The organism is Dactylosporangium sp. NPDC000521 (genome assembly GCF_042898305.1).
In the GTDB taxonomy this organism is placed as follows: Bacteria; Actinomycetota; Actinomycetes; order Mycobacteriales; family Micromonosporaceae; genus Dactylosporangium.
The window spans coordinates 282104-394358 of record NZ_JBIAYW010000004.1; the positions used below are offsets into that span (position 1 = coordinate 282104).

At 72.0% G+C, this 112255-nt stretch carries 102 protein-coding genes, 1 tRNA gene and 2 pseudogenes (2 of these 105 cut by a window edge); 47 read left to right on the plus strand and 58 right to left on the minus strand.

Translation table 11 applies throughout. The features are described 5' to 3' along the window. The 3 genes from ACFY3L_RS15440 to ACFY3L_RS15450 all read right to left on the minus strand — a co-directional run. On the minus strand, positions 1–386 hold the 5' portion of the coding sequence (locus ACFY3L_RS15440) for a hypothetical protein (RefSeq protein WP_389323147.1). 205 nt of this gene lie to the left of the window's left edge; only the first 386 of its 591 coding nucleotides appear in the window; the start codon lies at positions 384–386; the stop codon falls past the left edge of the window. 66 nt (positions 387–452) lie between these two features. After that, on the minus strand, positions 453–629 hold the full coding sequence (locus ACFY3L_RS15445; RefSeq protein WP_389323149.1) for a hypothetical protein: 177 nt from the start codon (positions 627–629) through the stop codon (positions 453–455). A 241-nt stretch (positions 630–870) separates the two neighbouring features. Next, positions 871–3030 carry a hypothetical protein gene (locus ACFY3L_RS15450; RefSeq protein ID WP_389323151.1) on the minus strand — a complete coding sequence of 720 codons (2160 nt, stop codon included), beginning with the start codon at positions 3028–3030 and terminating at the stop codon, positions 871–873. Between the two features lie 1025 nt (positions 3031–4055). On the opposite strand from ACFY3L_RS15450, the gene ACFY3L_RS15455 reads away from it, so the two are divergent. Continuing rightward, positions 4056–6203: a hypothetical protein gene (locus ACFY3L_RS15455; RefSeq protein WP_389323153.1), complete on the plus strand. Its 2148-nt coding sequence runs from the start codon at positions 4056–4058 to the stop codon at positions 6201–6203. A gap of 360 nt (positions 6204–6563) precedes the next feature. Here the strand turns inward: ACFY3L_RS15455 and ACFY3L_RS15460 are convergent, their stop codons facing one another. Continuing rightward, positions 6564–7661 (minus strand): hypothetical protein, encoded by a 1098-nt coding sequence (locus tag ACFY3L_RS15460; protein ID WP_389323155.1) that lies wholly within the window; start codon positions 7659–7661, stop codon positions 6564–6566. 501 nt (positions 7662–8162) lie between these two features. On the opposite strand from ACFY3L_RS15460, the gene ACFY3L_RS15465 reads away from it, so the two are divergent. Then, positions 8163–11756 carry a hypothetical protein gene (locus ACFY3L_RS15465; protein WP_389323158.1) on the plus strand — a complete coding sequence of 1198 codons (3594 nt, stop codon included), beginning with the start codon at positions 8163–8165 and terminating at the stop codon, positions 11754–11756. 653 nt (positions 11757–12409) lie between these two features. Here ACFY3L_RS15465 and ACFY3L_RS15470 read toward each other — a convergent pair. Continuing rightward, positions 12410–13138 (minus strand): XRE family transcriptional regulator, encoded by a 729-nt coding sequence (locus tag ACFY3L_RS15470; protein WP_389323161.1) that lies wholly within the window; start codon positions 13136–13138, stop codon positions 12410–12412. A 151-nt stretch (positions 13139–13289) separates the two neighbouring features. Between ACFY3L_RS15470 and ACFY3L_RS15475 the strand changes: the two genes are divergently transcribed. Genes ACFY3L_RS15475 through ACFY3L_RS15485 form a run of 3 tightly spaced genes read left to right on the plus strand, consistent with a single transcriptional unit; the run spans position 13290 to position 14586 of the window. Next, positions 13290–13541, plus strand: a complete 252-nt coding sequence (locus ACFY3L_RS15475) for a hypothetical protein (protein ID WP_389323164.1) — start codon at positions 13290–13292, stop codon at positions 13539–13541. A 28-nt stretch (positions 13542–13569) separates the two neighbouring features. After that, positions 13570–14016, plus strand: coding sequence for a GntR family transcriptional regulator (locus ACFY3L_RS15480; RefSeq protein WP_389323167.1), 447 nt, complete (start codon positions 13570–13572; stop codon positions 14014–14016). Between the two features lie 24 nt (positions 14017–14040). Then, the gene (locus ACFY3L_RS15485) at positions 14041–14586 is read left to right on the plus strand and encodes an HD domain-containing protein (protein WP_389323170.1); all 546 of its coding nucleotides are present in this window, start codon (positions 14041–14043) and stop codon (positions 14584–14586) included. Here the strand turns inward: ACFY3L_RS15485 and ACFY3L_RS15490 are convergent. From ACFY3L_RS15490 to ACFY3L_RS15500, 3 genes are all read right to left on the minus strand, one after another. Beyond that, positions 14554–15033 (minus strand): hypothetical protein, encoded by a 480-nt coding sequence (locus tag ACFY3L_RS15490; protein ID WP_389323172.1) that lies wholly within the window; start codon positions 15031–15033, stop codon positions 14554–14556. The genes ACFY3L_RS15485 and ACFY3L_RS15490 overlap by 33 nt on opposite strands. Beyond that, the gene (locus ACFY3L_RS15495) at positions 15026–15445 is read right to left on the minus strand and encodes an NUDIX hydrolase (protein WP_389324573.1); all 420 of its coding nucleotides are present in this window, start codon (positions 15443–15445) and stop codon (positions 15026–15028) included. The genes ACFY3L_RS15490 and ACFY3L_RS15495 overlap by 8 nt, the downstream gene beginning before the upstream one ends. 66 nt (positions 15446–15511) lie before the next feature. After that, positions 15512–16246, minus strand: coding sequence for a helix-turn-helix domain-containing protein (locus ACFY3L_RS15500; protein ID WP_389323175.1), 735 nt, complete (start codon positions 16244–16246; stop codon positions 15512–15514). A 223-nt stretch (positions 16247–16469) separates the two neighbouring features. On the opposite strand from ACFY3L_RS15500, the gene ACFY3L_RS15505 reads away from it, so the two are divergent. The 6 genes and pseudogenes from ACFY3L_RS15505 to ACFY3L_RS15530 form a co-directional block, all read left to right on the plus strand. Beyond that, complete coding sequence (locus ACFY3L_RS15505) at positions 16470–16643, plus strand: hypothetical protein (RefSeq protein WP_389323178.1); 174 nt, start codon at positions 16470–16472, stop codon at positions 16641–16643. 44 nt (positions 16644–16687) lie between these two features. After that, positions 16688–16855: a hypothetical protein gene (locus ACFY3L_RS15510; RefSeq protein WP_389323181.1), complete on the plus strand. Its 168-nt coding sequence runs from the start codon at positions 16688–16690 to the stop codon at positions 16853–16855. Continuing rightward, a complete protein-coding gene (locus tag ACFY3L_RS15515; RefSeq protein WP_389323184.1) occupies positions 16852–17475 on the plus strand; it encodes a DUF2637 domain-containing protein in 624 nt (207 codons plus the stop codon). The genes ACFY3L_RS15510 and ACFY3L_RS15515 overlap by 4 nt, the downstream gene beginning before the upstream one ends. Next, complete coding sequence (locus ACFY3L_RS15520; protein WP_389323186.1) at positions 17475–17744, plus strand: hypothetical protein; 270 nt, start codon at positions 17475–17477, stop codon at positions 17742–17744. Before ACFY3L_RS15515 ends, ACFY3L_RS15520 begins: the two co-directional genes overlap by 1 nt. Positions 17745–17797: 53 nt before the next feature. Beyond that, positions 17798–19459: an FtsK/SpoIIIE domain-containing protein gene (locus ACFY3L_RS15525; RefSeq protein ID WP_389323189.1), complete on the plus strand. Its 1662-nt coding sequence runs from the start codon at positions 17798–17800 to the stop codon at positions 19457–19459. A gap of 302 nt (positions 19460–19761) precedes the next feature. Continuing rightward, positions 19762–20763: pseudogene (locus tag ACFY3L_RS15530) on the plus strand (recombinase family protein); the annotation flags it as partial. A gap of 267 nt (positions 20764–21030) precedes the next feature. Here ACFY3L_RS15530 and ACFY3L_RS15535 read toward each other — a convergent pair. The 4 genes from ACFY3L_RS15535 to ACFY3L_RS15550 all read right to left on the minus strand — a co-directional run bounded on the left by ACFY3L_RS15535 (position 21031) and on the right by ACFY3L_RS15550 (position 22199). Then, entirely contained in the window at positions 21031–21291 is a 261-nt protein-coding gene (locus ACFY3L_RS15535) for a hypothetical protein (protein ID WP_389323192.1), read from the minus strand. 1 nt (position 21292) lies between these two features. Continuing rightward, positions 21293–21423, minus strand: a tRNA-OTHER gene (locus ACFY3L_RS15540). 50 nt (positions 21424–21473) lie between these two features. Then, positions 21474–21599 carry a hypothetical protein gene (locus ACFY3L_RS15545; RefSeq protein WP_389323195.1) on the minus strand — a complete coding sequence of 42 codons (126 nt, stop codon included), beginning with the start codon at positions 21597–21599 and terminating at the stop codon, positions 21474–21476. 99 nt (positions 21600–21698) lie between these two features. Continuing rightward, positions 21699–22199, minus strand: a complete 501-nt coding sequence (locus ACFY3L_RS15550; protein WP_389323198.1) for a chemotaxis protein CheX — start codon at positions 22197–22199, stop codon at positions 21699–21701. A gap of 103 nt (positions 22200–22302) precedes the next feature. Between ACFY3L_RS15550 and ACFY3L_RS15555 the strand changes: the two genes are divergently transcribed. Beyond that, a complete protein-coding gene (locus ACFY3L_RS15555; RefSeq protein WP_389323201.1) occupies positions 22303–22893 on the plus strand; it encodes a hypothetical protein in 591 nt (196 codons plus the stop codon). A 96-nt stretch (positions 22894–22989) separates the two neighbouring features. On the opposite strand, the gene ACFY3L_RS15560 is transcribed toward ACFY3L_RS15555, so the two are convergent. The 6 genes from ACFY3L_RS15560 to ACFY3L_RS15585 form a co-directional block, all read right to left on the minus strand. Then, positions 22990–23784 carry an alpha/beta fold hydrolase gene (locus ACFY3L_RS15560; protein ID WP_389323204.1) on the minus strand — a complete coding sequence of 265 codons (795 nt, stop codon included), beginning with the start codon at positions 23782–23784 and terminating at the stop codon, positions 22990–22992. Between the two features lie 78 nt (positions 23785–23862). Beyond that, positions 23863–24531 carry a potassium channel family protein gene (locus ACFY3L_RS15565; RefSeq protein WP_389323207.1) on the minus strand — a complete coding sequence of 223 codons (669 nt, stop codon included), beginning with the start codon at positions 24529–24531 and terminating at the stop codon, positions 23863–23865. A gap of 16 nt (positions 24532–24547) precedes the next feature. Then, positions 24548–25879 carry a TrkH family potassium uptake protein gene (locus ACFY3L_RS15570; RefSeq protein ID WP_389323210.1) on the minus strand — a complete coding sequence of 444 codons (1332 nt, stop codon included), beginning with the start codon at positions 25877–25879 and terminating at the stop codon, positions 24548–24550. Between the two features lie 28 nt (positions 25880–25907). Next, positions 25908–28109, minus strand: coding sequence for an MMPL family transporter (locus ACFY3L_RS15575; protein ID WP_389323213.1), 2202 nt, complete (start codon positions 28107–28109; stop codon positions 25908–25910). Positions 28110–28512: 403 nt separating this feature from the next. Then, positions 28513–28971 carry a hypothetical protein gene (locus tag ACFY3L_RS15580; protein ID WP_389323216.1) on the minus strand — a complete coding sequence of 153 codons (459 nt, stop codon included), beginning with the start codon at positions 28969–28971 and terminating at the stop codon, positions 28513–28515. Between the two features lie 406 nt (positions 28972–29377). Continuing rightward, positions 29378–30409, minus strand: a complete 1032-nt coding sequence (locus tag ACFY3L_RS15585; protein ID WP_389323219.1) for an NAD(P)H-binding protein — start codon at positions 30407–30409, stop codon at positions 29378–29380. 71 nt (positions 30410–30480) lie between these two features. On the opposite strand from ACFY3L_RS15585, the gene ACFY3L_RS15590 reads away from it, so the two are divergent. The 5 genes from ACFY3L_RS15590 (at position 30481) to ACFY3L_RS15610 (ending at position 34417) form a co-directional block, all read left to right on the plus strand. Next, positions 30481–31422 (plus strand): GlxA family transcriptional regulator, encoded by a 942-nt coding sequence (locus tag ACFY3L_RS15590; protein WP_389323222.1) that lies wholly within the window; start codon positions 30481–30483, stop codon positions 31420–31422. Positions 31423–31780: 358 nt separating this feature from the next. Further along, a complete protein-coding gene (locus ACFY3L_RS15595) occupies positions 31781–32611 on the plus strand; it encodes a class I SAM-dependent methyltransferase (protein WP_389323225.1) in 831 nt (276 codons plus the stop codon). Positions 32612–32706: 95 nt separating this feature from the next. Beyond that, a complete protein-coding gene (locus ACFY3L_RS15600; protein WP_389323228.1) occupies positions 32707–33594 on the plus strand; it encodes a hypothetical protein in 888 nt (295 codons plus the stop codon). Then, a complete protein-coding gene (locus ACFY3L_RS15605; protein ID WP_389323231.1) occupies positions 33557–33949 on the plus strand; it encodes a hypothetical protein in 393 nt (130 codons plus the stop codon). Before ACFY3L_RS15600 ends, ACFY3L_RS15605 begins: the two co-directional genes overlap by 38 nt. A 252-nt stretch (positions 33950–34201) precedes the next feature. Beyond that, the gene (locus ACFY3L_RS15610) at positions 34202–34417 is read left to right on the plus strand and encodes a hypothetical protein (protein ID WP_389323234.1); all 216 of its coding nucleotides are present in this window, start codon (positions 34202–34204) and stop codon (positions 34415–34417) included. 48 nt (positions 34418–34465) lie between these two features. Here the strand turns inward: ACFY3L_RS15610 and ACFY3L_RS15615 are convergent, their stop codons facing one another. Beyond that, positions 34466–34594 carry a hypothetical protein gene (locus ACFY3L_RS15615; RefSeq protein ID WP_389323237.1) on the minus strand — a complete coding sequence of 43 codons (129 nt, stop codon included), beginning with the start codon at positions 34592–34594 and terminating at the stop codon, positions 34466–34468. Between ACFY3L_RS15615 and ACFY3L_RS15620 the strand changes: the two genes are divergently transcribed. Continuing rightward, positions 34586–34864: a DUF2992 family protein gene (locus ACFY3L_RS15620; protein WP_389324576.1), complete on the plus strand. Its 279-nt coding sequence runs from the start codon at positions 34586–34588 to the stop codon at positions 34862–34864. The genes ACFY3L_RS15615 and ACFY3L_RS15620 overlap by 9 nt on opposite strands. Here ACFY3L_RS15620 and ACFY3L_RS15625 read toward each other — a convergent pair. The 6 genes from ACFY3L_RS15625 to ACFY3L_RS15650 form a co-directional block, all read right to left on the minus strand. Continuing rightward, the gene (locus ACFY3L_RS15625; RefSeq protein ID WP_389323240.1) at positions 34854–36515 is read right to left on the minus strand and encodes a bifunctional 3-(3-hydroxy-phenyl)propionate/3-hydroxycinnamic acid hydroxylase; all 1662 of its coding nucleotides are present in this window, start codon (positions 36513–36515) and stop codon (positions 34854–34856) included. The genes ACFY3L_RS15620 and ACFY3L_RS15625 overlap by 11 nt on opposite strands. A gap of 54 nt (positions 36516–36569) precedes the next feature. After that, positions 36570–37733 (minus strand): hypothetical protein, encoded by a 1164-nt coding sequence (locus ACFY3L_RS15630; protein WP_389323243.1) that lies wholly within the window; start codon positions 37731–37733, stop codon positions 36570–36572. Positions 37734–37837: 104 nt separating this feature from the next. After that, positions 37838–38734, minus strand: a complete 897-nt coding sequence (locus ACFY3L_RS15635; protein WP_389323245.1) for a hypothetical protein — start codon at positions 38732–38734, stop codon at positions 37838–37840. Beyond that, the gene (locus tag ACFY3L_RS15640; RefSeq protein ID WP_389323248.1) at positions 38731–39048 is read right to left on the minus strand and encodes a PadR family transcriptional regulator; all 318 of its coding nucleotides are present in this window, start codon (positions 39046–39048) and stop codon (positions 38731–38733) included. Before ACFY3L_RS15640 ends, ACFY3L_RS15635 begins: the two co-directional genes overlap by 4 nt. A gap of 125 nt (positions 39049–39173) precedes the next feature. After that, positions 39174–41933 carry a BTAD domain-containing putative transcriptional regulator gene (locus ACFY3L_RS15645; RefSeq protein WP_389323251.1) on the minus strand — a complete coding sequence of 920 codons (2760 nt, stop codon included), beginning with the start codon at positions 41931–41933 and terminating at the stop codon, positions 39174–39176. Positions 41934–42022: 89 nt separating this feature from the next. Beyond that, on the minus strand, positions 42023–42580 hold the full coding sequence (locus tag ACFY3L_RS15650) for an RICIN domain-containing protein (RefSeq protein ID WP_389323254.1): 558 nt from the start codon (positions 42578–42580) through the stop codon (positions 42023–42025). Between the two features lie 104 nt (positions 42581–42684). On the opposite strand from ACFY3L_RS15650, the gene ACFY3L_RS15655 reads away from it, so the two are divergent. Further along, positions 42685–43365: a hypothetical protein gene (locus ACFY3L_RS15655; protein WP_389323257.1), complete on the plus strand. Its 681-nt coding sequence runs from the start codon at positions 42685–42687 to the stop codon at positions 43363–43365. 60 nt (positions 43366–43425) lie between these two features. On the opposite strand, the gene ACFY3L_RS15660 is transcribed toward ACFY3L_RS15655, so the two are convergent. Continuing rightward, positions 43426–44181 (minus strand): hypothetical protein, encoded by a 756-nt coding sequence (locus ACFY3L_RS15660; protein WP_389323260.1) that lies wholly within the window; start codon positions 44179–44181, stop codon positions 43426–43428. Between the two features lie 142 nt (positions 44182–44323). On the opposite strand from ACFY3L_RS15660, the gene ACFY3L_RS15665 reads away from it, so the two are divergent. Beyond that, on the plus strand, positions 44324–45523 hold the full coding sequence (locus tag ACFY3L_RS15665; RefSeq protein WP_389323263.1) for a hypothetical protein: 1200 nt from the start codon (positions 44324–44326) through the stop codon (positions 45521–45523). 78 nt (positions 45524–45601) lie between these two features. On the opposite strand, the gene ACFY3L_RS15670 is transcribed toward ACFY3L_RS15665, so the two are convergent. The 3 genes from ACFY3L_RS15670 to ACFY3L_RS15680 form a co-directional block, all read right to left on the minus strand. Continuing rightward, positions 45602–46321, minus strand: a complete 720-nt coding sequence (locus ACFY3L_RS15670) for a peptidylprolyl isomerase (RefSeq protein WP_389323267.1) — start codon at positions 46319–46321, stop codon at positions 45602–45604. A gap of 9 nt (positions 46322–46330) precedes the next feature. Further along, positions 46331–47524, minus strand: a complete 1194-nt coding sequence (locus ACFY3L_RS15675; protein WP_389323270.1) for an MFS transporter — start codon at positions 47522–47524, stop codon at positions 46331–46333. Positions 47525–47808: 284 nt separating this feature from the next. Then, complete coding sequence (locus ACFY3L_RS15680; protein WP_389323273.1) at positions 47809–51057, minus strand: BTAD domain-containing putative transcriptional regulator; 3249 nt, start codon at positions 51055–51057, stop codon at positions 47809–47811. An 89-nt stretch (positions 51058–51146) separates the two neighbouring features. On the opposite strand from ACFY3L_RS15680, the gene ACFY3L_RS15685 reads away from it, so the two are divergent. After that, on the plus strand, positions 51147–51515 hold the full coding sequence (locus tag ACFY3L_RS15685) for a hypothetical protein (protein WP_389323276.1): 369 nt from the start codon (positions 51147–51149) through the stop codon (positions 51513–51515). Between the two features lie 95 nt (positions 51516–51610). On the opposite strand, the gene ACFY3L_RS15690 is transcribed toward ACFY3L_RS15685, so the two are convergent. Then, complete coding sequence (locus ACFY3L_RS15690; RefSeq protein WP_389323279.1) at positions 51611–52117, minus strand: GNAT family N-acetyltransferase; 507 nt, start codon at positions 52115–52117, stop codon at positions 51611–51613. Positions 52118–52216: 99 nt separating this feature from the next. Between ACFY3L_RS15690 and ACFY3L_RS15695 the strand changes: the two genes are divergently transcribed. The 3 genes from ACFY3L_RS15695 to ACFY3L_RS15705 all read left to right on the plus strand — a co-directional run bounded on the left by ACFY3L_RS15695 (position 52217) and on the right by ACFY3L_RS15705 (position 54633). Continuing rightward, positions 52217–52945: a DUF4261 domain-containing protein gene (locus ACFY3L_RS15695; protein ID WP_389323282.1), complete on the plus strand. Its 729-nt coding sequence runs from the start codon at positions 52217–52219 to the stop codon at positions 52943–52945. A gap of 10 nt (positions 52946–52955) precedes the next feature. Beyond that, on the plus strand, positions 52956–53690 hold the full coding sequence (locus ACFY3L_RS15700) for a dienelactone hydrolase family protein (RefSeq protein WP_389323285.1): 735 nt from the start codon (positions 52956–52958) through the stop codon (positions 53688–53690). A 67-nt stretch (positions 53691–53757) separates the two neighbouring features. Then, a complete protein-coding gene (locus ACFY3L_RS15705; RefSeq protein ID WP_389323288.1) occupies positions 53758–54633 on the plus strand; it encodes a peptidoglycan DD-metalloendopeptidase family protein in 876 nt (291 codons plus the stop codon). Between the two features lie 12 nt (positions 54634–54645). Here ACFY3L_RS15705 and ACFY3L_RS15710 read toward each other — a convergent pair. Both ACFY3L_RS15710 and ACFY3L_RS15715 read right to left on the minus strand, forming a co-directional pair. Then, positions 54646–54816: pseudogene (locus tag ACFY3L_RS15710) on the minus strand (DUF4265 domain-containing protein); the annotation flags it as partial. Positions 54817–54825: 9 nt separating this feature from the next. Then, positions 54826–55671 carry an ATP-grasp domain-containing protein gene (locus tag ACFY3L_RS15715; protein ID WP_389323291.1) on the minus strand — a complete coding sequence of 282 codons (846 nt, stop codon included), beginning with the start codon at positions 55669–55671 and terminating at the stop codon, positions 54826–54828. 17 nt (positions 55672–55688) lie between these two features. Between ACFY3L_RS15715 and ACFY3L_RS15720 the strand changes: the two genes are divergently transcribed. Continuing rightward, positions 55689–56576 carry a GNAT family N-acetyltransferase gene (locus ACFY3L_RS15720; protein WP_389323294.1) on the plus strand — a complete coding sequence of 296 codons (888 nt, stop codon included), beginning with the start codon at positions 55689–55691 and terminating at the stop codon, positions 56574–56576. A gap of 293 nt (positions 56577–56869) precedes the next feature. On the opposite strand, the gene ACFY3L_RS15725 is transcribed toward ACFY3L_RS15720, so the two are convergent. Further along, positions 56870–57526 carry a class I SAM-dependent DNA methyltransferase gene (locus tag ACFY3L_RS15725; RefSeq protein ID WP_389323297.1) on the minus strand — a complete coding sequence of 219 codons (657 nt, stop codon included), beginning with the start codon at positions 57524–57526 and terminating at the stop codon, positions 56870–56872. An 81-nt stretch (positions 57527–57607) separates the two neighbouring features. On the opposite strand from ACFY3L_RS15725, the gene ACFY3L_RS15730 reads away from it, so the two are divergent. The 3 genes from ACFY3L_RS15730 (at position 57608) to ACFY3L_RS15740 (ending at position 59390) form a co-directional block, all read left to right on the plus strand. Then, positions 57608–57865, plus strand: a complete 258-nt coding sequence (locus ACFY3L_RS15730) for a YciI family protein (protein ID WP_389323300.1) — start codon at positions 57608–57610, stop codon at positions 57863–57865. 75 nt (positions 57866–57940) lie between these two features. Next, positions 57941–58369 (plus strand): hypothetical protein, encoded by a 429-nt coding sequence (locus ACFY3L_RS15735; protein ID WP_389323303.1) that lies wholly within the window; start codon positions 57941–57943, stop codon positions 58367–58369. Positions 58370–58427: 58 nt separating this feature from the next. Further along, positions 58428–59390 (plus strand): cellulose binding domain-containing protein, encoded by a 963-nt coding sequence (locus ACFY3L_RS15740; RefSeq protein WP_389323306.1) that lies wholly within the window; start codon positions 58428–58430, stop codon positions 59388–59390. A gap of 112 nt (positions 59391–59502) precedes the next feature. Here ACFY3L_RS15740 and ACFY3L_RS15745 read toward each other — a convergent pair whose 3' ends face one another. Genes ACFY3L_RS15745 through ACFY3L_RS15755 form a run of 3 tightly spaced genes read right to left on the minus strand, consistent with a single transcriptional unit; the run spans position 59503 to position 61465 of the window. Beyond that, positions 59503–60336, minus strand: a complete 834-nt coding sequence (locus tag ACFY3L_RS15745) for a YwqG family protein (protein ID WP_389323309.1) — start codon at positions 60334–60336, stop codon at positions 59503–59505. Next, positions 60333–60905, minus strand: coding sequence for a DUF4240 domain-containing protein (locus tag ACFY3L_RS15750; protein ID WP_389323312.1), 573 nt, complete (start codon positions 60903–60905; stop codon positions 60333–60335). The genes ACFY3L_RS15745 and ACFY3L_RS15750 overlap by 4 nt, the downstream gene beginning before the upstream one ends. After that, the gene (locus ACFY3L_RS15755) at positions 60902–61465 is read right to left on the minus strand and encodes a DUF4240 domain-containing protein (protein WP_389323315.1); all 564 of its coding nucleotides are present in this window, start codon (positions 61463–61465) and stop codon (positions 60902–60904) included. Before ACFY3L_RS15755 ends, ACFY3L_RS15750 begins: the two co-directional genes overlap by 4 nt. Positions 61466–61655: 190 nt before the next feature. Here ACFY3L_RS15755 and ACFY3L_RS15760 point away from each other — a divergent pair, with 190 nt between their 5' ends. After that, complete coding sequence (locus tag ACFY3L_RS15760; protein WP_389323318.1) at positions 61656–62885, plus strand: pectate lyase; 1230 nt, start codon at positions 61656–61658, stop codon at positions 62883–62885. Here ACFY3L_RS15760 and ACFY3L_RS15765 read toward each other — a convergent pair. From ACFY3L_RS15765 to ACFY3L_RS15795, 7 genes are all read right to left on the minus strand, one after another. Next, positions 62872–65151, minus strand: coding sequence for an FdhF/YdeP family oxidoreductase (locus tag ACFY3L_RS15765; RefSeq protein ID WP_389323321.1), 2280 nt, complete (start codon positions 65149–65151; stop codon positions 62872–62874). The two genes, ACFY3L_RS15760 and ACFY3L_RS15765, sit on opposite strands and share 14 nt — an antisense overlap. 56 nt (positions 65152–65207) lie before the next feature. Continuing rightward, on the minus strand, positions 65208–66824 hold the full coding sequence (locus ACFY3L_RS15770; protein WP_389323324.1) for a methyl-accepting chemotaxis protein: 1617 nt from the start codon (positions 66822–66824) through the stop codon (positions 65208–65210). 95 nt (positions 66825–66919) lie between these two features. Next, positions 66920–67279, minus strand: a complete 360-nt coding sequence (locus ACFY3L_RS15775) for a GrpB family protein (protein WP_389323326.1) — start codon at positions 67277–67279, stop codon at positions 66920–66922. 41 nt (positions 67280–67320) lie between these two features. Further along, a complete protein-coding gene (locus tag ACFY3L_RS15780) occupies positions 67321–68094 on the minus strand; it encodes an SDR family NAD(P)-dependent oxidoreductase (RefSeq protein ID WP_389323329.1) in 774 nt (257 codons plus the stop codon). Between the two features lie 113 nt (positions 68095–68207). Next, a complete protein-coding gene (locus tag ACFY3L_RS15785) occupies positions 68208–69653 on the minus strand; it encodes an RICIN domain-containing protein (protein ID WP_389323332.1) in 1446 nt (481 codons plus the stop codon). Positions 69654–69662: 9 nt separating this feature from the next. Continuing rightward, the gene (locus ACFY3L_RS15790; RefSeq protein ID WP_389323334.1) at positions 69663–71084 is read right to left on the minus strand and encodes a pectinesterase family protein; all 1422 of its coding nucleotides are present in this window, start codon (positions 71082–71084) and stop codon (positions 69663–69665) included. Between the two features lie 195 nt (positions 71085–71279). Next, positions 71280–71957, minus strand: a complete 678-nt coding sequence (locus tag ACFY3L_RS15795) for a peptidoglycan DD-metalloendopeptidase family protein (protein WP_389323337.1) — start codon at positions 71955–71957, stop codon at positions 71280–71282. A gap of 221 nt (positions 71958–72178) precedes the next feature. Between ACFY3L_RS15795 and ACFY3L_RS15800 the strand changes: the two genes are divergently transcribed. The 3 genes from ACFY3L_RS15800 (at position 72179) to ACFY3L_RS15810 (ending at position 75481) form a co-directional block, all read left to right on the plus strand. Continuing rightward, on the plus strand, positions 72179–73564 hold the full coding sequence (locus tag ACFY3L_RS15800) for a cellulase family glycosylhydrolase (protein ID WP_389323340.1): 1386 nt from the start codon (positions 72179–72181) through the stop codon (positions 73562–73564). Positions 73565–73765: 201 nt separating this feature from the next. Continuing rightward, positions 73766–73945: a hypothetical protein gene (locus tag ACFY3L_RS15805; protein ID WP_389323343.1), complete on the plus strand. Its 180-nt coding sequence runs from the start codon at positions 73766–73768 to the stop codon at positions 73943–73945. An 81-nt stretch (positions 73946–74026) separates the two neighbouring features. After that, a complete protein-coding gene (locus ACFY3L_RS15810; protein ID WP_389323346.1) occupies positions 74027–75481 on the plus strand; it encodes a YdiU family protein in 1455 nt (484 codons plus the stop codon). 15 nt (positions 75482–75496) lie between these two features. On the opposite strand, the gene ACFY3L_RS15815 is transcribed toward ACFY3L_RS15810, so the two are convergent. From ACFY3L_RS15815 to ACFY3L_RS15835, 5 genes are all read right to left on the minus strand, one after another. Continuing rightward, complete coding sequence (locus ACFY3L_RS15815; protein WP_389323349.1) at positions 75497–76411, minus strand: DUF3500 domain-containing protein; 915 nt, start codon at positions 76409–76411, stop codon at positions 75497–75499. Next, complete coding sequence (locus ACFY3L_RS15820) at positions 76408–77091, minus strand: ribonuclease HII (RefSeq protein WP_389323352.1); 684 nt, start codon at positions 77089–77091, stop codon at positions 76408–76410. The genes ACFY3L_RS15815 and ACFY3L_RS15820 overlap by 4 nt, the downstream gene beginning before the upstream one ends. Positions 77092–77142: 51 nt before the next feature. Continuing rightward, positions 77143–78075, minus strand: coding sequence for a hypothetical protein (locus ACFY3L_RS15825; RefSeq protein ID WP_389323355.1), 933 nt, complete (start codon positions 78073–78075; stop codon positions 77143–77145). An 89-nt stretch (positions 78076–78164) separates the two neighbouring features. Continuing rightward, on the minus strand, positions 78165–78524 hold the full coding sequence (locus ACFY3L_RS15830) for a DUF6223 family protein (protein ID WP_389323358.1): 360 nt from the start codon (positions 78522–78524) through the stop codon (positions 78165–78167). A gap of 124 nt (positions 78525–78648) precedes the next feature. Beyond that, entirely contained in the window at positions 78649–81516 is a 2868-nt protein-coding gene (locus tag ACFY3L_RS15835) for a putative bifunctional diguanylate cyclase/phosphodiesterase (RefSeq protein WP_389323361.1), read from the minus strand. Positions 81517–81852: 336 nt separating this feature from the next. On the opposite strand from ACFY3L_RS15835, the gene ACFY3L_RS15840 reads away from it, so the two are divergent. Further along, a complete protein-coding gene (locus ACFY3L_RS15840; protein WP_389323364.1) occupies positions 81853–82854 on the plus strand; it encodes a metallophosphoesterase family protein in 1002 nt (333 codons plus the stop codon). 32 nt (positions 82855–82886) lie between these two features. Here ACFY3L_RS15840 and ACFY3L_RS15845 read toward each other — a convergent pair whose 3' ends face one another. Continuing rightward, positions 82887–83234, minus strand: coding sequence for a hypothetical protein (locus ACFY3L_RS15845; protein WP_389323367.1), 348 nt, complete (start codon positions 83232–83234; stop codon positions 82887–82889). 128 nt (positions 83235–83362) lie between these two features. Then, positions 83363–83554: a hypothetical protein gene (locus ACFY3L_RS15850; protein ID WP_389323370.1), complete on the minus strand. Its 192-nt coding sequence runs from the start codon at positions 83552–83554 to the stop codon at positions 83363–83365. Between the two features lie 180 nt (positions 83555–83734). Between ACFY3L_RS15850 and ACFY3L_RS15855 the strand changes: the two genes are divergently transcribed. The 3 genes from ACFY3L_RS15855 to ACFY3L_RS15865 all read left to right on the plus strand — a co-directional run bounded on the left by ACFY3L_RS15855 (position 83735) and on the right by ACFY3L_RS15865 (position 87905). Further along, positions 83735–85411 carry a methyl-accepting chemotaxis protein gene (locus ACFY3L_RS15855; RefSeq protein WP_389323373.1) on the plus strand — a complete coding sequence of 559 codons (1677 nt, stop codon included), beginning with the start codon at positions 83735–83737 and terminating at the stop codon, positions 85409–85411. A gap of 104 nt (positions 85412–85515) precedes the next feature. Beyond that, positions 85516–86439, plus strand: coding sequence for a hypothetical protein (locus ACFY3L_RS15860; RefSeq protein ID WP_389323376.1), 924 nt, complete (start codon positions 85516–85518; stop codon positions 86437–86439). Between the two features lie 113 nt (positions 86440–86552). Beyond that, a complete protein-coding gene (locus tag ACFY3L_RS15865; RefSeq protein ID WP_389323379.1) occupies positions 86553–87905 on the plus strand; it encodes a diguanylate cyclase domain-containing protein in 1353 nt (450 codons plus the stop codon). 122 nt (positions 87906–88027) lie between these two features. On the opposite strand, the gene ACFY3L_RS15870 is transcribed toward ACFY3L_RS15865, so the two are convergent. Next, a complete protein-coding gene (locus ACFY3L_RS15870; RefSeq protein ID WP_389323382.1) occupies positions 88028–89617 on the minus strand; it encodes an MFS transporter in 1590 nt (529 codons plus the stop codon). Positions 89618–89759: 142 nt separating this feature from the next. On the opposite strand from ACFY3L_RS15870, the gene ACFY3L_RS15875 reads away from it, so the two are divergent. The 5 genes from ACFY3L_RS15875 to ACFY3L_RS15895 all read left to right on the plus strand — a co-directional run bounded on the left by ACFY3L_RS15875 (position 89760) and on the right by ACFY3L_RS15895 (position 93258). Further along, positions 89760–90398, plus strand: coding sequence for a hypothetical protein (locus ACFY3L_RS15875; protein WP_389323385.1), 639 nt, complete (start codon positions 89760–89762; stop codon positions 90396–90398). A gap of 112 nt (positions 90399–90510) precedes the next feature. Then, a complete protein-coding gene (locus ACFY3L_RS15880) occupies positions 90511–90849 on the plus strand; it encodes an ArsR/SmtB family transcription factor (RefSeq protein WP_389323388.1) in 339 nt (112 codons plus the stop codon). Positions 90850–91012: 163 nt separating this feature from the next. After that, positions 91013–91390, plus strand: a complete 378-nt coding sequence (locus ACFY3L_RS15885; RefSeq protein ID WP_389323391.1) for a hypothetical protein — start codon at positions 91013–91015, stop codon at positions 91388–91390. A 102-nt stretch (positions 91391–91492) separates the two neighbouring features. Continuing rightward, entirely contained in the window at positions 91493–92485 is a 993-nt protein-coding gene (locus tag ACFY3L_RS15890; RefSeq protein WP_389323394.1) for an ATP-binding cassette domain-containing protein, read from the plus strand. After that, on the plus strand, positions 92482–93258 hold the full coding sequence (locus ACFY3L_RS15895; protein ID WP_389323397.1) for an ABC transporter permease: 777 nt from the start codon (positions 92482–92484) through the stop codon (positions 93256–93258). Before ACFY3L_RS15890 ends, ACFY3L_RS15895 begins: the two co-directional genes overlap by 4 nt. Here the strand turns inward: ACFY3L_RS15895 and ACFY3L_RS15900 are convergent. Further along, complete coding sequence (locus ACFY3L_RS15900) at positions 93236–96394, minus strand: ATP-binding protein (RefSeq protein ID WP_389323400.1); 3159 nt, start codon at positions 96392–96394, stop codon at positions 93236–93238. The genes ACFY3L_RS15895 and ACFY3L_RS15900 overlap by 23 nt on opposite strands. Positions 96395–96544: 150 nt before the next feature. After that, positions 96545–97993 (minus strand): NCS2 family permease, encoded by a 1449-nt coding sequence (locus ACFY3L_RS15905; protein WP_389323402.1) that lies wholly within the window; start codon positions 97991–97993, stop codon positions 96545–96547. Between the two features lie 111 nt (positions 97994–98104). Here ACFY3L_RS15905 and ACFY3L_RS15910 point away from each other — a divergent pair, with 111 nt between their 5' ends. Further along, positions 98105–99181: a calcium:proton antiporter gene (locus ACFY3L_RS15910; protein WP_389323405.1), complete on the plus strand. Its 1077-nt coding sequence runs from the start codon at positions 98105–98107 to the stop codon at positions 99179–99181. 76 nt (positions 99182–99257) lie between these two features. Continuing rightward, positions 99258–100040 (plus strand): polyprenol monophosphomannose synthase, encoded by a 783-nt coding sequence (locus ACFY3L_RS15915; protein ID WP_389323408.1) that lies wholly within the window; start codon positions 99258–99260, stop codon positions 100038–100040. Between the two features lie 78 nt (positions 100041–100118). Here ACFY3L_RS15915 and ACFY3L_RS15920 read toward each other — a convergent pair whose 3' ends face one another. Continuing rightward, positions 100119–102059: a putative bifunctional diguanylate cyclase/phosphodiesterase gene (locus ACFY3L_RS15920; RefSeq protein WP_389323411.1), complete on the minus strand. Its 1941-nt coding sequence runs from the start codon at positions 102057–102059 to the stop codon at positions 100119–100121. A 193-nt stretch (positions 102060–102252) separates the two neighbouring features. After that, the gene (locus tag ACFY3L_RS15925; protein ID WP_389323414.1) at positions 102253–103272 is read right to left on the minus strand and encodes a coiled-coil domain-containing protein; all 1020 of its coding nucleotides are present in this window, start codon (positions 103270–103272) and stop codon (positions 102253–102255) included. Between the two features lie 142 nt (positions 103273–103414). Between ACFY3L_RS15925 and ACFY3L_RS15930 the strand changes: the two genes are divergently transcribed. After that, positions 103415–104674: an Ig-like domain-containing protein gene (locus ACFY3L_RS15930; protein ID WP_389323417.1), complete on the plus strand. Its 1260-nt coding sequence runs from the start codon at positions 103415–103417 to the stop codon at positions 104672–104674. Between the two features lie 33 nt (positions 104675–104707). Here ACFY3L_RS15930 and ACFY3L_RS15935 read toward each other — a convergent pair whose 3' ends face one another. Then, entirely contained in the window at positions 104708–105337 is a 630-nt protein-coding gene (locus ACFY3L_RS15935) for an MgtC/SapB family protein (protein ID WP_389323420.1), read from the minus strand. Between the two features lie 160 nt (positions 105338–105497). On the opposite strand from ACFY3L_RS15935, the gene ACFY3L_RS15940 reads away from it, so the two are divergent. After that, a complete protein-coding gene (locus tag ACFY3L_RS15940; protein ID WP_389323423.1) occupies positions 105498–106469 on the plus strand; it encodes a cellulose binding domain-containing protein in 972 nt (323 codons plus the stop codon). Between the two features lie 4 nt (positions 106470–106473). Continuing rightward, complete coding sequence (locus ACFY3L_RS15945) at positions 106474–108918, plus strand: ATP-binding protein (protein ID WP_389323426.1); 2445 nt, start codon at positions 106474–106476, stop codon at positions 108916–108918. Here ACFY3L_RS15945 and ACFY3L_RS15950 read toward each other — a convergent pair. After that, positions 108899–109282 carry a cellulose binding domain-containing protein gene (locus ACFY3L_RS15950; RefSeq protein ID WP_389323429.1) on the minus strand — a complete coding sequence of 128 codons (384 nt, stop codon included), beginning with the start codon at positions 109280–109282 and terminating at the stop codon, positions 108899–108901. The two genes, ACFY3L_RS15945 and ACFY3L_RS15950, sit on opposite strands and share 20 nt — an antisense overlap. Positions 109283–109525: 243 nt before the next feature. Between ACFY3L_RS15950 and ACFY3L_RS15955 the strand changes: the two genes are divergently transcribed. Continuing rightward, positions 109526–111220 carry a methyl-accepting chemotaxis protein gene (locus ACFY3L_RS15955; RefSeq protein ID WP_389323432.1) on the plus strand — a complete coding sequence of 565 codons (1695 nt, stop codon included), beginning with the start codon at positions 109526–109528 and terminating at the stop codon, positions 111218–111220. Between the two features lie 44 nt (positions 111221–111264). On the opposite strand, the gene ACFY3L_RS15960 is transcribed toward ACFY3L_RS15955, so the two are convergent. Then, positions 111265–112255, minus strand: partial view of a chemotaxis protein CheA gene (locus tag ACFY3L_RS15960; protein ID WP_389323435.1) — the end only. Its footprint extends 1130 nt past the window's final position; the window shows 991 of its 2121 coding nt (coding positions 1131–2121); the start codon falls outside the window, past its right edge; it ends in the stop codon at positions 111265–111267.

Sequence of the window (112255 nt, forward strand, 5' to 3'; positions counted from 1 at the left end):
GCGTGCGCGTGCCCGGCGGCGTTGGCAAGGGCCTCGCAGATCACGGCGTACGCGGTCGCGGCCACCGCGGGCGCCACCGGCCCGACGTCCACCGTCACGGTGACGGGGAACGGCATGGCCGAGGCGAGCCCGCGCACCGACGCCCCGAGGTCGGCGACGCCCGTGCCGCCGGCGAGCGCCAGGTCGCACAGGTCCCGCAGCGCGTGCCGCAGCTCGGTCGCGGCCCGCGCCCGCGCCTCGGGGTCGGTCGCCGCGGCCAGCTCCCGCGCCCGCCGGTGCAGGAGGTCGCCGGCATCGCCTGGATCGCCGCTGGTCTCGTCGCGCGTGGCGGGCGCGGACGCCGTACGCCGCCGGAGCGGTCCGGGCCACAGGCCGAACATCCCCACGCCACCTCACCCCTCCCGCGGACGGACGATGCCCGTGCAGAAGGGGCGGATCTCCGGCCCGCCGCGTTACCCGGAGCGGGCGGCCCGGTGCCAGATGTTCGCCGCACCGCCGAACGCGTCGCCGCTCTGCACGCCGTGGGTCAGCACCGGCCGGCCGTCGGGCACGAACGCGACGGACGGCGTGGCCGGCAGCGCGGACGCCGTGACGGCACCGGCCGCGACGGCCGCCGGGGTGCCCAGCACCCGCCGGCGGTTCCAGGTTCCAGAGTCATGTCCCCGGTCCACGCGAGCGGACCGGTCGACCGATGCCATCGACGTGAACGGCTCCGGACCACTCGTGGTCCAGAAACCCCCGGGCCCGGACGGCGGGCGGGCGGGCGGGCGAGGAAAGCGTGGACGCTGAATACCAGATCCTCCGCTTACGCGGAGGTTCCCGAATCGAACGGAAAGCAGGAAGCGCCCACATGGCCTCGGCCGTCGCCGCTCACGCCGGGATCAGCTCATGCAGCCTGTCCAGCGTGTAGGCCTCCGAGCCCGCCGGCAGGCCCTCGGGCGCGTCAATGCCGATGAACGTCACCGGACCGTCCGGGAGCCGCCCGTCCCAGGTGGTCACGCCGGCCCGGTCGCGCCACAGGTCCACGAGGTACGCCACGGTGAGGTAGCGCCGCTCCATCAGGGCCCGCACCCGGTCGGCGGTGGTGAACGTGTGCTGCTCGACCCGGTTGAACGACGGGCGGCCCTCCAGGTACAGGTGCAGCCACACCGCCTCCCAGCCGCGCTCGCCCCGGGCGAACACCATCGGCAGGGCGATGCGGCCCTGGCCGCGCAGGTCCGAGCGGGCCCGCACGGTCCGGGCGTCGAACGGGGCGCCGCGCTGGTCCAGGGCGCGGGTCTGGTAGCCGAACATCGACTCGGCGACCTCCTGGAACGACTCGCCCGAGTAGATGTGCACCTGCGGCACCACGAACGGCGCGCCGATCGTCAGCGGCACGTCGATGAACTCGGTCGCGCCGTGCGGCGCGTCGGTGATGTCACCGGAGTGCACCACCCCCTCGTGGTGGTAGTTCGTCCACGACACCTGGCCGGCGCTGTGGTAGTCGTCGTCGAGCAGCAGCACCGACAGGTCGAAGTCGGTGCGGCGGCTGGTCTGGCGCCAGTAGGTGAAGAACCGCAGCAGCTCCCCCGCGACCGGCGCCCGCGAGCCGCGCGGCAGCACCGCGAAGCCACCCTCCGCCGCCTTGCCCGACAGCGGCAGCGCCACGTCGAGCACGTCCGGGTCGACCAGCAGCGGCCGCACCGGCTCCGGCAGTCGCGCGGCGATCTGCGCGTCCAGCAGCGCCGACAGCTCCGCGACCAGCTCCGCCGGCAGCGGCGGCCGCTCGTCCGGCCCGATCCATGCGCGGCGCGACCGGTTCGCGTACATGCGGGCCGACACGGGCGCCAGCCGGTTGCCGACATGCTCCCGCAGCGAGCACAGCACCCGCCCCGACGCCGAGCCGAGCGCACCGCTGACCGCATCGACCACGACCGCCTGCTCCGCCGGCGAGGCCAGCCGCAGCAGCCGGTCCGCGGAGCGCAGCAGCATGCCCGGCGCCGCGGACAGCACCGACGCCGCCGCGCCGACGGCGCCCGCACCGATCGCCGCCTCCGCACGGCCCGCCAGGTTGCGCACCCGCCGCTCGCCGCGCGCGACCGCGAACACCGCCTGCGCGTGCGGCCACTGCCCGTGCTCGTGCGGGTGCAGGCGCTCGCCGAGCCGCTTCCACCGCTCGGCGTACCGGGCGACGTCGCCGAGCCTGTCCTGGTTGCCGGCGACGACCCGGTCCAGCGCGCCCAGCAGGACGCGCCGCTCCGGGCGCCGGAAGGAACGGAACCGGGTGGGCGCCGCCAGCGAGACGTCCCCGCCGGAGACCTGGCAGGCGAGGCGCAGCACGTCGGTCGTGGTGTCCACGGCGACCAGCGGCCGGCCGAGCACCAGCCGGACCCCGTTGAGCACCGCCCGGTGCTCCCGCACCGGGATCGTCTCCGGCTGCGGGCCGTCCACGCACGCGACCGCCAGCTCGCCGAGGAGCGCGAGGTCCGCCTCCCCGAGCGGCGTCGTGCTGCCGGCCAGGGCCAGGTACAGCCGCTCCGCCTCCACCGCTGCGGTGTCGCCGAGGTGCAGCAGCGTCAGCCGGTCACCGGCCGAGGCGATCAGCGCGTCGTGCGCGGCCAGCAGCTCCGCATACGTGTGCTGGTAGGTGCCGTAGCCCGGCAGGTCGAGCAGGTTCACGCCACCCGAGCGCACGGCGTCGCGCAGCTGCGCGTCGGAGGCCTCACCGCCGCCGGCGAGCACGGCCGCGCGCAGCCGCTGCGTCCAGAACTCCACGGTGTCCGGCACGTCGTGCGGGAAGCCGATGAAGTACGCGTTGTGCTGGACATGGTCGCCCACCAGTTGCCGTACCGCGGACACCACCGTCGCGGCGAGATCCATCGCCGGCCCGGGCGCGAGGCCACCGACGTGCTCCAGCAGCGCCCGCGACGCGGAGAACCCGGCGTCGAGCAGCGCCGCGTCCAGCTGCCGGGCCACCGCGGCGCCGTCACCGGCCGCACCGGTGCTGGCCGGCACGCGCAACGTCCTGGAAATGAGCAGCTTCTCGAGCATGCGGCCCCCGTTCGTTCGACAGCCGGCCGGGGCCGGCACGGTGGAGCGCACGATGCACCATGCGAACCGCGCGATCATGATTCCCGGTGCGACAATCATCGGCCTCAGGGCCAGTCGCCGGGCTACTGCACTGTGACTTGTCGGGCATCGCGCTCTGCACGGTGCCAATCCACGTGTCTCAGGCGAGGAAGCCGTCATAGTCAACTGTGCGGTGGAGCCGGGCGACATTCCCCAGCCATGCGAACCACGTTTACAGGGCTGCTCCGGTCTTGAACGAAGCAGCCCAGCACGTCAGGACGGCGTCAACGTTCGAGGAACCGGTCCACGAACGCACGGCACACACCGGCAACGATGGCATTAACCATGGCAGCGGCGACGGCCGTCCACGCTACGCCGCCCCGGCGGTCTCGGTCTCGCTCCTTCATTCAAAACTCCCTTGAGTGTCGGCAAACGGTCGCCGACAGGCTGCGCGTGGCAACCGGCAAGCGGGAGGTGAGTCGGTGCATGCGGGCGAACTGATCGTTACGCTGCTGCTCCGAGGCGTTGCCCGCACCGTCCAATGCGGGCAACCTGGACGGGAGGGCAAGGAGGCCTACTCAATGCCAAGGCCGCGACCGCAACTATGCCGGCTGCAGGAGGAACTGCGGTCACTGGAACGGCGTGCTGTAGAGGCACAGAAGGCGCGTGGGGAGCCTTGGTCGCGGCGAGCTGCGGCGAAGCACGCCCAACGTCGGCATCACGTTAGGTTGGACGATCGGCGGATCGGTGAATGGCTGGCGGACGACGGGCGGGCACCACGGGACGCCGACCTGGTTTGGGCACTTGTCCAAGTTTGGGCAGAATGGGCAGGAGATGGGCCTGGTCGACAGAAAAAAGGATTCTGGGTCGGACTGGTAGAAAGCGCGCAACCGTCGAACGACCCACTAAATAGACGCCCTGAGCCGGAAAACCAGGCAAAAGTATCCACGCCGCACCAACCATGGTATCTCGTATCGGCTAAGGACTGCCGGCCCGAAGAGATGGGAGTGCACAGCACCAAGGGGCAACATCCACCTTATGTGATGCGCGACCACGATGCCGAACTAAGACGGCAGCTATTGGCGGCGATGACTGACGGGGGGATGATGGTCATCGTCGGCGATTCATCGACGGGAAAATCACGCAGTCTGTGGCAGGCGATTCAGAGCATCATGCCGCACTGGAAAGTACTTCTTGTGGACACGCCAGAGGCGCTCACAGCTACCTACTCCAGCATACCAGGAAATACACTTATTCTGATCGACGACACACCAACGGTGCGGTTCCTCGCGCCGGGAGGGCTGACGCGCACTCAGGTGTTGACCCTACTCAGAAGCGGGCCACGCATCGGACGTTCGACCGAGGGCGGCCCCATTGTGGTCGTATATCTCGTATGGTCTGGGCCGCACGGCGACATGACACGCATGCCGCAAGAACCCAACACGCGTTCGCATGCGGAAACGGAAACCAGAGCAGCGCGCGACGATTGGCGAGACGCTCGCGCTGTGCTGGCATTGGCATATGGTCCAGCGATTCGGGTGCCGACCCGTTTCAGTCCAGAGGAAAGGCACCGAGCACAGTCCGTGGTAGTCGACGATCCCGACCAATCGTTCGCGGTCGCGCTCTCCGACACTCGCTACGGCTTCACACAGAATCTAGCAGGGGCACCTCGCCTCATGAGCCGCTGGCTAGACGCGGAAACGGCGTATCCTTATGGGTGGGCCGCACTGACGGCAAGCATCGACATCCGCAGAATTGGCATCCAGGCTCCACTTACGACTGCCATGCTCAGTGCTATCGCACCTGCCTATCTTACTGACCAACAGTTTGCCGACGCGCCCGCCGACTGGTGCTCCATGGCAATGCAATATGCAACCCAGGACCTGGGCGGCGGGGTACGTGCACTGCATCGGCTGCGCGGACCGGTAGTAGGCTCCGCCGGCGGTTACGACATCGCCGACTACCTGCAGCAACAGGGCGCACAGCGCAGGTACTACACCGTTGTCCCGAACGAATTATGGGACCTGTTGCCCCTACATGTCCACGATCCGAATGACCTCGATCGCCTCGCCGACAGCGCTCGAATCCGAGGTCTGACTGAGCACGCTCTGGTCCTCTTTCGACGCAGGTATGCCGACCCTCAATCTCCCATCAGCTGGCAATTCGCTGCTGCACTCGTCGAACAACGGAACGAGGACGAACTGCGACAGCGTGCAACTCACGGGGACGAAGCGGCTCGGTGGGGGCTGCTCGATCTGCTGCTGCGCGAGGATCGCGTGGACGAGGCACTGAGTCTGGCCCGCAAATATGGCTCCATTGACGACCACAGCGATGCCTGGGCAGATCTGGTCGAGGATCTCTACGACCGAAAGCAAAAGGAAGCCTTGCAGGCTTTGGCTGCAGCGGGGGACGAAATAGGCGAGCTGTTCTACGCCGAAATACTTGCGGATGATGGCCGGGAGACTGAACTTCGCACGCTCGTCGCAAACGGTGCACCCATCGCAATGACGGCACTTGCAACCGTGCTGGAGGAAGCCGGACGAATTGACGAGGCAATCGAAGTGCTTGACGAGCTGAGCGAAATCGGTGGCTATGACGGACCTCACCAGTGCGCCGCACTGCTCGCCAGGCACGGCCGAGAGTTGGAATTGCGCGAGTGGGATGAACAGGGTCCCGGACCGGCTCGCGTCTACTTGCCGTACATGCTTGCTGACCAGGGACGCGAAGATGAGGTACGTGTGTTAATGGAGTCCGAAGACTACGCGGTTCGGCACAATGCTCGACGTGCGTTGGCGTCCCTCCTAGCCGTCCAGAGCCGTGAGACTGAACTCCGTCAGCTTGGGATTGACGAGCACACTGTCGACTTCCTCGTCGACCTGCTCGCCCGACAGGGACGAGAGGGAGACCTTCGCCTACTGGCAACGGAGGGTGCGATCAGCGCCCGGCGCAGGATCGCCCAGCTCATGAGGGAGCAGAACAGAGAGCACGATCTTCGATCCGCTGCCGCCGCTGGTGATCGTGACGCTCGAATCCAGCTCGTCCACCTGCTCGCCGAGCAGAACCGCCATAGCGACCTGCGGCAGCTTGCGGCGGCGGGCGACGAAACCGCGCGTCGCCACGTTGCCGGCCTGAGACCGCGCTGGTGGCACAACTAACACGCCCAACCCTCCACGAATCGGTTTCGGCGACGAACCGCCGGCCAGGCGTAGACGCCAATAGCCTCAAAGGTCAGCCGGTTGAACGCTCCACCTCAGCCTCTCGATGCACACCTACCTTGCTGCACCGTCACTTGGTGCGGCCCCCATGAGCGGCAAACGTTGCCGGTAGAGGTCGGGCCGCAGCGAGCCACCTACCTATGCGGCCCAGCCGAACGACGCCACCGGTTCGCACAATGCGTCACCCGCTCAGGACGAACCCACAGGTGAACGTGCCGGTGAATCGCGCGATGCACCATACGAACCGGGTGATCATGGTGGCGGGCAACTCGATAGCCAGACTCACGACCGTTCCGGGCGCTAAAGCACTGTGACTTGCACCGAATAGGAAGGGGCGTCGCCGGTCACGACCCGGTACATGATCTGCTGGATCTGCCGGTCGTCGGCGAACAGCGCCACACGACCGAGTTCGCCAAGGTGGGACAGGTCGAGATTCGGGGAGACCTGCCTGCCCTGCAACACATCAGCGATGCCACCGAGGAAGTTCGTCCCATCGCCGAGCGGGCGCGGCATCGGCGACCGGACCGTTACGTCGAGCGCGATGTCCTCGGTCACGGCAGTCCAGCCGACCTCCCCCGCCGCCGCAGCCGCCGCAACAAGCAGGCGTTCCACCCGCTCACGCTGTGGATGCCGGGCAGCGAACAGCGAAGTCGCTTCGTTCTTGATCGGCGGCCAGCCAGCCACATCGAACCCGATCGCAGTCACGCGCCCAATCGCCGGCCGCGCACGCTCGGCCTTCCAGATAGCGCGGTCCACCATCCACGGCGTCACTGGCCGGCCCAGGCGCACGGTCAGCTCCTCGGCCGCGCGTTCCAGGACGGTGCGGGCCTCGGCAACGGTGACTTCGCAACCGTGCCGGTCCAGCCACCGCAGGACCATTCGATCCGGCTTGCTGATCTGCTCGGAGCCGCACAACATCCACAGATAGCCCCGCCGCACACCGTACTGACCCTCGCCCGGAACCGCGGCCAACGCCTGGTCGACCTCGTCCCAACGCTTTCCGTCGTCCATCAGGCTTTCCGCGGTGGCCAGGTCAGTCACCTCGTGATCGACGAGCACCTCCGCATAACGCCGCACGGCGTCTGCCTTCGTGATCCCGCCCCTGGTCGAGGTGAGCTGGCCATTCGTGTCACACCTCAGCGCTGCAGCACTCGGGTAACGCTCAAGCAGCGCCGGCAATGGCAGTGGGTCCGGTGGCAGAGGCAGGGACGCATCGATTAGCGGATGACCGTCACCGTTCCGTTCGGCCACGCGCCGGACGAGCGGCACCACGACCTGGTCGTAGCGGGCGGCAACAGACCAGACCGCATCGATCACGCAATACGACAGGCTTCCCCACCGCTCCCCGCGAGGTTCGAGATCCATCCCGACCAAGGTGTTCACCACGTCGAACGACATGCCGCGCAGACTGCCCGATCGCCAACCCGGACAACATCGCCCAACCAGTTGGTGGTTCGCGCACTGCATCGTCCGCCACCCGCATACTCGCAGGTAAGGCACTCGGTGAAGCGCACGATGCGCCATACGAACCGCACGATCAACGTCGAAGGGCAACCGCTCACCACAGACAAACCCAGCACCCAACGCGACAAGAGCACCCCGCGCCTGGGTTGAGGGGGTGTGGGTGGAGCGAAGTTCCCCCACTGGGGAGCACGGCGAAGCCGTGCGCGAGGAATCCACCAACCGCCAGCGAGCGACCCCGAAGGGACCGCGAGCAGGGTTCACGCCGGTTGGTAGAGCTAACGCTGGCCTACTTGAACCGGTAGACCGCGATCAAGCAAGCGTGACGGCACGTCAAACGCCCAAAGCAGACGAATGCAACATTTGACATGTTGTATGAACCTCGTCGTCACGCGGAGGTAGCCTCATCCGGTCCGCCGGTTCCAAAGGAGTGTCGAGATGTCGGAAATCAAGATCATCACGCACGTCCGCGAACTTGATGAGGCACGCGCAGTCCAGCTTGCGCGCTCGATAATCCAGGCCGAGGCCAGCCGCCTCAGATTAGGCGTGGGAAATTTTTCGATGTCGGGTCGAGTGAAAGCCAAAGATCAAGGAGTCGACGGTCGCACCTACTTCCCAACAGACTCCAAAACCATCTTGCCCATCGGACCGCAGGTATGGCAAGTCAAAAGCGGAAAAAGCGTACCGAGCGCCAGTAAAGAAATTAAACCCGCCAACATCGGGTTAATTGAAGCGATCAAGAACGGCCACGACTACGTTCTATTCTGGACGAACGATCCGTCCGACACTTCCAGAAAGTCGGTCCAAGACGACTTTCTAAGCGCCGTTCAAGGTATTCGCCCAGACGCTAAAGTCACCTTCATCTTCGGCGATGAAATTCAGCGTCTATTCAATGCCAACCGCGCGCTTTTAGCGCTGATTCCAGAGTTTCCGCTCGGCGGCTTGATCGATATCACCACCTGGCGTCGAAGCCAGGGATTTCATATAGACTATCAACCCGACGAAGAGCGCGAAAAGCACACATTAGCCATTCGGGCGCATGTCCAAAGCGAGCTAGCATCGGAATCTACCCTAAATCTTTACGGCGACACCGGCGTCGGAAAAAGCCGACTCGTACTAGAGGCTCTATCTGAACCCGGTATTAGCGAACGAGCCTTGGTCGCGATAACACCCGATGTCTTAAATAGTAGCCTAATCACTGCAATTGTCTCAAATCCTGAAAGCAGCCTGATCCTAGTTCTCGACGACTGCGGGGCCGCAGACCGAGCGAAAATTAAAAGCCTTGTCGATCTCGCAGAAGGCAGAATACGGCTAATCACGATTGGTCCGCGATACAGTCGAATGCAATCGGCATCTGATTCCAGATTCCTTGAGGTTCGACCTCTCGAAGCCGGGGCCAGTAAAGCGATTGCGTTGTCTGTAGGTCTGTCTGAGACCAATGCTGAGTTTGTGGCGCGATATACAGAAGGGTACCCGAAGTTAGCGTATGTCCTCGCCGACTCCATTGCACACGCCGCGCCCGGCGCTCATCTACTCGAACGAATGAGAACAGAATCCGTGGGTGGCATTCTTTCATCCATGCTCAATAACAATAATGACGTCGAACTTCTGGGCGGCCTGGCGATGTTCGACCGCTTGGGCTTCGACGGCGAATACGCCATCGAGACACAGCAGGCTTGCAGCGTTCTAGGAATCAGCGAAGAACAGTTCCGAAACGTGGTCGACCGCGAAACCGGACGATTTGTTTCCACAGCCGGACGCTTCAGGCAGATATCCCCCCGACTCCTAGCCGTTTGGCTGGCGGCGCATTATATTGACGGCAATCCAAGGGCACTTACGGTTGCGCTCCAAGGGCTTTCAGAAACGCTTCGCGATCGCATGCTGTCACAGATGAAGTCCTTCACCGGCGATCGCATAGTTGGTCGCGCCCTCGAACTCGCCCTCGGCTCATCCCCTTTCATCACGGGAGCCCTCGCTGACGTGGACGAGGGCTCCGCAAGGCTCATCCACGTCGCGGCGATCGTTAACCCCGGCTCCGCGATGAAGGCGATAGAGACAGCATTCGCGTCCCACACGGCAGATGAACTCGTTGTTCTACAGGGCAGAGCGAGGCGTGGAGTAGTCGAAGCACTTGAGGTCCTTCTCTGGTCTGAGGAAACCTTCGAACGTGCAGCTACGTCTTTATTGGAACTCGCCATTGCAGAGAATGAAACGTGGAGCAATAACGCAACCGGCGTTCTCAAATCACTGTTCCAGGTCTATCTCGGCGGCACGACAGTTTCATACTCTCAGCGCATTGCATGGTGCCGAAATGCTCTCCTAAGGTTCCCAGCAGCAGCCAAACTAATAATCGAAGGTTTGGCTGAAGGACTTGGCTGGAATGAAATGCGCACTCAGACTGACTTTGCCTTGGGAAACGCCCTGCTGGAATGGCGACCTAAAACAATCGGCGAGGAAATTTCGGCCCGGCGCGAAGCGTGGGGATTGCTATTCGAAACCGCCTCTAAGGGAAGCAACTTGGAGGACGTAGCTGCCGCACTCGCGAAGGGTCTTCGCACCGCGGCAGCACGCGGTCTAACAGAAGATATTCTGTCTACTCTTCCGCAAATCGCCTGGCCCTCTAAATCCCGCGTGCTTCTCGCACAGGCCATTGAGCACCTGCTTGAATATGACTCGCCGCCAGAGGACATCGCTATCCGATTTTCGGATCTTCACGGCAAGATCGTAGGCACCTCGATCGCTGAGAAAATTGCCTTGGTCCTCAATAAGGATCCATGGGAACTATATGAGGATGCTGCGACTGCGGAGCCCAGCGCACTTTTGGTTGAAGTCGTAGATGCCATAGCCGATTCTGCCGCTGAGGACGCTATTGCTGTCGCTCGACAAGCAGAGGACAGCAACGCCCAAACCGCCACGCTTGTTTTCGACCTTGTCGCGCGAAAGGGCACGAGTGAGGCATTGCTTACCATCCTTGAAGCTGCTACGCCAACCCTGGATGGAGCCACGCTCGGGACGTTCGCCGGAATGGCTCGCGCGAATGGGGCAGAATGGGCTGTCCAACGACTTCGGCAGTGGCTGAGCCAACCACTCGCGCGTTTGATTCCACGCGCTGCTCATATGCTCAGTGCGAGCCCCGAGTTGGCAACGATCGTGCTTGACGCAGTGCGCAGCGAGGCAGTAAGTGCTGCGGACTTGGGAAGATTTCTGTATGGAGCTTGGGCGCGTGAACTTCCCGCTGCTCAACTTTCTGAGATTGCGTCATTGCTGGCCGCCGAGGGGGACGCCGTACAGGTCGAGCATGCACTTGGAATCATTAGCCAGTGGCTTGACGCTCACGAAGAGCAAGAGGTAGATCCCCAAGTTGTACAAACGGCACGTGCAATATTGATGGGGACTTCACAGTTCGGCGGAAGAGAGCGATCGCGAAGTGCGCTGTACAGAGAGAGGATCTTGTCGCGCCTCGGCCTTTCAGCGTCCGACGACGTGGAGATTGTTGTAGAGCTACTTTCGAACCTAGAGTCTTTTCCGAGCGACCATGACCTTCGTTTGCTTGACAACATCCTTGTGAAGGATTCACCAAAAGCGGTACAAGCTTTGATGCAGCTAATCGTGCCGGGAGATGGTCCAGCCGGCCTAAACGCGTTCTGGCTTGACCGCGCGAACCTCCTTTCTAGAATGGCCACTCAGGCTCCTGCAGAGGTTTTAAGCGCCATCAGAAATCTCGATCAGAGTCGCTGGCGAGAGCTTCCTGCGCACGTCGATTTCTCGGGCGAACCCAATGATCTAATCCGCCTGCTGGTACTTGAAAGCACTGACGAAGTCGTAGGAGCACGTGCCGCCTTTCGATTCATCTATCCAGAAAACTTCTGGACCGGCCCAGAGTCAACTTATCTGCAGGGCCGGCGGGCCGTTGTTGCAACATGGATGAGCAGCTCCGAGGGCCCACGCTTTATCGAGTGGCTCAGCACTATCCGTGAAGAAATTGACCAGCGTATTCAACGTGCTTTACTACAAGAAGCGGAAGAGTATTAATGACCCTCTTCCAGCCTTACGCGGTTAGCCAATGGCGACGCGGCGGATAGAACATTGATTGAGGTCGATACAAGGAGTGGAGCGGCGCCCAAGCAGGCTATTTTCCCGGCGGACGTGTAAGTCGTCCCAAGACGTCTCGCTACGTGCGGTCGAGCGCAACGCAGGTGTGGGCCATGCTTGATTCGCCGCTGAACGCTGGTGGTTGAAGCTTCGGCCGACATGATCGGAGGGGTCCATCATGCATGTGCGCTCGTATGTCCTCGCGGCGGATCAGGAATCGCCCGACATATCTGACGGTGGTCGCGAACGATCGGTCGACCCTGTATCCAGTTGCGAGGCTTGCAAAGCGTGGGAGACCAGATACGTGGTGGCGTTTCACGCGACCTACTATCTGTCGCTTCACCTGGTGAGTCAGCGGTTTCGTGAGCACGTCATAGAGGACCTGGCGGTTGGCTATGCGACCGCGCTTACAAGCAAGGAAATCGGCGCTTTCGCCGAGTATTTCGATGCTTACGTTAGCCGAGTCGAAAGCGCGCTGGATCCGGAGAGGCTCAGCGCTGGTGAGCATATGGTGGAGTACCGGCGCGTCTGGACAAACCATGCGGTTCGGCTGGGTGAGCGGCAGCTTCGGCAGGCGCGGCGTGCCAGGCAGGCTAGCCGACGTAGGCGGTAGCTACAGCCCAGACTCGTTCGATTGCGGTCATGTAGGTGGCGGTCAGGTCGTCTGGCTGGTGGAGTCGTAGGTGCATGACCGGTGCGTGGGCGGCTGGGACGCCGTGGATGTGGAGGTTGACGAGGGCCTCGTTGTCGGCTCGGTAGATCGAGTCGTAGAGGACGGTGTCGTGGAGGCGCACTTCCACATGCGAGAGGCTCTGGAGTGGCTTGATGAGGACTAGGGCGTTGCGGATGCGGGCGGCCATGAGGTCGCCGATCTGCTCCTCTGCGCCTCGGGCTGCGACGTGTCGGCTGTTGGCGTCGCCGAGGGCGATGCGGATCGGTACGCCGGCCTCGGCCTTCGTGGCGAGAGTGCGGAGGATGACCGGGTCTTCCAGCAGGAACAGCGCGCTGTAGGCGACGATGTCGATCGCTTCGGTAGCGCGGCGGAAGACGGCACGCCACGTGTCCAGCGGGACGAGGCTGCGGTGGGCATAGGTCGTCCGGACCTCGTCTGAGCCGACCTGCGGTTCTCGCGGCACGCTGTCGGGCCACAGGTCGGCCGTTGTCCAACCGGTCAGGCGTGACAGTTCGTCGCGGTAGCGCAGGTACGGGATGCGGCCGTTGAACCAGCGGTCGACGGTCTTGGGATCGACCTGGAGGCGGGTGGCGACGTCGAGGGCGTTGAGTCCGGCGCTGGCGAGTGCGCGGGCAAGAGGATGGCGCACGCAGGACCTCCCGTCAGCCATCGAGTGCAGTTGATTCTAGCCAAGACGTCCCAAGACGTCCCTCGAATGCGGTACTCAGTTCGTGGTGTTCCGGGAAGGCTGGGATGGACGGCACGCCTGGCCAGACGACCCGCCCAGGTGCGATGTCGGGGTGGACGAGAGCGAGACGAGCATGGCGGGACATGAGGCGGCTCAGCGAGCGGCGGATGCTCTGGCGGTAGCGCTGGAGGAGGCCGGCTTCGACGTTGGGCGGGCGTTCCCGGAGCTGCGAACGACTGTGGACGCGGACGGCTCGGCGCACGTCGAGATCGGTCCCATCACACCTGATGTCGCGGGTCAGCTTGTGGCGCTGCTGACGGACGCGGCCGGGAGAGGCGTCACGCTCGACGTCCTGGGAGACTGACGAGCGTTCGCTGCGCAGGAAGGGTGTCATGCGGTCAACGGCTTGGGGTGCCTACAAGGGCATCACGGAGGCACTGCGTGCCCGGCTCGCCTCTGGCGAGTTTCAGCCGGGATCCGCGCTGCCCTCAGAGGCCGCGTTGAGCGCCGAGTACAGCGTCGCGCGCAACACCGTGCGCCGAGCACTCGACCAACTGTCCGAGGAAGGACTAATCATCACGCAGCCCGGGCGCGGGCGGCTGGTCAACGCGCCCGGCGAGCGCAACTCGCCGACGCGACCGCAGTACCAGCGCATAGCCACCGACCTCAGGAAACGGATCGAGTCGGGAGACCTAGCGGCCGGCGCGCTCATGCCGAGCGAGTCGGCCCTGGTCAAGCAGTACGGCGTCGCCCGGGGCACGGCTCGGCAGGCGCTCGCAGCCCTCCAAGACGTCACGGTGTCGGTGCAAGGCAAGGGTCGCTACGTCAAGCCTGCGTGATCGACTACCACTAGTCTCGGACATGTGGAACATGTCCGATGGGCGCGGGACCTCGCTGGGCGGTTACTGGCCGAGCCGTTGCCGACGCGGTGGGCTCATGTGCAGGGCGTCGGGCATACCGCTGAGAACATCGCCCAGGTCGTCGGCGACGACGCCGAGCTGCTGATCTGCGCCGCGTGGCTGCATGACATCGGCTATGCCCCGGACCTCAACAAGGTCGGCTTCCATCCCCTCGACGGTGCGCGGTACCTCCGCGACGTCGAGCACGCTGACGAGCGGCTCATCCGCCTCGTCGCCAACCACTCCTGCGCGCTGATCGAGGCGCGCAACCGCGACCTCGACGGTGACCTCGCCCAGGAGTTCCCGAGCCCGGAGGACTTCGTCCTGGACGCGTTGACGTTCTGCGACATGACCACCAGCCCGACCGGCGCCCGCGTCAACCTGGACGAGCGGCTCAGCGAGGCATTCGGCCGGTACGGCGACGGCCACCTCGTCACCCGGTCGCTCACCGAGGCACGGCCGCTGCTGGAGGCATCGCTACAGCGGGTCGGGGAGGCTCTCCACCGCTGAGACGAGCGAGCCCTGCTCGTTACGGCTCCACCTACGGCCGGCGCTGTCCAGAAACTCGATCTCGATCGGCTCCGGGTTGACGTACGACCGTAGCCACGCGACCGGCGCGGGCCGGCGGATCGTTTGCCCCGGCGGCACCATGCCCACGAACTCGACGTCGCGGTCATCGCCGGTCGATGAGGACTCCGGCAGCGGGAGCTCGACCTCGTAGATCGGCATGTCGCTGGCGTTGTGGATGTGGAACGCCAGCTCACGGGTGCCGTCCGGTTTGCGGTACGCCTCAACCCACGCACTGATCCGAGCGGCCTGGCTGCGCCGCTCGTCCTCGGCACGTTCAGCCTCGCGGTTCTGCTCCCTGCGCAGCAGCACGAACCCGACGACGAACGCGCCGACAGTGCCGAGTGCGGAGAAGACACTCGCTGCGGCGTTGACCCAGTCGCTACCCAAGGTGCAGCTTCCCGTTTCCCGCAAGGTAGTGCGAGATCCGCAGCCGCATCGACCGGTCCATCTGGAGTCCCTCCACGTCAGCGGGCGCGACCCAGTGCACCTCCCGCGACTCCGAACTCGGCGTCGGCGTGCCACCAATCGGGCGGGCCGTGTAGACGATGGAGAACTCCTGCCGCGCCTCGCCGTTGCTCGTGTACAGGATGACGTGCCGCGGGTCGGTGTAGATCCCGACCAGGCCGGTCACCTCGACGTGGATACCGGTCTCCTCAAGGGTTTCCCGCACCGCGCAATCCGTCATCGACTCCCCCGGGTCCATCGCCCCGCCAGGCAACGCCCAGTTGTCGTTGTCCGTCCGACGGATCAACAGCAGCTCCCCCGAAGCGTTGACCACAACGACGTTCGCGGACGGCACAACGCTGTTCGCCGGAGGCGCGGCAGGGTCATCGAAGAAGTCAATACGGCGAGCCAAGGCAGGACCTCACTCCAGGGGTGTGCCAGCGTTCCAGACCCGGTCGAAGCTCTCCAAGTACGTGCCGACCATGTCGCCGCCGTTGACGTGCCGCAGGTGCAACACCGGAGCGTTGGATGCCGGCGTGCCGTAAATGTGGGTGTTGACGAGGACCTGGTCGTCGGCGCGGTAGATCGAGTTGTAGAGGATCGTGTTGTGCAGCCGGAACTCGATGCCGTCGATGTTGCGTAGCGGCTGGTACAGCACGATCGCGTTGCGGCACCGCGCGGCCATGTCCATATCGATGCCCTCGTCGATGCCGCGCTGCACGACCTCGGCGCTGTCCGGGTCGCCGATCAGGATGCGGATGTTCACGCCGTCGGCGGCCTTGCGGCGGAAGATGCGCTGCACGCCGGTGTCCTCGGGGATGAACAGGCCGCTGTACGCGAGTACCCCGATCTCACGTTCGGCGTTGTCGAAGAACATCCGCCACATGTCCGACGGGACCGTCCACCGTGCCGGGTAGATGTTGATGATCTCGCTCTCGGAAGCGTTCGCGACCTGGTCACGGGTCAGCGCGTCCGGCCACAGATACGCCTCGTCAACTCCGAGGTGCGCGGCAACGGCGTACCGGTGACGGCGGTACGGCAGCCGCCCGCTGATCCACCGCTCGACGCTCTTGGGATCGACGTCGAGCACATCGGCGAGATTCGTCGGCGTGAGGCCGCGCTCCAGCAGCGCTGAGCGCAGACGTTCGTTCGGCATCGATTCCCCGTCGCAGGACGTCCCGGCAGATGCCCACAGTAGGCGAGACATCTTCAACACGTCCAGCCATGACCTGAACACGTCCCGTGCCCAAGCCGCATGCTCATGGCATCGAAGCACAACGAACCTTCACCGGTCATCCGCTTCGCTCTAGACTTGCACATGTACATCATGTGCAAGTTCTGAGAGGAGGGCCGGTGAACAACCGAAAGGAGCTACAACCTTGCCTCTCCCCGGCCCGCTCGATGGGGAACGCCGCTGCCCGTGCGGGGCACAGCTCGACCGGGATCACGCCACCTACTGCAAGAAGTGCCGCTCCCGGGTCCGCTGGCAGCGGCGGCACACCGGCCGCATCCACCGGCGCCCCGGGCCGTCCACCAACACCCCGAACGCCTGAGCAGAAAGGAGTCCACGCTGTTCGTCTCGGTCTCAGCCGTCCTGTTGCTCGGACTGCTCGTGTACCTGCTGTGGCGCTACGCCCGGCTGCCCCTGTGGCACATCGCCGCCTGCACGTTGTTCGGCTACTTCCTCGCAAGCTCCACGGTCGGACCGCACATCGGCCAGCTGGCCACCGCCGCCGTCCGCTACCTCTCCGGGCTGGACCTGTGACCGCGAAGCGCGACGGCTGGGTCGTCGCCGGGATGTTCATCGCTGCGACCTCGGCGGCGATCGCCAGCTTCACCGGCCTGCGCGGTCTCGCGATGCTCAGCGGCTGGCCTGAGCGGCTCGCCATCCTGCTCCCCGTCACCATCGACGCGTACGCCATGACCGCCGCGCGGGTGTGGCTGTCCGGTGCCAACCCGCGCCGCGCGGTCCGGTTCGCCCGCGCCAACGCCATCGGCGCCATCACGACCAGTATCGTCGGCAACGCCGTCTACCACGCGGCAGCCGCCGACCTCATCATCGTCACCTGGCCCGTCGTGGTTGCCGTCGGTGCCGTACCGGCAGCCGTCCTCGGCCTGACCGCCCACCTACACGCGGTCCGAACCGCCGAGGACACACCGGAACCCGGTCCGACCCCGAAACCAACGGTCCGGACCGAGGACGAACTCCTCACCGCAGCACGCGACGCCGACACCCGGCACCGTGCGGCCAACAACGGCCGGCCCATCACCCGTGACGCGCTCCGCACCGAACTGCGCATCTCCGGACCGCGAGCGACCGCACTGCGCCGACAGCTCGCCGCCGAATCACAAGCACCCGAACGAAAGGAGGCGCACACCAACTGATGCCCGAGGCACCGAGACCAACCGTCGACCGCAACGCTGTCCTCGCCCACGTGGACGCGGCGCTCAACCGTGGCACCCGCGTCGCCCTCTGGACCTCCATCGCCGACATCCCCGTGCTCCTGGCTGAGATCGAGCGTCAAGCCACGCTGCTGACCGTCGCCCGCACCGAGTACGCCAACCTCCTGGCCGCCGCTCAGGCCACCCTCGACGCGCACGACGACGGCGACACCGACCCGCTGACCTACCTCCGCGACGAGGTGCAGCGATGAGGGCGTACAGCCGACGCCACCGCGCCTGGCGACGGCGGCACAGCCAACCGCTGATGCTCGTCGCAGACGAGCCGAGCCTCCTCGCCGAACTCGCCCGGCTGCTCTACCGCTACCGCTCCGAACTCGCACCGTTCACCACCGCCCTGACCCTGTTCGGCATGGCGACGTTCCTGCACCTGAGCCACCCGAACGCCTGGCCCTGGGTCCTGGCCGCTAGCGCCGCCGTCATCGTCCGCGTCCTCACGCGCGGCGAACGTCTCGAAGAACGCCTATACGCCACCACAGCAACGGCAGGCGCGGGCGCCTGGCTCGCCGCCGCCGTCGCAGTCGGCCCGTGGCACGGCCCACTCCCGACGCTGCTCTTCGTCGGCACCGTGACCGCCGCCGTGCCGTGGTGGGCGCACCGGCGCCGCAGGGCACGCGTCCGGGTCGACCGAGCGATTCAGGCATGGCCAGACGTCGCGGAGAGCATCGGCCTCGCCGGGTCGCGCGTCATGTCCGCCGTAGTCGACGTCTGGGGCTGGCGCGCCCGCATCAAGCTCAACAACGGCCAAACCGTCGCCGACGTCATCAGCCGCGTCCCAGCCATCGAATCCGGCCTCGGCACCCGCACCGGCGCCGTACGCGTCGAGGCAGACCCAGCACATGCCGGACGCGCCATCGTGCGAGTCCTCGCCCAGGACCCGCACGCGGGCGCGATCCCCTGGCGCGGCCCGAGCGTCCAATCGGTCGCCAATCCCATCGAACTCGGCGTGTTCGAAGACGCCACACAGGTCCGAGTCTCATTGCTCCGCAAGCACGTCCTCATCGGCGGCACCACCGACTCAGGCAAGAGCGGCGTCCTCAACAACATCCTCGGCAACCTCGCCGCCTGCCCCGACGTGGTCCTCTGGGGCATCGACCTCAAGGGCGGCATGGAACTGCGCCCCTGGGCGTCCTGCCTCGCCAGACTCGCCACCACGCCCGCCGAAGCAGCAGCACTCCTCCGCGACGGCGTCCGCATTCTCAACGCCCGCGCCGAAGCGCAGAGTCGCGACGGCTCCCGCACCTGGACCCCGACACCACAAGCACCCGCGCTCGTCATCGTGGTAGACGAGTACGCCGAACTCGTCGAACAAGCGCCAGCGGCCGTCGAGTCGGCAGAGTCCATCGCCCGGCGCGGCCGAGCCGTCGCCGTGACCCTCCTCGCCGCCAACCAACGCCCGACCCAGAAATCCATGGGCGGCGGCGCGCTCCGCTCCCAGATGAGCGTCCGCATCTGCCTCCGCGTCCGCGAACGCCGCGACGTCGACCTCATCCTCGACAACGGCATGCTCAGCGCCGGCTGGCACGCCCACACCCTCGACGCGCCCGGCAAGTTCTACCTCCTTGCCGACGGCCACAACCAACCCCGACGCGCTCGCGCCTACCTCGTCACCGACGACAACGTCCAAACCACCGCAGCCCGATACGCCGACACACGGCCGGCGCTCGATGCACTGTCCGAGGCCGCGCTCAACGCGCCCGACGACGAGCCGGTCATCGAAGGCGAAGTCATCGACCCCGAAACCACCCTCACCATGGCGCTGCGCGACGCCCCGAGCGACGGCCTCAGCGTCCCCGAACTCATGCACTTCACCGGAATGGGCCGCACATGGATCTACGACCGACTCCAGACCCGCGCCGAACAAGGCACCGCCCGGCAGGTCAGCCGCGGACGCTGGCGCGCCACCTGAACGTCCGCACGGACGTCCGTCCGCCACGCGCACGCGTCTGCGCCGGAAACGCGCGGACGGACGACGGACGGACGTCCGATCGAGAGGAGGTGCAACGACCCGCAAACGCCGCTGCCGAGCCGCCGTGACTGACGTCCAGGTGGCCGCAGTCGAGACCACACCGATGACCGCCGCCGAGTACGCCGACGCCGTCCATTCCCTCGCCGTCCTCATCGCCAAGCACCAACGCCGACAAGCCATCTGAGCGGCCGGCCGGTGACATCGCCACCGGCCGGCCCACCCCTCACGGAGGACACCGAACGATGACCACAAACCCGAGACGTCGCCGCAACGGATTCGGCGACAAGCCGACCGGCGCCCGCCGGATCGCCATCTACGTCCGCCGCTCCACCGACGACGAGCGTCAGCCCTTCTCCATCGACGCCCAACTCGCCAGCCTCCGCGCCTACATCGCCTCGCAGCCCGGATGGACGCTCGTCGGCGAACCGTTCAGCGACGACGCCTCGGGCGCCACAACCGAGCGCCCAGGGCTCCAACGAGCCCTCCGCGCCGCCAAGGCCGGACGCTTCGATGTGCTGCTGGTGTACCGAGTCGACCGCTTCACCAGGCGCCTGTCCGATCTCCTGGAACTCCTCCAAGGTCTCGACGAGGCGGGCGTGGCGTTCGTGTCCGCCACCGAGCCGTTCGACACCTCCACGTCGATCGGACGAATGCTGGTCCAGTTGCTCGGCGTCTTCGCCGAGTTTGAACGCGAAACGATCATCGACCGGGTCGTCAACGGCATGGCCGCCAAGGCACAGAAGGGGCAGTGGGTGGGCGGCAACCGCCCGTACGGCTACCGCGTCGACCGGCCCACCCAGAAGCTGACCGTCCACGAGGATGAGGCGCCCATCGTGCGGGAGATCGCCCGTCTGTACGTCCGGGAACGCCTCGGCACCCGGGCCATCGCCACCGAACTCAACCGGCGCGGCATCACCAACCGCACCGGCAAGCGGTGGTCCGGCCTCACCATCGGCCGCATCCTGGAGAGCCCCGCCTACGCCGGTGACATCTCCTACGCCGACGTCTACGTTGCCGACGCTCATCCGGCCCTGATTGACCGCGACACCTGGCGCAACATCCGGGAGATCGCCGATGCCCGCTCCGAGGGTTCCCAGCGTGCGATGAGCGACTCCGACTATCACCTCACCGGCCTCATCACCTGCCCGGACTGCGACAACAAGTACATCGGCACCTCAGCGCGGGGAAGGAACCAGACCTACCGCTACTACACCTGCTACTCCCGCAGCCGGTACGGCTCGCACGGCTGCTCGGCTCCCCGCCTCGACGCGTCGGCCACCGACGCCGCGACCCTCCAGGCGCTCTACGACTTCTACAGCGACGCCGACACGCTCATCAGGGATGCCATCGCCAAGGCCCGAGAGCATCACCTGGAAAGTCACCAGGACCGCCGTGCGGAACTCGACACCATCCAGAGCGACATTGCCGCCAAGGGCGCCACGATCGAGCGGTACCTGAGCGCATTCGAGGCCGGCACGCTGGACGACACGATTGCCGGTGAAAGGATCAAATCACTCAAACAGGAAATCGTTGGACTCACCGGTCGGCGTGATGAGATCACGGACCTGATCGAGGACGAACCGACCATGCCCGAGCCAGCCACCCTCGAAAGCATCCGGACCGAGCTTCGGCACGCCGTCGCCGAGGGCACGTCCGCCGAGCGGAAAGCCCTGATCGAGCGCCTGATCGCGGAAATCAAGGTCACGGCCGACTACCGCATCGTCCCGGTCTTCCGGGTCCCGCTGGGCACGCCGGTTCGCGCACTGCCTCACATGGTGGGCCGCCGGGGACTCGAACCCCGAACCCTTCGATCCAACAAGGAGAAGGAAGCGCCTCCATGTCCGCTCAAGCGGGGAGCGGACGCGCTACTCAGTCGAATGCTCTACCAGTTGAGCTAGCGACCCGTGCGTCGATCATCGCACCGCCCCGATCGAGGCGGCCATCGATTATCCGGTCAGCGGCCCGTGAGCAGCGCCGCAAGGGCGGCGAAGTAGTCGGCGAAGCGCGCGGACAGCGCGACGTACGCGTCGGCGTGGCCCTCCGCGTCCCTGGTCCAGGCCTGGCTGACGACGACGTGCACGGGACCCACTCGTTCCGCTGTGAGAACCGATGTTTCCAGCAGAACGCGGCGGGCGGAAGCCCCTGGTTCGCCCGCCGGTGACGGCGGGCTTCGGCAGGGTCAGGCGGGCCTGGGCTGGCCGTGCAGAATCGTCAGGTCCATCGGCTCACTGTTCAGCGTGACCTGCAGCGTGTGCAGCGGCGTCGTGCCGGGCCACACGATCTTCGCCCGGCCGACCACCACCTGCGGCAGCGAGAGGTGGCTGGGCTTCGGCAGCAGGCTCTTCACGTTGCCGGCGAGGATGTTGACCAGCTCGCCGAGCGCGTCGGCGCAGTCGTCGGCGCTGGCGCTCGCGGGGTCGACCTCGAGCATCGCCCCGGCGACCGCCCCCGCGGCCGGCAGCCCGCAGCGCAGCACGGCAAGGCCGTTCCACGCGCCGGCGAGGCCGATGCTGGCCGTCACGTCGGCGGTGTCCGACAGCGGCTCCGGGGCGGCCGTCACCTCCGGTGTGCAGTGCAGGTACGCAGTCCACACCTGCCAGACGATGCCCCGCACGTCGTCCTCGGACAGCGACGGCTCCGGGTCCACGAGACCACCCCCGGTGGTCCCATCGGCAGGCACGCGCCCGGCTTGAGGTCCCGTGAACACGGGACTTCCGGCCCGTCCGTACCGGCGCCGCGACGACAACACTGAAGGCGTCAAGGAAACCGACTGGAGGCCCGAAATGAGCGCCGCGTCCGTCAACCACACCCCTGTCAGTCATCTCGAGCGGGTCGAAGCGCCCGGCAGCATGCTCACCAAGACCGCCGCGAAGGCGCTCGCGGTGCTGCGGGTCGGCACCGGGTTCGTGTTCCTCTGGGCGTTCCTCGACAAGACGTTCGGCCTCGGCTACGCGACCCCGTCGGCGAAGGCCTGGATCAACGGCGGCTCGCCCACGAAGGGCTTCCTGAGCTCGGTCGACGTCGGCCCGCTGCAGTCGGCGTTCCACGCCATGGCCGGCACCTGGTGGGCGAACTGGCTGTTCATGCTCGGCATGCTCGGCGTCGGCCTGGCCCTCATCGCCGGGATCGGCCTGCGGGTCGCCGCCGCGGCGGGCGCGCTCATCATGAGCATGATGTGGCTGGCGGAGTTCCCGATCGCGCAGCACACCGCGGCCGGCGCCGCGAGCGGCTCGACCAACCCGTTCGCCGACTACCACCTCGTCTACGCGCTGGTGCTGGTCGTCCTCGCCGCCGCGTACGCCGGCCACACCTGGGGCCTCGGCCGCCGGTGGGCGAAGCTCCCCTTCGTCCAGCGCAACCGCTGGCTCATCTGACCGCTCTTGATGAACGGCCCGGGACCGCGGGGTCCCGGGCCGTTGGCATGCACCCGACCGGTCCGGGAACAGGCCATGCTCCGCGGACCCACCCCGTCAGGCCCGGCGGATCGGCATGTGCGTCGGCGCCGGCGGCCCGCCGAGGAACGACGCGACCAGGCCGGTGCACAACTGCGGCTTCTCGATCAGCAGCGTGTGCGTGGCGCGTGGCACCACGGCGAGCTCGGCGTCGGGCAGCCCACGGTAGAGCTCCAGCGTGTGCTCCAGGGAGACGGCGTCGTCGTCGCCGACGAGCACCAGCGTGCGGCAGCCGACCGCACCCAGGTCGGCCGCGGTCAACGCCAGGTCTCCCGCCTCGGCCGACTCGGCGATCCGCTCGATGACGGAGGTCAGCTGCCCGGGCCCGTCGGGCGACACGCCGGCATGCTGGTCGTAGATGATCTGTGGGATGTCCGCGGGCGAGGCGGGCGGCAGCAGCCAGCCGTCCTGGTGGAACGCGGCGCTGATCAGCACCAGCCGGGTCACCAGGTCCGGACGGGCCAATGCCGTCAGCAGCGCCACCACCCCGCCCGCGCTGTACCCGACCAGGGCAGCCGGCCCGCCCACCACGGTCTCCAGGAACGCGATCATGTCCGCAGCCATCACCTGCGGGCTGAGCGGGCCGCCCGGGTCCGCGGTGTGCCCGTGGCCGCGCCGCTCCGGAAGGTACAGCCGGAACGATCCCGCCAGCGCGTCCAGGTTGCCGGCGAAGCACCGCGAGTCGACGATGGCGCCGTGCAGCAGCACCACCGGCTCGCCCGAGCCACGCTCGTCGTGCCACATACGCACGCTGTCGCCGTCGACGCACCGCTGCACCAGGACCTCCCCCGTCGCCTGCTCGCGACCGATCATGCCGCACCCGGGCCGATCCCGCCGACCCGGAGCCCGCCCGCTGGAACCGGCCCGGTCGTGGCCCGCCGCGCCGCGGGGTCAGCTGGGGCGGGCGCCGAGCTGCTCGACCTTGTCCGTCGGGCCGGAGACGATCAGGGTGTCGCCGCGCTGGATGACGGTGTCGGGCAGGGCGGTCTCGGCCTCCCGGCCGGCGCGTTTGACGGCGACGACGGTGATGCCGTGCCTGGTGCGCAGGCCGAGCTGGGTCAGGGTCTTGCCGGTCATGTCGTCGGGCGGGCAGACCTTCGCGATGGCGTAGCCGTCCTCGAGCTCGATGAAGTCCAGCAGCTTGCCGGTGACGAGATGCGCGACGCGCTCGCCCATGTCGGACTCGGGGAAGACGACGTGCCGGGCGCCGACGCGCTCCAGGATGCGGCCGTGCTTGGCGGAGATGGCCTTGGCCCAGATCTCCTCGATGCCGAGCTCGGTGAGCGCCAGGACGGTCAGGACGCTCGCCTCGATGTCGGTGCCGATGCCGACGACGGCGCGGCTGAACTCGGCGACGCCGATCTGGCGCAGGGTCTCCTCGTCGGTGGAGTCGGCCTGCACGACGTGGGTGAGGACGTTGGCGAGCTTCTGCACGATCTCGGCGTCCTCGTCGATGCCGAGGACCTCGTGGCCGAGCTCGGTGAGCGACTCGGCGACCTGCCCGCCGAAGCGGCCGAGGCCGATGACCACCACGCCGCCTGTCATGTCGGTCCTGCCCATCGAGCCTCCCAGCGATTCACCCGATGATCGGCCGCTCCTCGGGCAGGCGGTAGCGCAGCTTCCGGTGCCGCAGCGCGATCGCGGAGGCCACCGTGATCGTACCGACCCTGCCGATGAACATCAGCGCGACGAGCGTCAGCTGGCCGGCCGGCGGCAGGCTCGCGGTGATGCCGGTGGACAGCCCGGCGGTGGAGAACGCGGCGGTCGCCTCGAACAGGACCCGGTCGAACGACAGGTCGGTGATCAGCAGCAGGACCAGCGTCCCCAGCGCGACGGTGCCGACGCCGAGCAGCGCGACGGTGACCGCCTGCCGGACCGTCTGCGCCGGGACGCGACGGGCGCCGACGTTGACGTCGTCCTCGCCCCGGACCTCGGCCCAGATGACGAACGCGAGCAGGAAGAACGTTGTGACCTTGATGCCGCCGGAGGTGCCGGCGCTGCCGCCGCCGATGAACATGAGGACGTTGGTGAGGGCGAGGGTCTCCGGGCGCGCCGCCGCGTAGTCGATGCTGTTGAACCCGGCGGTGCGGGGGCTGACGCCGGAGAACGTGCCGCCGACGAGGGTCTGCCACCAGTCGAGCGGGCCGAGGGTCGCGGGGTTGGACCATTCGAAGGCGGTGACCGCGGCGGCGCCGATCAGCAGCAGGATCGCCGAGCCCCAGACGGTGAGGCGGGTGTGGATCGACCAGTACCGCGGCTTGCGCCACTCCCGGTAGAGCTCCAGCAGCACGGGGAACCCGAGACCGCCGAGGATGACGGCGACGGCGACGGTGCCGCAGATCCACGGGTCGCCGACGAAGCCCATGAAGCTGTCGGGGTAGAGCGTGGTCCCGGCGTTGTTGAAGGCGCTGACCGCGTGGAAGACGCCGTGCCAGAGCGCGGTGCCGAACGAGTCGTCGTAGGTGGTGCGGAAGCGGGCGGTCAGCACGGCGGCGACCACCAGCTCGAAGCCGGCCATCATGGCGAGGACCCGCAGCAGCAGCGCCCGCACCTCGCCGAGGTTGAGCGAGCGGGTCTCGGCCTGGGCGACGAGCCGGGTGCGCAGCGCGAGCCGGCGCGAGACCATCAGCCCGAGGACGGTCGCGAAGGTCATGATGCCGAAGCCGCCGACCTGGATGAGGCCGAGGATGATGCCCTGGCCGGCCGGCGACCAGTAGGTCGCCGTGTCGACGGTGCTCATGCCGGTGATGAACACCGACGACGCGGCGGTGAACAGCGCCACCAGGAACGGCGCGGGCTCCCCGGCGGCGCGGGCCGCGGGGAGCGTGAGCAGGCCGGTGCCGACGGCGAGCGCGGCCAGGAACGCCGTCGGCAGCAGGCGGGTCGGGTGCCGCAGGGCACGGAGCATGTGGAAGATCCTATGGCCGCGGGCGCTGTCACACGCTGCTCGCCGCCAGCTCCCGGGCGTCGGTGGCCGGTGCGGGCACGTCGTGGGAGACCTGCGGCAGCCAGCCGAGCCAGCGGGGCAGCCACCAGTTGCGCTCGCCGAGCAGGGCCATCGTGGCCGGCAGGAGCACCGCCCGGACGATCGTCGCGTCGAGCAGGACGGCCGCGGCGAGCCCGACGCCGAGCTCCTTGGTGGAGACCAGCGGCAGCGTCGCGAACAGGGCGAACACCGCCACCATGACCGCCGCGGCGCTGGTGATGACGCCGGCGGTGGCGGTGATGCCCTCGGTGACCGCCTGCCGCGTCGGCAGCCCCCGGTCGTGGCCCTCGCGGATGCGGCTGACGACGAACACGTGGTAATCCATCGACAGGCCGAACAGGATGACGAAGAGGAACAGCGGCATCCAGTTCGTGATGCCGTCCGCGGCGCGGAAGTCCAACAGCGATTGGAAATGGCCGTACTGGAAGACGAACACCAGCATCCCGTAGGCCGCTGCGACCGACAGCAGGTTGAGCACCACGCCGGTAACCGCGACGACGACCGACCGGAACGACACGAGCAGCAGCAGGAACGCCAGGCCCAGCACGAACCCGAAGACCACCGGCATGGAGCCGGCGAGCTGGTCGTTGAAGTCCTTCGAGCCGGCGGTGTCACCCGCGACACCGACCCACGCGCCCGGGTGCTTCGCGAGGGTCGCGGGGATGACCGTCCCGCGCAGCGCCGCCAGGGCATCCTCGGAGGCGCGGTCGCTGCCGGTACCGGAGAGGCCGACGCTGATCACGGCGACATCGCCGGCAGGGTTGACCTCCACGGTGACCGGCTCGTGCAGCTTGCCCGTGGCGAGCGCCTGCCGCTTGAACTCCGCCACCGCCGCGTCCCACTCGGCGCCGGTGACGGCGGGCGCCTTGACGACGACCTCGGCGGGCCCGGTGCCGCCGGGGAACGCCGCCTGGATCGCCAGGAACGCCTGGGTGATCGGCGCGCTCGGGGACAGGTCCTCGACGCCCTCGCCCTTGGTGCGCAGGTCGAGCGCAGGCGCCGCGAGCACGCCGAGCGCGGCGACGGCGACGAGGGTGGAGATCAGCGGGCGCTTCAGCACCAGCCGCAGCACCGCGCCCCAGACGCGACCTCCGCCGCCGCGCCTGCGGTACAGGCCGGGGATCTTCCCGAGGTCGACCCGGTCGCCGAGTGCCGACAGCAGCGCCGGCAGGACCGTCAGCGAGCCGAGGACGGCCGTGGCGACGACCAGGATGGTGCCGATGGCGAAGCTGACGAACGTCGTGTCCCGGGTCAGGAACATGCCGGCCATGGCGACGATGACGGTCAGGCCCGAGACCCAGATCGAGCGGCCGGAGGTCTGGGCGGCGATGACCAGGGCCCGGTGCGGGTCGACGCCGTTGCGCCGCTCGTCGCGCTCCCGGCGGATGTAGAACAGGCAGTAGTCGACCCCGACGGCGAGCCCGACCAGCAGCATGACGTGCATCGTGGTGTCGACGGCCGGCGCGAGGTGGCTGGCGTACGCGAGGAGCCCGACCGCCCCGACGACCGCGGTGACCGCGAGCCCGACGGGCAGCAGCGCCGCGACGATCGCGCCGAACGCGACGAGCAGGATGCCGAGGGTGACCGGGATCGACAGCATCGACAGCCGGTTCAGGCCCTCGTCGAGCTCGTCGCCGATGAGCTTGTCGCCGCTGGCGTCGCCGGCCTCGGCGATGTAGAGCCGCGGGTGCGCGCGCTGCACGCCGGCGACGGCGTCGAGGACCGGCTGGATGCGGTCCTTGGCGGTCTCCGGGTCGCCCCGCACGACGAACGTGAGCAGCACCGACTTCCCGTCCTCGGAGGTGATCGGCGCCGCGACCGGCTCGGTGGCGCCGGTGCCGTTCACGGCGGCGGTGACCGCCGCGACGGCGGCCTTCAGGTCTAGATCGTCCACTGTGGACTTGCTGGTGACGATGACCATCTCGCCGGCGCCCTGCTCGGGGAAGCCGGCCTGGGCGACGATCCGGTCGGCGCGGCCCGACTCGCCGTTGCCGAAGTCGTCGCCGCCCGCCTCGACCATCCCGGCCTGCCCGCTGAGCACGGTGACCCCGACGACGAAGACGAGCCATCCGATGATGGCGAGCGCGCGATGGCGGGCGCTCCACACCGCGATCCGCGCCGCGATGCCCTTCACGTTGTCCCTGGATTCCATGCTTGGAACGCTATTGAGCGCCCTGCCCCGGATCGATCCGGCGGACCGGCGGACCCCTGGTGGGGCGTGCGGGCGGCGGCCCGGTAGGGACAGCCATACCTTCTGCGGCCGCCGCCGACTCGATCCGCTCGACGCCACCTGGTCCGCTCGACGCCACCTGGTCCGCTCGACGCCACCTGGTCCGCTCGACGCCACCTGGTCCGCTCGACGATGCCGGCGACGCCGGAGCCGGTCCAGACGGCGCCGGTGCCCCAGAACGCCGTCGTGCCCGGGACGTTGGCGAGGGCGTCGAGGCTCGGGTCGGCCTGACCGACCTTCGGGCCGACCTTCAGCCTCACCGCCGTCGATGCCGCGCGCGAGCCCGCGACGGCACCCGTAACAGGGCTGTAAGAACCCGCCGGCCCTATCCGGCGCGCAGCTGGCCGGCGGCCCGGCCGAGCCAGGCGTCGACCGCGGTCCGGTCGAAGCCGCGCAGCGCGACCGGCAGGCGAGCGTCGTCGATCGCCCGCAACGCGTCGGCCCGCCGGGCGGCGTCGCCGCTCGCGATGGCACCGGCGACGAGGGTGAGCAGCGCGTCGGTCTCCTCGCGGCGGTACCCGCGCAGCACGACCGGCAACTCGACGGCCGCTGCCCAGACCGGGCCGGGGCCGCTGCCGGGATCCGGCTCGGCGGTGCGGGACGCCGCCAGCCAGGCGTCGACCTGGACCGGCGAGTAGCCGCGGAGCACCACGGGCAGCGGGCCGGCCTCGCGCACCGCGGCGGCGATCCGGTCCCGGTCGCCCGCGGCCGCCTCGACCGCCCGCACCAGGACGTCGACGGCATGCCGGTCGTACCCGCGCAGGACGACATCGAACACGACCATGCGCTGCATTGTCGCTGACCGGGTCAACCACCGCGACGGACGGGTTCGCGCACCTCACCCACGTGAGCGCGACCGCGTCGGCGGACCTTCGACTCCGGCGGCCCGGTCGGCCTGCGGCAAGCCGAGCAGCGCCCATCGCGCGAACGTGACCATGTCCCCGTCCCCGCATCCCGTGAGCGTCAGTAGCGGCACCGTACATCAATGCGAGCGGCGGTAGGGCCGCCGCGCGTCATGGTCACGGGCTCCGGCCCCGCAGCCATCGCCGGCTGCATGGCAACCACCACCTCTCCATCCTCTGCGCCGAGCGTAAGGTGGCCGCGCCAGCCCTGCTGCCCGGCGTGGTGGTGGGCGAGCTCGCCAGCCGGCCCCGACCTCGGTGCCGGCTCGTGCCCGCCGGTGGCCGGTCCTACGGTTGACGGGCGGTGAGCGCGAAGCCGGCCGGCGCGTGCACGGACAGGTGCGGCGACAGCGCGCGGAGGAAGTCGGGGGCGTCGAAGGCGGCGCCGGCCGAGGCGACGCCGGTGGTCCTGACGCGGCCGGTGAGGATCCGGTCGACGGCCTCGACCGCCAGGGGCGCGCTGATCGCGTAGATGTCCTGGCCGGTCGCGGTGATGCGGCGCTCCTCGGTGCCCGAGCGGACCACCACGTCGACCATGAACGTCTGCGCGGAGCGGCCCCGCGCGTCGACGGCGGCCGGGGCCGGGGTCCCGGGCGCGGCCAGGTCGGCGGCGGCCGTGGTGGTCATGTACGTGCGCACCTCCGGGACCGCCAGGTGGCTGGGGACGGTGACGACGTCCGCCATCGTGAACTCGCCGATGACGTCGCGCGGACCGAGCGGCGCCGGGAACGGCCACTCCACGACCGTCAGGGTGTCGGTGTGGTACTGGAGGCGCCCGCCGCTGTAGCGGACCCGGCGGCCGCCCCGCCGCTCCCCCGACACGGCGCCCGCGAGGCGGGTCCCGGCGGTCGGGTGCCAGCTGCTCAGACCGTACGCCACGTGCACCTCGCCGGCCGTGGTCCAGTCGCCCATCGCGGTGGTGACGAGCAGGTCACCGAGCCCTCCGAAGAACGCCATCGCCGGCACCACCGAGGTGCGCCCCGCGCGCTCCTCGAAGTGGCTGAACGTGTCGCGGTTCGCCTCGATCTCGGCGGCGACGTCGACGTACGGGATGCCCGCCCGCAACGCGGCCCCGATCAGCGGCGCGGCGGTCGTGGCGAACGGCCCGGCGGTGTTGATGACGGCCGCCGCACCCTCCAGTGCCCGGTCCAGCGCGGCCGGGTCGTCCACCGCCGCCTGCCACCCGCCGGCCGGCAGCTTGGCGGTGTCGCGGCCCACGTGCCGCGGGGCGTACCCGCGCTCGGCCAGCTCCGCGACGACGAACCTTCCCGTGTGCCCGTAGGCCCCGTACACGGCGACTTCTGCCTTGAAGTGATCCACACCGAAGATCCTGTCCCGGCCCACCGACCCGCACCAGTGTCCGGAACGACGCGACCCGTACAGTTTCCGACATGACCTCTGTCGCGGTCGCCGCCACCGATGGGATGCTGCACTTCGAGCTCGCCCTGGCGTGCGAGGTGTTCGGCCCGCCGCCGGACGCGCTCACCGGCCCCTGGTATGACCTCACGGTGTGCGGCTCGCGGGGCGTGCGGGCCGGCCGCTTCCTGCTGGAGCCCGACCACGGCCTGGACCACCTGGCGCGCGCCCGCACCGTCATCGTCCCGGCCCTCGCCGACGTCGACGACGACCCGCCGGCCGACCTGGTCGAGGCGGTGCGCGCGGCCCACGCGGCGGGCGCCAGGATCGTCTCGCTGTGCACCGGCGCCTTCGTACTGGCAGCCGCCGGCATTCTGGACGGGCTGCGCGCCACGACGCACTGGGCGCACACCGACGAGCTCGCCGCACGCTTCCCGCGGGTGACCGTCGATCCCGACGTGCTGTACATCGACAACGGCCGCGTCCTCACGTCCGCCGGCAAGGCCGCCGCCATGGACCTGTGCCTGCACCTGGTCCGGCTCGACCACGGCTCGACCGTCGCCAACATCGTCGCCCGCCGCCTCGTCGTGCCACCCCACCGCGCCGGCGGCCAGGCCCAGTTCGTCACCACCCCGGTCCCCGACCAGGACGGCCACCCGCTGTCCGACCTGCTCCCGTGGGTGATGCAGCGCCTCGACCAGCCGCTCACGGTCGAGGACCTGGCCGCTCAGGCGAACATGAGCTCCCGGCACCTGGCCCGCCTCTTCCACGCGGTCACCGGCACCACCCCGCTGCAGTGGCTGCACACCCAGCGCATCCGCCGCGCCCAGCAGCTCCTGGAGACCACCGACGACGGCATCGACACCATCGCCTCCGCCGCCGGCATGGGCACCGCCACCACCCTCCGCCGGCACTTCCAGCGGACGCTCGGCGTCCCGCCGGACACGTACCGCCGCACGTTCCGCGCCCTTCCATGACCCGCATCGATCAGGGTCAGCGCGGAGCGGCCGCGGTACGTTCGTCGGTTTCGAGCCCTCGCAGGGCGACCGACACCGGCGATGGCCGAGTACGCTGGGCGCGCTACCCGACCGGAGGTGGACGTGCGTCGTCGTTCGAAAGTCGCTGTGGTTGTCGCGCTGCTGGCCGCGAGCTTGGCGGGGTTCGCCGCCGCACCGGCCGCACAAGCCCCCCGGCACGGCTCGGCGGGCTACCCCGCGGGATCGCACCCGGACGGCGACAAGCCCTGAACCGCACGCACGGAGCGCGTTCGCGGTTCAACCCACGGCTGTCTTGATGCTGGCTGCACGGCGCCCGCCGGGCGGCCAGCCTGGGGCGATGGGAAATCCGTCAGGCGACCCGGCGTACGCGCTGGCACGGTCGCACGAGGAGTACGAACGACTCGGCCGGCAGGCGCTGTTCCTGCACGGCAGCACCGAACGACTGCTGCGCGACGCCGGCCTGCGCCCCGGCATGCGGGTCCTCGACGTGGGCAGCGGCGCCGGCGACGTGGCGTTCCTCGCCGCCGGCATCGTCGGACCGCAGGGCTCGGTCGTCGGCGTCGACATCGACGGCGGGGCGCTGCGGGTCGCCCGGGGCCGGGCCGAGGCCCTCGGGCTGGCCAACGTCCACTTCGTCGAGGGCGACCTCGACACCGCCGAGGCCGGGACCGGGTTCGACGCCGCCGTCGGCCGGCTGGTCCTGATGTACCGCGCCGACCCCGCCGCGGCGCTGCGCGCCGTCGCCGCCCGGGTCCGCTCCGGCGGGATCGTCGCGTTCCAGGAGCTCGACCTCGACCCCGCTGTCACCGTGCGGTCAATGCCCGGGACGTCGCTGTGGAACGACACCGGCACGCTCGTCATCGAAGCCTTCCGCCGGGCCGGCATGCAGGTCCGCATGGGGCGCCGGCTGTTCGGCGCGTACACCGCCGCCGGCCTGCCCGAGCCCACGATGTGCGACGAGGCCCTGGTCGGTGGCGGCCCCGGCTTCGGCGGCTACGCCTGGCTGGCCGGCGTCGCCCGAGGGCTCGCACCCCTCATGCCCAGCCTCGGGCTCGACGCACCCAGCGACCTCGACACCCTCGCCGACCGCCTGCGCGACGACGCCGTCACCAACGGCACGGTCGTCTGGACCCCGTCGTTCATCGGCGCCCACGCGACGAAGCCGTAGCACGATCCATCTCCGGGTCGACGGGCTCCCGCGAGCCTGTCGCGGCGCGTATTCTCCGCCGGCTGGCTGATCAAGCGCACCGGAGACACGAGGACATGGGCACCAGCTACGAGACGCTGATGGTCGTCGGGGATGTCACCGAGGTGGTGTCCGTGCTGACGCACCTCGGCGTCGACGCGTGGGTGGTGCCCGCCGCGGCGGGCCGGGTCGCGGTGCTGCCCCGCGAAGGTGAGCACGGCGCCGCCGACGTCGACGGGCTGGCGAAGTCGGTCAGCACGCAGCTGCGCACGTCCGTGCTGAGCCACGTCGTGTTCGACTCGGACGCGGTGTTCATCACCGTGTACCGCGGCGGCTATCGCGTCCACGAGTACGTCTCCGACCGGGCGGTGGTCGCCGACCGGCACAGCGACCAGCCCGGGTTCCCCCTCGGCGACGTCGCGCGTCCGGACGGTCCCGGCGGCGCCGATCCCGGCGTGTTCGCGCCGTTCGGTGTGGGCTCCGTGGACCTGGGCCGGCTCGGCGCCGCGCTGCGTGGCGAGTTCGGCACCGAGACGAAGATCTTCGCCGAGTTCCAGCACCGGCTGATCGTCAAGGCGATGAACCTGGACCCTGCCGGCCTCACGACGGCCTTCCGGTGGGCCCGGCAGGAGGACCTTCCAGGAGCGGTCCGGGTCAGGCCCGCCGGCCGCGCGCCGCGAGCCGCCGGTCGGACGTCGGTCAAGGTGGCGGTCGTGACCGCCCTTCCGATGGACGCCGACAACGTCGCGGCCGGGCAGCTCCTCGCCGACGCGACCGGCGGCGGGCCGCCGGTCAAAAAGGTGACCAAGCCGCGTTTCCAGTCCGTCCGGCTGCCTACACTCCGTCCTCATGCGAGCAATCAAGGTTCTGACCAGCGCGGTTGCCGGCGCGATCATCGCCGGCGTCGTCCTGGGTGCGCTGTCGCGCATGTTCATGCGGCTCCTGACGCTCGCAGCCGGCGGTGAGGCCCGGTTCACCTGGAGCGGGACGATCTTCATCGCGCTCATCTACGTCGTCGCCACGGTGCCGGCAGCGCTGTCGGCCGCGATCACGAGGCGGTGGTGGCGCTGGCTCGCGGCGGCGGCCGGGGCACTGTTCCTGATGATGCCCGCCATCGGCGTCTTCTCCGAAGAGATCGGTGACGTGGACGGGCTCTCCGGCATGGCCTGGGCCGGCCTTGTCGCGGCGTCGGTCGCCACGTTCGCCACCGTGTTCGTCGCCCCGGCGGCCGCCATCTGGCTGGTGGACCGGCTCAAGGGTCGTGCGCCCGCCGCCACCCCCGCGCCGTCACCCGAACCCGCCCTCGCGCAGCTCGGATGATCGCGCGTCGCTCACGAAAGCGACGTCTGGCGATCTGCTACCGAACGTGCCATGCTCGCTACAAACAGCGGGAGGGGAGTATTCCCTCGCAGCAGATGTCGTCAGCACGGTTGGGACCCGTCCCGGGTTTCGACCCGGCACTGCTGGTCGTCCAGGCGTAGCGGACGGCGGAAGAGACCTCCGGTATCAGCTGCACGCTCATGTTCGGCTCAGCGCCGGACGCGGGCTGCCGTGTCTGCCGGAGGTACCACCATGGGCGCGCTGCCCGCGTTCGCTTTCCTCGTCCCTGTCGCATGCGCGGCGATCTGGGCGACGGCCCGCGTCGTCCTCGTGCTCATCGTCCTGCGCGGCACGAAGCCGCGGGAGCGCCCCGAGCTCCTCCGCGCCATGTCACACCTCAGCCACCCGCCCGCACTGTCACGTCGCCGCCCGCGGCCGGCCGGCGGGGCAGCCCGTCGCGGGCGGTGACGGATGCGGGGGTGATGCCGTTCGCGTCGACGGTGCCGCCGCCGGACGTCAGGTCCAGCGAACCGGCGCGAGCTGCACGACCAACGTGACCACGGTCGGCCCGGCGTCCACCACCAGCGGCGGCAGCCCCCGCGCCCACCGCACCGCCCGCTCGTACATGATCCGATTCTGCCGCACGCCCCGGCTCCGCGGGCGGAGGTCCCGGTCCGCGGTCCGAAGCGGCTCGCTCGGGACGCGGCGCGGGCCGCGCGGGTGGCGAGGCCGGGCACCGCGGCGCAGGAGGCGGTCCGCAAGGAGCTGGAGCTGCGCAAGCAGGCCTCCGCCCGGCGCGGCCGCGAGGCGAGGGAGGCCCACGCCGAACATCGCCGGGAGGTACGCCGGGCCAAGGCCCGCGAGCGCCGCCGCGCCATTGACGGCGTTCGCACCGAGGCCCCGGTCAGGTGGTGAGCGGGGCGGAGGCGGCGAGGGTGGTGGCGTAGACGAAGCGGTCGGGGCGCAGGACCGCCACCTCGGCGCGATGCTTGGCGAACCAGGCGGTCAGCACGCCGTCGACGTCGACCACCGTCAGCACGCCGTCCTTCACGGCCCGGCTTTCCTCCACGGCGGGGCTTTCCTCCACGGCCCGGCCTTCCGCCACGGCGGGGGTCCTGTCCACTGCGGGGCTTTCGTCCACGGCGGGGGTTCTGTCCACGGCGGGGCTTTCGTCCACGGCGGGGGTGGAGCCCGGTCGCAGGACGCGGATGAGGGTTGCCGGCGGGCCGGGCCACCGGGTCGTGGCCGTCACGGACGGGCCGATCACCGCGAACCCCGCGCCGAGGACGTCGTCGAGGCGGACGGGTGCGGGGGCGCCGGCCGGCAGTACCAGAGGCTGCGGGAACATCGTGCCGACGGCGCCGCGGCTGGTACCGCCGGCGAGGGCCCCCTTGTGCAGGACCGGCGCGGGCTTGAACTCGAAGTGCCGGACGAAGCGGCGCACGCGCGGCACCGCCTGGACGGCCCGCAGGGTGGCGTCGCGCAGGAACGCGAGCACGCGGTTGCGGACCAGGAAGACGCGGCCGAGGCGGACGCTCGTGGCCGCCATCGCGGCGGTGTGGGGGCGTCGTTCGGCCTCGTACGTGTCGAGCAGGTCGTCGCCCGCGGTGCCGTCCAGGACCATGGCGAGCTTCCAGGTGAGGTTCGCGGCGTCGCGGAGGCCGCTGCACAGGCCCTGGCCGAGGAACGGCGGCATCTGGTGGGCGGCGTCGCCGAGCAGGAAGACCCGGCCCGCCCGCCACCGCCGCGCGACGAGGTGGTGGAACGTGTACACGACGGCGCGGGTCACCGTGAAGCGGTCTGGGTCGACGTACGGGGCGATCAGCCGCGCCACCGTCTCCGGCCGGGTCATCTCGGCAGGCGTCTCGGTCGCGCGGAGCATGAACTCGAGGCGGTGCGTGCCGAACGCGCCGGGCGAGACGAACGCGGGGCGGCGCCAGTCGCAGACGAACCTGGTCGTCTGCTGGCGGACGCCGCCCGGTGCGACATCGCCGGAGATCGCCAGCCACGGCTCGGAGTACGACGTCCCGCTCAACGAGATTCCAACGGCTGTACGTGTTGCGCTGCGCGCGCCGTCGCAGCCGAGCACATACCGCGCCCGCAGCGAGCTGACGGCGCCGTTGTCCAACGCGCGGAGGAATACCGTGACGCCGTCGGCATCCTGGTCGAGGCCGGTCATCTCCACGCCGGTCCGCAGCGACACGTGCTCGAACCGGTCGAGGCCGCCGCGCAGCGACGTCTCCAGCCACGGCTGGTCGAAGAAGTGCAGCGGCGCGCTGCCGAGCCCGAAGTCGACCTCGTCGAGCGCGATCGTGGCGAACGGCCGGCCGTTGCCGCTGACGTACTCGACAAGCGCCGGCGGGTACATGTCGGCGGCGACCTCCTCGCGCAGCCCCGCCTGCTGGTACACCCGCAGCGCCTCGTCGTCGCAGGAGAACGCCCTCGGCTGCCCGTGCGGAGCGGTGCTGCGCTCGATGACGACGGTGCGCACCCCACGGACGCCGAGCAGGTTGGCGGTGAGCGCCCCGACCGGCCCGCAGCCCACCACGACGACATCGGTATCCATGCGACCAGTCCACCAGCACGCTGTGGACACCGTGTGGAACCGGTGTGGAGGTCCCTATCGGGTGAATGGGCCTGGCAGGTCCGGAGGTGCGGGCCACCGAGGCGGTTGAGGCGACCGACGCGGAAGCTGCGAGGGCTCCTTCAGACGGTCCGAATCGACGGGTACCGGCGGCGGAGCGCAGGCGTCCTGCAGTCGCCGGAGTGCTCGTTCGCGGGTGCGGATCAGGTCGTCCCGTACCGCATCGAGCTGTTGCTGGTCCCAGCCCGCGATCGGCCCGGCTCCGTTGGCGAAGGCGTTCGGGGGCAGTCCGATCCTGGTCGCCACCTCGCCGAGGGCTTCGTCGACGTGGTCATCGAACCGTACTTTGAGACGGTCCCCAGCACCGGGCCCCTGGGTCAGCTCTTCCAGGAACGTTGCGGTGACGCTGTGAACGACTGCCGTGAGGAGATCGACGGTGCCCGGCGCGAGCTGTCGGGGTGGCGGCGCCGGCACGTTGAGGTCCGACGCCGTCCGCACGGCGCCGAGGGTGCACTCGATCCGGCTACGGAACGTGTTTCCGGTGCCCACCATGACGCCACCCGCCCCGGCGACGGACGGGGTGCCGGTGGACAGCGCGAGACTGCCGCCCACGGCCGTGTAGGCCGGCAGGTCGGCGGCGTCGAGCCTGCTCATCGCCGCGTCGACGGACCGGGCCACGCCGGCCGGCTCGCCGGCCGTCAGGCTGTCGAACACGCCCCTGACCAGGCGGTGGTCCTCCAGCATCAGCGCGAGCAGGTCCAGGTCGCACTCGACGATCATCGCGCGGGAGGTGCTGCGGATGACGTTGCCGTCACCGACGGAGACGCCCATCGAGTCGTCGATCTCGATCCGCTGCGGCATCGGAATCCGCTCGTCCAGGAGGTCGGGACGCCGCTCCCGCGGCACGCCGTGGGCCTGCAGCCGGCGGTACAGCAGGTGCTGGAACGCCACCCACTCATCCGGCGACACCTCCTTGGCCGGTTCCCGGTCGCCGCTCCAGTCCTCATACGCCTCACGGATCGCCAGGCACGCCGATGCGCTCACGACCGCGTGCCGGATCTCGTACCGGTACCGCAACCGCAGGTCATTGTCGTCGCCGACCACGACGTTGCGGGACCGGACAATGCTCAGCACGTCGCCGTCACCGGACTGCACGGCGCCGCGGCCGTGCACCGGGGCGTAGACCAGGAGCCGCTCCATCCGTGGGCCTCCCTGCGCTCGGCGCCCACTCATTCTCCTCGCGAAGCACCGGCGGTGCCACACCCGTGACGGCGGCCTCGTGCCGCCGGTGTGCTTCGGTCGGATCAGGTGATCGTGCGCGCGGGGCGGCCGCGGCGCCCCGGCCGTGCCGCCGCGGCCACGATGGCGACCAACAGCACGCCGACGATCACCCAGTAGGTGATGCCCAGCGGGCTCGGATCGGTCCACCGGTTGTAGCGCAGCCAGACCGCGTCGGGCGCGAAGAACACCACCGCGGCCAGCGCCCAGCGGCCGTCCCGGGTCACCATGGTCCAGCCGAGGGCGGCGCCGAGCAGGGCGACCTGACCGACCGCCACGGCGGCCAGCCACATCGGCGACTCCGGCCAGGCGATCAGTGCCTGCCGGGCGATGTACGCGGCGACCGGCACGGCGAGCCACCACCACGACCGCCGGCGCAGGGGTCGGCGGCGGGACAGCACGGCCAATGCGGTCACCCCGACGAGCAGGGCCAGGAAGGGCACGAGCTCGGCTCGCGTGCCCATCTGCGGCGAGAACGGCGGCAGCTCGTCCCGCAAAGACCAGGCTGTGGGCAGTTGCAGGCGGCTGACGCCGAAGGCCTCGACGAGCGCGAACGGCAGGGCGAGCCACGGCTTGCCGATGAGCAGCGCGACGAACACCGCGGCGAGCAGCGCGGGCCAGACGAACCAGTCCGAGCTCCACGAGTGGCCGACGGCCGTGCCGAAGGCGCCGAGCGCGAACAGGAAGGTCGCCATGTGCAGCCCGTCGACGTACCACGCCGGCCCTCCGTTGACCACGCCGGCCGCGCGCAGCTTCGTCGCCTCGACGGCGAGTGCCACGCTCTCGCGGGCGTCGGGCCAGCGTTGACCGGGCCGGGCGACGGTCAGCAGCGTGTCCACGATCTCGGCCCCGTGGGTGGTGCGGTAGCCGCGCGGGTACAGCCGGATGAGCCGGCCGTAGCGGCGGGCGAGCACCTCGCTCATGCCGTCGCCGTCCGCACGGCGGCGTGGCGCAGGACGAGGCGGGCGGCCTTCTGCATGCGCACGGCCTCGGCCAGGACCGCCTGGCGGCCGTCGTCGGTGAGCCGGAAGTAGCGGCGCGGCCGGCCGGCCACCGTCTCCTCGTGATCGAGCTCGATCAGGTCCTGGTCGGCCAACCGGTCAAGCGAACCGTACAGCGTGCCGACCGGCAGCCTGACCCGCCCGCCGGAGAGCTCGAGGGCCTGCTTGATGATCGCGTATCCGTGTCGCGGCCCGTCGAGCAGCGCGGTGAGCACGTAGTAGGTCTGCTCCGTCATGCCCGGACCATACTTCGCCGCTCGAAGTATGGCAACGCACCCCACCGGCGGACGGGTGCGCCAGGCCGGCCGCGCAGGCATCGTGGCCACGCGATCAGTTCGAGATCATCCGCCAGGCGAGACGCTCAGACTGCTCGCAGCTTCCGGTTGACGTCGCCGGCGCGGGGGTCGCCGATCGCCTCGAAGTGCTGCAGGGCGCGCCGCCACGACACGGCCGCCCTGGCCCCGTCACCGGCGGTGTGGTGGCGGTCGCCGGCGGCGACGAGGACGTCGGCGGCGGTGGCACGGTCGCCGAGCTGCTCGAAGAGCTGGATCGCCTTGTCGTAGCAGCGGGTCGCCTGCTGGTGGTCGCCGAGGTGGTCGTGGGCGACGGCGAGGCTGTCCCACGTGCCCGCCTCACCGTGCTGGTCGCCGAGCTCCTGCAGCAGCTGCAGCGCCCGGCCGGAGAGGTCCAGGGTCCGCCGGTGGTCGCCGAGCTGGGCGTGCAGCCATCCGGCCGCGTTCAGGGTGCGGGCCTGCCACAGTACGTCACCCGCCGCCTCGAACAGGGCGAACGCCTGCTCACTGTGGGCCAGGGCCTCCCGGTGCCGCTGCTGGACCTGCAGCATCCAGCCGATGTTGTGGTGCGTGCGGGCCTGGCCGACCGGGTCGTCCAGGGAGCGGTAGAGGTCGATGGCCTGGTCGAGGTGCGTCGCGGCCTCGTCGAAGCGGCCCAGCCGGGCGAGGGTGCGGCCCAGGTCGCGGTGGACGTGCGCGCGGCCGAGGACGTCGCCGACGCGCAGCAGCGCCGCGAGGGCCGCGGTGGAGGTGGCGATGAGGTCGTCGAAGCGGCCCTGCCAGTCGAGGTACGTGGTCAGCGTCCACGCGAGCCGCCACACGTGCTCGTCGAGCCCTTCGGCGGCGCCGCCGTGCACGGCCGCGAGCAGGACGGCGTCCTCGGCGGTGAACCACGCCATCGCCTCGTCGCCGCCGCGGACCTTGAGGACCGTGACGCCGGCGGCGGGTCGCGGCAGCGTCGTCGGCGGGCGGCCGGTGTCCAGCTGCATGACCGCCGCGTGCGCGGTGTGCAGGTAGTGGTCGAACATCCTGAGGACGCCGGCGCCGCGGTCGGCCGAGACCTGTTCGGCGGCGTAGCTGCGCAGCAGGTCGTGGAAGCGGTACCGGCCGGGCGTGTGCTCGGTGAGCAGGTTCGCCTCGACGAGCTCGGCCAGCAGCGCCCGCGCCCGCGGCAGCCCGACGCCGGCGACGCTGGCCGCGGCCGGCACGCCGAGGTCCGGGCCCGGGTGCAGCCCCAGCAGGCGGAACATCCGCGCCCCGTCGCCGGTCAGCGCTCGGTACGACCAGGAGAACACCGACCGCACGTCGGTGCTCGTGTCGCCGCCGTCGAGGGCGTCCAGCCCGCCGGCCGTGTCGCGCAGCTGGGCCGCCTGCTCGGCGAGCGACGTGCCGGGCCGGGTCGCGGCGTGCGCGGCGGCGATGGACAGCGCGAGCGGCAGCCGCGCGCACCGCTGCACGATGTCCGCGACGGCGGCGGGCTCCGCGGCGATCCGGGCCGCGCCGAGCCGGAGGGTCAGCAGCTCGCGCGACTCCCCCGCCGTCAGCAGGTCCAGCGTGAGCGGCACCGCGCCCTCGGCCGCGACCAGCGACGTCAGCTGGTTGCGGCTCGTCACCAGGACCAGGCAGCCGGGTGCGCCGGGCAGCAGCGGCCGGACCTGGTCGGCGTCGCGGGCGTTGTCGAGGATGATGAGGACCCGCTTGCCGGCGAGGATGCTCCTGTACCGGGTGGCGCGGTCGTCCAGCCCGGCCGGGACCTGCTCCCTCGGCATCCGGAACGCGTGCAGGAAGCCGCTCAGCGCCTCCGCCGGGTCCATCACGGCGCCGCGCTGGTCGAAGCCGCGCAGGTTCACGTACAGCTGGCCGTCGGGGAACCGGTCGGCGACCCGATGCGCCCAGTGCACCGCGAGGCTGGTCTTGCCGACGCCGGGCGGGCCGGACACCGCGCAGACGACCGTCGTGCGTGCTGCCGCCGCCTCCTGTACGAGCGCGTCCAGCTGGGCGAGGCGCTCCGCGTGGCCGGCGAACCCGCGGACCGCCAGCGGCAGCTGCGCCGGCGCGGCGGGCGCGGCGGCGGTGGCCCTGGACGCGGCCAGGTCGAGGGCCGGGTCCTGCCGTAGCACGGCCGCTTCGAGGTCGCGGAGGTTCTGGCCCGGGTCCAGGCCGAGCTCCGTCGCGAGCGCCTGGCGCAGCCGCTGGTAGGTGGCGAGCGCGTCGGCGGGGCGGCCCGACCGGTACAACGCGAGCATCAGCTGCCCGTGCAGGCCCTCGTCGAGAGGGTGGTCGCGGGTGAGCCGCTCCAGGTCAGGCACGAGCTGCGCGTGCTCGCCGAGCTGCAGCCGGCACTCGGCGAGCGCCGACTGGGCGTGCAGGCGCAGCACCTCCAGCCGCCCGGCCTCCGTGTCGAGCCCGGTCTGGCCGGCGATGTCCTCGAGCGGCCTGCCGCGCCACAGGGCGAGGGCCTGCTGCAGCACGCGCACCCGATCGGCGTGCTCGCCCGGCGCGGTCCCCTGCCGGATGAGACGCTCGGCGACCGCCACGTCGGTGGCGTCGTCGCCCGGCAGGGCGAGCACGTAGCCGGGCGGACGGGCCACGATGGTGTCCCGCCCGCCCAGCACCTGCCGCAGGTACGACACGTGCCGCTGCAACGTGTTCATCGCCGTGGCCGGCGGGTCCTCGCCCCAGACGGCGTCGATCAACCGATCGGTGCTGACCACCTCGCCCCGGCCCACCGCCAGGGCCGCCAGCACCGCCTTGCGGCGCAGGCCGGGCACCTCGCGGGGCACCCCGGCCTGTGTCACGTCGATCGGCCCGAGGAGCCTGACCTGCATCGCGTCCCCCACACCCCTTCAACGACCGGTAACGCTAACCGGAGGTGCGGCGGTGCAGGGACCGTCGGTCGGTGACCTGACAGCCGGTATCAGGCGCCGACGATCCGCCACACCTGCGAGTTGGCACCGGTCCACGGCCGCGTGACGGCGCGGAAGTCCTGCGCGCTGGACACGTACGCGTCGAGGTACCGGCCGCTGCTCAACTGCTGCACGGTGTAGAACGCGCCGCCGTAGTCCTGCAGCCGCCACAGCTGCGTGTTGTCGAACGTCTGCCGCGGCCGGGTCACGACCCGGTAGTCGAGGCTCGCGATCTCGTGCGCGTCGAGGAACCGGCCACTACTGGCCTGCTGCAACGTGTACAGCCCGCCGCCCAGGTCCGTCAGCCACCACTTCTGCGTGTTGTCCGCCTGGTACGGCCTGGTCACCACGTTGTAGTCCTGCGACGCGATCTCGTGCGCGTCGAGCAGCCTGGCCCCGCCGTCCTGCGCGAGGATCACGAGCCTCGGCGCCGCGAGGGCCTGCGCCGCCTGTTGCCGCGTCGCTGCCGACGCCGCGGTCGCCGCCGTTGTCGCCGCCCCGAAGAGCATGGCACCCGCGGCCGCGAGCACGACGACGACCCGCCATCCGGCGCTGCGCTTCGCTTTCATGGTCCTACCTCCATGGTCCACGCCGGCCGGACCTGCCCGGCCGATCTCCCCGAAGGCTGACCGGCACCGCTGAAACGCTGCTGAAACACCGCTAGGCTGGCCCGGTGGGAATCGAAGTGGAGGAGGGCGCGTTCGTCGAGGCGCCGACCGCCGACGCGACCGGGATGGACCGGCGCGCCTTCGGCGAGTTCGTGAGCCCGCGCGGTGAGCTGGCCTCGTACGCCTTCGGTTGGACCACCGGCGCGCAGCCGCACGCCGGCCGCATCTCGATCGGCATCGGCGCCGGCAACCCGGGGGGCGGCACGTTCCACGCGCTCGTCGTGCCGCACGACGACGGCCACGGGCTGTCGCTGACCGACGAGCCGTTCGAGCGGGTTCCGCAGGGCGGCCCGCACCTGACCGCCGGCGAGGCCCGCGCCCACGACACCCTGCCCTTCATCTGGTGGGTCGCCGACGCCGTCCTGGACCGCGACCGCCGCGCCGCGTGGATGCTGCACTGGCTCACCGGCACGACCAGCATCCAGACCCTCGAGGTCTTCGAACGCCGCGAGCCCGTCCTGTACGTCAGCCACGACGCTGACGACGGTGTCTGGCAGCTCATCGGCCCCACCGACGCAGACCCTCGCACTGGCAGGCTCGGCCACCTGCACCACGCCGTCGACGAGGACCCCACCCTCGTCGCCGTCCTCGACCTGCGCCCCGGCGAGTCCGCGACCCGCCCGGCCCCCGGCGCCCCGTGGACCCGCCACCCCGCCCGCCGCCGCTGGTTCCGCCGCCGCCCTTGACCCGCCGCCCTTGACCCGCCGCCCTTGACCCGCCCTTGACCCGTCGAGCCGGCACGGCGGTCAGTCCGGCGTGCCTGCGCCCTTCGCGCACGGCATGTGCCGCAGGATCGCCGCCGTGATGGGCTCCGGCACGCGGCGCAGGGTCTGGGCGGCGCGGATCCGGTCCATGCCGGACAGCGCGCCGGCCGCCACCACCGGGTCGAGCAGCGCCACGATCTGGACAGCCGGACCGAACTCCAGCGACTCCAGCACCGCGGCCACATCCGGCGCTGGGACACCGGTGAGCGCGGCGGCGGCGTCGGCGGGGCGACGCAGGGAGGCGATGCCCAGCTGGGCGAGACGGTCGGGCAGCGGGCGGCCTTCGGTGCGCAGCCATCGCCACCAGCCGCGTCCGTCGGTGCGGTGCTGTGGATGGTCGAGCAGCCACAGAAGGAACCGCGCCCGCAACCTGGTGGACTCTTCCCGACCCGTGGCGACGTCGGCGAGTCGGGCGCGCAGCGTGGGGTCGTCGAGCGTGCGGGCCAGTTCCCAATATCGGTGGTCCTTGCACCGCTGCGGCCTGCCGACCGCGCCGGTGATCAGGTCCTGCAAGGGCCTGATCACCGCCGGAGGCGCGCCGAGGACCATGAAGGTCAGCAGCACGCCCTCCTTCAACGACCACGGCGACCACGGCCACGGTCCGGCCCGCCATGTCTGCGGATCGATGGCCTCCAACGTCAGGAACTCCACCGCGGCCTCGGCGAGGCGTCGCCGCTGCAGCGCCCGGACCAGCCATGGTCTGGACGGCAAACCGCAGAACGCCACGACGTCGGTCATGGGCGCGACGGTACGCGAGGACGACGAGGTCGCAGAGCCAGTTTCCGATCGGTGCCAAGAGCCAGACCCATCACGGGCTGGCCCGGTTGCGGGTCATCGCGCCTGAGCTCGCTGAGCTCATCGAGGATTCGGAGGTACTGGCGTGACGGGGCTGAGGGACCTGCTGGCCGAGGAGGCGGGCGACGCGCGCACCTACGACGTGACCGACCGTGCCGTGCGGGTGGTCAGGCGGCAGCGGATGATGGCGCGTCTGGTGCCGGCTGCGGCGGCGCTGCTCGTGGTCGCCGGCCTGCTCGGGGTCGGTGTGCGGTTCGGTGGCGGCGGCGATCAGGACCCCCTGCCGGCCGCCGCCGCGGGCCTGCCGGGGCGTCTGGTCCCGCAGGCGTCTCCGCCGGAGCTGCCCGAGGATCGTGGCGTCGGCCGGGCCGCGCTGGCCTACCTGGACGGCGGTGGCGACCGCTGGGTCCTGGTGACCGCGGACGGCAACCAGTACCGGGTGAACGGGCTGAGCGTGGACGGCATGTCGCCGGACGGGCGATGGCTGCTGGTGCTGCGGCCCGACGGAACGAGGGTCCTGCGCGATCTGACCGGCACCGGACGGCACGAGTTCGCCGGCGGGGACACGACGTCCGGCGCGAGATGGTCGGCGGACAGCCGGCGGCTGGTGGTGCAGATCTCCGACGGGACCGCTGCCACGAATTCCGTCGTCACGTACATGGTCGACCTCGCCACCGCGGCACGCGCCACGGTGCCGCTGGACCCCACGCTTCCCGACCGGGTGTGCGCGGTCCGCAACTCCGGTGTGCTCGTGCTGTGCCCGTCGCGCGAGTCGGCCCTTTCCGGGCTGCGCCTGGCCGACGGCACGACCGGACAGGTCATTCGCGACATACCCAGCGGGAATCTGGGCCTGCGCCCCACGGAAGCGGTGCCGGCCGAGCTCGGAACGCCGAGGCTGGGCCCGGACGACCACACGCTGTTCATCGGTACCCGCGACACTGCCACGCCGGGCTCGGCCGCAGGCCCGGCGGCAGGTGGGCAGAACCGGTTCCTCGTGGCGTTCGACCTCGAGACCGGACGGCTGACCGGGCGGTACCCGCTGCCCGACCAGATTCCCGCAGCCCAGCGCCCATTCAACGGGGCTGTCGAGTACGGGCAGCCGGACGAGCGCTACGTCCTCGGCATCCACGCCGACGGGCCGCTGCTGCTCCACCTCTCGCCGAGCCGGAGTGACCCGTTCACGGTCGGATCCGTGTCCATCGAGCTGATCGCCCAGGACACCGGGACGCTGAGCACCGTCACGCTCGTGTCGAGGCCGATCACGCTGATCCGCTACCCCGGCTGACAGCCGCCACGCCGGTCGGGACCGGTCATCGTCCCGGCCGGCTGAAGCGTGCGCCAGGAGCCGCCGCGGTGTCAGCCGTCAGCTGTAGACGACGGTCACCTGCCGCAGGACGATGCCGACCTTCGGGGCGCCGTCGTCCGCGCTGCTGCCGCCGGGCTTGACCCCGCCGGCGGCGACCTTGTCGATGATCTCCATGCCCTTGGTGACGGTGCCGAACCGGGTGTAGTCCGCGGGCAGCATCGGGTTGTCGCCGTAGTTGACGAAGAACTGGCTGCCGCTCGTCCCCGGCTCCTGGGTGCGGGCCACGGCCACCGAGCCGCGGCGGTAGCCGGGCTGGGTGCCGAGGTTCTCCTCCGCGAACTGGTACGCGGGGCCGCCGGTGCTCGTGCCCGAGGGGTCGCCGCACTGCAGGACGAACAGGCCGGCGGTCGTGAGGCGGTGGCAGGCGGTGCCGTCGAAGAACTTCTTGCCCGCCAGGTAGGCGAAGCTCGCCACCGTGCACGGGGCGGCCTTGGCCTCCATCGCGATCTCGACCACGCCGAGGTTGGTGGTCAGCGTCATGGTCGCCTTCGTGCCGCTGGGGACCGTTGTCGGCGGTGTGCCGACGTCCTTGATGTTCGACTGGTTGCCGGCGGCGACCGGCGACCAACGGCACCCCCCGCCGGCAGCCGACGACGACGGCGATGAAGCGGATGGGTCGATCCGCTGAGCGAACTGCTGCCCCGGCGACGCGGCGCACCCGGCGAGCAGCGACGCGATCACGGCCGTGCACAGCAGGACATGCGATCGACGGATCATGCGTGCACCCTACGACACACCGCCGGGATCGTCGTGCGCCGGCGGGCGGGGTGCCAGGGCGACGATGAGCGGCAGCGGGATCAGTGCGGCCATGGTGACCGCGAGACCGACGTGACCGGCGGCCCAGCCGATGAGGGCCGGACCGAGCAGGATTCCGGTGTAGGTGAACGTCGTCAGCCGCGAGATCAGCGTCGCTGTGGAAGCGCCCCGCAGCCGGCCGACCGCGCTGAAGGTCAGCGGTATCAGCACCGATGAGCCCAGCCCGGCCAGGGCGAAACCGGCCACCGCCACGACCGGGTGCGGCGTCAGCACGGCGGCCGCGAAGCCACCCGCCGCGATCACCGCGCCGAGGCGGAACAGCGTGTTGCCGCCCCAGCGGCCGGTGAGCCGGTCGCCGACCAGCCTTCCTCCGGTCTGGCCGCCGGTGTACGCGGTGATCGCGGCCGCGGCCAGGCCGAGGTCGGCGTGCCGCTCCTGATGCAGGAAGATGCCGCCCCAGCCCAGTACCGCACCCTCGTAGATCATGAGCGCAGTGGCGGTCAGGCCCAGCACGAGCAGGGCGCCGCTCCAGCCGGTCCGCGGGCCGGCCGCGCCACCGGCCTCAGCTCCGACCCGCCCTGCTGCCGGCAGCCGGGGGCCGAGCGCGAGGCCGGCCGCCAGCAGCAGGCCACCGGCGGTGACGAGGTGAGCGGCGAGCGACACCCCGGCGTGCGCCAGGATCGCGGTGGACAGCGACGCGACGACCGCGCTGATGCTCCAGGCAGCGTGGCAGCCGTTGAGCACCGGGCGCCCGGCCCGGCGTTCGACGGCGACCGCGCTGGTGTTCATCGCCGCGTCGGTGGTGCCGTGGACCGCGCCGAGCACGGGCGCCAACGCGGTGAACCACCACGGTCCCGGAGCGACGGCGATGCCGGCCAGCAGCAGCGGCATGACCGCAAGGGTCACGCGCAGCACCACCCGGGCCCCGACCCGGGCGGTCAGCGGCCCGACGAACTGCATACAGGCCAGCGCGGCCACCGCGAACAGCAGCCCGGCGAAGCCGAACCGCCCGTCGCTGAGATGGTGGGCCTCCTTGAACGAGGGCGCCCGCACGATGTACGTCGACAGCGTCAGACCGTTGAGGAAGAACACGCCCGTCACGGGCCACCGCCCCGGCACCCTCACGATCGGCTGCCTGACGACGGTCTGGTCACTGACGGCCATGCGCTCCACCCACTCTCGGCACGGACCCGGTCGGGCCCCACCTCCATGACGAACGGCGACCAGCGGAAAGCGACAACCACCACCGACGGGATCGGCGAGCCGGTCCGAGCCCGGACGGGTGCCGATCCGGGCACGAACCGGACGCTACGGCTGCGCGCGCTCGCCAGGTTCCGCAGACAGTGGGCAACCATCCCCGGGGCGGCTCACGACGACGCCGCCCTCACCGACGCGGGTGTCACGGGTCAGGGCGGCGGTCAGGGTGCGGTCCTCGGCCGGCGGGGGTGTCATCGGCCGAGGCGGTGCAGGAGGAGGTGGGCGCCCTGGGTGGTGGCGGTGTGGGTGGCTGCGTGGAGGTCTTCGGGGTTGCCGGTGGCGAGGCCGCGGACGCGGAGGAGTTCGGCGGTGAGGACCTGTTCGCCCACGGCCGCGGCGGCGGTGAGGCCTTCGGTGGCGAGGGCGGCGGCGGTGGTGCGGTCGCCGGCGGCGAGGTGGGCCTCGGCCATGGCGGCGATGGAGATGGTCCTGGTGGCGCGCAGGCCGAGGCGGTGGATCGCCTCACCGGTGGTGCGCATCGTCGCGAGGTCGGCAGGTGTACCGGTGTGCACGGCCGCCCAGGCGGCGACGAAGTCGCCGGTCGTGACGAAGTGGGGCATGCCCTGGCGGGCGCCGATGTCGCGGCAGCGCTGGGCGGCGGCGAGGCTCGCGGGGACGTCGTGCTCCTGCAGGGCGGTCCAGGCGGCGTACAGGGCGGCGTTGGCCCGGCCGTAGGGGTCGTCGCAGCGCTCGGCGAGGGCCGCGGCCGCGTCCAGGTCCTCCAGGGCGGCGGCGGGCAGCCCACGGAGCGAGCGGACGAGGGCGCGGAAGTTGTGCGCGGCGAGGGCCGGGGTACGGCCGGCCTGGGCGCGCAGGTGGCGGGGGTCGACGGCGGCGAGGCGGTCGACGGCGGTGCTGAGGTGCTCGTCGGCCTCGGCGAGGCGGCCGGTGAAGTAGCAGGCGACGCCGAGCAGGTACGGCCCGGCGGCGGCGAGCAGCTGGTCCGAGGGCGCTCCGGCACCGAACGGCTCCTCCGCGGGCGCGCCCGCACCAAGCAGGCCACCCGAAAGCCCTCCCGCCGGTGCACTGGAGTCGAGTGCCCCCTCCGCCGGCGCGCCGCGGCCCGCGGGCGGAGCGGCGGCGATGAGTCGACGGGCGAGGTCTTCGGCGACCGCGTACTCGGCGCGGTTGCAGGCGACCTCGCCCAGGGTCCACAGCGCGGCGCGGACGTCGGTGCCGGCGCCCGTGTACGGCAGCAGCCACCTGGCCCGGGCGGCCGCCTCGGCGACCGCGTCGCTGCCGACGCCGACGGTGCTCTGCAACAGGGCCGCGCGGCGCAGCTGCACGTCCAGCTCGGCGGCGGCCGCGTCGGGTGACGTGGTGGCATGCGGCGCGAGCTGGTCGGTGGCGCGGGCGAGGTGGGCGATCGCGTCCTCGTACGCGAGGCGGCGCGCGGCGTCGTCGGCGGCGCGCACCGTCCACTGGAGATGGTCGCCGGCGTGGCCCAGGCCGATCGACCGTCCATAGTGGAACGCGATCTCGCCCGCAGTGAGGCCGCCCGGGTACGAGGCGGCGGCCGCGGACGCCAGGCGGGCGTGCAGGGCGGCCCGTCGCGCCGCGGGCAGCTCGGCGTACGCGACCTCGGCGAACAGCGGGTGCCGGAACCGGACCGCGCCCGGGCCGGCCTCCGTGAGCAGCTGCGCCGCGGCCTGGCCGGCGAGCAGTTCGGCGGCGGGCGCGCCGGTCACGACGGCGAGGAGCCGCAGCTCCAGGTCCCGTCCGGCGACGCCGAGCACGTCCAGGCACTCGCGGGTGCCGGCGTCGCGGACACCGTCCAGGCGCAGCCGCACGGCGTCGCGGACGCTCGGCGGCAGCCGCTCCCCCGGCGCGGCAAGGATCTCGGTGAGGAAGAACGGGTTGCCGCCGGTGCGCTCCGCGAGCCGCCGCACCACGTCGTCGGGCGCGGGCGCGCCGGTGCGGGCCGCGACCAGGTCGGCGACCCCGGCGGTGTCGAGACCGGCGAGGCGCAGCTGCCCGGATCCGGCGCCGCGGGCGAGGTCGTTGAGGGTCTCCACGAGGGCGGGGTCGCTCTCGTACGGGCGCAGTGTCGCCAACCCGAGCATCCGTCCCGTGTGGACGGTCGTGGCCAGGAAGCGGGTCAGCAGCAGCGAGTCCGCGTCCGCCGCGTGGAGGTCGTCGAGCACGAGCACCAGGCCGGAGGGGGCGGCGGCCGCTCGTACCAGGGCCGAGACCGCCTCATAGGCGCGGAACCTCGCCGCAGGGCCGGCCGCGCCGTCCGCCGTGGACGGTCCGTCGACGAACCCGGTGAGGGCCGCCGCGGGGGCCTCGACGTGCGGGAGGGCGAGGAGTCCGCGCACGATCTGGCTCCACAGCCAAAACGGCGGGGGCTGCCCGACGGCGGGGCAGCGGCCCCACACCACGGGGACGCCGGCGGCCGCGGCCCGGTCGGCGACGGCCGTGACGAGGGTCGTCTTGCCGATGCCGGCCTCGCCGACGACGGCGACCATCCGCCCGCCGCCGCGCAGCGCCGCCCCGAGATGCTCGTCGAGGACGGCCAGCTCGGCACCCCGCCCGACGAAGCCGGCTGGCGCGGTCCCGCGCCCGGCGGAACCGACCGGGCCGGCGCCCCGCCCGACGGAGCCGGCCGGCGCGGTCCCGCCCTCGACGAGGCCGGCCGGCGTGGTCCCGGGTCCGATGAGGACGGTCGGCTCGGCGCCGGGGACCGTGTGACTGAGGATCCGGTGGTGCAGCTCGCGCAGCTCCGCGCCCGGCTCGACGCCGAACTCGGCGGCCAGGAAGCGGCGGCCCTCGTCGTGGACGGCGAGGGCCTCGGTCTGCCGGCCCGCGCGGTACAGCGCGAGCATCAGCTGCCCGCGCGCCGACTCCCTGGCGGGTTGTTCGGCCACGAACCGCCGCAGGTCGGGCAGGACCGCGAGATGCCGGCCCGCGGCGACGGCGGCGGTGCAGCGGCCCTCCTCGGCGGCGAGGCGGGTCTCGGCGAGCCTGGCCACCTCGGCGCGCACGGCCGACAGGTCGCCGGCCGGCGGGTCGCCGCGCCAGAGCGCGAGGGCCCGCGTGTAGTCGCGCTCGGCGGTGGCGGGGTCACCGGCGGCGAGGGCCCGCGCGCCCGACCCGGCGAGCGCGGCGAATTCGACGGCGTCGATCGCTTCGGGCGGCACGCGCAGCTCGTACCCACCGGCGTGGCCGACCACGACCGTGCCCTGCGCCCGTGCGCCCCGGCCCGGCTCGAGCGCCCGGCGCAGCGCGGCGACGTAGCTGCGCAGCGTCACGTGCGCGCTCGGCGGCGGGTCACCGTCCCACAGCGCGTCGGCGAGCCACCCGGTGCTGTTCACCCGGTTGGGCCGCAGCAGCAACAGCGTGAGCAGCGCCTGCTGCTTGGGGCCGCCGACCGGCACGGCCGCGCCGTCGCGGGACACCAGGAGCGGCCCGAGTATCGCGAACCGCACGCTCCCGGACATGACCGGTCGAGCATAACGGTGTGCCACAATGGGCCGCATGCGACGACTCCGAAAGGCGCATGGCGCGTAACACACCGGGCACCGTCAGGATGACACCGCGGCGGCCCACCATCGACGGCTTGTCGGGCCGCGCCAACGCGGCGATCCAGGCCCTGCGCCCCGGCATCGGCGATGTCGGGGACGCGCTCCGCGGCTACCGGCGCGAGATCCGGCGGGCCGGCCGCTGGATCGACCTGGCCGGCCAGTGCCCCAGCCCGAGCTGCGACATCGGCCACCAGCGGGACGTCCTCGAGGCGGCGCTGCACGCCCTCCCCCGCGACGCCGCCCGCGAGCTGCGGCGTCTCGTCGCGGCGCTGGACGAGGAGTTCCTGCGCAAGACGCTGCCCGACCCGCGCGCGGCCACCCGCGGCGCCTGGCACGCGCGGGCCTGGTGGCGGCAGCGCCTCGAAGACCGGTGACGTCAGCTCGGCCGCAGGACGTCGACCGGCGGCAGGTCGCGGTTGGCGGCGTGGACCTCCACGATGCCCGCCAGGGAGAGGCGTCCGCACGCCGGTCACTGGAGGGACTTGCGGAACCAGTGGCCGGCGTACGGGCTGTCGTTGAACGCGGGCACCTCGTGGAAGCCGTGCCGCGCGTACAGGGCGCGGGCCTCGACCGGGTCGCTGCGCACGTCCAGTCGCAGCGACGTGACGCCGTCGGCGAGCGCCTGCCGCTCCACGACGGTCATCAGCCGCGCGCCGACGCCCTGCCGCCGGACCCTGTCCGACACGTAGACCCTGGTCAGCTCGCCCACCCGGCGGCCGTCCTCGGTGACGTACCGCAGGCCGATGCACCCGGCGACCGCGGTGTCCACGGTCGCGACCCAGAACCAGCCGGTCGGCGGCTGCAGGTCCTCGTCAGGGTCCTCGGTGAGGATCCCGTCGACCTCCGCCTCCGTCAGCGGGCGGTCGTAGTACCGCCCGCCGATGTCGTGGTAGTAGGCGCGCAGCGCCTCCCGCGCCTGCGGGTGCGCCGGTGCCACCACGGTCACGGTCAGGCGGGCTGCGGGGACGGCCGTCACCCGCCCATCATCGACCGGTCCGCCACCGGGCCGCCACCGCATTCCCGGTGGCGCCGGGCGTGGCATGATGCGAGCCACCCGACGAGCCCGAGGGATCCGATGAGCGCTGGACTGGCGGCGGAGCTGTGCTACACCGGCGCGGTGCGGCTGCGCCCTTCGCCGGCCACGTTGCAGCGGTACTGGCCGGCCGTCACCCTCACCGACGGCACGAGCCGCGGCGGCGGGTACATCGTCGGGTTCCCGGAGCTCACCGCGCCCGACCCGATCCGGCTCCTCGTCAGCTTCGGGCGGCCGGCGGCGCCGTACGGCCGCCGGGACCTCAGCCACACCCGCGACTGGGCGGAGGCGGCTGAGGTGATGGCGCGGGTGACGCACACGGTGACGGTCACCGAGATCTTCGGTACGCCGTTCGCCCCCGCCGACCGGGTGCGGGCCTTCACCGCCGTCGTCCGTGCCCTCGCCGACGACACGGCACCGGTCGCGATCTGGTGGCCGGCGAGCCGGCTCGCCACGCCACCCGCCTTCGAGGCGGGCGGGGTGGTCAACGTGCGGCACCACGACGTCACCGGGCGATACGTGCTGGACACCCTCGGGCTCGGCCCGCTCGGCCTGCCCGACCTGCAGTGCGTGTGCGGGGCGCTTCCCCCGGAGGCGCTGACCGCGTACCTGGCGGCGGCCGCCTGGGCCGTGATGGACGGCCGAGGCATGAAGGCCGGCGACGTCGTGCCGGGCCTGACCCCGCACCAGCGGTGGAAGGTCGAGGCCGGGCCCGCGTTCGCCGCGCCGGACCGGCCGGTCCTGACCATCACGCCGGACGGCGCCGCGTAAGGTCGGCGGCATGAAGCTGCGTGAGGCCGAGGTGTCGGTGCCGGCGCCGGGCGGTCCGATCCGGGCCGTCGTGCTGCGGCCCTCCGGCGACGGACCGTTGCCGGGCGTCCTGCTGTACACCGACATCTTCCAGCTGACGGAGTCGACGCTGCGGACCGCGCGGCGGCTCGCCTCGGCCGGGTTCGTCGTCTGCGTCCCCGAGATCTACCCGCACGGCGACCTGGCCGGCGTCGCGCTCGAGTTCGACGACGCGGGCAAGCAGGCGGGCCTCGCCGGCGCGGCGGCCACCACGACCGCCTCGTTCGACGCCGACCGGGTGGCGGTCCTGTCGTACCTCGGCGAACGCCCCGACACGACGACGCTGCTCGCGACCGGGTTCTGCATCGGCGGGCACCTCGCGTTCCGGGCGGCGTTCGACCCGCGCGTGGCCGCGACGGTCTGCTTCTACCCGACCGGCCTGCACAACGGTGCGCTCGGCGCCGACCCCGACGCCGGCACCCTCGGCTCCCTCGCGGAGATCCAGGGGCGGCTCATGCTCGTGTTCGGCTCGCAGGACCCGCACGTGCCCGCCGAGGCCCGTCTGCAGATCGTCTCCGCACTGTACGACGCGGGCCTGCACGACGTGGAGCTGCACGTGTACGCCGGCGGCGAGCACGCGTTCATGCGCGACGTCGGCCCGCGCCACGACCCGGCGCTCACCGACCTGGCGCTGACGTCGGCCATCTCCTTCTTCACCACGCTGTAGCAACCGTCCCGCACCCCGCCGCCGTCACGCTCGTCTGAGACGTGACGAGCGACGGACGGAGTGGTGCATGCGGCGGCAACTGACGGTGCTGGGTCTGACGGCCGGCGCCCTGGTGGCATTCGGCTCGGCCGCGCTCGCGGCGCCCTCGTCCGTGCCGGGCACCGTCTCCTCGGGCAAGGTGAAGCTGGCGGTGCGCTCCGCCCCGACGGCCGCGTCACCCGCCGTCGGCAGCCTGCGCAACGGCGCGAAGCTGTCGCTGGTCTGCTCGGTGCAGGGCCCGAGGACGAAGGGCCGGGTCCGCACCACCGACCGGTGGGACCGGCTCACCAGCGGCGCCTACGTCTCGGACGCCTACGTCTCACGCCGCAAGGCCGTCCCAGCGTGCCCGGCCCCGGCTCGTTCCGTGTCACCGTCGGTCCCACCGTCTGCCACGCCGACGGCCACGCCATCGGTCACGCCGTCCTTGATCGTGCCGCCGACCGGCGCCGTGCCCGTCGGCACCTGGGTCACGCCCGTGCCGGGCAAGGGCACCAGCGGCTTCCGCACCATCTCCCGCCCGACCCACGACGGCATCGACATCATGGCCGCCCGCGAGACCCCGATCCGCGCCACCGCCGCCGGCACCGTCATCACCGTCGTGTGCAACACCTCCGGCCCGTCCTGCGACGTCGACGGCTCACCGAGCATCAAGGGCTGCGGCTGGTACGTCGAGATCCACCACGCCGGCGACATCGTCACCCGCTACTGCCACATGGTCCGCCAGCCCGACGTCACCGTCGGCCAGCAGGTCACCGCCGGCCAGACCATCGGCCACGTCGGCACCTCCGGCAACTCCTCGGGCCCCCACCTGCACTTCGAGGTCCACTACGGCCGCCCCGCGACCCGCCTCAACGCCATCGACCCCGTCCCCTTCATGAAGACCGCCGGCGCCCCCGTCGCCTGACGCCAGGCCGAAGCGCGCGAACGCGGCGTGGACCGCCCGGGCGCTCGGGCCCAGCGGCCCGGAAGGCACCGGAAGCACACGGACAACGCAATGCCCGGATGCCTGCACTTGGCCGGTCGCCCACCGCACACCTTCGGCGTCGGTCCCGAACCGGACGACGTCACCTTGTCGTACATCCGCCACCGACGCCGGTCAGAGCACCGCCGCGACGAACGTCTCCGGGTCGACGGTGCCGGGCCGGTCGCTGACCTGGCCGTCGCCGAGCTCGATGACCCGCCACACGCCGTCGGCGCGCAGCGCCAGGTCGACCGTGACGAACGGCAGCCCCAGCGCGGCGACCAGCGGCGCCACGGCGGCCAGGTCGAGATTCGGCGGCGGGTCGTGCGGCGTGTCCGGGTGCGGGCCGACGAGCGTGCACACGCCGCCGACCCACCAGGTGCGGACCTCGGCCTTGCTCAGCTCCTCGAACCGGCGCAGCACGAACCCGCCGGTGAACTCGTCGTCGCGCAGCTCCCGGAAGCGTTGCGCGACCGCCCATGCCGCGGAGGTGTCGGCGAGGTCGGGGATGAACGCGGCCTCGTGCCAGTGGTGCTTCATCGACTTCGTGTAGTCGCGCAGGACGGCTCTCCCGGTGCCGAGGTCGCTCGCGGCCCGCTCGAACGCCTCGCGCCCGTCACCGGTCGTCCACACCGTGGGCGGGGTGACCTCCGCGAGGGCGGCGTACCAGCCGGGGAGCTCGTGCGCCTGCCGGTACTGCGCCGCACTGGTCCGCAACGTGACGCCACGGTCCCGCAGGGCTTCGGCGAACGCCGCGTACCGTCCGGCGCGCAGCATCCAGCCGCGGTACACGGCCTGCCGGTCGCCCTCTTGGACGCGGGCCACGGCTCGCCGCGCCCCGTCCGGGGTGGTCAGTGCGTCGTGGTCCACGACCGCCACGTCCAGGCCCGCCTCGCGGGCGGCGTCGGCCTCCGGGGCGAAGTGCTCGTCGGGTCGGCGGGGGCGCAGCGGGTCCGCCGGTACCAGCAACGTCGTCGGCATCTGGATACCGTACGCGGATGGTCACACTCGAGTTCACCGCCGACGCCGCCGAGTTCCTCGCCGCGGCCGGGGACCACCTGGCCGCCGACCCCGTCCTGAACACCGTCGTGACCGCGAACGCGTACAAGCCCCGCACCTGGCCCGACGGCGGCCCGCCCGCGCACTTCTGGTGGCTCGTCGCGCGCGACTCCTCCGGCGCCGTGGTCGGTGCGGGCATGCGCACCGCTCCGACGGCGCCGCATCCGCTGTACCTCCTGCCGATGCCGCCGGCCGCCGCGGTCGAGCTCGCCCGTGCGCTGCACGCCCGCGGCGAGGAGACCCTGGCCGTCAACGGCTCGCTGCCCGCGTCGCGGGTGTGCGCCGCCGAGCTCGCCCGGCTCCACGGCGGCCGGGCCGACGTCCTCGTCCACACCCGGCTGCACGAGCTCCGCGAGCTCGTCCCGCCGCGCCCCGCGCCGGGCCGCCTGGCCCCGGTCCCCGCCTCCGATGTCGACCTGGTCGTCGAGTGGGTCGCCGCCTTCATGGGCGACGCCGACGACCAGGCCGGCCGCCCCCGCGGTACGGGCATGCACGCCTCGGCCGACCGCCAGGAGCTGCTGCGCCGCATCGACGACGGCCTGCTCTGGTTCTGGCTCGACGGCACCGGCCGGCCGGTCAGCCTCGTCGGCGCCACCGCGCCCGCCTACGGCGTGGTCAGGATCGCGCCCGTCTACACCCCGCCGGACCAGCGCGGCCACGGCTGGGCCAGCAACGCCGTCTTCGAGGTCTCCCGCCGCCTCCAGTCGGCCGGCGACCGCGTCTGCCTCTTCACCGACCAGGCGAACCCCACGTCCAACAGGATCTACGCCGCGCTCGGCTACCACCCCGTCGTCGACATGGCCAACTACGGCATCACCATCGCCTGAGTTGTCCGGGGTTGATTGCCCGATGGGCCTCGGCCCTGCCGGACAACGGCGGATGCCCGCAGGGTCGGAAGGGTCGCGGCGGACGGCGCCGCGCCATCCGAAGGGGTCAGCCTTGAGACGACTCTCCCGGGCGCCCGCCACGCTGCTGTGCGCCGCCGCGGTCGTGTCGCTGCTCGCCGGCTGCACCGGCCCGCCACAGGCCGCCCGGCCGGTCGCCGCCGAACGACCGCACCCCGAAGCTCGCCATCAACCTCCGGCACGTGACGGTCACCTACAGCTGACGCACGGCCCGTTCACGAGCCGTCCGGCAAGCCTGCGCGGCGGGTGAGCAGGTAGCCCTGCGGGGTCGACTCGCCTTCCCCGGCGGGGCGGGCGGCGCGGAAGAGCGTCGTGAAGCCGGCGGTGGTGAGGCGGTGCTCCATCTCGTCGGCCGGCAGCCAGTACGCGTCGAACTCGACGCCGGCGGTGCGGCCGGCTCGGCGGAGGGTGCCGTCGCCGTCCTTGAAGGCCGTCACCAGATGGCCGCCCGGCTTGACGACCCGGGCGAGCTCGCCGAACGCCGCGGCCCGGTCCTCGGGGGCGAGGAAGATCAGCGAGTACCAGCAGACCACGCCGGCGAGGGATGCGTCGGCGAACGGCAGGTCGCGCAGGTCGGCGACGGCGAAGGGGAAGGCCGGGTGGTCGCGCCGGGCCACTCTGACCATCTCCGGGGACAGGTCGACGCCGTGCGGGGACAGGCCGTGCGCGGACAGGTAGGGGGCGAGCCGGCCGGTGCCGCAGCCGACGTCGCCCACGTCGGGGCCGAGGCCGGCGGCGAGGGTCAGCTCGCAGAACAGGCCGAGCACCGCCCGCTCGACCGGCATCCGGTCCAGCTCACCGGCCAGCCGTTCGGCGTACACCTCGGCCAGGACGTCGTGGGCGGCTCGCAGCTCATCGGTCTTGGCATCCACGGACGAACCATAGCCACCGGGAACGGCCGGCGCCGCCGACCTCCTCCGGGCGTTGGGCCGGCCCTCCCCTACGATGGCCGCGTGTACCTGCTTGAGCTTGCCTTCGACGGGAGTCCCGACCGGCTGGCGGTGCGGCCCGCGCACCGGGAACGGCTGCGGGTGTTGCACGAGGCCGGGCGGGTGGTGATGGCCGGGCCGTACTCGGACGAGACCGGCGCGCTGCTGCTCTTCGACGTCACCGCCGAGGAGTTCGACGCGATCATCGATGACGACCCGTACTACCGGGCGCCCGGCGTGACGATCGTGCGGCGCCAGGAGTGGGTTCCGCTCTTCCGCTGAGCGCCGGCGCGTCCGTTCGTGCACGTGGCGCACGGCGGCCCGTCCGGCGGCGCTGTGCGGCGGTAGCGTGTGGCGATGGCGGCGCGGGAGTCCGGCCCTGGCACGGCGGTGCTGACGGCCGTCGCGGCCGTCGCCGCTGTCACGTACTTCCTGCTGGCGAAGCACGCCCCCGGACGGTGGCGCGGCGGGCGGCTCGACGACGTGGACGCGCCGCTGGACCTCGGGTGGCTGTACGACGGGTTCGCGTGGCTGGCGCAGTACGTCGGGACGGTGCTGTCCTGCCTGTCCGGCGCGGCGGCCGTGCTGCTGGTGCTGGTGGCGGCGTTCCAGGTCACCTCGCCGCGGCTCGACCCGGTCCTCTCCGTCGCCCGGACGGCGCCGGCGCTCGCGTTGCTGGCGATCCCCGCCCTCGCCGTCGTCTGGTTCGTCGCCGCGCAGGTCGCGCTGCTGATCGCGCCCTTCTTCGGCATGTATCACGGGGAATACCACCCCGCCGTCCCGTAGCGGACCCGCACGGGCCACGACCGCCCTGACTTGTGGCGCCCGCGTATCCTTCATTTACATGAGTCGATTCTTTGCGAGAGCGGCCGTCATGGCCGGCATCCTCGCGATCACGCTCAACCCGGTGGCCGCCGGTGCCGCCACCGTCCCGACGGCCGTGTTCTCCCAGGACAGCACGTGGCCCGCCGGCTATGTGGGCCGCATGACCGTCACCAACGGCGGCACGGCCGCCCTGACCTGGCGGGTCGAGTTCGACCTGCCCGCCGGCACGACCGTCGGCAACTCCTGGAACGCCACGGTGACCCGCTCCGGCACCCACTACGTCGCCGTCGGCGCGTCGTGGAACGCGAGCCTCGCCCCGGGCGCGTCGACCGACTTCGGCTGGGTCGCCGCCGGCCAGGGCACGCCGCAGGGTTGCCTGCTCAACGCCGCCCCGTGCGACGGCCGCCCACCGTCGCGCGACGTCCGCCCGCCTTCGACCCCGACCGGCCTGCGCGGCACCCCACAGGGCGGGGCGTACGTGCTCAGCTGGTCCCCCTCGACCGACGACCGCGCCGTCACCGGCTACGAGATCTACTCCAACACCTCCAGCGCCCCCATCGCGACCGTCACCGGCACCAGCTACAGCATGCCGACACCGCCACCGGTGGTGATGTCGTTCGGTGTACGGGCAGTCGACGCCGCCGGCAACCGCTCCCCCTTCGCCACCGTGGGCCTGGGCACGCCGCCGGACACCACCGCACCCAGCCAGCCCACGGGCCTGACGCTGCGCGGGGTGACCGACGGCTCGTGGACGGTCGCCTGGACCGCCTCGACCGACGACCAGTTCGTCGCCGGCTACGAGGTCACCCTCAACGGCACGGTCATCAGCCTCGTCGGCAACACCACCGCCTACGTCCCCTACACCGGCTACGGCACCTACATCGTCACCGTCCGCGCCTTCGACGGCGCCGGCAACTTCTCCACCCGCGCCCAGATCGGCATCGCCGTCGACCCGCCGCCCCCGCCGCCGCCCGGCTCCTGACCGTCCTTCACGGGGCGCGCGCCACCGCCGCCGCGCGCCCTGCACGCCCGTTCAGTGGCCCTCCAGCTCACCCCTGACCCGGCCGGCGGAGAGGCGTGGCACGAGGCGCCGCTCAGCAGCACTGGCCGATCCCCCAGACGCGGGTGAAGTCGCCGGCGGCGAGGTCATGGGACCGGATCCAGTAGTACAGCGTGCCGGCGTCACCCCACATCCAGCCGGGCGCGTCGTCGGAGTCGACCTGCAGGAGCAGGACCCAGTCGGCGGCGCCCTCGCGGAGCTGCTCCACGCGCGGATCACGGTAACCTTCAGGCCCTCCGACGGAGATGCCGTTGGCGGCGAGCTGGCACTCCAGCCGCATCGGCCCCTGCACCGGCTCCGGCCAGCCGAACAGCCGGTGCCTGGGCGCCACGTCCTTCGCCCCGACACGGTCGTACAACCGGCTCACCGCGCCACGACCGTGCTCGCGCAGCCGCTCTACCGCCGGATCCCACCTGTCGGGGACCGTCAGCACCCGCCCGGGCACGCACCCCACAGCGGCGAACGACTCCACCCCTGACGGAGCCGTCACCGCCCGCGCCGTCGCGGCGTCGGACACGACGACCCGCCACTGCCGGTGGTCCGGGTCGTAGCCCCAACCTTCCATCCCGGCGGCGTCGTAGAAGAACGTCAGCAGCGCCCCGGCCGGCAACACGCCCGAGCCGCCGCCGCCGAGCGTCGCGTTGATCTCGTCGCAGTCCAGCTGGACGATCATCGTCAACGCCCGGCCGCCGTCGGTGCGCGGCCACACGAATCCGTGACCGGCGAGCACCTCACCGCCGAGCCGCGTGCCCCGCGAATCCGGCGCACACGCCCCACCGCCGGTCAGCCGGACCGACGGCAACATGTGCGGCGCGAGCACGCCCCACAGGGCCTCACCCTCGCCCGCCCCATCTCGAAGCTCGGTCACGCGTCCTCCTCGTCGTAGAGGGCCATGAGCCGAGGCAGGCGGCGACGCATCTCGTCCTCGTCGTCGAAGTCGAACTCCCAGTCCGGGCCGAGGTCGGGGTAGCGGATGACGAAGGAGTCGGCCGGCAGGTCGGCGCCGCCGGTCGCGGCACGGTGCGCATCCCAGACGACGCCGAGCATGTCCTCGCATTCGAGGTCCTCACCCTCGGCCGCCGCCGCGACGACCGCTGGGTGCACGGCGAGACTGTCGGGGTCCGCGAGCGCCCGCTCGAACGTCTCCCGGCCCTGCGCGATGAGCCAGCCGCGGAAGTACTCGAACCCGTCATCGGACGCGCCCCCGTTGATGAGGTACGCGGCGGCCCACAGATCGACACGGTACGACACCGCCAGGAGGTCCCACAGCGGCTGCGCAAACGCCGCGATCTCCGCTGCCGGCCGGTGACGCAGCAGTCGCACCACCGCCGCCGCCACGTCGTCCGGCGACGGCGACCCGCCCAGATCCGCCCACGCCGCGGAGATCAGCCGCCACACGTCCTCCGTGCCGGGCGGTGGCACCTCGACAACACTCACGGCTTCTCCTCCCCGTCGAAGAGCGCCACGAGCGCAGGGAGGCGGCGGCGCATCTCGGTCCTGTTGTTGTAATCGAAACTCCAGTCCGGATCGAGGTCGGGGATCCAGACAGTGTCGGAATAGGCGGGCACGTCATCCTCGTCGGTGGCGGCGCGGTAGGCGTCCATCACGACATACAGGATCGGCTCGCCGTCGAGATCCCCTGCCTCGGCCGCCGCCGCGATCACCTCGGGATGAGCGGCCAGGCTGTCAGGGCCGGCAAGGGCGCACTCGAACCATTCCCTGCCCTGCGCCACCAGCCAGCCGCGGAAGTAGTCGAAGCCGTCGTTGGACGCGCCGCCGTTGATGATGTAGGCGGCCGCCCACAGGTCCGCCCGGTAGGACATCGCCATCAGCTCGTCGAACGGCCGGTCGAGCGCGGCGATGGCGGCCGGCGGACGCCCGCTGAGCAATCGGACCATCGTCGCCGCTACGTCGTCGGCAGGCGGCGCCCCGCCCAGGTCCGCCCGCGCCTCGTCAACGAGCTGCCACACGTCCCGAATCCCCGCCCCACCGCTCATGCCGCACATCATGCCCGCGGGGTACGACACTTTTCACAGCCTCCTTTCACGGCGCCGCCACTGACGAGGGCCGGGCAGGGTGAGCGCTCACATCGACGTTGACAAGTACGAACGGCACCCATAGGGTCCGCGACCGAGGAAAGCGCTTTCCTCGAACGGCCAAACCAGGCCCGATCGGAGGTTCACCAACGTGGCGAGGCAGAGACACAGACGCTGGCTGCTCAGTGCGGTCGTGCTGACCGTGGTGGCGGCGGTGACGACCGTCGCCGTGCGGTCCGCCGACGCGGCGACGATCGTGCAGGGCACCTGGTACAACCTGGTCAACGTCAACAGCGGCAAGGTCATGGAGGTCACCGGCGCGTCGACCGCGGACGGCGCCACGGTAACCCAGTACAGCAGCAACGGCTGCCAGTGCCAGCAGTTCAGGTTCGAGTCGGCCGGCACCGGCTGGTGGCGGATCATCGCCCGGCACAGCGGCAAGGCCGTCGACCTGTGGGAGTGGAACACCGCCGACGGCGCGCAGTACCGCCAGTGGCCGGTCAGCAGCGGCTACAACCAGCAGTTCTCCGTGCAGAACATCGGCGACAACATCCAGCTCATCAACCGGCACAGCGGCAAGGCCCTCGAGGTCTGGGAGTGGTCGACCGCCAACGGCGCGCGGATCTCCCAGTTCACCGACCTCGACGGCGCCAACCAGCAGTGGCGCCTGGTGGTGGCCGGCACCACCACCCCGACGACCGGCAACGGCAATCCGAGCACGAGCTGGCCGACGAAGTCGGGCGACGCGAGCGTCAGCGGCACGATCAAGGTGTCGGGCACGCTCGACGGCGGGATGAAGCGTTACTGCTGCATCGGTGACGGTGGGCAGAGCGAGAGCCAGGACCCGATGTTCGAGCTGGCGAACGGCGCGACCATCAAGAACGTCATCATCGGCGCGCCGGCCGGTGACGGCATCCACTGCCTCGGCACGTGCACGATCCAGAACGTGTGGTGGGAGGACGTGGGTGAGGACGCCGCGACGTTCCTCGGCACGGGCGGCGGCACCAGTTACGTGATCGGCGGCGGCGCGAAGTCGGCGAGCGACAAGGTGTTCCAGCACAACGGCAACGGCACGGTCAACATCTCCGGCTTCTCCGTCGAGAACGCCGGCAAGCTGTACCGCGCCTGCGGCAACTGCACGAACTCCTACCAGCGCAACGTCGTGGTGGACAACATCATCGCGAAGTCCACGAAGGTGATCGCCGGCATCAACATCAACTGGGGCGACACGGCCCGGTTCACCCGGATCACCGTCTACGGCTCGGCGACCATCTGCGACAAGTACAAGGGCGCCCCGAAGGGCAGCGAACCGACCCACGTCGGCTCCGGCGCGGACGGCGTCAACTGCTTCTACAGCGCGAGCGACATCACGTACCGGTAGCCACCAACCGCACGACGACCCACTTCGACGTGGGGGTGCCGCTGACCGCAGCCTGCGAGTCCAGCGGCACCAGCGGGTTGGTCTCCGGGTAGTACGCGGCGACGCAGCCCTTCGGCGTGTCGTACGAGACGAGCCGGAACCGCGGGGCGCGACGCGCGACGCCGTCCGAGAACTCCGACACGAGGTCGACCAGGTCCCCGTCGGCGAAGCCGAGCTCGGCCAGGTCGAGCGCGTTGATGAACACGACCCGCCGCCCCGAGCGGATGCCGCGGTACCGGTCGTCCAGGCCGTAGATGGTCGTGTTGAACTGGTCGTGGCTGCGGATCGTCTGCAGCACCAGCCGCCCCGGCGGCACTTCCAGGACGACCAGCGGGCTGACCGTGAACACGGCCCTGCCCTCCGGGGTAGGGAACGTGCGCGAGTCCCGCGGCCCGTGCGGCATCCTGAAGCCGCCGCCCGCGATGCGGGCGTTGTAGTCGGCGCAGCCGGGCACCACGCGGGAGATGCGGTCGCGGATCCGGTCGTAGTCAGCGGTGAACGACGACCATGGGATGCCGTGCCGGTCGCCGAGCGTGGCGGCCGCGAGACCGCACACGATGTCGACCTCCGAGCGCAGCAGCGGGCCCGCCGGCGCGGAGCGGCCCCGCGACGCGTGCACCTCCGACATCGAGTCCTCGACGGTGACCCGCTGCACCTTTCCGCCGGTCATGTCCTGCTCGGAGCGGCCGAGCGTCGGCAGGATCAGCGCCGTGCGGCCGGCGGCGACGTGGCTGCGGTTGAGCTTCGTGGACACCTGGACCGTGAGCGTCGCGCCCCGCATCGCCGCGGTGGTGACGTCGGTGTCAGACATCGCGGCGACGAAGTTGCCGCCGAGCGCGACGAACACCTTCGCCCGCCGGTCGCGGAACGCCTTCACGGCGGCGACCGCGTCGTGACCGCCGAGGCGCGGCGGCGCGAAGCCGAACTCGGTGCCGAGCGCGTCGAGGAACCACGCGGGCGGCTTCTCCCAGATGCCCATCGTGCGGTCGCCCTGCACGTTGGAGTGGCCGCGCACCGGACACAGCCCGGCACCGGGCCTGCCGATGTTCCCCTGTGCCAGCGCGACGTTGACGAACTCCTTGATGGTGGCGACCGCGTTGTGGTGCTGGGTGATGCCCATCGCCCAGCAGTGCACGGTGCGCCTGGAGGCGGCCAGCATCGCCGCTGCGGTCTCGATCTGCGACCAGGTCAGGCCGGTCGCGGCGAGCACCGCGGCGCGGTCCACGGCGCGCACGTGGCGCTCCCATTCGTCGAAGCCGGTGGTGTACCGCTGGACGAAGTCACGGTCGATCACACTGCCAACAGCAGCATCGTCGGCCTGCAGCAGCAGTTGGCCGATCGCCTGCCACAGCGCGAGGTCACCGTTGGAGCGGATCTGCAGCAGCTCGTCGGCGAGCCCGGTGCCGCGGCCGGCGAGCCCGCGCGCCTTCTGCGGGTTGTCGAAGCGCAGCAGCCCCGCCTCCGGCAGCGGGTTGATCGCCAGGATCTTCGCGCCGTTGCGCTTGGCGGTCTCCAGCGCGGTGAGCATCCGCGGGTGGTTGGTGCCCGGGTTCTGCCCCGACACCACGATCAGCTCGGCCTCGTGCAGGTCCTGCAGCGACACCGATCCCTTGCCGATGCCGATCGTGGCGGCCAGCCCGGCCGACGTCGACTCGTGGCACATGTTGGAGCAGTCGGGCAGGTTGTTGGTGCCGTAAGCGCGGGCGAAGAGCTGGTAGAGGAACGCCGCCTCGTTGCTGGCCCGGCCGGACGTGTAGAACACCGCCTCGTCGGGGCTGTCGAGCGCGTTGAGGTGGGTGGCGACGAGCGCGAACGCGTCCTCCCAGGAGATCGGCTCGTAGTGGGTGGCGCCGTCACGGCGGACCATCGGGTGGGTGAGCCGGCCCTGCCGCTCCAGCCAGTGGTCGGTGCGCCCGGCGAGGTCCTCGATGGAGTGGGCGGCGAAGAACTCGGGCCCGATGGTCTCCCGCACGCCCTCCCACGAGACGGCCTTGGCGCCGTTCTCGCAGAACTCGGCGGTGTGCCGCTTGTCCTGCGGGTCGGGCCAGGCGCAGCTCATGCAGTCGACACCGTCGACCTGGTTGAGCGCGAGCAGGTTGCGGGTGGCCTTGACGATCCCCATCCGCCGCACCGCGTTGGTGACGCTGAGCCGCACCGCCGGCAGCCCGGCCGCGTGGTCGGCGGGCGGCCCGACCCGCAGGCGCTCCTCGGCATCGTCAAGCGGCATCTCGGCGCTCCAGCGGTAGGTGGGACCACCGAGCGTAGCCCGTCCCGGGCGCCGTGTCAGACGCGGAACTGGCCGACCAGGGCGCGCAGCTCGCGGCTCATCGCCGACAGCTCCTCCGCGGCGGTGCGGGTCTCCTCGACGCCGCTGGTGGTGATGCGGGCAGCATCGGAGATGGTGGCGATGTTCGCGGCGATGTCGGCCGAGCCGGCCGCGGCCTGGGAGATGTTGCGGCCGATCTCGGTCGTGGTGGCGTTCTGCTGCTCGACGGCCGCCGCGATGGTGTTCTGGTAGTCGCCGAGCCGCCCGGTGATCTCGACGATCCGGGTGATCGCCTCGGTCGCGGCCATCGTGTCGGCCTGGATGCTCTGCACCTTCGACGCGATGTCGCCGGTGGCCCGGCCGGTCTCCTGGGCGAGGTCCTTCACCTCGGTGGCCACGACGGCGAAGCCCTTGCCGGCCTCGCCGGCCCGGGCCGCCTCGATGGTCGCGTTGAGCGCCAGCAGGTTGGTCTGCGCCGCGATGTCGTTGATGACCGTGACGACGTTGCCGATCTGCTGGCTCGACCCGCTCAGCCGGCCGATCAGGTCGTGCGCCGACTGGGTCAGCTCGGTGGTCTGCCCGCCGATGCGGGCCGCGTCGGCGGCGGTGCCGGCGATCTCCTGGATCGAGGCGCTCATGTGCTCCGCGCCGGTCGCGGCGGTGCGGACGTTGTCGGACACCTCGTCGGCCGACGCCACGATCAGCCCTGACCGGGTCGACGTCTGCTGGGCGCTGGTCATGATCCGGGTCGAGGTGTCGCTGAGCCGCTCGCTGGCGACCGCGACCGTGGACGCCGACCCGCTGATCGCCCGTACCGTCGCGGCGATCTTGTCCACGAACGTGTTGAACTCGCGGCTCACGGTGGTGAACTCGTCATTGCCGCTGACCGCCAGCCGGTGGGTCAGGTCGCCTTCGCCCTCGGCGATGTCCGACAGGCGCTCGTGCAGGGCCCGCAGCGGCCGAAGGATCGAGACCGACAGCGCCAGCGCCATGGCGACGGCCAGCACGAGCGCGGCGCTGCCCACGATGTTGGCCAGGCTGCCGGTGCGGCTCGCCGTCGACCGGGCGGCCTTGTCCGCGGCGGCCGACCGCTGCTGGGCGGCGGCGAGCAGCTGGTCGACCGGGTCGCTGATGCGCGCGTACACCTCCAGGCCCTCGCCGACGACGAGGTCGTTGGCCGCCTTGACCTGTTGTGGGGTCCCTGCCCGGTATGCCGCGATGACCCGGTCGTCGAGGGCCTTGAAGTCGTCGAACGCCTGGCGGATCGCCCCCACGGCGGCCCGGTCGGCGGCCGGCAGCGGCAGGCGCGCCATCGCGTCCAGCTCGGTGCTGAAGTCCCGCATCGACTGCAGGAACGCCGCCCGCGTGTCGGCTGTGTCGTCGGTGCCGCCGGGTTCGCCGCGCACCACGTCGAACGCGTAGCCGACCTGCCAGCCGGAGATGTCGGTGATGCGGAACTTCAGCTGCTCGGCCGCGTCGAGCTGCGCCTGCGCCGCGGACAGGTGCCCGGCGGTGTCGCGGGTGCCGTGGGAGGCGGAGACCGCCGCCACCCAGATGGCCACCACGCACAGCGAGATGACAAGAAAGCCGATCACCAGCCGCGTGACCACCCGCGTCCGCCGCAGCATGTCCATGTCCGCCACCCCTCGCCGATCGTTCCCGCGAAGCTCGCACCCCACCGATCGGCCCGGCCGGCCCGCTCCTGAGAGATCCCGCGGCGATCGAGCCGTCAGGCGGCGAAGATCTGGGCGTAGATGGCGTCGATGACGTCGTTCTTCGCCAGGCTGTAGTCGCCGGGCCGGTCTGCGGTCTCGCCGGCCAGGCGGCGCTTCGTGCCGGCGTACAGCTCCCGGTTCGCGGGCAGGCCGGGGACGGCCGTGGAGCCGACGTGCTCGACGGCCAGCGCGAGGTCGCCGAGCGCCCCGGTCAGGGCGGCGCGGGTCGTCTCGTACCGCAGCGGCCAGGACGGGTCGTAGTCGTCGACGACCACGGCGGACCAGCGGCGGGGCGGGTCGCCGACCAACCCCGCCGCCAGCTGCTCCGGCGTGCCGTGAAACCGCTCGGTGATGCTCTTCGGATACCTGGCCATCGATACCTCCCGTGACAGCAAAGTCGGCCAGGATACGACACCTACGCCGGCAGCGGTGCCCCGGTGAGGTCGGCGAGGTGCGCGAGCAGCGCCTCCAGCAGCGCCGGGTCGAGCTGGGCGTCGCTCGGCCGCCAGTCGCGGTCGCTGATGTACCGGCCGGTGACCAGCACCTCCGGGTCGGTGCCGGCGGCGAGCCGCGCCTGCGCCCGGGCGGCGTCCGCGGGGTCCGTCGGGGCGCCGTCGCCGCCCATCTTGGTGCGGACCCAGCCCGGGTCGAGGGCGTTGCTGAGCGTCGCCGGCCAGCGCCGGGCGATCGCGACGGCCAGCATCAGGTCGAGCAGCTTCGTCGTGGAGTAGGCCGCGAACCCGTTCCAGGGGCGCCGGTCGTACTGCAGGTCGGCCAGGTCGACGGCGCCGTCCGCGGCCATCGCCGACGACACGAACACCAGCCGCTCCGGCCGCGGCAGCAGCGCCGTCAGCAGGTACGGGGCGAGCACGTTCACCTGGAACATCGACTCCAGGCCGTCGCCGGTCACCTCCCGCTCGGTGCTGTCCAGCCGGGCGATCCCGGCGTTGTGGACGACGGCGTCGAGGTGACCGTACCCCGACAGCGTGCCGGCGAGGGCACGGGTGTCGTCGAGCGACCGCAGGTCGCCGACCACGACCGCGGCCGCGCCGGGCAGCGCGGCCTTCACGGCGGCGGCGCGCTCCTCGTTGCGGGCGTGCAGGATCACCCGGTGCCCGGCGTCGACGAGCTGGGTCGCGGTGTGCAGCCCGATGCCGTCGGCCGATCCGGTGACAAGAATGGTGCGCAAGTTGAGTCCCTTCCATCGTGTGCCGCACCACGATGGACCGCCGCTATTGCAGCGCAATTGCGGCCGACTTGCCCCGGTGCGCCGCATCGCGAACGCACCGGGGCGAGCGGTGGCTACAGGCCGATGTTCGCCTGCGGGCCGGCGTACGTGCGCAGGAGGCTCGGCACGTCCGCGGCGGGGTCGAGGGTGTACGGGTAGAAGCTCGACGGCGTGAACGCCGAGCCGAGCGTCTTCTGCTGGCCGGTGCAGTTGACGGTGATGCTGCCGCTCTGCTTCAGCTGCGCCGTCGAATCGGGGTAGTAGGGGTCCTTCACGGTGTCGAAGTAGCTGTTCTCCAGCACCATCTTCGTGGCGCCGCGCGCGTAGTTGCCGTAGGAGGCGACGTTCTGCAGGTAGTTGTTGTACAGGTGGGCGTACGCGACGTTGTCGGTGCTGGGGTTGCGCTGGTTGGTGTCGTGGATCCAGTTGTGGTGGATCGTCATGCGGGCCGTGACGTTGTCGGTCCAGCCGATGCCGAAGGCCTTGTTGTTGCCGCCCATCACGTTCCACGAGACGGTCAGGTAGCTGGTGTCCTTGCGGCTGTCGATGAGGCCGTCGTTCATCCGCTCGATCCGGTTGTGGTCGATCCACACGTGGTCGGCGGTGTCCATCTGGATGCCGTCGTAGTCGTACACCTTGTCGTCGGGGTCGTCGTCGGGCATCTGCGTGTCCCGGATCGTCAGGTTCCGGATGATGACGTTGCGGACACCCGCGCCGAGGAAGAACCCGCCGCCGACGATCTGGCCGCTGGTGCCGACGCCGACGATCGTCTTGTCGGACTGCACCTTGAGCTCGGTGCCCTTCGGCGTGACCGTGATGGCGGCCGCGACCCGGATGACGTACGGCGTCGTGGCCGTGACGTACTTCCGCAGGTCGGCGAGGGTGGTGACGGTGACGGTCGGGCCGCCCGCGCCGCCGGTCGCGCCGCCGCCGGTGGAGGCGAAGCCGTCCGCGGTGCCGGACCAGGTCCGCCCGCCGGTGCCGCCGACCGGGTTGAACGCCCACTGCTTGTTGCTGTTGGCGGTGCAGGTCTCCTGGATCACCGCGGCGCCGGACGCCGTGCTGGCGTCCTTGTCGCTGACGCAGAGGCCGCTGTTCACGTTGATGATCTGGAAGGTGCCGGTGCCGGAGGCGACGAGGCGCCACTGCTGGTTGGTCTGGCTCGCGACACAGGTGTACTGCTGCAACTGTGTGCCCGACGTGGTGGACCAGCCGGGGACGTCGACGCACTTGCCGCTGCTCACGTTCACCAGCTGGTAGTTGCTGCCGGCCGCGGTGAGCCGGAACTGCTGCCAGGCAGCGCCGCTCGTGCAGCCCCACTGCTGCAGCAGCGCACCGTTCGCGGTGGACGCCGACGGTACGTCGACACACATGCCGCTCTTCTTGACCGCCAGCTGGTACGTGCCGCCGGTCGCCGGGAGCGTCGCCGCCTGGGACGGCATGACCGCGTAGCCGGTCACGCCGGCGACGACGGCGACGGTGAGCCCGGCGAGCAGATGGATTCGTTTGCCCTTGGACATGACGCTCCTCTAGACCGGGTTCCAGCCGTCGGTGCCGGCCAGGTACTTCTGCGGGGTGTAGTTCGCCGCGGCCGAGTCGCTCAGCTGCGGGCGGTTGCTGTTCGTGCCGGCGCCGGCGCCGGTGTTGCGGTACTCCAGGAACCGAGCGTTCTTCCACGAGTTGCCGGACATGTCGGTCCACGGCTGCGCGGTCCTCATGGTCGCGCTCAGGTTCGACTCGCGGTACAGCACCTGCGCGGCCGGGCCCCACGGGCGGCCGAGCTGCGTCACGTTGTTCGCGGCGCCGGTGATGGTGCACTTGTAGACGAGGATGCCGTAGGTCTTGGCGGCGTCGGTGTTGGCCGCGGTGATCGGCCCGCCGCTGCTGCGCTTCTCGTGGATGGTGCTCGCGTTGAACACCGCGGTCGCCCCGCCGAAGATGAAGTCGACGGTGCCCTCGACGTAGGAGTTCACGTAGTACTGGCGGAAGTTGTTGACCAGCAGCGTGTCCTGGTTGCCGAGGAACCGCACGCCGTCGAACACCGACCGGTCGGCGTTGACGTTCGCCGCGACCGCCTGGCTGCCTTCGCCGTAGTCGTTGGACATGGTGAGGTTCTTCGCGACGAAGTCGTGCCCGTTGACGAAGACGGTGGCGCTGCCGCTCGTACCGTAGCCGCCCGCGCTGCTGTGGTTGTTGACGATGACCGTCGCCGACGCGGACGAACCCAGGCCCTGCAGGGTGATGTAGGGCTTGTTCGACGGGATCGTGACGATCTCGCGGTAGGTGCCGGCCTTGATGGTGATGACCCGGCGGGTGGTGTTGTTCGCCGGCACCGCGTCGACCGCCGCCTGCACGGTGGTGTACTGCCCGGTCCCGTCCTTGGCGACGGTGGCGGGGGCGGTGCTGCCGACGGCGTTGAAGGCCCACTGCTTGTTGCTGTTGGCGGTGCACGTCTCCTGGATCACCGCGGCGCCGGACGCCGTGCTGGCGTCCTTGTCGCTGACGCAGAGGCCGCTGTTCACGTTGATGATCTGGAAGGTGCCGGTCCCGGACGCGACCAGCCGCCACTGCTGGTTGGCCTGGCTCGCCACGCACGTGTACTGCTGCAACTGCACACCCGACGTGGTGGACCAGCCCGGCACGTCGACGCACTTGCCGCTGCTCACGTTCACCAGCTGGTAGTTCGAGCCCGCGGCGGTCAGCCGGAACTGCTGCCAGGTCGCGCCGCTCGTGCACCCCCACTGCTGCAGCAGCGCACCGTTCGCCGTGGACGCCGACGGCACGTCGATGCACATGCCGCTCTTCTTGACCGCCAGCTGATAGGTGCCGCCCGTGGGTGGCAGGGTCGCCGCCTGGGACGGCAGCATCGACACCCCGGTCACCACGGCGGGCACCACGACGGCGAGCGCGGCGTAGAGCAGATGTCGCCTCGGCCAACTCGTTCTGGACATGAACCCGGTCCCTTCCGGTCACGCTGAGCTACGAACCGCCGGGGCGGTCCAGCGGGCACCCAGGTAGATGCGAAGGCGTGGCCGGGCATAACAGAAATCGGGAGCAGAAGTTCAGCCCCGGCTTCCCGGCCGGCTTCATCGACCGGACCCGCTCATGGGTGCTCGGCGCCGCCGCCGTCTGACCCACCGCGCACGTCAGCAGTTGCGGCTGGTCCGGTTCTGGGGCGGGGAGACCGGGCCGGCGGTGCGGAGGGGGCCGGTGCCGGCGCTGCCGTCGCTGGTGATGCCCGAGGGGACGCCGTCGAAGACGGACTCGACCTTGTCGGCGTTGCCGCGGGTGTGTGCGGGGTCCCGGGTGTCGTCGTGCTGCTCGTAGTGCAGGTGCTCGATGCTGGTGGAGCCGGTCTTGCCGACGTGGCCGAGCAGCCGGCCCCGCGGCACCACCTCCCCCTGCTTCACCTCCGGCCAGGTCTGCAGGTGACCGTACGAGGTGAACCAGCCGCCGCCGTGGTCGATGATCACGCCGAAGCCGAGGCCGCCGCGGGTGCCGACGGTGCCGGGCGCGGCCGGCGCGCCGCCCTCGAGGATCGCCTGCCAGCCGGACCAGGCGACGGTGCCGGCGGCCGAGGCGAGGACCGCCCGGCCGCCGCTGGGGCCGCCGTTGTAGAAGAAGTCGATGTCGTAGTCGTCGTGGCCGGCATACGTGGTCAGGCTCCATGACTCACCGCACGGGAACGGCAGCTGGAACGCGGGCCGCGGCCCCGGCTTCTGCGGGTGCCCCTCGGCGCGGCGCGCCAGCGTCACCCAGGACACGATCACGCAGGCCACGATGACACCCAGCACCGTCAGCCGATAGATCCCCCGCGCGCTCACCGGCACCCAATCTACCCGTCCGCCGCAACGATCCGTCCCGGGACAACGCGTGAAACGTTCACGGTTTGTCCCGGCCGGGCGGGACGGCGTCGTCCGCGTCCGTACCAGCGCAAACACCGCCACCGCGAAGGCCGCCGCGCGGCTCGTGCGCGTTGACAGCCCTCGGCGGCCGAACCTAGTGTCCGGCCCGCCCAGCTCCCATCGATGTCTCGAGGTAGGCCATGAGGAGAAGACTCAGCGTTCTCGGCGGCGCGCTGCTGCTCGCCGTCACCGCGTCGGTGGTGATGTTCATGCAGCCCGCGTCCGCCGCGGTCGGCCTGCACATCAGCGGCCGCAACATCGTGGAGGCCAACGGCCAGAACCTGATCATGCGCGGTGTCAACCACCCGCACGTGTGGTACACGGGCCAGACGTCCTCGTTCGCGGCGATCAAGGCCGCCGGCGCCAACACGATCCGGGTGGTGCTGGGCACCGGCAAGCGCTGGGGGCCCTCCAACGACGTGCCTGCCGTCATCAACCTGTGCAAGCAGAACAAGCTGATCTGCGTCCTCGAGGTCCACGACACCACCGGCTACGGCGAGGAGGGCGCGGCCGCGTCGCTCGACGAGGCCGCCAACTACTGGATCAGCCAGAAGGCGAACCTGGTCGGCCAGGAGAACTACGTCGTCATCAACATCGGCAACGAGCCGATCGGCAACACCAACCCCGCGCAGTGGACCGCCGCCACCGCCGCCGCCATCCAGAAGCTGCGCACCAACGGCTTCGAGCACCTCATCATGGTCGACGCCCCGAACTGGGGCCAGGACTGGCAGAACGTCATGCGTGACACAGGCCAGACCGTGCTGGACGCGGACACCAAGCACAACACGGTGCTGTCGATCCACATGTACGCCGTGTACGCCAACGCCTCGACGATCACCGCCTACTTCGACGCGTTCAAGAACAAGGGCTGGCCGCTCGTCGTCGGCGAGTTCGGCTGGAAGTTCAACTCCGGCGAGGTCGACCACGAGACCATCCTGTCCGAGGCGCAGGCCCGCGGGCTGGGCTGGATCGCCTGGTCGTGGAGCGGCAACAGCGACCCGATCCTCGACATGACGGTCAACTTCAACCCGGCGCAGCTGACCACGTTCGGCGACCGGATCGTCAACGGCGCCAACGGGCTGAAGGCGACCTCCCGCGAGGCGTCGATCTACAGCGGACAGACCACCTCGCCGTCCGCGTCGGTCTCCCCGTCGGCGTCGCGCAGCCCGTCGACGTCGCCTTCGGCGTCGCGCAGCCCGTCGTCCTCGCCGCCGCCCGGTGGCAAGACCTGCACCGCCGCCTACGCGATCGTCGGCCAGTGGCCCGGCGGCTTCCAGGCCGAGGTGCGGGTCACCGCCGGCAGCTCGGCGATCTCCGGGTGGACGGTCGGCTGGTCGTACGCCAACGGCCAGACCGTCACGAACGGCTGGAGCGCGACGATCACCAGCTCCGGTGCGGCGGTGACCGCCCGCAACGTCGGCTACAACGGCACCGTCGGCGCCGGCGCGACCACGTCGTTCGGCTTCCTCGGCTCCTGGAACGGCACGAACGCCGTTCCGGCGCCGCTCACCTGCACGGCCGACTGACCGTTTCCGTTCATGCGCCGGCCGGACCGCTCCTGGTCCGGCCGGCGCCTTCATGCACTGGTCACCTTCAGGACGAACGGACGGGTGACGCCCACCTCGCGCGCCTGGGAGTGACCGTTTCCGACCGTCGCTGAAGGTGCAGGACGCGCCGCGTGCGGGCCTCAACGGGCGGAGTCGGCGTCTGTGTTCAATACTGACGGAATGGCGAATCCGGATCTTGACCCTGAGGAGTACCCGCCGCTCGACCCTCGGGAGCCCGTGCCCGACGACCCGAGTGAGCTGCTGCCCGGCACTCCGGGCGAGCTGCCGGAGGCTCCGGCCGAGCCGATGCCCGGCGACGACGAGGGCGGCGGCACCGGTGGCGTGCGGGAACCCGCATGACGGGCGGCGCGCCCGTACCCCCGGCGTGACCGCGCACACGGATGAGCGGATCGCCCGCCGGGTGGACGTACTCTCGATCGGGTGAGCATCGCGACGACCGTCACCCTCGGCAACCGCTTCGCCCGTGAGCTGCCCGAGATGGCGGTGCCGTGGCAGGCCGAGCGGTTCGCCGAGCCGCGGCTGCTCGTGCTCGACGAGGCCCTGGCGGCCGAGCTGGGCCTCGACCCGGCGTGGCTGCGCTCACCCGACGGCGTGCGGCTGCTGGTCGGCGCGGCCGTGCCCGACGGTGCCACGCCCGTCGCGCAGGCGTACGCCGGGCACCAGTTCGGCGGGTTCAACCCGCGGCTCGGCGACGGCCGGGCGCTGCTGCTGGGTGAGATCGACGCCGGCGGGCGGCTCCGCGACCTGCACCTGAAGGGCTCGGGCAGGACCCCGTTCGCCCGCGGCGGCGACGGGCTCGCCGTGGTCGGGCCGATGCTGCGCGAGCACGTCGTCAGCGGGGCCATGCACGCGCTCGGCATCCCCACGACCCGCTCGCTCGCCGTCACCGCGACCGGCCGGCCCGTCCGCCGGGAGGCGATGCTGCCCGGTGCCGTCCTCGCCCGGGTGGCGGGCAGTCACCTGCGGGTGGGCAGCTTCCAGTACGCCACCGTCACCGGCGACGAAGACCTGCTGCGGCGCCTCGCCGACCACGCGATCGCCCGCCATCACCCGGCCGCGGCCGGCGCCGAGCACCCCCACCTCGCGCTGTTCGAGGCGGTCGTCGCCGCGCAGGCCGACCTCGTCGCGCGGTGGATGCTCATCGGGTTCGTGCACGGCGTCATGAACACCGACAACATGACGATCTCGGGCGAAACCATCGACTACGGACCGTGCGCGTTCATGGACGCGTACGACCCGGCGACGGTCTACAGCTCGATCGACCACGGCGGCCGGTACGCCTACGGCAACCAGCCGATCGTCGCGGAGTGGAACCTGGCCCGGCTCGCCGAGGCGATGCTGCCGCTGTTCGACGAGGTGCAGGACCGCGCCGTCGAGCTGGCCGTGGCCTCCCTCGGCGGTTTCCGCCGCCGGTACGACGCCGCCTGGTCCGCCGGCATGCGCGCCAAGCTCGGCCTGCCGGCCGGACTCGCCGACGACGTGGCCGCGCCACTGGTCACCGACCTGCTCACGCTGCTGCAGACCAAGGGCGTCGACTACACGTCGGCCTTCCGCGCCCTCGCCGCGGCCGCCCGCGGCGAGGACGGCCAGTTCCGCGGTCTCCTGCCCGACCCGCTCGCCGGCGCGTGGCTGGCGCGGTGGCAGGCGCTCGCCCCCGACGCCGACGCGATGGACCGCGTCAACCCCGTCTACGTCCCGCGCAACCACCTGGTCGAGGAGGCCCTGGCCGCCGCGACCGGCGGTGACCTGGCGCCGCTCACCCAGCTCGTCGACGTCCTCGCCGATCCGTACACCGAGCGGCCCGGCCTGGAGCGCTACGCCGCTGCCGCACCCGAGGGCTTCGGCGCCTCGTACCAGACCTTCTGCGGCACCTGAGCCCTCACCTGAAACCTACTGAGCGTGCCAGTCGGCCCGGTGCTCGGCGAGGACGTCGGCGCCGAAGTCCGAGTCGGGGCGGCGCAGCACGGTGTGGGCGTGGTTGAGGTCGTCTGCGGTGTTGTCGTACTCGATGAGCAGGTCGGGGCCCTGCACGCGGTAGTAGTGCCGGCCGGTGCGGCCGGTCGCGCCCTCCCACGCGAACGACAGCCGGTCCCGGTCCACCGCCGGCGCGACGTCCTCCGGCAGCCGATCCAGGTACACGGCGACGAGCTCGTCCAGCAGCAGCCGCGCCGGGTCGGGCAGGTCGACCGCGGGGATGCCCTGCGGCACCGGCGGGATCGCCGCCCGCGGTCCGCTGTGGATGTCCGGCGGTGCCGCCGGCCGCAGCACGACGTGCGGCAGCAGGTCCCGCGGGACCGCGTCCAGCACCGCCCAGCCGAGCTCCTCCTCCGGCGCGAGCGGCCGCACCACGGGCCGGTCGCGATACCAGGTGGCGAGCGGGTTCGCGCCGAGGAACACCGGCGCCGGTGAGACCGTGTCACCGTCGAGCGTCATCGTCACCGACAGGTGATGCCCCTCGAACCGCCACCCCCACCGGCCGCCCGGGTCCGGCGTGCCGAACACGACGACCGTGTAGTCGTTGCTGTGCCGGCCGCGCCGGTACCCTTCCTCGCGGTCGAGCACCTCCTCGAGCGCGACGATCACGGTCGCCTGCGCGAACGCGTGCGGTCGCAGCCCCGTGGCGAGCAGCCGGTGCGCCGCCTTGCGCCCCTCCGGGTCCAGCGCACCGAGGCGCACGCCCGGCCGTGGCCGTGGCCGGTACTCGATCCAGCGCCGCTGCGCGTCGTCCTCGAACGGCAGCCCCACCCCCGGTGCGAGCGCCAGGAGCGCCGCCGCCTCGGCCCGCATCGCCGCAGCTGTCGTCATGCTCCCGTTGTACCAGCCGCCACCCGCCACGACCTGCGGTGGTGGACGCTCAGCCCGTGTGCGGCCACCCCGTCGACGTGCTCGGCCGCGCCCCCGTACCCCGCGTTGCGCTCCCACCCGTACTGCGGGTGGTCAGCCGCGAGCGCCGCCATGTGCAGGTCCCGGTGCGACTTCGCCAGGATCGACGCCGCCGCGACGACCGCACACCGCGCGTCGCCCTTCACCTCGGTGCGCACCGGCGGGATGCTGCGCTCCGGGCAGAACAGCGTCTCCTCCATCGGGTCGCTGAGGTAGTCGTGCGCCCCGTCGAGAATGATCACGCCCGGGTGCTCCGGCAGTGCCGCGAGGGCCCGCCAGCCCGCCTTCCGCAGCGCCGCCGTCACCCCCAGCTCGTCGATCTCCTCGGCGCTGGCCTCGCCCACCGCCCAGTGCCGCACCCACCCGCGCACCACGGGCACCATCCGCTCCCGCTGCGCCTCCGACAGGAACTTCGAGTCGGCCAGCCCTTCCGGCACGGGCGGGCAGTCCGCGGCGACCACCGCGATACCGACGGCGATCGGCCCCGCCCACGCCCCACGCCCGACCTCGTCCATCCCGGCGACCGTCAGGTGCCCCCGCCCCCACAGCTCACCCTCCACGTCGAGGGTCGGCGTCACCCTGCGGGTCACTCGTGCGGCCACGGTGCGGCTCCTCGTACGACGGCGATCGGGTGCCCCAGTCAACCAGACGCCTCAGAACGAGCCGCCGAAGCTCCCCGGACTGAAGTAGCTGCTGGACGGGCCGTAGCCGCGGCTCGGCCGCGACGCGCGCAGCGCCTCCAGCTCACCGGGCCGCCACACGATCGGCTCGACGACCACGCCGGTCAGCGCGGCCCACGCCGCGACGTCCGGGGCGAGCCGCTCACCGCCGCCGGGACGCGCCTCGTCCTCGTGCCACTCCCGCATCGCCGCGCCGGTCGCCTCCCGCCAGGCGATCCACAGGTACGGGTCCCGGCCGCGCCGCTCCTCGATCATCTTCTGCACCTGCCGGGCCGTCAGGCCACGAACGACCGCACCGCGCTCGGCGCCGTCGCCGCGCTCGACGGCGGGCAGCCAGATCAGCACCCGGCGGTGGCCGCCGTGGTCCCCGATCCGGTACGTCCAGACGGCACCGTCGACGCCCTCCCGCACCGCCGCGACCCGCTCCGCCCGCCACCGCGCCTCCCGCTCCCGCTCCTCCCGCGCCCAGCGCTCCCGCCACGCCGCGATGTGGTCGGTGAGGTCCCCGGCGTCGTCCCGGAAGGCACGGTAGGCCGCGCGCACCTCGACCTCCAGCGCCGCCTTCCGCGCCTCGTAGTCCCGCTGGAGCCGGGCGCGCTGAAGCCCCCAGCGCAGCCGCCACCCCAGGCCCTTCCAGAACTGGTACGGCGGGTGCAGCCGCCGCCGCGCCTCCCGGTCCCGCTCCTCCACCGACTGCAGGGCGGCGAGCAGCGTCTCCGTCGCCGCCCGCCACCGCGCCGCGTCGGCCGCCGGCGCCGGGACCCGCCCGTCGTCGTGGCGGGGCGGCCTGTTCCCGGAGCTGGCGCAGTAGAGCCGCCCGACCGCTTCGATCTCGGCGTCGTGCAGGTTCAGCACGTACGTCCCGACCGTCATCCTCAGTTCTCGATACCAGACGTCGACGTCCATCGACCTATTCTGGCCGAGTGCCGCCGGACGGTCGACGTGGGCCGCCTGCCTCGGATCGTTCAGCAGAACCGGACGGCACGGTGGCGGGATCAGCCGGCGCGGCGGGTGCGGCGCAGAGCAAGGGCGCCGAGGACGATGGCGGTCAGGCCGAGGACCACGGCGACGACGCCGCCGGCGAGGCCGTTGCCGGTGCCGACGCCCCCGTCCGCGGTCGCGACGACGACGGCACCGAGGATCACCGCCGACACGCCCAGAACGGGCGCGGCGAAGGTCCAGCGCAGCAGGTTGCCGGGGTCGACAGGGTTGGCCGAGCGGTTGCGGGAGCGGTTCAGGGCCGCGGCGCCGATGGCGATGCCGAGCAGGGCGATCACGCCGGCCAGGATCGCCGTGCCGCGACCGGCACTCATCATGGCCACGGTGGCCGCCATCGGGTCGACGGAAGCAAGCATTGAAGGGCTCCTCTCGAGCGCATGGTGGGGGTACATGCGACACCGTAGGAACCGGGGCGGGCTCCGGTCGTCGTGCCGGGGTCGCGACCGTCTACGCCGGACTGCGTAGGTCGCGCGGGCCGGACTACGGCGACGGTCGCGCCCCTGGGGCCGAGAGGCTGAACGGGTGACCGGCGGCCAGCAGCGCGTCGATCGCCGCCGCGGGCTGCGGCTTCGCGAAGTGGTAGCCCTGACCGTGGGGGTAGCCGAGCTCGCGCAGCCGCTGGGCCTGCGCCGGCGTCTCGACGCCCTCGGCGACGGCCTCGAGGCGCAGCGCGCGGGCCATCTGGATGACGGCGGCGGCGACGGTGCGACCGTCGGGGGCCGTGCAGGTGCCGGTGAAGGCCCGGTCGAGCTTGATCTCGTCGACGGGGCAGGTCTGCAGGGTGCTGAGGCTGGAGTGGCCGGTGCCGAAGTCGTCGAGCGAGATGCGCACCCCGAGCGCGCGCAGGGCGTGCACGGACTGGACGCACGAGGGGTGCAGGGCGGCGGTCTCCGTGATCTCGACGGTGAGCCGGTGCGGGGCGAGGCCGGACGCCGTCAACAGCCGCGCCACGTCGGCGGCGAAGTCGGCCTCCTGGAGCTGGCGGGCCGAGACGTTGACGCTCATCCGCGGGGCGGCCGCGCCGTACAGCTGATGCCAGCGCGCCGCCTGACGGCACGTCTGCGCGAGAATCCACCGGCCGAGGGGCACGATGAGGCCGGTCGCCTCGGCCACAGGGATGAAGTCGCCCGGGGAGACCGTGCCGAGCGCCGGGTGCTCCCAGCGGACCAGCGCCTCGACCATGACTGGGACCACGGCCGGAGCCGTCCCGGGAGCCGCGCCGAGATCCGGGCCCGAAGCCGTGCCGACATCCGGGCCCGAGGCCGTGCCGAGAGCCGCGTCCGGAGCCACGTCCGGAGCCACGTCCGGAGCCACGGTCGGCCCGGTGAGCGCCACGATCGGCTGGTACACGATGGAGAACTGCTCCTCGTCGATGCCGATGCGCAGGTCGCGTTCGAGCGTGGCGCGGGCACGGACCTGGACGTCCAGTGGCGCGGCGTAGTCGACGTGACGGATGCGGGGGCCGTCGCGGTCGGCCTTCGCCGCGTACATCGCGACGTCGGCGCGGCGCAGCAGCTCCTGCGGCGTGGCGGCGACGGTGCCGAGCGCCACGCCGATGCTGGCGGCCAGCCGCAGCCGGTGGCCGTCGACGTGGACGGGCTCCTCGAACGCGGCGGCGATGCGGGCGATGACCGCGAGTGCGGCGTCGTCGTCGGCGTCCTCCAGCAGCACCGCGAACTCGTCGCCGCCGAGCCTGGCGACGGTGTCGCCGCGCCGGACCGCGCCGCGGAGGCGGTTGGCGGCGGCGACCAGCAGCGCGTCGCCGACAGCGTGGCCCAGGGTGTCGTTGACGGTCTTGAACTCGTTGAGGTCGATGAGCAGCACGCGAAGCCGCTCGGGCGGTCCCGCGGCGAGCGCATCGGAGACCCGCTCGCCGAAGAGGCTGCGGTTGGCGAGGTCGGTGAGCGCGTCGTGGCTGGCCTGATGGCTCAGCCGCTGCTGGAAGTCCCGGGCGTCGGTGATGTCGCGGGAGTTGCAGACGATGCCGGCGACGCCCGGGTCGTGCAGGAGGTTCGCCATCGTGATCTCGGCCCAGCGCCAGCTGCCGTCGGCGTGTGCGAGCCGGGCCTGGAAGACGGCCGGGGTCCCCGGGTCTTCGATGACGCGTTGGTACGCCGTGAGCACGAGCTCCACATCGTCGGCGTAGAGCATGTCGGCGGCGGGCCGGCCCGGCCACTGGTCGGCCGGGAGCCCGAGCAGGCGGGTCGCGCCGGGGCTGACGTAGGTCAGGATGCCGTCGGCGTCGGTGACGGTGATGAGGTCGGACGCGTTCTGCACGAGGGAGCGGAAGCGGCGCTCCCGGTCGCCGAGCTCGATCATGCCCGCGTCGAGCCGGGCGACGAGCCGGGCGTTGTCCTGGAACGTGAGCATCTGCCGGGCGATGACCAGCACGGCGAGGATCACCACGCCGACGGCGACGCCGACCCGCTCGCCGGGGTCGTCGGAGGACATGACGACCAGCAGCAGCACGTTGCTGGCGGCGACGGCCACATACGGCATGACGCTGAACGGCCGGCGGCGCCCGCCTCCGGCCGCCGGGTCCGGTGCGGGCCGGCCGCGGCGCTCCAGGCGGGCGGCGAACACGGCGAACAGACAGCTCAGCGGCACCGCGAACTGGCTCGGGCTGGGCGCGTCGGCCGGCAGCAGCGCCTCCGGCGCCGACGCGAACGCGCCGACGACGATCGCGAGGCCGAACCACCGCAGCGCGCCCTTGTCGACGGTCGACGTGCCGGTCAGCGCCACCTTGACGATCGCGAACAGGGCCAGCATCACCACGACCAGCGTGACCAGGCCCGTGACGAACGCGAGCCGGTTGCCGCTGTCGCGCTCCAGCGACGGGCGCAGCCAGAACTGCCACAGGAACAGGCCGCCGGCGACGACGACCGTGCACGCGTCGAGCAGGAACGTGACCCGCCGCCGCCCGCTGTCCAGCCCGAGCGGCAGCCGCAGCAGCGCCCACCCTTCCAGCAGCACCGCGACGAGGTACACGGCGCCGTCGACCGCGCCGAGGTTTGCCTGCGGATCGTCGAACGCCTGGATCCCCCGGACCACCGAGCCGACGCCGACGAGGAGGGTGCCGGCGCCCATGTACCGCCAGAACCGGGCCGCGGCGGGGTGCACCCGGGTGCGGGTGCCGACGGTCCAGAGCGCGGCGCCGGCGAGCGCGGCGGAGCACAGGTTCGGCAGCCAGCCCAGCATGGCCGGGCCCACCGGGCCCCGCAGGTTGACCGCGAACCACACCCACGCGACCAGGACGATCCCGGCCTGAAGGGCGACATCGGCGCGCGAGGGCCCGAACACGGCGGCCCGGAGCCGCGCCACAGGGCTCGGCCGTCCCGATCCGGTCATGTCCCGCCCGTCCCTCTACCAGCCCCGTCCCAGGTGCTCATCGACCGCGACGCGCGGGACCTGAGCGCAGACCACCTGCCGAGGCACCGTACCGGCTCCGTCGCGCGCACGCGACCATCCGGCTCCGCCGCGCGCACGCGACCATCCGGTCGTCCCTGGGTGCGGTCAGCTCGATTCCGTCGATCTGGGGCGGCTGCTAGGATCGGCGCGCGAGGCCATGGTGGTCCTTCCTTCTCCTTGAGAATCGCCACGGCGATTTTTGCCAACCAGGGTCACCGCTTTCCTCGCCCTTAATCCCTTTGCGCGCCGGCACGGTGCGTCCCTACCCTCCTGCGGATGGGGCGCACCGTCGTCGTCGGCGACATCCACGGCTGCTTCACCGAGCTGCTCGAGCTCTGTGACGCCGTCGCGCTGCGCCCCGACGACCTGCTCGTCAGTGTCGGGGACGTGGTCGACCGCGGCCCGTCACCCGCCGAGGTCGTCGACTTCTTCCGGTCGCGGCCCAACTCCGTCGTCGTCATGGGCAACCACGAGCGCAAGCACGTCCGCGGGGTCTTCTCGTACGCGCAGGAGATCACCCGCCTGCAGCTGGGCGACGGCTACGCCGACGCGGTCGCGTGGATGCGGACCCTGCCGTACTTCTTCGAGAACGACCACGTCCGCGTCGTGCACGCCGCCCTGGTCCCCGGCGTACCACTGGACGGACAGCGGGAAGAGATCCTGTGCGGCTCGACCAGCGGCGAGAAGGCCCTCGCGGCTGTCGTCCCCACCGGCTACTGGCACGAGCACTACACCGACCCGAAGCCCGTCGCCTTCGGCCACCACGTCACCGGCCGGGAGCCGCTCGTGCGCGACGGCCGCGTCTTCGGCCTGGACACCGGCGCCTGCCACGGCTGGAACCTGACCGCGCTGGTCCTGCCCGGCCGCACCCTCCACGCGGTCCCGGCCCGCGCCGACCACTGGGCCACGACCCGCCGCGAGTGGCAGCTCCCCGTCCTGCGCACCCGCCCGTGGCGCGACCTCGCCTGGCCGGACCTGACCGCCACGCTGGCCCGGTCGCAGGACCCGTGGCTGGACGAGGTCGCGGCGTGGGCCGAGCTGCTGCGCTCGTCGCTGCCCGCCCTCGTCACCGCCGCCCTGGCGCTCGCTCGTGAGCTTCCCGAGGCGCTCGTGCGCGCCCATCCGGCCGCCCCGGTGCTCTTCCAGGCCCGCACCGGCCGCCTCGACGAGGCCGCGCTGGCCCGCCGCTGCGTCACCCCGCGCAGGACCCTCGACCTGGCCGCCGCCCTCGGCGTGCAGCTGCCCGACCTGCCCGGTGCACAGCCCTCGACGCGGTAGGCCGCCTCTGCGCGGCCCGACCTGCCGGGCGGTCAGTCCTCGACGCCGTAGCCGGTGAAGGTGTAGACGCCGGGGGCGTGGCGGTCGACCTCGGCGGCGACGCGGGCGGTCTCCGCGGTCCAGGTGTCGTCCTGGTCCTGCTGGATCTCCTCCGGCATCTGCCCGTACGCGTAGCCGGAGTACAGCAGGACGCCGAGGGCGAGCGGCTCGTACTCGTCGTAGTCGTAGACGCGGGGCTCGGCGGGCGCGCCCTGCTCGTCCTTCAGGCGGACCGTGGCGACGGCGGCGCGGACCAGGTGCAGGATCGTCTCCTGTTCCTCCGGTGGCACCGCCGCGCCGTCTTTCCTGGACACGAACAGCGCTGGGCCGTAGGCGGACATGCCGGGCAGCCTACCGATCTGCTCAGGCACGCACGCGGACGGCTGGCACCTGCGCCACCGCCGGCCGGGAGGTCGATCGCGCTGGGGCTCGCGGGCGTCGTCGCGTCGGCACTGGCCGCGGGCGGACGTCAGGCGGCTCCCGGCTCGACGAAGTCGCCGAGCTCGACGCCCTCCTCGCGCAGCACGTCGGCGAGCTTGTCCACGCTCGGCACCGCCCGCGACACGCCCGGGCCGATCAGCCTGTACCACGCGACGGAGCCCACCCCGCCGACCTCGACGCGCCACCGCCCATCGGGTGTCTGCATCACGGCCGCGCTCACCACCCGACGCTACGACAGCCCCGTCACCAGCGGGAAGCAATGATCGATAAGTACACGGATGTAGTTCCGCGGCGGGCCGGGACCCGCCCGTCGACGGGCGTGAGACCGGATCGCGCGATAACCCCGTACAGAACGGCACCATACGGGCACACTGGGACTTTGCACCACTGAGGAGTTCGCATGGATGAGCCACAGGTCGGCGGGGTCCGGCAGGCGGTCGTCACGGTCACCGCGGCCGCCGTCTCGGCGGTGCTCGCCGCGCTGCTGGTCGTCGGCGTGCTCTACAACCACAGCGCGGTCACCGACGAGCAGTCCGCGCAGGAGCGGCAGGCCGAGTTCAAGCAGCTGGCCCTGGACCTGGGCAACGCCTCGGACCTGCTGACCAACGAGGCGCGGCTGTACTCGGTCACCGGCGACCGCAAGCACCTGGACCTGTACTGGCAGGAGATCGACGAGACGAAGACCCGGGACAAGGTGATCGCCCGGCTGCAGGAGCTGGGCGCGTCCGGTGAGCTGCTGGACCTGCTCGCCACCGCGAAGAAGAACTCCGACGCGCTGGTGAACACCGAGACCCGCGCCATGCGGCTGGTCCTGGAGGCGTCCGGCGCGTCCGAGGCGCAGATGCCGGGCCCGGTCGCGCAGTTCGAGCTGCCCGCCGCCGACCAGGCGCTGAGCGGCGCGGCGAAGATGGCCCTCGCCGCGAAGATCATGTTCGACGACCAGTACGCCGCGGACAAGGCGCTGATCACCGGCCCGGTCACGCAGTTCCAGCAGAAGCTCGCCGAGTCGGCCGCCGCGAAGGTCGACGAGGCCCGGAGCCGGACCGAGACGGCGGAGACGATCCTGCTGATCCTGGCGGTCCTGCTCCCCCTCGGCATGACCGTCGTGCTCTGGCTGCAGCACGCCATGGTCGGGCGCACGGTCGTGCGGTACACCACCGCGCTGGGCCGGCGTGACCGGCGGGACCTGCGCTTCGTGCTCGACCCGGGCGGCACCCGCGAGCTGCGGCAGCTGGCGTTCGAGTTCAACAGCCAGTTCCACCAGGTCGGCGACCTCGTCCGCACCGTGCGCGACACCGCCGGCCAGGTCGGCTCGTCGGCGGCGCAACTGAGCCGGCTCGGCGACACGATGGCCGAGCACAGCACCACCGCCGCCGGGCAGACCAGCGCCGTGTCCGGCATCGCCACGCAGGTCTCCGACAGCGTCGGCACCGTCGCGGCCGGCGTCGAGGAGATGACCGCGTCGATCGGCGAGATCTCCAAGAACGCCGCCACCGCCGCCGAGATCGCCACCGACGCCGTCAGGGTCGCGGAGAACACCCACGCCGTGGTGACCCGGCTCGGCGCCAGCTCGGCCGAGATCGGCAACGTGGTCAAGCTGATCAACTCGATCGCCGAGCAGACGAACCTGCTCGCCCTCAACGCCACCATCGAGGCGGCACGGGCCGGCGAGTCGGGCAAGGGCTTCGCGGTCGTGGCGACCGAGGTCAAGGAGCTGGCCCAGGAGACCGCCCGGGCGACCGGCGACATCAGCGCCCGGATGGACGCGATCCAGTCCGACACCGACGCGGTCGTGCGCGCCATCGCCGAGATCAACGAGATCATCGGCAGGATCAACGACGCGCAGCACACCATCGCCTCGGCGGTCGAGGAGCAGACCGCCACCACCGGCGAGATCAGCCGCAGCCTCAGCGCGGCCGCCACCGGGTCCAACGAGATCGCCACCAAGACCACCGGCGCCGCCGGCGCGGCCGGCGAGGCCCGCACCGTCGCCGAGACCACCCGCCAGGCCACCGCCACGGTGCACGACCTCGCCACCACGCTGCAGGACCTGGTCCGCGACTACCAGATCCGCTGACCGTCCGGGCCCGCACGAGGCCGCTCGGCCGGCGCGCCGGACGCCCGCGGCTGCCTCGGATCCGCCGCCCCCTGCGGCGGCCGGTGCTGTGGCAAGATCCGGCGGTGCGTCAGTCTGTGATCGTGCCCGTGTTCGCGGTGACCGGGGTGCTGGCGGTGGCGGCGGCGGCACTCTCGGCGACGCACGTGTCGCTGCGGTGCACGGCGGCGGCGCTGGCGGTCCTGGCCCTGCTGGCCGTCCGGCGGAGCCGGTCGCGGTGGCGACTGGCGGCCGGATGCCTGCTGTTCGCGGTTGCCGCGTCGGTACGGGACGCGGCGCTCTACAGCCAGGGACAGGACGTCGGCTGGTTCGGGTACGGGCCGTCGCAGACGGTCGCGCTGCAGGCGATGTGGGACGCCGCGTGCCGGGCGTACACGTGGGAGTTGATCGCGACCGGTGTCCAGTTCGTCGCGGTGGTCCTGCTCGCGGCCGCCGTGTCCGGGCTGCCCCGCACCCACCGGCGCGCCCGGATCGTGACGACCACGGTCGCGGCCGTCGCGCTGGGCGCGGGTGTCCTGGCCGACCGCTGGCTCGCCATCGGCCTGGACGAGGTGGCCGGGGCGGTCCGTGGAGCGTGGCCCGGGCTGCTCGCCGTCGCGGCCGGTCTCGTGCTGCTGGTCCTGGCCGGCCGGCGCGAGGACCGCCGCTGGCTGGTGGCGGCGGGCGCGGGGATCGTCGCGGTCCAGGCGGCCATGACGCAGTCGGACCTGACCGGCGCGTGGCTCAGCCTGTCGGCGCTCACGGACATCCTGCACGGGGACACCCACACGGTGATCTCCTGGGGCACCGCGGTGAGCGAGGGCATGGAGTACGGGCCGGCGCTGACCGCCGCGGCCACGATCGCCGGTCCGGCGCTGATCGTGCTCGGCACCCCGCGCCCCGGCACCCGTGGTGCGGGTGCCCGCACTCCGGGTGGCGACGACGCACCACCGCCACCGTCCACGGGCGGCGACGAGGAGCCGCCGCCCGCGCCGGCCGGCGAGGACTGAGCCCCGCTCGCCCCCCTTCCGGCGACCCTCCGTTCACCCGGGGCTTCAGTTCACCCGGGGGCTTCAGTCCGTGTTCCGGCGGCCGATAGAACGATGTGTCCCGACTGCGTGCGGTGGCAGACGTCTGCGTCCGCATGCTGGACGCACCGCCCGACGACGGCCACCTTCTGGAGCGTCTGGTCTCCGCCGTCGGCGCGGGGCTGCCGGACTGCTGCGTCGTGGGAGCGCTCACCACGGGTGCCGCGCCGGTGGTCCGGACCGCCGGGGAAGCCGGCCCCGCCCTGGCCGGAGCGCTGCTCGACGCGGTCGCCGGGACACCCCGTACAGACGCGGAAAACGCCATCAGCGTGGTGCGGATCCTCGCCCGTGGCGCGGTCATCGGCGCGCTCGGCGTGCTGGGGACCGACGGCGACCCCGTCCCGGCCGCGGACCTGGCCTTCGTCGAGGCGGCCGCGACCGTCGCCGGCGGGGTGATCGAGCACAGCCACGCGTTCGCCGCGACGCTGGAGCTGCTCGAGGACGCCCGCCGCCAGGGCGACCTGCTGGACGCGATCTCCGACGCCATCGTCTCCTGCGACGCCGACGGCGTGATCGTCAGCTGGAACTCCGGTGCCGAACGCCTGTACGGGTACTCCTCCGGCGACGCGGTCGGCTGCGACCTGCTGGCGCTGCTCGCCACCGCCTGCGTCACCGACGACACCGAGGTCCCCGCGGCGCAGATGCTGCAGGACGTGGCCGCGTCCGGGCGGTGGGAGGGCGAGCTGCGCGAGCGGCGCTCCGACGCGGCGCCGCTCACCGTGCTGTCGTCCGTCTCGGCGCTGCACGCGTCCGACGACGGCACGCCCGCCGGGTACGTCTTCGTCAACCGGGACGTCACCGAGCAGCGCCGGCAGGAGCACGAGGCGGCGCACGACGTCCTCACCGGCCTGCCCAACCGGCGCCGGCTCGTCGGGCGCATCCGTGACGCCGTCGAACGGGTCCGCCGCGGCGGCGGGCCGATGGCCGTGCTGTTCCTCGACCTCAACGGCTTCAAGCCCGTCAACGACAAGTACGGCCACGCCGTCGGCGACGAGCTGCTCATCCGCATCGCGGACCGGCTCGCCGGCACGGTCCGCAGCACCGACTTCGTGGCCCGCATCGGCGGCGACGAGTTCGTGGTGGTGCTGGAGCAGTTCGGGCCGGTCGAGCGGGTCGCACCCGTGCTGCAGCGGATTCTCGCCGCGGTCGAGGAGCCGCTGGTGCTGTCCCTGACGACGGTGACGGTCTCCACCAGCATCGGCGTGGCGATCGCCGGTGACCCGGAGGCCGCCGTCGACCCCGAGGAGCTGGTGCGCGCCGCGGACGAGGCGATGTACCGGGCGAAGCGCCGGCCGCGCCGGGTCGCGTTCGCCGACGCGGCCATGGACCACTGCTGGCTGGCGCTCCCCGCGGACCCCGATCAGGATGCCGGCCCGGCGGTCGACTGACGCGCGGGTCACCGGACCACGGTGCCGGCGCTGCGGTCGCCTGACCCGCCCGCGTCACCGGGCCGGCCCTGCGGACGCGGCCACCGGACGGCCCGGACGGCCCGGTCGGCCCTCGCGGGGGCTCAGGCAGGGCGGCCCGCGGGCAGCAGGTGCACGACGGTGGGCGGCTCCGCCGACAGTGCCACCACCCGGCGGTCGATGTCCTCGTCGGCGACGGTCATCCGGCCGCGGTGCTGGCGCAGGTGCTCGTCCCAGGTCGGCACCACGTACACCTCGACCATCCGGCCGGGCGTCTCGCCGACGCGGAACATGCCCCACCGCACCGCGCCCGTCCGCATCCGGGTCCGCCGCAGTTCGTCGACCAGGGCCAGGAACGCCGGTTCGTCCCCAGCCGCGATGGTGTACGTCACCTCCACGACGACGGGACCGGCGAACCGGTCCGGTTCGACGGCCAGCCGCGGCTCCGGCCAGGGCGTGGCCGGACTCCGGTCGAGGTGGTGGGTGTCGATGAGCGGCCAGACCGGGACGGTCGCGACCCCGGCGACGGTCACGGCGGCCGCGGCCAGCAGGGTGGGCACCAGCCCGACGTGGTTCGCGAGCAGGCCCCATGCGAACGCGCCGACCGCCTGGCCGCCGAAGAACACGCTCTGGTACGTGCCGAGCCCGCGGGCCCGTACCCAGTGCGGCAGGAACAGCTGCAGCTCCGCGTTCGCGTTGGACAGCACCGCCATCCAGCTGAGCCCGGCCGGGACGAGCGCCACCGCGGCGACCGCCGGCACCGGCACCAGCGCGAGCAGCGTGAGCACCAGGGCGTACGTGAGGCTGCCGGCGACGAGCAGCTTGTTGTCCGACAGCAGCCGGCGCAGGCGGGGCAGCACCAGGGCACCGAGCACGGCGCCGATCCCGAGCGCGGCGAGCAGCAGGCCGTAACCGCCGGCGCCCATCCCGAGCCGATGGCTGGCCACCAGTGGCAGCAGCGCCCACAGCGACACCGCCGGCAGGATGAACACGCCGATGCGCACCAGGAACCGGCGCATCGCCCGCGAGTGGCGCACGTAGCGGCCGCCGGCGCGCATGGCGGCGAGGAACGGCTCCGGCAGCGCCATGTCGTCCGGTGGCGGGCGCCGCCACAGCATCAGCACGACCGCGAAGACCAGGAACGTCGCGGCGTTGATCCCGAACACGGCCGCCACGCCGACGTGGGCGACGAGGATGCCCGCGACCGCCGGCCCGACCGCCCGCGCCAGGTTGACGCTGATCGAGCCGAGCGCCGCCGCCGAGCGGATCTGCTCCCTCGGGACCAGCTCCGGGATCACCGCCTGATACGTGGGGCTGGTCATCGCCATGCCGCAGCCGAGCGCGAACGTGAGCGTCAGCAGCAGCGCCGGAGTCGTCTGCCCCGTCACGGTCAGCCCGGTGAGGACCACGCCGACGGCGAGCTGGAACAGCTGGACCCAGATCAGCAGCCGCCGCCGGTCGAGGGAGTCGGCGAGGACCCCGGCCGGCAGGGCCAGCAGCACCACCGGAAGGGTTCCGGCCGTCTGGACCAGCGACACCAGCGCTGCGGCGTCGGGCCGGTCGACGAGCAGCCACTGGGCACCGACGGTCTGCATCCAGGTGCCGACCTGGCTGCCGAGCACGGCCAGCCACAGCACCCGGAACACGCTGTTGTGCAGCGGGCTCCACGTCGACGGTGCCTGCGGAGCGTCCATCCTCGTCACCCGTTCACGTGTCGCCTGAGGCGCCCACTACCCCGCCATTCACGCGGGCAATCACTTCGCCCGATTGACGCAACCTATGGGTTGCGATAGGTTTCTCGAGTGCAACCGTGCGGTTGCGGGGAGGAGGCGGGCAGTGCATCCGTGGCAGTACGTGGTGCTGGCCGGGCTCGGCGCCTTCCACGGGCTGAACCCGGGCATGGGCTGGCTCCTCGCCCTCGCCGGCGGGGTACGGGAGCGGCGCCGCGCGGCGATCGCGGCGGCGCTCGGCCCGATCGCGCTCGGCCACGCCGCGTCGGTGTTCGTGATCGCGACGCTGGTCGCGGCGCTCATGTCGGTGACCGGCGCGCGGCTCGTCGCGACCGCGGGCGGGGTCGCGCTGACCGCGTTCGGCGTCTGGCGGCTGGTGTCCCGGAGCCACCACCGGGCCGGCCCGCGCCCGGCCGACCTGCTCACGTGGTCGTTCCTGATGTCCTCCGCGCACGGCGCCGGGCTTGTCCTGTTGCCGTTGCTCGCCGCGGTGCCGGCGGCCGCCCACCACGGCCACGCCGTCGGCGCCGCAGGCCGTACATCGGCGATGACCGGCATCCTCGCCACGACGGTCCACACGGCGGCGATGGTCGCGGCGGCGGGCCTGGTCGCGCTGGTGGCCTACGAGGTGCTGCGGCTGCGACCGGTGCGGGTCAGGGCGAGGCTCGACGTCGACCGGGTGTGGGCGTTCGCCCTGGCGGGCTCCGGCGTGGCGACGCTCGCGCTCACGCTCCGGGGTGGGTGACCGGCTCCCTGGTGCGCGACCGCGCTGCTGGGTCGAGCGGGTGCGGCCGTCCAGGTACGGTAGATCGCCACGCCGCGACCGCAGGAGCCGACCATGCCGACGACCTCGAGCCATGCCGTCTGAACCCGAGGAAGCGGCGGTCGCCGTCTTCACCGCTCTCGCCGACCCCAACCGCCGGGCGATCCTCGCCTCGCTCGCCGAGCACGGCCCGAGCACCGCCACCGACCTGTCCGGCCGCCTGTCGATCACCCGCCAGGGCGTCGCCAAGCACCTCGCCCTCCTCGCCGACGCCGGCCTGGTCACCAGCGACGCCGGCACCGGCCGCCGGGTCCTCTTCCGGCACCGCTCCGAGCCGATCAAGCTCGCCCAGGGCTACCTGGCCGCTCTCGCCGCCGACTGGGACGACCGCCTCGGCCGCCTCTCGTCCTTCCTGGCCGACCCGCCCGGCTGAGGGACCGGCCCGCCCGGCTGACGGGCCGGCCCGCCCGGCTGACGGGCCGGCCCGCCCGGCTGACAGGTGGCGGTGCGAGACCGGACGGGACCCGGGCGGCACCCGGGACGCAACCCTGGCCGGGGACGCTACCGATGCCGGCACACCACCAGGAGGCAGGATCGTGTCACGACCTCATCACCGCACCGCCGGGCTGATCGCTGCCGCGGTCGCCGGGAGCCAGTTCATGACGCCAGGGGATGCCTGGGCGGCGGGGGTCGCACCGGCCGCGGGCGGGGTGTCCGTGGTCGGGACCGTCGCGTCGGTCCGCACCGCAGACGCGTCACTGGTGGTGACCCGCGCCTACCGGTTCCGCGACAGCCGGCCCAGGACCGTCAGGTTCACGCTGACGCCCGCCACCACCGTCGTGGTCAACGGCGGGTCAACCGGCCCCGGCGGGCTCGGCAGGGTGAAGGCCGGCATGCAGGTCACCGTCACCGGCACCGTGAGCGGCGGCAACAACCGGGCCACGAGGGTGGTGGCGGCCACCGTCCGGCGGTGAAGGTCGCTGAAAGCCCCGTGAAACCGCGGTGAAGGCCGCGGCCCGCACGATCGTCGCAGTCGTGGCGCACCAGCGTCACAGCGGCGGTTGGGAGGGAGGGACGTGGCTACCACCCCGTCCCCGTCGGCGATCGTGGCTACCGGGTTGCGCAAGTCGTTCGGTGACCACATCGTGCTCGACGGAATCGACCTGGAGGTCCCGCGCGGGACGGTCTTCTCCTTGCTGGGGCCCAACGGCTCCGGCAAGACGACGACGGTGCGCATCCTGTCGACGCTCATCGGCCCCGACGGCGGGCAGGCCTCCGTCGCCGGGCACGACGTGGTCCGCGAGGCCGGCGCGGTGCGCGCCGCGATCGGGGTCACCGGGCAGTTCTCGGCCGTCGACGGGCTGCTCACCGGCGAGGAGAACCTCGCGCTCATGGCGGCCCTGCACCACCTCGGCCGGGCCGGCGGCCGGCGGCGGGTCGCGGGCCTGCTGGAGCGGTTCGACCTGGTCGACGCGGCGAAGAAGGCCGCCGCGACCTACTCCGGCGGCATGCGGCGCCGGCTCGACCTGGCGATGACGCTGGTCGGCGACCCGAGCGTCATCTTCCTCGACGAGCCCACCACCGGACTCGACCCGCGCAGCCGCCGCACCATGTGGCAGATCATCCGCAGGCTCGTCGCCGACGGGGTCACGGTGTTCCTGACCACGCAGTACCTGGACGAGGCCGACCAGCTCGCCGACCGCATCGCGGTGCTCGACGGCGGGCGGATCGTGGCCACCGGCACCGCCGAGGAGCTCAAGCGGCAGATCCCCGGCGGGCACCTCAGGGTGCGGTTCGACACCGCCGACGAACTGGAGACGGCCGCGCGGCTGTTCCCGGGCTCGGCCCGGGACGACGAGGAGCTGGCGCTGCGCGTGCCGGGCGACGGCGGCGTGTCGTCGCTGCGGGCGCTGCTGGACCGGCTCGACGCCGCCGCCGTGCGGGTCGCCGACCTGTCCGTGCACACGCCGGACCTCGATGACGTGTTCTTCGCCCTGACCGGCCACCAGAGCAGCCGGACCGGGGACCAGACCAGCGCGGCGACCGCCGAGAAGGAGAACGCGCGATGAGCACCCTGACCGCCGTCACCGACACCGCCACGATGCTGCGGCGCAGCCTGCTGCACACCGTGCGGTACCCCGCCTCGATGGTCACGTCCCTCCTCGTGCCGGTGCTGCTCCTGCTGCTGTTCGTCGGGGTCTTCGGCGGCGCGATCAACGCGGGCATCGCCGGCGCCGGCGACTACATCGACTACATCGTGCCCGGCATCCTGCTGGTGACCGTCGGGTACGGCGCCTCGACCACGGCCCTGGCGGTGAACAAGGACATGACCGAGGGCATCATCGACCGCTTCCGCACCATGCCGATCGCCCGGCAGTCGGTGCTGACCGGGCACGTCCTGGCCGCCACGATCCGCACGTTCCTGAGCCTGGCGCTCGTCGTCGGGGTGGCGCTGCCGATGGGGTTCCGGCCCACCACCGACCCGGTGCGCTGGCTCGGCGCGGCCGGTCTCGTGCTGCTGCTGGTCCTCGCGCTGACCTGGCTGGCGGTCGCGATCGGGCTGGTCTCCCCCACCCCCGAGGGCACCACCGGCTTCCTGCTGCTCGTGCAGGTGCTGCCGTTCGTCAGCAGCGCGTTCGTGACGACGGAGTCGATGTCGGGTGCGGTGCGCTGGTTCGCCGCCAACGAGCCCTTCACGCCGATCATCGACACGCTGCGGGCGCTGCTGATGGACACGCCCGCGGGCGGCAGCGGTGGCGTCGCGGTCGCCTGGTGCGTGGGGCTCGCCGCGGCCGGTTACCTGTGGGCGAGGTCCGTGTTCAACCGCGCTCCCCGCCGATGAGCGCGCGACGCGCCAGCAGGACCGCGGCCGCGGCCTCCCGCAGCGCGTCACGCTCCAGCGCCGCGTAGTCCGACGCCGCCGAGACGTATTCGGCGGCGTCGGCCTGTTCCGCGAGGTCGCGGGCGTACCCGGCGGGCATCGTCGGCTGGAAGCCCATCGTGAACCGGAACGCCTCCGCCAGGGCGATCATCCGCGCCGCGCCCGCGGCGACCCGGGCGTCACCGGCGCGGCGGCCCCGGTCCAGGTCGGCGACGGCCAGGGCGAGCAGCAGCGTGCCGTACACCGGGCCGCCGACCGCGTTGACGGCGCCGGAGCTCGCGAGCAGGCGCGCCAGGAGGTCCGGCAGGTCCGCGGCGATGGCCCGGACGAGGTCGAGCCGGCCGTGCTGGGCGTGCGCGATCACGGTCGTGGCCCGCACCTCCATCGCCCAGCCGGCCGAGCCCGGCAGCTGCTGGCCCTCGGCGGCGTCGAGCCGGGCCACGACCTCACGCCACAGCGCCAGGCCGGCGTCGACGTCGCCGCGGGCGATCAGGATCTCCGCGCGGACCCCCGAGCCGAACATCATCGGGTCGTCGCCCGGCTCATGGGCACTCCGCACCGCCTGCTCGAGCAGGTCCTCCGCCTCGTCCAGCGCGCCGCGCTGCAGGCTCGCGAGGGCCATCGCACCGCGGACGCGCGACGCGCTGGACGGCGAGCCGGGCCGGCGCAGCTGGTCCAGCACCGTCAGCGTCTCGGCGAGGTGCGCCGCCGCCTCCTCGCCGCGGCCGACCTCCACGAGCAGCTCACCGATGCGGGAGTGCGCGACGGCCCACATCAGCGGGGTCGTGCGGGTGCCGAGCACGGCGAGCATCCTCCTGGCCGCCCGCAGCGCGCCGTCGGTGTCCTGCCGGTGCTCGCACAGGTAGCTGGCGGCGCCGTTCGCGAGCCCGGCCAGCAGCGGCTCGTCGCTGTCGCAGAGCGCCCACAGCGCGGTCTCGTCGTGCGTCATCGCGCGCCGGACCGCGTCGGCCGCGCCGACCAGCGTGTCGGGGGTCGTGGGCGGCAGCCGGCGCAGGGCGACCAGGAACCGGCCCGGCATCGGCCCGCGCATCAGGAAGTCGTTCATCGCGCACAGCAGCGCCGCGGTGCGGGCCACCTCGACCAGCTCGGGTGCGGGCCGCACGTGCGACATGACCCATTCGACGTCGCGCGCCAGGGTCGTCATCCGCACGAAGCTGCCCTCCACGGTCCACAGCGCTGCCAGTACACCTGCCGCGGCGGCGACAGCGGGACCGTCACCGCGCTCCACGGCATGGCGCAGGGCGAGGACGAGATTGTCCTGCTCGGCGCGGATCCGCTCGACCTCCCTGACGAGGTCCGCACCGAAGACCGCACCGGCGTGGGTGACGCCGAACTCGCCCGCCCACGCGAGCAGGCCGTCGACGGCGCGGCCGGTCCCGCCAGCCCGCTCCCGGTGTGCGGTGCTGAACTCCCGCACCGTCTCCAGCATCCGGAACCTGGTGCCGAACGGCGTGTCGGTGACCTTCAGCAGCGACTGGTCGGCGAGCTGCGTGAGCGCCAGCAGCACGTCGTCGGCGCCCTCGCCGAGGACGTGCCGGGCCGCGCCGGCGGTGAACCCGCCGGGGAAGACGGACAGGGCGCGCATCGCCGCCCGGTCCGGCTCGTCGAGGAGGTTCCAGCTCCAGTCGATGACGGCGTGCAGCGTGTGGTGCCGCGGCGGCGCGTCCCTCGCCCCGCCGCGCAGCAGGGCCAGCCGGTCGTCGAGGCGGCGGGCCAGCTCGGTCACCGACATGACCCGCACGCGGGCGGCGGCGAGCTCGACCGCGAGCGGCAGCCCGTCCAGGCGCGCGCACAGCTCCCGCACCACGTCGTCGGGCAGGTCCGCGCCGGGGCGGGCGGCCCTCGCCCGCTGCCGGAACAGCTCGACGGTGGTGGCCGGATCGAGCTCCGGCAGCGGGTACACCACCTCCGACGACAACCCGAGCGGTGCCCGGCTGGTGGTCAGCACCCGCAGGTCGCTCGTCGCGGCCACGAGGTCCCGGACGAGGTCTGCGGCGCCGCGGACCACGTGCTCGCAGTTGTCCAGCACCAGCAGCGCCGGCCCGGTGCCGAGCGCGGCGGCGATCGCGGCGGCCGCCCCGGGACCGTCGGCGGGCGCGGCGACGCCGAGCGCCGACGCGACCGCCGGGGCGACGTCAGCGTCGGCCGCGACGCCCGCGAGCGCGACGAGCTGCACGACGGGCCGGCGGGCCTGGCGGCCGACCGCGTACGCGAGCCGGGTCTTGCCGAGGCCGCCGGTGCCGACGACCGACGCGACCCGCGACGTGGCGAGCAGCCTCGTGACCGCGGCGATGTCGGCGTCGCGGCCGAGCAGCGGGTTGGGGTCGTGCGGGACGCCGCGCCGCACCGCGGGTGCCTCGTCGCGCAGCAGCCGCCGGTGCACGTCCCGCAGGGCGGGTCCGGGGTCGGCGCCGAGCTCGTCGCGCAGTGTGGCGCGGTAGGTCTCGTACCGTGCCAGCGCCGCCGCCGTGCCGGCCGTCGCCGCCTCGGCGCGCAGCAGCTCCAGCAGGACGGTCTCGTCCTTCGGCCGCAGCGCGGCCGCCTCGGTCAGCGGGCCGACGGCCTCGGCGTGCCGGCCGAGCCGCGACAGCGCGACCGCCCGCGCGGCGAGCAGCGCGTGGCGAACCGTGGAGCGGTCGGCGCGAAGCACGGACAGCGGGTCGGTGAGGCCGGGGTCGGCCGGCTCGGCCCCGTCCCACAGCGCGAGCCCCTCCTCGGCGCGGGCCAGCGCGCCGCCGTGGTCCCCGGCCCGCGCCAGGTCCGCGGCCGCGGTGGCGTGCAGCAGCACCGCCTCGGTGTCCAGCAGCGGCGATGGTACGGCCAGCCGGTAGCCACCCGCGGTCCTGGCCACGATGTCGGCGCCGGCCTGCGCCCGCACCCGCGACACGACGACCTGCAGCGCCTTCGCCGGGTGCTCCGGCTGCTCGTCGGGCCACAGCCCGTCGACGAGCCTGGCGGTGCCGCAGCCGGTCCGCGGCTCCCCCGCCAGCAACGCGAGCAGCCCGCACTGCCGCGGCCCGACGATCGCCCGGCCACGGTAGGTCACCCGCGACAGCAGGCGCAGTTCGACGCTCACGGCCCCAGGCTAGTGCCGCGCCCAGGAACGCCGGCCGGGGGTTTCCGCCGGGCCGGCGGCCGCGCACCGGCCACGTGTGGTCCCCGGCGTCGCGTTGCTGGACCGACCGCGGGGCGCGCACGCCGCTGGGAGCGCCCCACGGGTCGCGGGTCAGGAGAGCAGCTCGAGCGGGCCGCGGAGGAAGTAGACGATGAACATGACCGCGACGCCGTAGAGGAGCGGGTGGACGTCGCGGGCCTTGCCGGCGGCGAGCTTGATGACGACGTAGGAGACGACGCCGGCGCCGATGCCGTTGGAGATGGAGTACGTGAACGGCATGAGGACGATGGTGAGGAACGCCGGCAGGGCGATCTCGTAGTCCGACCAGTCGATGGTGCGGACGGCGGTCATCATGAGGAAGCCGACGACGACGAGGGCGACCGACGCCGCCTCGAAGGGCACCACGGTCACCAGCGGCGTGAAGAACATCGCGACGAGGAACAGCGCGCCGGTGACCAGGCTCGCCACGCCGGTGCGGGCGCCCTCGCCGACGCCGGCGGCGCTCTCGATGTAGGTGGTGTTGCTGGACGTGCTCGCGGCGCCGCCGGCGGCAGCGGCGAGCGAGTCGACGAGCAGGATCTCGCGGGTCCGCGGCGGCATGCCCTGCTCGTCGAGCATGTCGCCCTCCTGGGCGACCGCGACCATCGTGCCCATCGTGTCGAAGAAGTCGGTGATCAGCAGGGTGAACACGAACATGATCACGATCAGGACGCCGGCGGTCTGCCAGGAGTGCAGGAGGTTGAACTGGCCCAGCAGGGACAGGTCGGGCTTGTCGATGATCTTGTGCGGCATGACGGGGACGTTGAGGCTCCAGCCCTTCGGGTTGGGCTTGCCGTCCACGAACGAGGGGCCGGCCTTCGCGATCGCCTCGATGATGATGGCGAGGACCGTGGAGACCAGGATGCCGATGAGGATCGCGCCGCGCACCTTGCGCACCACCAGCACGACGGTGAGCAGCAGGCCGACGCCGAACGCGAGCGCGGGCCAGCTGATCAGCTTGCCGCCGATGCCGAGGCCGACCGGGACGGTGGTGTTGGCCGCGTCCGGCACGCGCCGCACGAAGCCCGAGTCGACGAAGCCGATGAGCGCCAGGAACAGCCCGATACCGACGCCGATGGCGGTCTTCAGCTGCGTCGGCACCGCCCGGAACACCGCCTCGCGCAGCCCGGTCAGCACCAGGATGCCGATGAGCAGGCCCTCGATCACGACCAGGCCCATCGCGTCGGCCCAGGTCATGTGGGGTGCGATCTCGAAGGCCACCAGCGCGTTGACGCCCAGCCCGGCGGCGAGCGCGAGGGGGAAGCGGGCGGCGACACCCATCAGGATCGTCATGATCCCGGCGACGAGCGCCGTCGCCGAGGCGACCGCGGCGATGGCGAGCTTGCCGCCGGTACTGTCGACGCCGCTGCCGAGGATGAGGGGGTTGAGCACGACGATGTAGGCCATCGTGAAGAACGTGGCGAGACCGCCGCGGATCTCCCGGCCCAGCGTCGAGCCACGCGCACTGATGTCGAAGAACCTGTCGAAGCCGTTGCGCGGCTCCGCGCGGGTCGAGTCCATGTGATGCCTCCCTGGAGCTGGTCCTTACCCCCGCCGCGCGATGATCTCATCTGGGCCGCCGGAATCAAGGTCGGGCATGTTTCGCGCGTGCAACGGCGGTCAGATGCGCGCGTGCGTACTCTTCTGAACCGCTCCGCCCTGGTCCTGCCGCCGCTCGCCCTCGTGGTCCTCGGGGCGGTATGGGGCCGCGAGATACCGATCCCCGTCGAGGTCGTCGTGGTGGCGCTCCTGGCAGGGTCGGTGCTCGCCGCGGTGCATCACGCGGAGATCGTCGCCCACCGGGTCGGGGAGCCGTTCGGCGCGCTCATCCTCGCGGTGGCGGTCACCGTCATCGAGGTCGGCCTGATCATCACCCTCATGGTGACCGGCGGCTCCGGCACCGAGACCCTGGCCCGCGACACCGTCTTCGCCGCCGTGATGATCACCTGCAACGGCATCGTGGGGCTGTCGCTGCTGGTCACGGCGCTGCGCAGCCACGTCGCGGTGTTCAACGCCGAGGGGACGGGTGCCGCGCTCGCCGCGGTCGTCACACTCGCGACCCTCAGCCTGGTCCTGCCGACGTTCACCACCAGCGCGCCGGGGCCGCAGTTCGCCGGTCCGCAGCTGGCGTTCGCGGCGGTCGCGTCGCTCGCCCTGTACGCGCTGTTCGTCATCGTCCAGAACGTGCGGCACCGCGAGAACTTCCTGCCGGTCTCCGACGCCGACGAGGAGGAGCACGCGGCACCGCCGGCGCCGCGTCAGGCGTACATCAGCCTCGTGCTGCTGCTCGCCGCGCTCGTGTCGGTGGTCGGCCTGGCAAAAGTGGAGTCGGGCACGATCGAGGCCGGCGTCGCGCGGGCCGGGCTCCCCCAGTCATTCGTCGGGGTCGTCATCGCCGTGCTGATCCTGCTGCCGGAGACCCTCGCGGCGGTCCGCAACGCCCGCCGCGACCTGGTGCAGATCAGCCTCAACCTGGCCCTCGGCTCCGCGATCGCCAGCATCGGGCTGACGATCCCGGCGATCGCGGCCGCCTCGATCTGGCTCGAAGGGCCGCTGGTCCTCGGCCTCGGCGCCACCCAGATCGTGCTGCTGACCCTCACCGCGGGTGTCGGTATCCTCACCGTCATGCCGGGCCGCGCGACCCTGCTGCAGGCGGCCGTGCACCTGTCGATCTGTGCCGCCTTCCTCTTCCTCGCCGCCAGCCCATAGGGGCCGGTGCGCGGGCGGCTGGTCGGTCGCGGATACCCTCTTGTCTGACATTGTCAGTAATCGAGGAAGGTCGGGCATGATCGAACCAGTGCGGCTGCCGTCCCCGTGGTGTGACGAGCCCCTGACCGTCGTCGTCCCGACCTACAACGAGGCGGGCAACCTGCCACGGCTGGTCGAGCGGCTGTTCGCCCTGCCGCTGCCGGGGCTGAGCATCCTCGTCGCCGACGACAACTCCCCGGACGGCACCGGCGAGGTGGCGGAGAAGCTCGCCGCCGAGCACCCCGGGCGGATCCGGGTGCTGCACCGGCCCGGGAAGGAGGGCCTCGGCAGGGCGTACGTCGACGGCATCGGCCGTGCGATCGAGGACGGCGCCAAGTTCGTGGCGCAGATGGACGCCGACCTGTCGCACCCGCCGGAGGCGCTGCCCGGCATGCTCGGGGCGCTGCTGTCCACCCAGGCCGGCGTGGTCATCGGCTCACGCTACGTGCCCGGCGGGCAGCTCGACGAGAAGTGGCCGTTGTACCGGCGGGCGCTCAGCGGCTGGGCCAACCTCTACGTGCACACCCTGCTGCAGGTGCGGATCCGGGACCTGACCGCCGGGTTCAAGATCTGGCGGGCGGACGCGCTGGAGGCGATCGGCCTGGACCGCGTCCAGTCCAACGGCTACAGCTTCCAGGTCGAGATGCACTTCCTGGCGACCAAGCTCGGGCAGACGATCATCGAGGTGCCGATCCGCTTCGAGGAGCGCACCGACGGCGTGTCGAAGATGACGACGGCCACGAAGGTCGAGAGCGCGACGATGCCGTTCAAGCTGCGCCTGAAGCACCGCAAGATCCAGCGCACGCAGCCGAAGATCTGACACTCAGGACACTCAGGACACCGGCGCCGCCGCTGCGCCGGTGTTTCACGTCGTCAGCACCGCGGCGGCGCCGGTCCTTCACGTCGTCAGTGCCATGGCGGTGCTGGTCTTGAGCCACGCGGTCAGCTCGGCCGGGGGCATCGGGCGGGCGTAGTGGTAGCCCTGCGCCACGTCGCAGCCGAGCTCCTGCAGCGCGGCGACGTGCGCGGCGCCCTCGACGCCCTCGGCGACGACCGACATGCCCAGGTTGTGGCCGAGCTCGATCGCGCCGCGGACCAGCACCGCGTCCTCCGGATCGTCGTCCATGTGCATGACGAACGTGCGGTCGACCTTCAGCTCGTCGACGGGCAGGCTCTTGAGGTACGCCATCGAGGAGTACCCGGTGCCGTAGTCGTCGATCGACAGCCGCACGCCGAGGCCGTGCAGGGCGACGAGCGTCTCGGTGGCGAGGGCCGGGTTCGCCATGACCGCGGTCTCGGTCACCTCGAGACGCAGCAGCTCGGCGGGCAGGTCGTGCTCGTCCAGCAGCCGCGTCACGTGGCCGACCAGGTCGGGGTCCAGCAGGCAGCGCGGCGACAGGTTGACCGCGATCGGCACGTGGAGACCGTCGTCGAGCCAGGCGCGGGCCTGCGTGACGGCGAGGCGCAGCACGTACAGGGTGAGCCGGGTGATGAGACCGGTGCTCTCCGCGACGGGGATGAACTCGGCGGGCGGGATCTGCCCGCGCGTCGGGTGCGCCCAGCGCACCAGCGCCTCCGCGCCGGACGGGCGGCCGTCGTCCAGCCGGATCTTCGGCTGGTAGTGCAGGGTGAGCTGGTCGGTGACGTCGAGGGCGCGGCGCAGGTCGCCGAGCAGCAGCAGCCTGTTGCCGTCCTCGATGTGCATGTTCGGCCGGTACAGGGTGGCGCCGGTTTTGCTGTCCTTCGCCGCGTACATGGCGATGTCGGCGCAGCGCAGCAGCGCATCGGTGTCGTCCGCGTGCTCGGGCGCCACGGCGATGCCGATGCTGACCTCCACGTCGACGGCGACGTCGTCGAGCGTGAAGGTGCGGTGCAGTTCGCCCTGCAGCCGGGCGGCCAGGGCGGCGGCATCGGCGGCGGACGCGCCGGGCAGCAGCACCGCGAACTCGTCGCCGGACAGCCGCGCGACGACGTCCCCGGCGCGCAGCGCCCCGGTGGTGCGGACCGCGACCTGCCGCAGCAGCTCGTCGCCGTACTGGTGACCGAGCGTGTCGTTGACCTCCTTGAACCGGTCGAGGTCCAGCAGCAGGACGGCGAGCACCGGGTCGGGCGAGCGCAGCGCGTCGCTGGTGCGCTCGGTGAAGAGCGTCCGGTTGGGCAGGCCGGTCAGCGCGTCGTGCGACGCGTGGTACTTGTGCTCGGCGGCGTGCCGCACGAGGCGGCGCTGGTAGCCGCCGGCGACGATGCCGAACGCGACCAGCAGCGCCAGCCCGACGGCGAACGTGCCGGTCGTGGCGGTGAAGACGACGCCCTCGACGCGGTGCAGGTCGCGCATCGCCTGGGCCGCCTCGGCCGCGCTGGCGATGGTGGCGGTGTGGACCAGGTCCCCGATCTGGTGCGCGACCGGGTCCACGTCGTCCTTGTCGATCCTGTTCGCAGCCGTGGTGTCACCGCGGTCGATCGCCTCGAACACCCACGCCACCGCGGTCAGGTAGGTCGTGTGCAGCTTGCGGACCCGGGCGGCGAGCGCCCGGTCCTCGGCCCCGCCGCGCTGCTCGACGTCGTGCAGCGCCACGTCGAGCGCGCCGGACGCGCCGCGGTGCAGCTCCCGGGCCGCTGCGCCCGGCTCCAGGCGGTACTGCTGCGCCGCGACCTCCTCCAGGGCGACGGCGTCGTCGGCCAGGTCGTACGCCATGGCGAGCGCCGTCGCGTGGACCGCGGTGTTCGCGGAGGCGCGGGTGCGGTTCGTGCCGACGACGCTGACGCCGGTCAGGCCGAGCAGGACGGCGGCGAGGCCGAGCACGGCACCGCGCCGGAGCAGTCCGGTTGGTCGTCGCACGCCACAGTCCCCCTGTCCTACGGTCCGGCGGCTCGTCGTCCGGAGCGCCGATCCTGACATCGGCACCGGGCGCGCGCTCTGATCCAACCGGCCGGGAGCAAACCGGTTGCGTCGGCCCGGGCGGCGGCCCGGCAACGGGATGTACAGGACGCGGTGCGGCCGCATGGGCCGGCCAGGTCCACAGGGCGGCGCGCTACTGCATGGACAGGTGCACGTGGTTGTAGTGGTCGCCGGCCGGGGTGCCGTCACCGCCGTAGGACTTCCAGCCGCTGCTGGGCTGCCAGATCCGCTTGTACCAGATGACGTACTTCACGCCGAGGTTCTTCGCGTTGGCGACGCACCAGGCGGCCAGGGCGTCGCCGTACTGCTGGTCGGCGCCGGTGGCGCGGGCGTTGACGAAGGTCTTGGCGTTGGCGGAGAAGTCGCAGGCCTTGCCGGCCGGGTGGTCGCCGCCGCCGCCGCTGCGGAAGCACGACGTGTAGTGGGTGTAGCCGGCCTTGCGCGCCTCGTTGTAGGCGTTGAGCATCCGCGGGCTGATGCACCCGGTCGTGGTCGGATCGTCCTGGGTGCAGCCCTGGCTGGCGTAGGAGCCGTCGCCGTTGCGCCCGACCGCGTTGGTGGTGACCTTGCCGCCCGTCGGCGCGCCGGTGGTCGCGCCGCCGCCGCCCGCCTTCTTCAGGGCGTCCTCGGCGGCCTTCTTGTTCGTCTCCATGATCTTCAGCTGGGCCTGCTGGTTGGCGATCGCCGCGGCGAGGTCCGCCTTCTGCTGCTCCAGCCGCTTGCGGGTCTCGGCCAGCTCGCGCAGCGCCTTGTCGTCGCGGAACAGCATGTACTGCACCGTGGTCATGCCGTGGATGGTGGCCTCCGGCGTGTCGCCGGCGAGGGCCACGCTGGTCAGGCTGACCCGGCGCCCGCGGTAGGCGGCGTTGGCCACCGCCCCGGCCGAGGCCTCGAGCTCGCCGACCTGGGTCTGCGTCGCCGTCAGCTGCCCGGTGACCGCGGCCTCGTCGGCGACGGACTTGTCGAGCCGTCCCTTGGCGTCGTTGTACTCGGCGTTGGCCTTGTCGAGCGCCTGGCGGACGGTGAGATTCTGCCCGCCGTCCTCGCCCGGCTCCGCCGAAGCGGGGTCGGCGACCCAGACCACCCCCACGAGCAAGGTGGCCAGCAGCAGCATCAGAACCCTGGGCATGCGCCCGGTCGGAAGCGTCAGCATCGTCGCCAGCATAACCATGCGCACGGACATCGCCACTCGGCCCAAATACGCCGAAATTTCGGTCATACAGCGATTTGGCGGCGGTTTTTGGGGCGCCGACCGGGGTCGTTCGAGTGGACGCGCCAGGGTAACCTGCCCCTCGATGACGCACATCAGACTCCCGCGCCTGTGGCCGGCCGCCGCGCTGGTCGCCGCGGCGGCGCTGCTGCTGACCGCCTGCACCGACAAGGCGTCCCCGAGCGCGACGCAGCAGCAGTCCTCGGCGAGCCCGAAGGCGCCGGCGCTGCCGGTGGAGCTCGCGATCAGCGGGCCCGCCGACGGCGCCGCCAACGTGCCCACCGCCCTCGACCTGGCCTACACCGCCACCAACGCGGCGAGCGTCGCCGTGAAGCTCACCGACGCGAGCGGGGCGGAGGTCGCCGGCGCTCCCCGTGCCGACGGCAAGGCGTGGCAGCCGGCCGCGCAGCTCAAGTACGGCACCAAGTACACGGCGACGGTCACCGCGACCTCGACGGACGGTAAGCCGACGACGGCGACGACGTCGTTCACGACCATGGCGAAGCCGTCGAAGCTCGGCAAGATCACCAGCATCATCGCCGACAAGCAGGTCGTCGGCGTCGGGATGCCGGTCATCATCACGTTCGGCGTCGACGTGGCGCCCGCCCAGCGCGCCGCGGTGCAGCAGCGCATCCAGGTGACCAGCGACCCGCCGCAGGAGGGCGCCTTCAACTGGTTCACCGGCAAGGAGCTGCACTTCCGCCCGAAGGAGTACTGGCAGACCGGCACGAAGCTCCAGGTCAGCGCGCGCACCGGTGGCACGAACCTGGACGGCAAGTGGTGGGGCGAGCGCGACGTGTCGTTCACCGCGACGGTCGGGCCGAAGTTCGTCATGGAGGTCGACAACGCCACCAAGCAGATGACCGTCACGCAGGACGGCCAGTTGCTGCGGACCATCCCGGTGAGCCTCGGCCGCCCGAAGAACCCGTCGGCCAGCGGCAACTTCATCGTCATGATCAAGAACGAGTGGGAGTGGTTCGACTCCTCCACCTACGGCGTCCCGGCCGACTCCGATGCCGGCTACCGCACCAAGGTGTACTGGCCGCAGCGGCTCACCTGGGACGGCGAGTACATCCACTCCGCCCCGTGGTCCGAGGGCGACCAGGGCAAGCGCAACGTGTCACACGGCTGCACCAACATCTCCGCAGCGCACGCGGAGTGGCTGTGGAAGCAGACCCGCATCGGCGACCCGGTCATCATCAAGGGCACCGAGGAGCAGGTGAAGTGGGGCAACGGCTGGACGGACTGGTCGACGAGCTGGGACCAGTACGTCAAGGGCAGCGCCGTGCCGTACGTCGCCCCCACCACCTCCGCGCCGGCGTCACCGTCACCGTCGGCGAGCTGAGCCCTCGGCGGACTGAGCCTCGGCGGGCCGGGGTCAGCGGGAGATCTCGACGCCCTGGACACCGTCCAGCAGGCGCAGGGACTCGGCGACCGCCGGCAGTGACGTGTTGTTGTCGCCACGGGCGGTGAGCACGATCGACTGGTCGTGGCCGGCGTAGTCGATGCGCAGCACGTGCGCGCCCGGCAGCGCCGCCAGGGCTTCCCGCTCCACCTCGTCGAGCGGGAAGTCCGGGGCGAGGGTCAGCGTCACCTGGATGCGGTGCCGGTCCGGCAGCCAGTTCGCCTCCGCGACCTTGAACAGCCACAGGGCGGCGACGGCCGCGACGGTGACCGCGCCCGCCGCCCAGAACAGCCGCAGGCCGGCCGCGAGCCCGATCGCCGCGGTCACCCACAGCGACGCCGCGGTCGTCAGCCCGCTGATGTTGACGCCTTCCTTGAAGATGGCGCCGGCGCCGAGGAAGCCGATGCCCGTGACGACCTGCGCGGCGATGCGGGTCGGGTCGGTGCCGACCTCCTTGCCCGCGATGGTGAACACGGCCGCGCCGGCCGCGACGAGCATGTGGGTGCGCAGTCCGGCGGGCTGGGCTCCCAGCTCCCGCTCCAGACCGACGACGGCACCGAGGGCGATGGCGATCAGCAACGTGGGGATGACGGTCCAGTCCATCGGACACTCTTACCGTCCGCCGGTCGTTCCCGCCACCGCTGCGCGCGACTCCTCGCCCGCTGTCCAACGCTGTCCGACGGTGTCCAGGATCGCGGGCGCCCGGCGCGGCGTGGCCCCGAGCATGGGTGCGGCGTGACCCCACCGCACCGAAAGGCACCCGATGAGACTGTCCCGGTTCCTCGCCCCGCTCACCGCCGGGCTGCTGGCGCTCGCCCCGGCGCCCGCCTTCGCCACCACCGTCCTCACCGCGCCGACCGACGTGCAGGCGCTGCACGTCGCCGACACGAGTGCCGACCTGTCGTGGACGCACGACCTGTTCGCCGAGCAGGACGTGGTCGAGCGCAAGGTCGGCGGCGCCTGGACCGAGTACGCCCGCGGCCTCTTCAACGGCCTCGCCCTGACCGGCCTGCAGCGGGGCACCACGTACACGTTCCGGGTGTACTCGCTGCCGACGGCGACCTCCGGGTACGTCGCGAGCCCGCCGTCGGCGCCGATCACGTTCACGACGCTGGCGGCACCGGACAGCACCCCGCCGTCGGCGCCGACCGCCCCGCTCTTCAGCAGCGTCACCACCACCGGGGTGTCGATGGTCTGGGGCGAGTCGACCGACAACGTCCAGGTCGGCGGTTACCACCTGCAGCAGCTGATCGGTGGCGTCTGGACGACGATCCGCACCGCCGACTGGTCCAGCCGCTTCTACCGGGTCACGGGCCTGACTGGTGGCACCGCCTACACGTTCGCGGTCGTCGCGTTCGACACGAACGGCAACCTGTCCGCCCGCTCGCCCGCGGCCACCGTCACCACCCTCGCGTACACGGCCGCGCCGACCTGCCAGGTCCAGGTCGTGCAGTTCAGTCCCGGGTTCCTCGTCACCGTCACGATCACCAACACGACCGCAGCGCCGGTCACCGGCTGGACGATCGGCTTCACGCTCGCCTCGACGGCGGTCACGTACAACACGTTCGGCGCGATCCTCACCCGCTCCGGGAACACCGGCACGCTCACCCCGAACGCGTGGAGCGGCACGATCAGCCCCGGCGGACAGGCGATGCCCGGGTTCACCGGCGGGGCCACCCCGTTCACGCCGCCGGCAAGTTTCACGCTCAACGGCGCCCCGTGCACCGTGGCGTGACGCCGTGACCTGGTGCGCGGGGTCCGCCGCCCGGCGACCCCGCGCACCGCGGCCGCACCGTGGCCGCGTCCGGGCCTACGCTGCCGGCATCGACACCCGCGCCGCCCTTCTCGCGCCGGACGCGGTCGCGGCCGTGCGCGCGACCGCCGACCTGGCGCGGCTGCTGCGGGAGCTGCGCCGCCGCCACGCCCGCCGCCGCGGCGGCACCGAGCTGACCTACCGCGACCTGGCGGCGGCGACCGGCTGGTCGCACGGGATCATCGGCGGCTACCTGTCGGGGCGGGTGCTGCCCCCGACCGACCGCTTCGACGTGCTCGTCCGCCTGCTGGGCGCGTCACCGGCCGAGCAGGGCGCCCTCGCCACCGCCCGCGACCGGGTCGAGGAGGGCCGCCGTCCCGTGACCTCCCCCGCCCCGGCCGGCCCGGAGCGCCCGGTGCCCCGGCAGCTGCCGGCGGACGTGCCCGCGTTCACCGGCCGGGCGCCGCACCTCGCCGGCCTCGACGCCGTCCTCGCGGGCGCCGGGCCCCGGGTCGCGCTGATCGCCGGCACCGCCGGCGTGGGCAAGACCGCTCTCGCCGTGCACTGGGCGCACCGCGTCGCCGGCCGGTTCCCCGACGGCCAGCTCTACGTCGACCTGCGCGGGCACGACCCCCGGCAGCCCGTCGACCCCGGCGACGCCCTCGCCGCGTTCCTCCGCGGGCTCGGCGTGCCCGCGTCGGGCATCCCCGCCACGACTGACGAACGCGCCGCCCGCTTCCGGACCGAGGTCGCCGGCCGGCGGCTGCTCGTGGTGCTGGACAACGCCGCCGGCGCCGGCCAGGTCCGCCCGCTGCTGCCCGGCACCTCCACCGGCGCGGTCGTCGTCACCAGCCGCGACACGCTCGGCGGCCTGGTCGCCCGCGACGGCGTCCACCCCGTCCGCCTCGGCCGGCTCGACCGGGCCGACTCCCGCACCCTGCTGCGGCGGCTCCTCGGGCCCGGGGCCGGCCCCGGCACCGTGGACCTCCTCGCCGACCGCTGCGCCGGCCTGCCGCTCGCGCTGCGCATCGCCGCGGCCCGCCCGTCGCCGCACTGCTCCGGGGACCCCGCCGGCCTGGCCGCGTTCGACGCCGGCGGCGACCCGCACACCGCGCTGCGGTCGGTGTTCTCCTGGTCGCTGCGCCGCCTCGACCCATCCGCCGCCCGCGCCTTCCAGCTGCTCGGGCTGCACCCCGGCCGGGTCGTCGACACCCCGGCCGCGACCGCGCTCGCCGGCGTGCCCGCCGGGGCGCTGCTCGACGAGCTGGCCCGCGCGCACCTCGTCGAGCCCGCGGACGGCGGGTGCACCATGCACGACCTGTTGCGGGCCTACAGCGTGGAGCTCGCCGCGCGACTGCCGCACGACGAGGCGGGGGCCGCGCTGGACCGGCTCACCGCACACCTGCTGCACACCGCGACCGCCGCGGCCGCCACCCTGTTCCCCCACGACCACGCCGGCTCAGCGTCGATCACAGGGCCCGTCACGGGGTCCACCGTGGACGGTCCGGAGGCGGCGACGCGGTGGCTCGACCGGCACCGCGCCGCGCTCGTCACCCTCGCCGGGTCGCGGGCCGCCGTCCCCCTGTCGCGGGTGCTGTGGCGATACCTGGAGGTCGGCGGCCACTACCGGGAGGCCCTCGCGCTGCACACCGCCGCCGCGGCGCACGGCGACGCCGGCGCGCACACCAACCTCGGCGCCGTCCACTGGCTGCTCGGCGACCACGACCTGGCGAAGGTCCACTTCGGACGGTCGCTGGGCGGTCACCGCGCCGCCGGTGACGCGGCCGGCGAGGCGCGCGCCACCGCCCGGCTGGCCCTCGTGCACGAGCGGCTCGGCGACCACGACGAGGCCCTCACCCGGCTGCGGGACGCCCTGGCCGCCTACCGTGCGCTCGGCGACCGGCACGGCGAGGGCGCCCAGCTGCTCAACCTCGGCTTCACGCTCCACCGCGCCGGCCGCCACCGCGAGGCCCTCGACCATCTGCACCGGGCGGCGGCGCTGTTCGCCGACCTCGGCGACCGGCGCCTCGAGGGTTACGCGCTGGGCAACCTCGGCGCCGTCTTCAGCGCCACGGGCCGGCACGACGCGGCGCTCGCCCACCTGCACGTGGCTCTGGAGCGGTGCGTCGCGGCCGGTGACCGTGGCGGTGAGGGCACCGCGCGGAGCACGCTCGGCGTCGCGTACCACCGCCGCGGCGACCACACGAAGGCCCTCGGCCACCTGCGGCACGCGCTCACCGCCGCCCGCGCCACGGGCGAGTGCGGCCTGGAGATCGAGACCCTCAACGCCCTCGGCGACGTCCTGCTGGCCATGGGCCGTCCGGACGCGGCCGGGCACCGGTTCGCGGCGGCGCGGGCCCTCGCCGAACGCGCCGGCGACCGGCACGGGCTGGCGCTCGCCGTCGACGGGCTCAGCAGGGCATGCCGTTGACGGTCAGGTCGTGCGGCGCCTCCGTCGCGGCGGCCGATGCGGTCCAGCCGAACCGCACCGACCGGCCCGTGTCGATGACGGCGTTGTACGGCAGGTTCGTCGCCGTGACCGCGAACGGGCTCGGCTGCTCCATCCTGGCCTGCCAGACGCCGAGGTTGCCGGTCGCGGTGCTGAACGTCCAGCGGGCGGTCCAGCCGTTGATGGCCGGGCCGTGGTTGGTGATCGTGAGATCCGCGACGAACCCGCCGTCCCACGCGAAGAACCGGTAGTCGCAGCCGACGTCCCCGGCGGGTGCGGCCGACGCGGGCGAGGCCCAGGAGAACGGCAGGAGCAGGGCGACGGCAAGGATGGTGGAGCGGAACACGGTGCCTCCGGGGCGGGGTGTGACGGGCACGGACACGCACCGGACCCGCGGCGACCCGCCGCGCCCGGCCGCTCGGCTCCCACCGCGGCTCGCGGCCGGAATCTACCGAGCCTGAGCCGCGCTGGTCAACAGGTCCGGATCCCGCCCGACCGGACGACGCGACACCGGTGGCGGAAATGCTCAGACGATCGCCGGTCGGGGCCGATGGAAGGGTGGCAGACCCAACTCCAGAGGAGGCCGGGAATGACAGAGGCTACCGGCGGACGACGCCGCTCCGGATTCCGTGACCTGTCCGTCGCCTGGAAGCTGGGCACCCTGGCGGGCGTGGTGTCCGTGCTGCTGCTGGCGATCGGGGTGTTCGGCCTGGTCCAGCTCGGCGACGCCCAGGAGCGCCTGGACCTGATGTACAACACCAACCTGCGCACCGTGCAGAGCATCGACGAGGTGAGCTCGGACTACCGGGACGTCCGGTTCATGCTCCGTGACGTCGCCCTCGCGCAGACCCCGGCCGAGAAGGACGCCGCCGAGCAGACGCTGCGGACCGCGGTGGAAGGGCTCGACACGAGCTGGCAGACGTTCACCGCCGGCGGCGGGCAGGGTGGCGCGGCCGACCGGGAGTCGTTCGAGTCCTCCTGGAAGGCGTACCGGGACCTGCTCACGGCGCAGTTGATCCCGCTGGCGAAGGCCGGCGACTACGTCGGCTTCAACACGGCGACCAAGGGTCAGGGCGCACCGCTCGCGGCCGCGATCGACACCGCGCTCACCAACCTGGTCGAGCTGGAGAACAAGGCCGCCCAGACGACGCTCGCCGAGTCGAAGTCGGCGTACGACTCCTCGCGGGTGCTGTCGATCGGGCTGATCGTGGTGGCACTGATCCTCGCCTTCACGGTCGTGCTGATGATCAGCCGGGCGATCTCCAGGCCGCTGCAGGAGACGGTCGCGGTGCTGTCCGCCATGGCCGAGGGGCACCTCGACCGGCGGGTCACGGTGGTGAGCCGCGACGAGGTCGGGCGGATGGGCACCGCCCTCAACAGCGCGCTGGACCGGCTCGCCGAGACGGTCAGCACGGTCGTCGACTCCGCCACCCAGCTGACCAACGCGTCGAACCAGATCAGCGGCGCCTCCCAGAGCCTGTCGCAGGCCGCGACCGAACAGGCCGCCAGCGTCGAGGAGACCACGGCCAGCATCGAGCAGATGACCGCAGGCATCGCCCAGAACAGCGACAACGCCCGCACCACCGAGAGCATCGCGACCAGCGCCGCGAGCGAGGCCCAGGACGGCGGCGGCGCGGTGCAGAAGACGCTCGACGCGATGAAGCAGATCACCAGCAAGATCGGCATCATCGACGACATCGCCTTCCAGACCAACATGCTGGCCCTGAACGCGACCATCGAGGCGGCCCGGGCCGGCGAGCACGGCAAGGGCTTCGCCGTGGTGGCGACGGAGGTCGGCAAGCTCGCCGAGCGCAGCCAGATCGCGGCCCAGGAGATCAGCGAGCTCGCCGCGGGCAGCGTGACGACCGCGGAGCATGCCGGCGCGCTCCTCGACAAGATCATCCCGAGCATCACCAGGACCTCGGACCTGGTCCAGGAGATCGCCGCCGCCAGCGGCGAGCAGTCCACCGGCGTGCACCAGATCAACATCGCGATGACCCAGATCGGCAAGGTCACCCAGCAGACCGCGTCGTCGAGCGAGGAGCTGGCGGCCACCGCCGAGGAGATGGCGGCGCAGACGCATCAGCTGCAGAACATGATGGCGTTCTTCACGACCGGCACGGGCGGCAGCGGGCAGGGCCGGCGCGCCACGAACGGCGGCCGTCCGCCGCGGGAGACGGCGAAGTCGCCGGCGAAGAGCCTGAACTACAGCACCTCGCAGTACTCGCCGCGCGCCGACCACACGGTCACCGAGATCGACGAAAGTAAGTTCGACCGCTTCTGAGGTGACGCCGGCCCCGTTGGGGGCCGGCCCCGTTGGGGCGGCCCTCAGACGAGCAGCTGCTCGCGGCTCACGTTCTCCGCGACGAGGGGTCCGACGTCCAGGATCAGCGCCACCTCGCCGTTGCCGAGTATCGTCGAGCCGCTGATGCAGCGGGCCCCGCTGAACAGCACGCCCAGCGGTTTGATGACGGTCTGGAACTGCCCGAGCAGGGTGTCCACCACCAGCCCCGCCCGCTGCCCGGACTGCTCGATGACGACCACGTTCTGCCGCCGCGGCGGCTGCCCCGCGATGTCGAAGATCGTCCGGAGCCGGACGAAGGGCAGCACCTCACCCCGCAGGTACATGCAGTCGCGGCCGGAAGCGTGCGGCGGCAGCTCCACGCACTCGGTGACCCGGTCCAGCGGCACGATGAACGCGCTGGCCCCGACGCCGACCAGGAACCCGTCGATGATGGCGAGGGTCAGCGGCAGCCGGATCCGGAACGTGGTGCCCGCCCCGGCGGCCGTGTCGACCTCGATGGTGCCGCGCAGCTCGGCGATGTTGCGGCGCACGACGTCCATCCCGACGCCGCGGCCGGAGAGGTTCGACACCGTCTCCACGGTCGAGAAGCCGGGCTCGAAGATGAGGTCGAACACCTCATGGTCGCTCATGGCGGCGCCCGCCTGGACCATGCCGCGGTCGACGGCCTTGGCGAGGATGCGCTCGCGATTGAGCCCGCGGCCGTCGTCGGCGACCTCGATGACGATGGACCCGGCGTCGTGGAAGGCGTTGAGCCGCAGCTTCCCGCGGACCGGCTTGCCCTGGCGCTCCCGCTCGGCCCGCGGCTCGACGCCGTGGTCGAGGGCGTTGCGGACCAGGTGGAGCAGCGGGTCGCCGATCCGCTCGACGAGCGCCTTGTCCATCTCCGCCTCGCCGCCGGTGATGACCAGGTCGACGTCCTTGTCCAGGTCGACGCAGACGTCGCGGACGACCCGCTCGAAGCGGCGCAGCGTCGTGCCGATGGGCACCATCCGCAGCGACAGCGCGCTGTGCCGG

What these genes read in the sequence shown, in the direction of transcription:
- ACFY3L_RS15740 (WP_389323306.1), top strand. Translation starts at nt 58,428, where the DNA reads ATGAGTCGATTCTTTGCGAGAGCGGCCGTCATGGCCGGCATCCTCGCG.
- ACFY3L_RS15465 (WP_389323158.1), top strand. Translation starts at nt 8,163, where the DNA reads ATGTCGGAAATCAAGATCATCACGCACGTCCGCGAACTTGATGAGGCA.
- ACFY3L_RS15660 (WP_389323260.1), bottom strand. Translation starts at nt 44,181, where the DNA reads ATGACCGACGTCGTGGCGTTCTGCGGTTTGCCGTCCAGACCATGGCTG.
- ACFY3L_RS15925 (WP_389323414.1), bottom strand. Translation starts at nt 103,272, where the DNA reads ATGCTGACGCTTCCGACCGGGCGCATGCCCAGGGTTCTGATGCTGCTG.
- ACFY3L_RS15705 (WP_389323288.1), top strand. Translation starts at nt 53,758, where the DNA reads ATGCGGCGGCAACTGACGGTGCTGGGTCTGACGGCCGGCGCCCTGGTG.
- ACFY3L_RS15595 (WP_389323225.1), top strand. Translation starts at nt 31,781, where the DNA reads ATGGGAAATCCGTCAGGCGACCCGGCGTACGCGCTGGCACGGTCGCAC.
- ACFY3L_RS15685 (WP_389323276.1), top strand. Translation starts at nt 51,147, where the DNA reads ATGACACCGCGGCGGCCCACCATCGACGGCTTGTCGGGCCGCGCCAAC.
- ACFY3L_RS15650 (WP_389323254.1), bottom strand. Translation starts at nt 42,580, where the DNA reads ATGAAAGCGAAGCGCAGCGCCGGATGGCGGGTCGTCGTCGTGCTCGCG.
- ACFY3L_RS15915 (WP_389323408.1), top strand. Translation starts at nt 99,258, where the DNA reads ATGATCGAACCAGTGCGGCTGCCGTCCCCGTGGTGTGACGAGCCCCTG.
- ACFY3L_RS15830 (WP_389323358.1), bottom strand. Translation starts at nt 78,524, where the DNA reads ATGCTTGCTTCCGTCGACCCGATGGCGGCCACCGTGGCCATGATGAGT.
- ACFY3L_RS15815 (WP_389323349.1), bottom strand. Translation starts at nt 76,411, where the DNA reads ATGACGACAGCTGCGGCGATGCGGGCCGAGGCGGCGGCGCTCCTGGCG.
- ACFY3L_RS15575 (WP_389323213.1), bottom strand. Translation starts at nt 28,109, where the DNA reads ATGGAATCCAGGGACAACGTGAAGGGCATCGCGGCGCGGATCGCGGTG.
- ACFY3L_RS15790 (WP_389323334.1), bottom strand. Translation starts at nt 71,084, where the DNA reads ATGTCCAGAACGAGTTGGCCGAGGCGACATCTGCTCTACGCCGCGCTC.
- ACFY3L_RS15635 (WP_389323245.1), bottom strand. Translation starts at nt 38,734, where the DNA reads ATGAGCGAGGTGCTCGCCCGCCGCTACGGCCGGCTCATCCGGCTGTAC.
- ACFY3L_RS15770 (WP_389323324.1), bottom strand. Translation starts at nt 66,824, where the DNA reads ATGGACATGCTGCGGCGGACGCGGGTGGTCACGCGGCTGGTGATCGGC.
- ACFY3L_RS15800 (WP_389323340.1), top strand. Translation starts at nt 72,179, where the DNA reads ATGAGGAGAAGACTCAGCGTTCTCGGCGGCGCGCTGCTGCTCGCCGTC.
- ACFY3L_RS15715 (WP_389323291.1), bottom strand. Translation starts at nt 55,671, where the DNA reads ATGCCGACGACGTTGCTGGTACCGGCGGACCCGCTGCGCCCCCGCCGA.
- ACFY3L_RS15555 (WP_389323201.1), top strand. Translation starts at nt 22,303, where the DNA reads ATGAGCGCCGCGTCCGTCAACCACACCCCTGTCAGTCATCTCGAGCGG.
- ACFY3L_RS15450 (WP_389323151.1), bottom strand. Translation starts at nt 3,030, where the DNA reads ATGCTCGAGAAGCTGCTCATTTCCAGGACGTTGCGCGTGCCGGCCAGC.
- ACFY3L_RS15700 (WP_389323285.1), top strand. Translation starts at nt 52,956, where the DNA reads ATGAAGCTGCGTGAGGCCGAGGTGTCGGTGCCGGCGCCGGGCGGTCCG.
- ACFY3L_RS15930 (WP_389323417.1), top strand. Translation starts at nt 103,415, where the DNA reads ATGACGCACATCAGACTCCCGCGCCTGTGGCCGGCCGCCGCGCTGGTC.
- ACFY3L_RS15735 (WP_389323303.1), top strand. Translation starts at nt 57,941, where the DNA reads ATGGCGGCGCGGGAGTCCGGCCCTGGCACGGCGGTGCTGACGGCCGTC.
- ACFY3L_RS15480 (WP_389323167.1), top strand. Translation starts at nt 13,570, where the DNA reads ATGCGGTCAACGGCTTGGGGTGCCTACAAGGGCATCACGGAGGCACTG.
- ACFY3L_RS15600 (WP_389323228.1), top strand. Translation starts at nt 32,707, where the DNA reads ATGGGCACCAGCTACGAGACGCTGATGGTCGTCGGGGATGTCACCGAG.
- ACFY3L_RS15525 (WP_389323189.1), top strand. Translation starts at nt 17,798, where the DNA reads ATGCTCGTCGCAGACGAGCCGAGCCTCCTCGCCGAACTCGCCCGGCTG.
- ACFY3L_RS15855 (WP_389323373.1), top strand. Translation starts at nt 83,735, where the DNA reads ATGGATGAGCCACAGGTCGGCGGGGTCCGGCAGGCGGTCGTCACGGTC.
- ACFY3L_RS15695 (WP_389323282.1), top strand. Translation starts at nt 52,217, where the DNA reads ATGAGCGCTGGACTGGCGGCGGAGCTGTGCTACACCGGCGCGGTGCGG.
- ACFY3L_RS15670 (WP_389323267.1), bottom strand. Translation starts at nt 46,321, where the DNA reads ATGATCCGTCGATCGCATGTCCTGCTGTGCACGGCCGTGATCGCGTCG.
- ACFY3L_RS15605 (WP_389323231.1), top strand. Translation starts at nt 33,557, where the DNA reads ATGTTCATGCGGCTCCTGACGCTCGCAGCCGGCGGTGAGGCCCGGTTC.
- ACFY3L_RS15590 (WP_389323222.1), top strand. Translation starts at nt 30,481, where the DNA reads ATGACCTCTGTCGCGGTCGCCGCCACCGATGGGATGCTGCACTTCGAG.
- ACFY3L_RS15640 (WP_389323248.1), bottom strand. Translation starts at nt 39,048, where the DNA reads ATGACGGAGCAGACCTACTACGTGCTCACCGCGCTGCTCGACGGGCCG.
- ACFY3L_RS15835 (WP_389323361.1), bottom strand. Translation starts at nt 81,516, where the DNA reads ATGACCGGATCGGGACGGCCGAGCCCTGTGGCGCGGCTCCGGGCCGCC.
- ACFY3L_RS15940 (WP_389323423.1), top strand. Translation starts at nt 105,498, where the DNA reads ATGAGACTGTCCCGGTTCCTCGCCCCGCTCACCGCCGGGCTGCTGGCG.
- ACFY3L_RS15645 (WP_389323251.1), bottom strand. Translation starts at nt 41,933, where the DNA reads ATGCAGGTCAGGCTCCTCGGGCCGATCGACGTGACACAGGCCGGGGTG.
- ACFY3L_RS15840 (WP_389323364.1), top strand. Translation starts at nt 81,853, where the DNA reads ATGGGGCGCACCGTCGTCGTCGGCGACATCCACGGCTGCTTCACCGAG.
- ACFY3L_RS15955 (WP_389323432.1), top strand. Translation starts at nt 109,526, where the DNA reads ATGACAGAGGCTACCGGCGGACGACGCCGCTCCGGATTCCGTGACCTG.
- ACFY3L_RS15520 (WP_389323186.1), top strand. Translation starts at nt 17,475, where the DNA reads ATGCCCGAGGCACCGAGACCAACCGTCGACCGCAACGCTGTCCTCGCC.
- ACFY3L_RS15765 (WP_389323321.1), bottom strand. Translation starts at nt 65,151, where the DNA reads ATGCCGCTTGACGATGCCGAGGAGCGCCTGCGGGTCGGGCCGCCCGCC.
- ACFY3L_RS15630 (WP_389323243.1), bottom strand. Translation starts at nt 37,733, where the DNA reads ATGGAGCGGCTCCTGGTCTACGCCCCGGTGCACGGCCGCGGCGCCGTG.
- ACFY3L_RS15720 (WP_389323294.1), top strand. Translation starts at nt 55,689, where the DNA reads ATGGTCACACTCGAGTTCACCGCCGACGCCGCCGAGTTCCTCGCCGCG.
- ACFY3L_RS15625 (WP_389323240.1), bottom strand. Translation starts at nt 36,515, where the DNA reads ATGGATACCGATGTCGTCGTGGTGGGCTGCGGGCCGGTCGGGGCGCTC.
- ACFY3L_RS15680 (WP_389323273.1), bottom strand. Translation starts at nt 51,057, where the DNA reads ATGTCCGGGAGCGTGCGGTTCGCGATACTCGGGCCGCTCCTGGTGTCC.
- ACFY3L_RS15880 (WP_389323388.1), top strand. Translation starts at nt 90,511, where the DNA reads ATGCCGTCTGAACCCGAGGAAGCGGCGGTCGCCGTCTTCACCGCTCTC.
- ACFY3L_RS15785 (WP_389323332.1), bottom strand. Translation starts at nt 69,653, where the DNA reads ATGTCCAAGGGCAAACGAATCCATCTGCTCGCCGGGCTCACCGTCGCC.
- ACFY3L_RS15905 (WP_389323402.1), bottom strand. Translation starts at nt 97,993, where the DNA reads ATGGACTCGACCCGCGCGGAGCCGCGCAACGGCTTCGACAGGTTCTTC.
- ACFY3L_RS15580 (WP_389323216.1), bottom strand. Translation starts at nt 28,971, where the DNA reads ATGGTCGTGTTCGATGTCGTCCTGCGCGGGTACGACCGGCATGCCGTC.
- ACFY3L_RS15895 (WP_389323397.1), top strand. Translation starts at nt 92,482, where the DNA reads ATGAGCACCCTGACCGCCGTCACCGACACCGCCACGATGCTGCGGCGC.
- ACFY3L_RS15565 (WP_389323207.1), bottom strand. Translation starts at nt 24,531, where the DNA reads ATGGGCAGGACCGACATGACAGGCGGCGTGGTGGTCATCGGCCTCGGC.
- ACFY3L_RS15805 (WP_389323343.1), top strand. Translation starts at nt 73,766, where the DNA reads ATGGCGAATCCGGATCTTGACCCTGAGGAGTACCCGCCGCTCGACCCT.
- ACFY3L_RS15460 (WP_389323155.1), bottom strand. Translation starts at nt 7,661, where the DNA reads ATGTCGTTCGACGTGGTGAACACCTTGGTCGGGATGGATCTCGAACCT.
- ACFY3L_RS15500 (WP_389323175.1), bottom strand. Translation starts at nt 16,246, where the DNA reads ATGCCGAACGAACGTCTGCGCTCAGCGCTGCTGGAGCGCGGCCTCACG.
- ACFY3L_RS15845 (WP_389323367.1), bottom strand. Translation starts at nt 83,234, where the DNA reads ATGTCCGCCTACGGCCCAGCGCTGTTCGTGTCCAGGAAAGACGGCGCG.
- ACFY3L_RS15935 (WP_389323420.1), bottom strand. Translation starts at nt 105,337, where the DNA reads ATGGACTGGACCGTCATCCCCACGTTGCTGATCGCCATCGCCCTCGGT.
- ACFY3L_RS15570 (WP_389323210.1), bottom strand. Translation starts at nt 25,879, where the DNA reads ATGCTCCGTGCCCTGCGGCACCCGACCCGCCTGCTGCCGACGGCGTTC.
- ACFY3L_RS15560 (WP_389323204.1), bottom strand. Translation starts at nt 23,784, where the DNA reads ATGATCGGTCGCGAGCAGGCGACGGGGGAGGTCCTGGTGCAGCGGTGC.
- ACFY3L_RS15825 (WP_389323355.1), bottom strand. Translation starts at nt 78,075, where the DNA reads ATGGACGTCGACGTCTGGTATCGAGAACTGAGGATGACGGTCGGGACG.
- ACFY3L_RS15870 (WP_389323382.1), bottom strand. Translation starts at nt 89,617, where the DNA reads ATGGACGCTCCGCAGGCACCGTCGACGTGGAGCCCGCTGCACAACAGC.
- ACFY3L_RS15610 (WP_389323234.1), top strand. Translation starts at nt 34,202, where the DNA reads ATGGGCGCGCTGCCCGCGTTCGCTTTCCTCGTCCCTGTCGCATGCGCG.
- ACFY3L_RS15755 (WP_389323315.1), bottom strand. Translation starts at nt 61,465, where the DNA reads ATGAGCGGTGGGGCGGGGATTCGGGACGTGTGGCAGCTCGTTGACGAG.
- ACFY3L_RS15675 (WP_389323270.1), bottom strand. Translation starts at nt 47,524, where the DNA reads ATGGCCGTCAGTGACCAGACCGTCGTCAGGCAGCCGATCGTGAGGGTG.
- ACFY3L_RS15775 (WP_389323326.1), bottom strand. Translation starts at nt 67,279, where the DNA reads ATGGCCAGGTATCCGAAGAGCATCACCGAGCGGTTTCACGGCACGCCG.